Raw genomic sequence first — 105,159 nt, forward strand, 5'->3', positions numbered from 1 at the left:
GGTTATTTCATTGACATGGCGGTCCGTCATCCGGATTTGCCGGGCCGTTATCTGTTGGCCATTGAGTGCGATGGTGCGGCCTATCACAGCTCCCGTTCCGCCCGCGACCGTGACCGTTTGCGCCAGGCTGTGCTCGAAGGTTTGGGTTGGACGTTCCACCGTATCTGGAGCACAGACTGGTTCCGCAACCGTCAGCAAGAAATTGAGCGGGTTGTGGCCGCGATTGAGGCGGCCCAATTGGCGGCCGACCAAGAACAGCCCCTGCAAACCAGCATGCCCGCCGCGGTGCCGCATGTGATTGCACGGGACAGCACGGAAGCGCCCGCCGCTTCGAGTTTTGCCGTGCCGTATCTGAAGGCACAGCTGCCGTCTGTGCTGGATGTGCAGATGCACCAGGTGGGGGTTGTAGCGCTGGGCCAAATGATGGCCAAGGTGGTGAGCGTTGAGGGGCCTGTGCACTTGGCCGAAGTCACGCGCCGCTTGATGGAGGCGTTTGGCATTGTGCGGGCCGGGGCTCGAATCGCTTCGTCGGTGCAGGATGCCGTCAACGAAGGTCAGCGACGTCAGTGGGTGGAATTGCGGGGCGAATTTTTGTATGAGCCGGGCAAGTTTGATTTTGTGGTGCGTGACCGCTCTGCTTGGCCCAGCGCCGAGCGCAAAATCGAATGGGTGGCCCCCGAGGAGATAGACGCCGCTTTGCTCGAGTCTTTGCGCTTGGGTTTTTCACTCAGCAGGCAAGACGCTGCAGGCGCCGCCATCGAGATGCTGGGTTTTGGACGCTCCACGCAAAGAATAGCCGCCGCAGTGGACGAACGTTTGGACCACTTGATCACGACGCAACGGGCCACCTTGAAAGCGGGCATGGTGTTTTTGGTGTAGCACGCGCCATGGGCACCCCTTTGCAGCCTCGAAAGCAGGTCAAATCTGCGACCTGATTGCAGCCTCCAAATTCACGTTTGATGGTGGGTTCGGTGGCTTTTTTCTGTCGCACATTTGGGAATACTGCCTCGTCAATTTGGGAATTTGGGTGCCCCTTAAAGGTGATGGTCTTTGCAAAGTGCAGATAAGCGTTTTTACAAACGGAGGCCTTTGCTGACCACTGAATCAACAATTTGCGTGACATCTTGACCGTGTCAGACACCGACGGATCCCCCGAGCACAAGTAGGCCGACTTTGACTGGGCAGCCACCGTGGTGGCTGACCTGTGCGGCGTGCACTTGGGGCTGGGGGCGGTGTTTGATGGGCTGTCAGTGCGGAAGTTGGGTTGGGTTGATGCGGCGAATTCGCCAAGAGGGGGGTGGCGAATGGGCTTGGATCGGCGTTCAAACCTTGCCCAAGCACTGTGTTCAAATTTGTCTCGCAGGCTGCGGGGAAAATTCAATGGACACCAGAAGGTGACCCTAAGAATTTTTGGATTGATCCGGCCCATTGAAGTCTTGAACGGTATTCGAGGCATTGATTTTTTTGTGGGGTCTGCCCCTTTGGTTGATGGGCTTGGAACACGCCCTTGGCGTTGACCGAGAAATGCACGGCTGAAAAATTTTGAAAAATCGGACAGACATGAACCCATCGCCTCGGGGGCGTGGCCCCACAAAATCCGGGTTCTGGTATTGGGCGGGGTCTTACAAAATGCGGGGTCTACCCAAGTAGGAGCGACGCCCTCGTCGCGATAACCTTCGCAGACCACCACCCATCGCCCCGGGGGCGGGGCTCCTACAAAATGCGGGGCATTTCCCCATGTAGGAGCGACGCCCTCGTCGCGAAAAGCCTCGCAGACCACCACCCATCGCCCCGGGGGCGGGGCTCCTACAAAATGCAGGGTCTTCCCATGTAGGAGCGACGCCCTCGTCGCGATCACCTTCGCAGACCACCACCCATCTCCCCGGGGGCGGGGCGCCTACATCAAGCTTTGCTGGCAGGCAAGCGGATGGGGTGTCCGGTTTCGAGCAAGTCGAGCATTTGTTGCATGACCTGTGGGCCTGGTGCCGAGTAGGGGTCGAAGTCTGGGTGTTGCAGTCTGACCATGGGGTCGTCGACCGACAGGTGCACGAGTGCCATGGACCATTCGCCAAAGCGCCGTTCGTTGATCTCTTCGTAGTGGCGCAGTTCCACGTCTTGGTGTCGTGTGTCGGCACAGATGCGGCGGTACAGGGCGTTGACACGGCCGCGTTCGCCTTCGAGCACTTGAAAGAAAAAACCTTGTCCTTGGCACAGCACACCCGTGATGCCCATGTCCGGGTTGTTTTGGTGGGCTTGTTGCAAGATGGTGGTGGTCATCGTGGTGGTTTGAGGCCCCGCTGCCCGGCTGACGTACAGAAGTCGCACATTGATGCGGTGGCTGCGAACTCTCATGGGTTCTTTCTCATCAGTTTTGTTTCATGGCGTTGCGGTCCAGGCGCTCGTTTTCGCGTCGCTCAAACAAGTCCAGCATCCAGGCCACGCGCTGGGGCATGGCGCGGTTTGGAAAATACGCTTTGTTGCCGGTTTGTTGGGTCGCATCGCGGCAACCCTGCACCAGGCCCACAATGGCGGCCAGTGGCTCGGGGCTGTGCTCGCTCACACGAATCCAGTGCACCTGAGTCCAGGCGCTGGCCAACAGCATGAGTTTGCGTGTGGTGCTGACCACGGTGCGCTTGTTCACCGAGTCCAGGCCTTCGCGGCGCAGCTGGTGGCCAATTTCGGCATAGATCATGCTGGCTGCGCAAATGGCGGCGCGGCAGTCGGGCGGCAGGGCGGCGATGCCCGAGTGGGCCTGCTTGTAGAGGCGGTCCGCCTCGTCCAGCAAACGCGCCACCACAACGGCGATGGCGGGTGTGAACGTGGGCTGGGCCATCCAGGCCTCGGGCTGAACACCGGCCTCGATCAGCCAGCGACGCGGCAGGTACAGGCGGCCAATGCTGGCGTCGTGCCCCACGTCGCGGGCAATGTTGGTGAGCTGCATGGCCACCCCCAACTCGCAGGCGCGGGCCAGGGTGTCCATGCTTTGCGGGCCCATGATCCAGCTCATCATCGCGCCCACGCTGCCCGCCACACGGGCGCCATAGGCGTGCAGGTCTTCAATGCTGTCATAGGTGCGGCCACCGGCATCCCAGGCAAAGCCTTCAATGAGGGCGTCCAGCAAATGGCGTGGCAGTTTGTATTGCTGCACCACCAAGCTCAGGGCGTGGTCTTCGACGTGGTCGCTGGGGGTGCCGGCATAAATCGCGTCCAGCCGTGCTTGCAACACATCGAGCGGGGTATCGCCTGCTGCCGCTTCGTCCACCAAATCGTCGGCCACACGGCAAAACGCATACAAGGCGATGGCCGCGATGCGGACGCGAGGCGGCAACAAACGGCTGGCGGCAAAAAAGGTTTTGGAGCCGCCTTGCATCATGGCCACGCAGGCTTGCAGGTCGTTCGAGTCGAAGTTCAACTCCGTGTTGGCCACGGGGGCATCGCGTTCAGACCTTGACATGGGGGACCACCGTTTCTAAAGCTTTGGCAGACATGAGCACACCGGGCACGCCCGCACCCGGGTGGGTGCTGGCACCCACCACAAACAGGCCCGGCACATCCTCACTGCGGTTGTGGGGGCGGAACCAGGCGCTTTGCAGCAGCAGAGGTTCCAGACCAAAGCCCGCGCCTTTGTAGGACCACAAGTTGTCCTGAAAATCCTGCGGCGTGCTGACCTTGCTGGTCACGATGCAGTCGCGCAGACCGGGCAACACGCTGGCTTCCAGGCTCTCGGCAATGGCGGCGCGGTAGGTCTCGGCAAAGGCGGGCCAGTCGGTGCCGCTGTCCAGGTGCGGCACGGGCGAGAGCACATAAAAGGTATCGCAGCCCTCAGGTGCCAGCGAGGGGTCGGTCGCGGTGGGGCGGTGCAAATACAGGCTGAAGTCTTCGGCGAGTTTGTGCTTGTTGAAGATGTCTTGCAGCAGGCCTTTGTAGCGCGGACCCAGCACCATCATGTGGTGCGGCACGTCTTTGTACTGGCGCGAGGTGCCGAAGTACCAGACAAACAAGCCCATGGAGTATTTGCCGTTGGCAATCTTGCGGTCGGTCCACACGCGGCGGTGCTCAGGCGCGACCAGGTTTTTGTAGGTCCAGGCGGTGTCGCCGTTGCTCACCACGATATCGGCGGGCACGAACTCACCGTTTTGCAGTTCGACGCCGCAGGCGCGGCCGTTTTCAATGCGGATTTGTGTGACGGGTGCGTTGCAGCGCAGCGGTACGCCGCGCTCCTCCAGCAAGCTGACTAGGCCTTTCACAATCGCCCCGGTGCCGCCCATGGCCGAGTGCACGCCCCAAGTGCGTTCCAACGAGTTGATGAGGGCGTAGGCGCAGGTCACAGCAAAGGGGTTGCCGCCGATCAGCAGTGGGTGAAAGCTCATCACGATGCGCAGCTTGTCGTTGCGCATGTGTTTGGCCACCAGGCTGTACAGGCTGCGCCAAGCGCCCATGCGCAAGAAGTCGGGGATGGCGGCCATCAGGTCGCTGACCTTGTCAAATGCCATGTCGCCCATGCCTTCAAAACCCAGGGTTTTGCAGCGCTCGGCTTCTTCCAAAAAGCGTTCGTAGCCGGGCAAGTCATCGGGTTCAAAGCGGGCCACTTCGGCGCGCATGTGCTCGGGGTCGCCGTTGTAGTCGAACCAGGTGCCGTCTGCAAAACGCACGCGGTAAAACGGGTCCATGGCCACCAGCTTCACGTCGTCCGCAAAGCTTTTGCCGCACAGCGCCCACAACTCTTCGAGCAAAAACGGCGCGGTGATGATGGTGGGGCCCGCATCAAAGGTGAAGCCGTCCTGGTGGTGCACATAGGCACGTCCACCGGGGGCATCGAGTTTTTCAAAGACTTTGACCTCGTAGCCTTTGACGCTCAGGCGGATCGCTGCGGCCAGCCCGCCAAAGCCGCTGCCAATGACCACCGCCACCGGACGCTGGCGCAGCTTGGACGGGTTGCCCAGCTCTGGGCCTTGCGGCGAGACGGGGATGCCGAAACCTTCGGTGCGGTAAGCATGGGTGGTGGTGTTCATGGGGGCCTTCAAGGGGGTGTGGTCAAAGCCGGTTTGGTGGTCTGGCCCATGGCCCAACCCCACAGCCGCTCCAGTGGCCAAGGAAAAATCATGATGATGTGTTCAACGATCGCGAGGCCCAGCAGCGTGGCCAGCATGACCCAGCCGGTGGTGATGGCCACCGCGCCTTGCTGGGCCAGCCAGACCAGCCAGAACCAGGTGCCCATGGCCACACCCATCGACAGCACAAACCACAGCGACATGCCGCTGGTGGTGCGGAAATAACTGGCGAGGTATTTGAGGTGGGCAGGCAGGTATTGCTCACCGTTTTGTGGCACGCCAAAAAACAGATTCAGTTTGGCCGACAGGCGCATGAACCACAGCAAGGCATAGGTGCAAATGGCCACATGGCTGGGCTGTCCTTCTTGCATCCACCAGAGCACGGCAAAGTTGGCCAGCAAGCCCAGCTCGTGGTAGAGCATGACCTGCACCGATTGCACAAAACGAGGCCAACCCGTGGTGCCGGGATCTAATGGGATTTTGCGTGGGCCGGTGATCCAGCCGGTCAAAAAAGCCAGCTCGTGCCAGCCCCACATCACAATCACGCTGCCAAAGGCGAGGTAAGCGTTGAACACGCTGACCTCTTTCATGCTGTGGGCCACGCCCCAAAAACTCAAAGCCAACAGCACCGTCCAGCCGGCCAGGCTGAAACGGAAGCTTCGTGCAGGCAAGCGGTCAAGCCACAAGATCACGCCCGTGCCGAGCCACCAGCTCAGGGCCGTGAAAACGCAGGCCCAAACGACTTCAGTCACCATGCCGGTTCCATGCGGACCTGAGGCGACAGGTCTTGTTGAATCACGGGCATGAAGTACAGGCGGGCAAAGGTGGCGGCGGCTTTGACGGCGCACACGCCTTGCTGCAGTTTGCCGACGACTCCGCCCCGGGCCTTGGCTTTGGCCATGGCTTGTGACAGGGCAAAAAGGCGCTCCAGGCCCCGGCGGAAGTCAGGGTTGTCGGTGTCCAAGGCCAGAGGGAAGACCTGCTTGGTGATCTCGGTGGTGATGCGGAACACCTGGTAGTCGTATTCACTCGAATCCAGGCCCATGGCTTCGTGCAGCATGGGGCGGGTGTGGTCGCGCACGTACATGGTGGCGTACACGGCCAGCAAGAAAAAGCGAATCCAGAGCTTGTTGCCGCCGCTGAGCAACTTGGGGTTGGCGCGCATGATCAGGGCGAACGATTCGCCATGGCGGAACTCGTCGTTGCACCACAGCTCGAACCAGCGAAAGATGGGGTGAAAGCGTTTTTCGGGATGCTTTTCGAGCTGGCGGAAGATGGTGATGTAGCGTGCGTAGCCGATTTTTTCGGACAAGTAGGTCGCGTAGTAAATGTATTTGGGCTTGAAGAAGGTGTACTTCTTGGTGCGCTTCAAGTTGCCCAGGTCGATGCCCAGATTGAAGTCGCGCAGCGACAGGTTGATGAAGCCTGCATGGCGCGATTCGTCGCGCGCCAAGTAGGTCATCAGCTGCTTGATGTCGGGGTTGGTGACGTTCTTGCGGATCTCGTTGTAGAGCACACATCCGGAAAATTCCGACGTGAGCGAGCTCACCAAAAAGTCCATGAACTCCTGGCGCATCTCGGGCGAGAGGCTGGCCATGCCCGCGGCCACTTCGCCTGCAAACGCCTCGTCGCGCTGGAAGTGGTCGTGGTTGTTGTCGCCCTCGTATTCGGCCATCATCTTGTCCCACTCGGCACGCACCGGCTCGATGTTGATGCGGTCCATCACAGCGAAGTCGGTGGTGTAAAAACGCGGGCTGATCATGTCGTCGTGCACGGCCTTTTTGTTGGCGTCTTCAGCGGTTTTGATGGTGTGGACAGCGGTGGCGGTCATGGTGTTCTCCGGTGCGGGTTCAATCAGGTTCAGCGGGGCGTGTTGGCCAACGATGTTTTGATGGGCGTGGGGTTTTGCCCTGCCAGTCTGAGACTGGCGAACACCGCAGCGTTGCTGGGGCCAAAGGACTCCAAGTCAATGCGCTGGCCGGTGCTGGGGTCTTGCAGGGTCATGCGGCCATCGGTGCGGCCGATCAACAAAAAGGGGGCGTCGCCACTGAGACTTTCGCGGTGACGTTCACGGGCCAGTGCCCGCAAGGTGCTGCGCAAAAAGCCTTGCTCGCCACTGAAACGTGCCACTTGCTGGCCGGTTCGGTGGTCCAACACGGCGATGTCGCCGCCGGCCACGTCGCGAAACTGCAGGTCGCGCTGCCACTGCACGGCAGCGTCAGGGGTGCGTGGGTCCAAGCCTGACCAGCGGGCCAGGCCCACGGCCACCAGCATGGCCAGCAGCATCACGCCGATCCAGGCCATGGGCCGGTTCAGGCCTGGGGTCTGTGGGGCTTGGCGGTTGCGCTGCCAGTCGTGTTGGGGCAGGGTGCTCATGCCAGCATGCCGTGGTTGGGTGTGTGGGGCTGATTGACCGGCGCGGTTGCAGGCGAATCGCCCAAGTGCAGGCTTTGGCCCGCACGTTCGGCACGCCACAGGTTCAGCAGTTGCTCGCCGACTTGTTGGCTGTCAGGCACGCAGCGCAAGGTGGGTTGGGGCTGTGTCACATGCCAAGCGCGTTGGTGCGGCCACAGGTGGGCCCAACCGATGCGGTCTTCGGGGTGCAAGGCCAGCGCGATGTCGCCCGTGCCCGCGCCTTGCGTCTTGAGTGACGCCCCTGCGATGCGTTTGAAGGGCAGGTTGAAGGTCAGCGTGAGCACGATGCCAATGCGCATGACCACGCGCTTGTTGGTGAGGGTGTAGAGCGTGCTGCGTGCCGACATCCAGGCCGTGCCCAAGAGCAGGGCCAAGGCCAGGGCGTAGAGGCTGGCGGCCACAACCAGAGGTTTCCAATCCACCCGTCCCTCGGGTGCCGTCAGGTTGATGGCCTGCACCGCGAGCATGAGCGCGAAGTACAGCGCGACCTTGCGCACATGGAAGGCATGGATGGCCAGGCGTTTCCAGTCGGGTGCGCCCTGCCAGACCACGCGCTCTCCCGGAGGCAGGGCGCTGGGCAGGCCGGGGGCGGCTTCCCACTCGTGTTCGTGGGTGGCTTTCATATGATGGGTTCCTGACGCTCAGGGGTGGCGTACAAGGTGCCCGCGCCGTAATAGGCGGTGATTTTTTCTTCTTCGAGCAAGGTGATTTGCTCGTTCGATTTGGTTTGCGGCACGTTCACAAACTGGTGGCCCAAAATGGCCTGTACATGGGTGCCGTCTTTCTTGATGCGTGCAAAGGTCATGGGCAGCAGCACGCGTTTGTCGGAGCCTGCCAGTTGCACTTCGGCGTAACGGAACATCATCTCCATGCGGTCGACCCACAGGTCCACCACGGTGCCGGCCACGACCTTGTCCGCGCCCCAGACGGGCAAACCACGCGGGTCCACGTCTTTTTTGGCCACAGAGTGGTCAGCCGCCACGCGCAGTGGCACGATTTTGGGGTGACCGTGCGGGTCTGCGTCGGGGATGTCGGCACGCATGGCCCAAGCGCCTGGGCCAACGCCCGCCAACAGCGGGTCGCCCACGGGCTCCAGTGGGGCGCCATTCCAGCCGTGTATGGGCTGAGCGCTGTACTCACCATCTGGGCGTGCCAAATCGGGAGACAAGTAGGTGTGACCGTCTTGTGTCTTGAAGGTCTTGGGCTCGGGCACGGGTGGCCAGCCTTCGATCTTGGGGCCGTTTTCGCGGCCCGAATCCATGGGGTAACCCTCGCGGTGGTTCTCACGCAAGAGGTAATAAATCAGCCCCGCAAAGAATGCCCAGAACATGTACAAAACGATTTGGGCCACATCGATGTACTGTGTGATTGCGCCTGTTTCCATGGCTGTCTCCTTCAAAAAATCGGTGCATCAGCCCGGCAGTTGCGCCAGGCCAAAGGGTTGGGGGGTGCCGGTTTGGTGGGGCTCTGCCCGTGCGGCCAAGCGGCTCGCACGCAGCATGGGCCCCAGGGCCACCAGCACAACAAACAACAAATACATTTCCAGGTGATAGACGAAGCTGTAAGCGGTGATGGGCGTGACCAACACTTCACCCAAAGCCCCTGACATGGCCAGCACCGACACGCCGTCGCGCAAAGCCCCGCCCAGCGCCATGGCCGCACCAGCGCTGGTGGCTTGCACCGCGCCCCAGGTGCCGATGACCAGACCGCCCAAGTGGCCGAGCGGGCTGCCGTCTGCCGCCATGCCCATGGCCGTGACCAGCATGCCGACCGAAAACAAACCGCCGCTGAAACCGATCAGGCCCACGCCGATGCGGAACATCCAGGCCGCTTCGAGAGGCCCTGAAAAAATCACCATGGCAAACGCGGGCAGGCCCAGCAGTACACCCAAGCTGGCCAAGCGGCAAGCGTGCATGCCGCCGGACAACCAGCGGGCTGACACGAGGAAGGCCAGCAAAGCCCCACCGGCACTCAAGGCCGTGAGGGCGCTGGTCGCGCCCACGTCGAGTTTCAAAATCTCGGCCGCATAAGGCTCGAGCACGATGTCTTGCATGTTGAAGGCGAAGGTGCCCAAGCCCAAGGTCCACAAGAAGCGGCGCATCTGCGGCTGGGCCATGAGGTCACGCCAGCTGCTCGCAAAGCCCCCGGCTTCGCGGCGGCCACGCTTGGCACTTCGGGCCTCTTGTTTCCACAGTGAGGCGAGATTCATCACCGCCACCATGACAGCGCAGCCTTGCACCAGCTGAATGAGTTTTTGCGGGCTGAAGTCGCTGAGCACCAGTCCGAACACCGCGCTGCTGGCGATCATGCCCACCAGCAGCATGCTGTAGAGCAAGGCCACCACACGGGGGCGTTTGTCATTGCTGGCCAAATCGTGCGCCAGCGCCATGCCCGCCGTTTGTGTGACCTGGATGCCCGCGCCCACCAGCACAAAGGCCAGGCAAGCACCCAACTGGCCGACCCACAGATTGGCGGCTTCGGGTTCGGACAGCAGCAACAAGGCAAACGGCATGATGGACAGGCCGCCAAACAGCAGCAAGGTGCCGGTCCACAAATACGGAATGCGGCGCAGACCCAGCGCCGAGGGGTGCGTGTCGCTGCGGTAACCGATCAGGGTGCGCAGCGGCGCAAACACCATGGGAATAGCGACTGCCAGTGCCACCCACCAAGCGGGCACTTGCAGTTCCACAATCATGACCCGGTTGAGTGTGCCCACCAGCAGTGCCGTCACCATGCCGATCACCACCTGGAACAGCGACAGGCGCAGCAAGCGCGCCATCGGCAGCTCAGGCGAAGCCGCATCGGCAAACGGCATGAAGCGCGTGCCGTAAGCCGTGAACCAGCGGGGCATGGGGACGCGCAGTTTCATGAGCGGGTCCACTCCCAGGCTTGAGAGGTGTAAAAGCCGCTGGCCACGCGCTGCATGCGTGCGCCTTGCCAGCCCTGCAAATCCATGTGGTTTTGCATGCGTTGCAGCAAGTCGGCATGCGCCACGGGCGACAACGACGGCGAGCGGTCGCTGCGCGGAAACAGGCGGCCCGCGCTGTGCATCAGGGCCAAGAGCGGTGTGCGCGGCGCAAACGTGAAGGCCATGGAGCCGCGTGTGCGATGGGCCAAACCGGCCAGCGCTTCGGCGATTTGGTCGCTGTCGTAGTGGATCAGCGAGTCCATGCAGACCACATGGTCAAAATGTCCCAAGTCAGGGCTGAGCATGTCGCCTGACATGAATTCCACCGAGCCGGGCAGGGTGGGGTGTTCGGCGGCCATGCGTTCGGCGGCGAGCTTGACCAGGGTGGGTGACAAATCAATCGCCACCACTTCGGCCCCGCGCAGTGCCGCTTGCAGGGCCAGCGCGCCGGTGCCACAGCCCGCGTCCAGCACGCGCAGGCCGCGCAGATCTTGTGGCAACCAAGACAGCAGGGTTTCGCGCATGGTGTCGCGCCCGGCGCGCACGGTGGCGCGGATGCGGCCCACCGGCTCGTTCGAGGTCAGGCGGGCCCAGGCATCGGCCGCCGTGCGGTCAAAGTAGTGCTCGATCTGGCTGCGGCGTTGTTCGTAGGCGGTGGTGCTGTTCATGGGGTGCTTTCGGTGCGTTTTTTGGCGAGTGGATCAGTCGAAACCCAGCAGGTCAAAAATGTCGCGGTCTTTCATCGGGATGGAGGGCAGCGGGTCGGCCCCCAGCCACAGGGCGGCGGCCAGGCGCATGTACTCGTCTTGCACGGCTTTGACGGCGGGTGTGGGCTCCAGCTCGAACAAGGTGCACTTTTGCAAACGGCTCTTGCGGATCTCGTCGAGCATGGGGAAGTGCGCCATGGTTTTGAGACCGGTGACCGCGTTGTACTTGTCGATCTGGTCGGTCGCGTCGCTGCGGTTGGCGATCACGCCGCCCAAGCGCACGTTGTAGTTCTTGGCCTTGGCACCAATGGCTTGGACGATGCGGTTCATTGCAAAGATCGAGTCGAAGTCGTTGGCCGTGACGATGAGGGCGCGGTCTGCGTGTTGCAACGGGGCAGCAAAACCGCCGCACACCACGTCGCCCAACACGTCAAAAATCACCACGTCGGTGTCTTCGAGCAGGTGGTGCTCTTTGAGCAGTTTCACGGTCTGGCCGACCACATAACCGCCGCAGCCGGTGCCAGCGGGTGGGCCACCGGCTTCCACGCACATCACGCCGTTGTAGCCTTTGAAGACAAAGTCATCGAGGCGCAGCTCTTCGGCATGAAAGTCCACCGTTTCGAGCGCGTCGATCACGGTGGGCATGAGTTTTTTGGTCAGGGTGAAGGTGGAATCGTGCTTGGGGTCGCAGCCGATTTGCAGCACGCGCTTGCCCAACTTGCTGAAGGCGACCGACAGGTTCGACGACGTCGTGCTTTTGCCGATGCCGCCCTTGCCGTAGACCGCAAACACCTTGGCGGTGCCGATCTTGACCGTGGGGTCCATCTGGAACTGCACGCTGCCTTCGCCGTCTGCGCCGCGAACCCGCTGGATGCTGTTCACGGGGATGCTGGTGGTTTCGATCATGCTGGGAGTCCTTCTTGTATGCCTTCAAGGCGGTCTTCAAGTTCTTCGCCGGCACGCAGCAGGGCTGACATGGTCTCGGCGTCGGGTTGCCAGTACTGGCGGCGGGTGGCCTCCAGCAGGCGGTTGGCCACTTTGGCCGATGCGGTGGGGTTGAGCTGGGCCATGCGCTCGCGCATGGCGGGGTCCAGCACAAAGGTCTGGGCCAGCTGTTGGTACACCCAGGGCTGCACTTGCCCTGTGGTGGCCGACCAGCCCATGGTGTTGGTCAGATGCGCTTCGATTTGGCGCACGCCTTCGTAGCCGTGCTGCAACATGCTTTCGTGCCACTTGGGGTTGAGCATGCGGCTGCGGGTTTCCAGCGCCACTTGTTCGGTCAGGCTGCGCACCACGCCCTCACCTTGGGTCTGGTCGCCAATGAAAACCGGAGGCGCTTCAGCGGCGTTGCCATCGCGCTGGTGTTTGGCCTGCAGCACGGCGCGGCTGATCCCGCCCAAGGTGTCGAAGTAGGTGTCGATGCTGGTCACGCCCAACTCCACTGAATCCAGGTTTTGGTAGGTCAGCGAGACACTGGCCAGCGCGCTTTGCAGCACCGAGGTGTTGCGCACCGGGCGGCCTTCGCGGCCGTAGGCAAATCCTTTGCGCTGGGTGAAGGCGTCGCCGAGTTCGTTTTCGTTTTCCCAGCAGCTGCTGTCGATCAGTTGGTTCACGTTGGCGCCGTAAGCGCCTTCGGTGTTGCCGAACACGCGCAGCGCGGCGCACTCCATGTTGCTGCCTTCGTGTTCGGCCAGGTAGGCCAAGGCATGTTGGCGCACAAAGTTTTGCTCAACGGGTTCGTCGGCGCTGGCGGCCAAAAATGCAGCCTCGGCCAGCAGGCGGATTTGCATGGGCAGCAGGTCGCGGAAGATGCCGGACAAGGTGATGACCACGTCGATGCGCGGGCGGCCCAACTCGGCCAAAGGAATCAGCTGCGCGCCAGCCAAGCGGCCGTAGCTGTCAAAGCGCGGGGCGGCGCCCATCAAGGCCAAGGCTTGCGCCATGGGGCTGCCTTCGGTCTTGAGGTTATCGGTGCCCCACAGCACCATGGCCACGGTTTCGGGCAGGGCCTGGTGGTCTTGCTGGTAACGGGCCAAGAGTTTGTCGGCTTGGCGCATGCCGTCGCGCACGGCAAAAGCAGACGGCATGCGGAAGGGGTCGAGGCCGTGCAGGTTGCGTCCGGTGGGCAGCACGTTGGCGTTGCGGATCAGGTCGCCGCCGGGGGCGGGTTGCAGGTAGCGGCCGTCGAGGGCGCGCATCAGGCCTTGCATTTCGTGGTCTTCGCCCAGCAGGCGGTTGCTGCGCACCAGCTGGCGCAGCGTCTCGGCCTGGGCTTTGTCGCCAGTGGGTAAGTCAGTGCTGAACTGCGCATTGAGTTGCGCTTCACTCGCACCGTCGACCAAGGCTTCCATCAAGCTGGCATTTTGAGCGCCGGTCAAGCCCATGGCATCGGCCATGACTTTGAGGGTGCCCAAGCGCTGCTCGCGGGTGGGGGCTTGGCCCATGACGTGCAGGCCTTCGGGGATGAGGGCGTATTCGAGTTCCAGCAATTGGTTTTGCAGCTGCTCGATCCAGGCGGTGGGGTCGCTGTCCGGTGTGGTGGGCACGGCCAGGTCGATGCTCTGGGCTTGTTCGCGGATCAGCGTGGTCAGGCTCTCGCGGTCCTGCGCTTGGTCCGGGCCCATCTGTTGCCAGCGCTCGATCGATTGCTGAAGGCTGACCAGTTCTTTGTACAGGCCCGAGTGTGTGAGCGAGGGGGTGAGGTAGCTCACCAGCGTGGCCGCGCCCCGGCGTTTGGCCAATGCGCCTTCGGACGGGTTGTTGGCGGCGTAGAGGTAAATGTTGGGCAGCGCACCGATCAGGCGGTCGGGCCAGCACTGGGCCGACAGGCCGGTTTGTTTGCCGGGCATGAACTCGAGCGCGCCGTGCGTGCCAAAGTGCAGCACCGCGTCGGCGGCGTAGTCGTCGCGCAGGTAGCGGTAGAAGGCGCTGAAGGCGTGGGTGGGGGCGCAGCCGGTTTCGAACAGCAGGCGCATCGGGTCGCCTTCGTAGCCAAAGCCCGGTTGCACCGTGACCACCACCTGGCCAAAGTCTGCGCCGAGCACAAAAATGGACTGCCCGTTGGTCAGGTGCTTACCGGGGGCCGGGCCCCACTGCGCTTCAATTTCGTTCAACCAGCGTTCGTGTTTGACGTGGTGGCCGGTGTCGATGGCGTGCAGCACATTGGCCTGCGTACCGTACTGGCTCGCGTTGCCCTGCAACAGGCGGTTGCGCAGGTCGTCCACGCTGTCAGGCAAGGTCACTTGGTAGCCTTCGAGCGACAAGCGCTGCAAGGTGTTGAACAGCGACTGGAACACCGACAGGTAAGCGGCCGTGCCCACGCTGCCCGCGTTGGGCGGGAAGTTGAACAACACGATGGCCAGCTTGCGGTTGGCGCGTGGTTTGTCACGCAGGCGCACCAGGCGCTCGACGCGGGCGGTGAGCATTTCGGTGCGTTCGCTGCAGGTGAACATGTCTTGGCTGCGGGGGCCGCTGGGGAAGGTGCAGCGCTTGTCGCAGCCGTGGCAGGTTTCACCAGCGGGGCCGGGACGGCCACCGTAGACCATGGGCAAGATCGAACCGTCGAGTTCGGGGATGGCCACCATGATGGTGTTTTCCACGGGCAAGAGGCCACGGGTGGAGTCGCCCCATTGCTCGATCGATTGGAATTCGAGCGGGTGTGCGGCGATGTAGGGCACATCGAGTTCGCTCAGGGCCACTTCGGCGGCGCTGGCGTCGTTGTAGGCAGGGCCACCGACCAAGGAGAAACCGGTGAGCGACACCAAGGATTGGATCTTGGCGCCCGTGCCTTGCTTGAAAAAACGGTCCATGGCCGGGCGAGCGTCCAGGCCGCTGGCAAAAGCAGGGATGACACGCAGGCCGCGTGCTTGCAGCGAGGCGATGACCGCGTCGTAATGTGCGGTGTTGCCGGCCAGCAAATACGAGCGCAGCAGCAGCAAGCCCACGGCGGGCTGGTCTTTGCGGCCGTGGCCGGGCAGGTCGCTCAGCTGTTCGCTGATGCGGTTTTTCATCTGCGGGTGGTACAGGCCCACCTCGGGGTATTCGATCGGGTCTTCGGGCTGGGCCAAGGCGCGCAGCGGCTCGCGTGGGCCTTGGGCATAGCGGTGCACCAGGGTTTTGACCAAGTGCTCGATGTTGTGCTCAGAGCCCGCCAGCCAGTAGCGCATGGTCAAGAAAAACAGGCGCAGGTCTTGCGCGGTGCCGGGGATGAAGCGCAGCAGCTTGGGCAGGCGGCGCAGCATGGCCATTTGTTTGGCTCCGGCGCTGGACGGCGCGCCTGTATCTGCGCCGGTGTCTTTGTTCTTGGCGCTGGGGCGCAGCTTTTTGAGCAAGGCCATCAGTCCACTCGATTCGCGGCCCATGACCAACTTGCCCATGCGGGTGAGCTGGGTCACTTGCGGGGCCGACATGATGCAGACCATGGCGTCGCAATGTTCGCGGCGTGCCTGCAGGGCGTCGAGCACCGGCAGGAAATGGTCTTCCATGAAGAGCATGGTGACGATGACCAAGTCGGCCTGTGCCACGGCGGCCAGGCACGCGGCCAAGGCCTTGTCGCTGTCCCGCCAGGCCGAGGCGCTGTGGGTTTGCAGGTGCAGGCCGGGCAGGTCGCGCGCCAGGCGTTCGGCCGCGCTCTCGGCGGCGCTGGCCAGGTGGCTGTCCATGGTCAGCAGCACCACGCTCATGCGTGGTGTGTTGGATGAGGCCTGTTTACCGGCTGAAGTGGGCTTTGGCATCGTAGAGCGTCTCCACGGTGATGGTCGCCACGCCCTGGTCTTGGGCAAATCGCTCGGTGTTGCGGCGCGCTTTGCCCCGCACAAAGAACGGGATCTTGCCCAGCTCCTTTTCGGCTTCGGGGCTCCAGGTGGCCTGGTTCGAAGCGGCTTGGGCGGGGGCGGCGACCTTTTGAACGCTGTCAGTGGTCAGGGTGTTGGTGGGTGCGGGTGCCGTTGGTAAAGCAACTGCTTCAACGGGTATTGCGACGGGTGCACTGACAGGCGCTGCGACAACCGGAGCCACGTTTTCTGCCGCAGGCCGCGTGCTGCCCAAATGCGAGGGGGCAGCACCGGCGTGGAATTCGAAGTCTTCGCGGAACATGCCGATCAGGTGTTCTTCCAGGCCCATCATCAACGGGTGCACCCAGGTGTCGAAGAGCACGTTCGCGCCTTCAAAACCCATTTGCGGCGCATAGCGGGCGGGGAAGTCCTGCACATGCACCGGGGCCGAAATCACCGCGCAGGGAATGCCCTGGCGCTTGGCGATGTGGCGCTCCATTTGTGTGCCCAAGATCAGCTCGGGCTGCAGCGCGTTGATCTGGGTTTCAACTTCGAGGTAGTCGTCGGTGATCAGGGCTTCGACGCCGTAGCGTTTGGCACAGTCGCGCACTTCGCGGGCAAATTCGCGGCTGTAAGTGCCCAGGCCCACCACCTCAAAACCCATCTCCTGGCTGGCGATGCGGGCGGCGGCCACCACATGCGTGGCATCGCCAAAAATGTAGACCCGCTTACCGGTCAGGTAGGTCGAGTCGACCGACTTGGCGTACCAGTGGGCGTGCGCGTTGCTGGGGTCTTGTGCGGGCTGGGGCAGGCCGGTCAGCGTGCAGACTTCGGCGATGAAGTCGCGTGTGGCGTGGCTACCGAGGGGCACGGTCTTGGTGTAGGGCTGATCGAACTGGCGCTGCAACCATTGTGCGGCGGCAAGGCCAATTTCGGGGTAGAGCACCACGTTGAAGTCGGCCTCGGCCAGCTTTTGCACGTCGGCCACACTCGCGCTCAAAGGCGCGACCACGGCGACATCGACGCCGAGTTGGTTCAGCAGTTGGGTGATTTCCTTGACGTCGTCGCGGTGGCGAAAACCCAGGGCGCTGGGGCCGAGGATGTTGCAAGTGGGGCGTGCCTTGGCGGGCTTGTCGGCTGTTTCGGAGGCGGTGGCAGGCTTGTGCACCAGGTGGCGGCACAGTTGGTAAAAGGTCTCGCTCGCGCCCCAGTTTTCTTTGCGCTGGTAAGAGGGCAATTCCAGCGCCACGACGGGAATGGTCAGCTTCAGGGCTTGGGCCAAGCCGCCCGGGTCGTCCTGGATCAGCTCTGCCGTGCAGGACGAGCCCACCAACATGGCAGCGGGGTTGAAGCGCGCCATGGCTTGGCGTGCTGCATCCTTGAAGAGTTCGGCCGTGTCGCCGCCCAGATCACGCGCCTGGAAGGTGGTGTAGGTCACCGGCGGGCGGCGCGGCAGGCGCTCGATCATGGTGAACAGCAGGTCGGCGTAGGTGTCGCCTTGTGGGGCGTGCAGCACGTAGTGCACGTCCGTCATGGCGGTGGCCACGCGCATCGCGCCCACATGGGGCGGTCCTTCGTAAGTCCAGAGCGTCAGTTGCATGGGGTGTTCCTGCGCTTATGCCGCCAGCTTCAGGCGGCGTTTGAGGGGGCGGCTGAACAGGCCGGCCAAATCGGCCGCTTGTTCGTAGCCCTGAATGGGGGTGAAGACCAACTCGATGGCCCACTTGGTGGTGATGCCTTGCGCTTCGAGCGGGTTGGCTAAGCCGAGGCCGCAGACCACGAGGTCGGGGGCATCGGCGATGCAGCGGTCGAGCTGCAGGTCCACGTCTTGGCCTTCGCTGATGCGGGTGCCTGCGGGCATGAGGGCGAGTTCGGCGGCCATGTGCTGGCGATGCAAATAGGGCGTGCCCACTTCGACCAAATCCATGCCCAGTTCGCGGTGCACAAAGCGCGCCAGCGGAATTTCGAGCTGCGAGTCGGGGAAGAAGAAGATGCGCTGGCCTTGCAGCATCTGGCGTTGCACGGCCAGGGCTTTTTCGGCGCGCTGGCGGGGTGCGGCGGTGGCTTGTTCAAACACCTCGGGGGCCACACCCAACTCGGTGGCTGCCGCTTGCAGCCAGGCGGTGGTGCCCTCCACACCCAGCGGAAACGGCGCAGGCAAATGCTGCGCACCGCGCGACTGCAGAGCGCGTGCGGTGTCGGCCAAGAAGGGCTGGGCCAACAAATAACGGGTGTTCGGGCCAACCACGGGCATGGCCTGGCTGTTGCGCGGCGGGAAGAAACTGACCTGCAAGCCCATGCGATCAAAGAGGCTGCGCATCTGGTCTTCGACCACATCGGCCAAGGTGCCCACCACCATCAGGGCTGGGGCAGTGTCGGGGGCGCTGGCGGGCAGGCCGGGGACCATGGCCGCCAGGCAAGCGTCTTCGCCTTGTGTGAAGGTGGTTTCGATGCCGCTGCCCGAGTAGTTGAGCACGCGCACCTTGGGGTGGTGAATCTGGTTTTGGCGTTCGGCGGCGCGCGACAGATCGAGCTTGATGACTTCTGACGGGCAAGAGCCTACCAAGAACAACAAGCGGATGTCGGGGCGGCGGGCCAGCAACTGGCCGACCACGCGGTCGAGTTCTTCGTGCACATCGGCCAGGCCCGCCAGGTCGCGTTCGTCGATGATGGCGGTGCCGAAGCGGGGCTCGGCAAAGATCATCACACCGGCGGCCGACTGGATCAGGTGGGCACAAGTGCGTGAGCCCACCACCAGAAAGAAAGCGTCCTGAATCTTGCGGTGCAGCCAGATGATGCCGGTCAGGCCACAAAACACCTCGCGCTGGCCGCGTTCGACCAAGGGCACAACGTCGGTGCAGCCGGAGGTTTGCGCGGAAGTTTCGGCGCGAATCGGGATGACAGTGCTCATGTGCTGGCCTGTGCGCCCGTGTCGGGCAAAGAGGTGGATGAGGGTTGTTTTTGCAGCCGCGCCATGCGCAGCTTGCGGATGTATTGCGCGGCGTTGATGGCGTAGCTGCCATACGCGGCCAAGGCCAACCACAGCAAGTCGTTGGCGCTCCAAGCGCCTTGCCACCAAGCCCAAACATAGGCGGTGTGCAGCACCATGACCCCCATGCTGACCACGTCTTCCCAATAGAAGGCAGGCGCAAACAGGTATTGGCCGAAGACCACTTTTTCCCAGATGGCGCCCGTGACCATGATGGCGTAGAGCACCACGGTCTTGAGCACCACCGAGGCCAGGGCCCAGTCGGTGTGTTCGCCCGTCTTCAGGCTGTTGATCACCAAATACAAACTGATGCCAAAAATCAGGAACTGCACCGGGGCCAGAATGCCTTGCACCAAGGTCCAGGCGGTCGCGTCACGCCGGGCGCGTTGCGCTGGCGTGTACAAAACCTGGGGGCTGGAAGCGGGCATGAGGAACCTTGTGGCGTGGATGTCTTGGCTTGAATGTAAGTCTGGACATACAGTGTGTCAACATAAATTGACATATATTTCGAATTCTAGGGTTTACACTGAATACAGGGATGGCAATTGAATTCACACTTGAACCTGTGTTGGTGACATGGGCCTGATGGGCTTCATTCCCTTCATTTCTTGCGTCGAGCACTCCAAAGTGTTGGAGCCTGCCGCTGATGTCTTCCTCTGCTGATCGGTGCTTGTCATGGCGCAATTCAATTTCGAAAACTCTCCGTCGCCGCCATTGCCACTGGCCAGTGCACAGCTTTTGCCCGAAGCCATCCGGCAAGGCTCGCCGGTGGGGCCGCGCTTGGTGGGTGGCACGTCCTTCACGGGCAAGTCGGCACTCGACCTGGCCCAGATCCAGATCCTGGCGCAAGCTTGTTTGCAAGGCCTGGACGCGGCGCGTCAAGTGGTTTTTGGCTGGCAACGTCAAGGGCAGTCCCTGGAGGACATCTATTTGCAAGGCATCACGCCTTGTGCGCGTTTGCTGGGGGATTGGTGGTGTTCTGACCGGCTCGATTTCGCCATGACCACCATTGCTTCGACTCACTTGCAGCAGCTGCTGCATGATTTCAGTGCCGAGTTTTTGCACGAAACGCCCGCCCAATGCAATGGACTGAGTTTGTTGCTCATGACCGAGCCTGGCGCTCAACACAGCATGGGTTTGCTCATGTTGAGTGAGTTTTTCAAACGGGCGGGTTGGCTGGTCACGCTGGGTGTCCCCCAGGATGTGGCGGAGTTCAAGCGCTTGTTTCAATCCGAATGGTTTGACGCGGTGGGCATCTCGGTCAGCACCGATCGACATTTGGACGCCATGAACAGTGTGTTGCCACAACTGCTGGCAGGCGCGGACAACCTCGCTGTGCGTCTGTTTGTCGGCGGCCCGATGGCCCATGTCGCACCGCATCGTTTGGTGGGCATGCCCGCACAAGTTGTGGCGCAAGATGCGCCGGGCACGGTGGCATGGCTCACACTTCAGATGGCTTTGCCACTGGCAAAAGGGGTTTAAATTGTCAGTTAGATCATTTTTATTACCTTTAAATTTCGCTGTTATGGCCGAGGTATACCCTCAGGGGTCTATACTTGTATGACAAATTCAAGTGTCAACTTCCTGATGCTCAAACCCGTTTGGTTTACAACATGAAGCTTCCCTCTTTAGATGCCGCCACCTTCACCCAGTTGCTGGGTGTGGTGTCGGACGTCACTTTGGTCATGGACCCCATGGGGCTGATTGAGGATGTGTCCACGGGGCGCGACACCTTGGCGGCTTTGGGTTGCCAGTCTTGGGTCGGTCGCCGCTGGATCGATACCGTCACCAGCGAAAGTCGCAGCAAAATTCAGGAAATGCTGCACTCGCAGGGGGCGCCCGATGTGCTGCGCTGGCGGCATGTGAACCACCTCTCGCCCGTCGGCAACGAGGTGGCCATTCAATACGTGGTGTTGCCCCTGGGGGCAGGCAAGTTGTTGGCCATGGGCCGCGATCTCGAAAGCCTGGCCGAATTGCAACGTCGCCTGGTTGAAACCCAGCAATCGATGGAGCGCGATTATTTGCGTCTGCGTCACATTGAGGCCCGTTACCGTGTCCTGTTTGACACCTCTTCCGAGGCTGTGTTGATGGTGGACGCCGCCACGCAGCGTGTACTCGAGGCCAATGTGGGTGCACAAGCCTTGCTCAAAGACGCGGGCAAACGCCTGGTCGGACGTGATGTGCGGGAGTGTTTTGAAGGCGACAGCCAAGGCGAAGTGCAGTCTTTGCTGCGCATGGCGCTGGCCACTGGCCGCATCGAGATGTGTTCGGCCCGCGTGGCGGGTTTGCCCTCGGCGTGGACGGTGTCGGCCACGGTGTTTCGCCAAGAGGGCGGGGCGCAGTTTTTGGTGCGCTTGGTGACCCGGGAAAGCACGGTGGTCGCGCGTCAGGACAGTGGCTCATCGGCGGCACTGAGCGAAGCCATGGAGCGTTTCCCCGACGGTTGGTTGTTGACCGACACCTCGGGTGTGATCAAAAGCGTCAACGAAGAAGGCATGGCCTTGCTGGGCTTGACCGCTTCTTCCCAAGTGGTGGGGCAAAGTCTGGAGCGCTGGTTGTTGCGCGGATCGGTCGATTGGGGTGTGCTCAACACCAGTTTGCGCCAGCAACTGCCCGTGCGCAATTTCGCCACCGAAGTGCGTACTTTGTCAGGCATGACTTTGCCGGTCGAGGTTTCGGCGGTGTGCCTGGCGCGTCCCGAGCCCATGTACGCCTTTTTTGTGCGCGACATGGACCGTCGCCTGCAAGGCGGGGCCTCGGTGGCACAAAGCCAAATCAACCCCTTTGCCGAATTGTCACAGTTGGTGGGCCGCAGACCCATCAAAGACATTGTGGGTGAGACGGTGGACACCATTGAGCGCATGTGCATCGAAGCCGCATTGGAATTGACCCACAACAACCGCGCTTCGGCTGCGGAAATGTTGGGTTTGTCACGCCAAAGTCTGTACGTCAAACTGCGTCGCTTTGGCATGGTGGCCGAGGCTGAGGCAGACAATCCTTGAAGAATGTCAATTTAAATTGACGGTAAGTGTCAATCCTAGTTGACATTTTAAAAGCGATCTTCACAATGGGGGCATGGACACCCCGCCTCTGGCCCCTTCGCCCCCACTTCAGGCTTCGCACCTTGCATCGGCCGTGCTCACCCGGCCCGCTTTGCGCACGGTGGCCGAATTCCTCAAACCCATCACCTGGTTCCCGCCCATGTGGGCCTTTGCCTGCGGGGTGGTGGCCTCGGGTCAGGCCCTGAGCGCGCATTGGGGTTTGCTGCTCTTGGGCCTCGTGCTGACTGGCCCGCTGGTGTGTGCCAGCAGCCAAGCCGTCAATGATTGGTTTGATCGGCATGTGGACGCCATCAACGAACCCAACCGCCCCATCCCCTCGGGCCGAATGCCCGGGCGCTGGGGGCTGGGCATTGCCATTGCCTGGACCGCGCTGTCGCTGATCTGGGCCACGCTCATGGGGCCTTGGGGCTTTGCCGCCTGCGCCTTGGCCATTGCGCTGTCGTGGGCCTACAGCGCACCACCAGTGCGCCTGAAAAACAACGGCTGGTGGGGCAACGCGGCTTGCGCCTTGAGTTATGAGGGGCTGGCTTGGCTCACGGGCACGGCCGTCATGCTGGGCGGAGCCTGGCCCGGCCCGCATTCGGTGGCGCTGGCGCTGCTCTACAGCGTGGGGGCGCACGGCATCATGACGCTCAACGATTTCAAGGCCATTGAAGGTGACCGCCGCATGGGCGTGGCGTCGCTGCCGGTGCAGCTGGGTGCGCACGGCGCAGCCCGCACCGCCTGTGTGTTCATGCTGGTGCCGCAGGTGGTGGTGTCGGCATTGCTTTTGAGCTGGCAACTGCCATGGCACGCCGCGGCTGTCTTGGTTTTGGCGGTTTTGCAAGGGCCCTCGATGGCCAAATTTTTGCGCCACCCGGTGGAGCGGGCTTTGCATGTGTCGGCCTTTGGCGTGCCGCTGTTTGTCAGCGGCATGATGGTCAGCGCCTGGGGCCTGCGCCAGTTGAATCAGTTGCAACACACCGTGGGGGCTTTATGAGCACAGCGTTGAACATGCCAGTGTTTGGTTGGTTTCAGATCATCCGCTTGGGCCTGATTCAGGCCTGTTTGGGGGCGGTGGTGGTGGTGACCACCTCCACGCTCAACCGCATCATGGTCGTAGAGCTCGCGCTGCCGGCCTTGCTGCCCGGCTTTTTGGTGGCTTGGCATTACGCGGTGCAGATGGTGCGCCCGCGCATGGGTTTTGGGGCTGACAAAGGCCGCCGCAGCACCCCCTGGATGATGGGCGGCATGCTCGTGCTGGGTGCGGGCGGCTTCACGGCCGCGTGGGCCACGGTGTGGATGGCCACCGAGCCGTTTTATGGCGCGTTGTTGGCTTGGTTGTCGTTCAGCCTGATTGGCTTGGGTGTGAGCGCTTGCGGCACATCGCTGCTGGCGCTGATGGCCAAACGTGTGCCTGACGAGCGCCGCGCCCCTGCGGCCACCACGGTGTGGTTGATGATGATTGTGGGCTTTGCCGTCACTGCCGGTGTGGTGGGCAAGCTGATTGACCCCTACAGCCCGCAGGTGCTGCTCCAGGTCTCGGCGGGTTTGAGTGTGCTGACCGCCTTGATCACGGCCCTGTGTTTGTGGGGCCTGGAAAAAGACGCTGATCCGCAGACGGTGCCTGTGCGAAGCGAGGCCGCCGAGCGCCAACAAAAGCAAGATTTCAAAGAAGCCTTCAAAGAGGTGTGGGCCGATCCGGCAGCGCGCACCTTCACCGTGTTTGTTTTCATGTCCATGTTGGCCTACAGCGCGCAGGATTTGATTTTGGAGCCCTTTGCGGGCGCGGTGCACGGCTTCACACCGGGGCAAACCACGCAGCTGTCGGGCTGGCACCACATGGGCGTGCTGATCGGCATGCTGGCGGTGGCCGGTGCCGGTTCGCGTTGGGTGGCGGGACGGCTGGGGTCTGTGCAGGCCTGGATGGTGGGCGGCTGCCTGTTTTCGGCGCTGGCCACGGTGGGTTTGGTCAGCTCGGCCTTGTCCGCGGCTTGGCCGCTGCAGGCCAATGTGGTGTTTTTGGGGGTGGCCAACGGCGCGTTTTCGATCGCGGCGATTGCCACCATGATGCGTTTGGCTGGTGAAGGCGGTCCAGGCCGCGAAGGCACGCGCATGGGTTTGTGGGGCGCGGCGCAAGCGGCGGCCTTTGGTTTGGGCGGTTTGCTGGGCACGGCCGCCAGCGATTTGGCCCATGCACTTTTGGGTGAACAGCGCACGGCCTATGCGGCTGTGTTTGGCATGCAAGGGCTCATGTTTGCGGTGTCGGCGGCGGTGGCTTTGCGCCTGCGCACGGGCCCGGCAGTACAGCGCACGCCTTTGCGTTTTGATGGTCCCGTATTGTTGAAAGGTGGGTCAAGCTCATGAACCAGACCGATTTTGATTTCGTGGTGGTGGGGGGTGGGCCTTCGGGAGCCACGGCCGCTCATGACCTGGTGCGCCAAGGCTGGCGTGTATTGCTGTTGGACCGCCAGGGCCGCACCAAGCCTTGTGGTGGCGCGATCCCGCCGCGCCTGATCCAGGACTTTGACATCCCCGACCACCTGCTGGTGGCCAAGGTCCGTTGTGCCCGCATGATCTCACCCACCGACAACAAGGTCGACATCCCCATCGACAACGGCTTTGTCGGCATGGTGGACCGTGACGAGTTCGACGAGTATTTGCGCGATCGCGCTGCCCAGTCGGGTGCGGTGCGTCGTCAGGCCATTTTTGACAAACTCGAGCACGACGACAGCGGCCAGTTGTGGGTGCACTTCACCCCGGTCACGCCCAAAGAGCATGCCGCGCTGGAACACGCCCAGCCGATCAAGGTGTCCACCCGCATGGTGGTGGGGGCGGACGGTGCACGCTCGGAAGTGGCACGACAAGCCATTCCCAACGCGCACAAAACCAAATACGTGTTTGCTTATCACGAGATCATCGAGTCGCCTGTGGGCCAGCCCGGCTACGACGCGGCGCGCTGCGACGTGTACTACCAAGGCGAAGTCTCGCCCGACTTTTATGGCTGGGTGTTTCCGCACGGCAAGACCATGAGTGTGGGCATGGGCAGCGCCGACAAGGGGTATTCGCTGCGCAGCGCCACAGCGCGCTTGCGCGCCATCGCAGGCCTGACAGATGCGCCCACTTTGCGCCGCGAAGGCGCACCCATTCCGCTCAAGCCCTTGCCCCAGTGGGACAACGGCCGCGACGTGGTGGTCATTGGCGACGCCGCAGGTGTGGTGGCCCCGTCCTCGGGCGAAGGCATTTATTACGCCATGGACTGCGCCCGGCGCGTGGCCAAGGCCGCCCATGAGGCCCTGAAAACCGGCAACAGCGCCTGCCTGAAACAAGGCCGCAAGAGCTTCATGAAGCAGCACGGCCGGGTGTTCTGGATCTTGGGTGTGATGCAGTACTTCTGGTACCAAAACGACAAACGCCGCGAAAAGTTCGTCAAGATCTGCGAAGACCGCGATGTGCAGCGCCTGACCTTTGAGTCGTACATGAACAAGGAATTGGCCCGCAAGGACCCCATGGCCCATGTGCGCATCTTCGTCAAGGACATGGCCCACCTGCTGGGCCTGGCGCGAACCTGATGCCCTGCAGCGTGCGCTGAGCGTTCATTGTTGAGAGCTCAGCATGAAAAATCAAAGCGCCGCCCAACGCTCAACACCTAAGCTATGGATCCAGCCCGATGAAGATGGCATGTACGCTTTTATGTTGCAGCGGCGTCATTGTCGTGATGGAGCCTTGTAGAACACTGCCCATCGCTCCAAGGGCGGGGCTCCCACACCGATTGTTGTGCCCAACAAAACCGTTCACCTTAAATTTGACAGCGCTGTATCAATAAAACGCCCAACACCGAACGCTGAACTAAAACGCTCAACCTCAAACACCCAACGCCTATGCCCCTGACTTTGATGGCCACGATTTTTGTGTTGATGACCGCGATGTGTGGCGCGGCTTACTGGTGGCTGGACCGCAAGATGCAGCGCCTGTCGGACACTTTGCGCGATACCTACAAACTGGGCCTGATGATCATTTACGGCTTTCAGATGGTCTTGCTGCTGATGTTCTCTTTGTAGCCATGGCCTGTTTCGCACACGCGAGCTGCGCCGCATGATCAGGCCTTGGCACATGCTGGCCCTGACTTTCCTGACTTGGCTGTCGCTTTGGCTGTGGACACCTGATCTGCCGCGAGCCACTTTGGAAGCGCGTTACTTGGCGGCCCCGTCTGACCTGCGCCGTGTGGGGCCGTGGCAGCTGCATGTCCGAGACAGTGGTCAACCGCCTGCCGTTCACGATGGCGCGCCTGCCCGGCCAGCCGTGGTCTTGTTGCACGGCTTTGGTTCGAGTTTGCAAACTTGGGACGCCTGGGCCCAAGGCCTGGCCGCCACGCACCGCGTGGTGCGCATTGACCTGCCCGGCAGCGGCCTGAGCCCGCCCGACCCGGCGCACGACTACCGCGACGAGCGCAGCTTGCAGCTGCTGATCGCCTTGCTGGACGACTTGGGCTTGCCCCGTGCCAGTCTGGTGGGCCACTCCATGGGTGGGCGCATCGCCTGGACTTTTGCGGCCAAGTTTCCCGAGCGCACCGACAAACTGGTGCTGGTGGCCCCGGATGGTTTTGCCAGTTTTGGCTTTGAATACGGCAAGGCCATGGAGGTGCCCGCCACGCTGGGCCTGATGCGCCATGTGCTGCCCAAGCCTTTGCTGCGCATGAACCTGCAAGCGGCCTATGCCCAGCCCGAGTCGCTCAGTGATGCCGTGACCACGCGCTACCACGATTTGATTTTGGCCCCCGGGGCGCGCCAGGCCATGCTCGACCGTTTGGCGCAAACCGTGCTGCAAGAGCCCGGGCCACTGCTGCGCCAAATCCGAGCCCCCACCTTGCTGGTCTGGGGCGAGGCCGATGCCATGATCCCGGTGAGCAATGCCAGCGATTACCTGCAAGCCATCACCGGCAGCCGTTTGGTGTCTTGGCCCAACGTCGGTCATTTGCCGCAAGAAGAAGCGGTGCAGCTGTCGTTGAAGGCTGTGGCGGATTTTCTGCGCTGAACGGGCAGATCAGGTCTTTTTGAAACCGCCTCAGGTGATGCGGATGCCCACCTGCGTGATGCGGTTGCCTTGGGTGGCGCGCACGCTGATCTCGGCTTGGCCCAGGTGCGCCGTGTCGCCGTGCACGGGCGGTCGATGCAAACTGTCGGCCAGCCATTGGCCCACGGTTTTGTCGGCATCGCAGGGCAGTTCCAAACCGTAAAACGCGCACAACTCGCCCATGGAGGTGGTGGCCGCCAAGACAAAGTCGCCAAACACCAAACGGGCATGTTCGGTGTCGTCCAGATCGGGCACCACCACGTTCAGGCGGCGCGCGCTCCAGGCGATGGTGGATCCCTGCAGCACCAGCGAGGTCAGCACCACGGTGAAGGCCACATTGAAGTAAATGCTGCCCCCTTCCACCCCGGCCATCACCGGAAACACCGCCAGCACAATCGGCACCGCGCCGCGCAGGCCCACCCAGGAGATGAAGGTGATTTCGCGCCCCGAAAAGTGCAGGGGCTTGAGGCACAGCCAGACCGAGATCGGGCGGGCCACCACCATCAGCACCAACGAGACCCCCAGCGCTGGCCACAGCGTGCGCAGCAACTCGGAGGGCGTGACCAGCAAACCCAGCAACAAGAACATGCCCGCCTGCGACAGCCACGCATAGCCGTCCATGGCCGACAAAGACGCGCGCACTTGGCGACGCGCCCGGTTGCCGACCACCACGCCCATCAGGTAAACCGCCAAAAAGCCCGAGCCGCCCAACCAAGTGGTGAAGGCAAACACCGTGAGGCCGCCCGACACAATCAGCAGGGCTCGGATGCCGCCGCCGCCGTCTTCGCCCCGGCCCAGGCGTTTGAGCAATTCGGCCAGCGCCCAGCCGCAACCCAAGCCCAGCACGCTGCCCCAGCCCAGTTGCTGCAGCAGCGACAGCAGCACCTCGGACACGCCGAGCGATGCGCTGCCGGGTCCACCCATGGCCAGCGCCATGGCAATGAAGGTGATGGTGAGGTAGACCGCCATCGGGTCGTTCATGCCCGACTCGATCTCCAGCGTGGCGGCCACACGTTCGTTGAGTTGCACGCCGGAGGACTTGAGCAGCGAAAACACCGCCGCCGCATCGGTCGAGCCGACAATGGCCCCCACCAGCAAGGCCAGCGGCCAGGGCAAATCGAGCAGCCAATACGCAGCCGCGCCCGTGATGGCGGTGCACAGCACCACACCCAGCGTGGCCAGCAAAAGCGCGGGCCGCAAGCCCGTTCGGAAAGTGTCCATCTGGGTGCGCAAGCCGCCGTCCAGCAAAATCACGGCCAGCGCCACGTTGCCGACCCAAAAGCTCAAGCGAAAATCGTCAAAGGCCAGACCTCCCGGGCCATCGACCCCGGCCAAAATGCCCACCACCAAAAAAATCAGCAGGAAAGAAAAGCCGATGCGGGCCGAAAACACCCCGGCCAGCACGCTGATGAACACCAGCGCCGCAGCCGCCAACAAAGGCAAAGACAAAAAATCGAGCGACAACACCATGCATTGAAACTACCACAGGCTCAGCGCCGCAAAGCGCGTGTGGATTTGCGTCAAATGCCGCAGCTGCGCAGGATGAATGACGCCGTGCCCGCCGGGTCTTGTTCGTGGGCCAGATGGCCGAGGCCCGCTTGAACGTGCAGGTGCGCTTGCGGCAAGCGCTGGCTGGCCTCCTTGGCCAAAGCCGGGGGCACGGTTTGGTCTTGTGCCCCGATGTGCATGAACACCGGGTTGCGGATCTCGTGCAGGCGAGCGGCCAGGGGCTTGAGCCGCCAGGCCGCCATCATCGACAACACGCCGTGCACATGGCCCGAGTCGCACAGCACGCGGGTGTACAGATCCAGCCCTTGCGCGTCGAGCGTGGAGCCGGTGCGTGCGATCCACTCGGCCACCGCACCGGGTTTGGCCGCCAGCTTGGCGGTGGCCCAGGCGGACAGCGGGTTGAGTGCCGCTAATTTTGCGGCAGGGCCGAACAGCCACGACGCCACGCCGGGCAGCGGCAACCAGGCGGGGTTCAAGCCGATCAGGGTGCTGCGCGAGGCACTGTCAAAGTTCAGCGCCATGTGCGCGGCTATGGCCGCGCCCGCCGAGTGGCCGACGATGACCTGCGGCGTGAGCTTGAGCTGCAGCATCAAGGCCCGCAGGCCTTCTGCCATGCCGGGCAGCGACAGCGCGCCCTCGGGGCCCCGGCTGGTGAAGGCGTGGCCGGGCAGGTCGGGGGCGACCACGGTGAAGTGCTCAGCCAGTGCGGGCATGAGGCCACGCCAGCTGAAGTTGCCCGAGCCGGTGCCGTGCAGCAGCAGCATGCACGGGCCTTGGCCCATTTGCTGCACATGCCACTGGATGCCACCCGCTTGCACAAAGCGGCTGTGCTGTGCATGTGGCCAGTGCGTCCGGTGATCGGACCAAGACATGCCGGGATAAAAGCTTTCAAACATGGCGAGTGTGGCGAATGTAGCGGTGTGTCGGGTCGTTGCAGGCCGATCAGGCGTTTCACGCGCCGGGGTTGCGCACCCGCTCGATGGCGAGGGCCATGCGCTGCGACTGCACCTGCGGCATGGGCAGGTAGCTTGCGCCCATGGTGGCCGCCAGTTGCTGCGCTTGCGCGTCGGGGTGCATCGAGGTGTCGATCCACAAGGCGCGGTGGCCGCTGGCGCGCCACTGCTGGCCCCAGTTTTGTGCATCGGTTTGCGCTTGGGCGCGGCCGCCCAAGCCTTGCAGCGTCACGTTGGCGCGGCCGTCGCTCAGCACCACCAAAATCGGCGTGACGCCTTGGCGCTGCAACTGTGCCGCTTGTTCGTGCGCCATTTTCAGGGCCAGCGCCAAGGGCGTGCCGCCGCCGCCGGGCAGGCCGGTCATGGCGCGTTTGGCACGCACCAGCGAGCGTGTCATGGGCAGCAGCAGCTGGGCCTGCGCGCCACGAAAGGACACGATGCACACGCTGTCGCGGCGGGCATAGGATTGCTGCAGCAGCAGCTCGACCGCACCCTTGGCCTCGGCCAAGCGCTGCAAAGCGGCTGAGCCGGATGCGTCGAGTGCCAGGATCAGGCAGCTGGAGGCGCGTTGCTGGTAGCGCTGGATGTGGAAGTCTTCGGCTCGGATGGCGACTCGACCGGTGCTGTGTGCTTGTCGCAGCCGCTGCTTGGGCGCGGCGGCGCGCAAGGTGGCCAGCACATGCAGGCGGGCCTGACCGCCGGGGCGGCCTGGGCGTGGGGGCAGGGGGCGGCCGCGCTGCGAACCCGCGCGGGTTTGGCCGCTGCGGCCCGAGGTGTTGTGGCTGGCCGCACCTTGGCGCGTCATCAGTGCGTCGAGCATGTGCGGCGGCAAGCTGGCCAAGGCGGCGGCGACCATCATCTCTTGCAGGTCTTCGGCACTCGGTTCAGTGTTCTGTTCGGCGTTCTGTTCAGGTGGTGGGGCTGTGTCCGGGTCCTTGTCTTTTTCAGTGTCGTTTTCCGGCGCTTGATCGGCGTTGTCTGGGGGCTCAGGCGGCTCTGGTGGCGGTGTGGCGTCCTCCGGTGGCGCTGGTTCTGATTCTTGCGCAGACGGCTCGGCTGGCCATTGCGTGGCGCGAGGCGCGAGCACGCAGCGCGCGGCAAAACCCAGATCGTCGGCGTCCAGCGTGCTGCGCCCGTTCAGCGCCGCATGGCCGCAAGCCACGCGCAGCGCCAGGCTGGGCACACGCAATGAGCCAATGCCCAAACCCAAAGCCGCCGCACAAAGCGCTTGCATGTGCTCGTCACTTGCTTGCACTTGCGGCAGTTGCTCGCGAGCGCGGGCCAAAGCACCGGGGCTGAGGCGAATCTGCAGGCCATCCGATTCGTTGTCTTCTTGCAACGCCGCGTGGATGTCGCTGGGCGAGAGTTCGTTCAGGTCCAGCCACACGCCCAGGCGCTCGGCCAGGGCCGCGCCCACGCCGGGCTCGTCGGACAAGGATTCGTCGAGCGCCACCACGCCAAAGCGGGTGGGTGTGGGGGCTGCGCTGTGGCGGGTGGGTGGGACTCGGCCTTGCTCCAGCGCTTGCACCAAAGGCGCGAGCAGGGCGGGCGACAGGCGTTCGGCCATGGGCAGGCAGACCAGGCCTTGGTCGGCTTGTTGCAACAAACCTGCTTGCATGTGCAGCTGACCAGTTTGCAGGGTGTGGGCCAGGTCGATGCCGCCCAGCAGCCGCTCGCTGTCCACCGAGCCGGGTACTTTGACCAAGCCGATGCCCAGCCCCGCCAGCGCTTGCAGCCAGCGCTCGCGCACCGGGCCGTGTGGCGCGCTGAGGCACACGCCGCCGAAACCATGGGGGCTCAGTTGAAGCAACTGAAGCGTGGTGAGCGCGTCGTTCCAACGCTCCATGGGATCAGTGGGCGCAGACAGGGAGGGTGCTTGACGGGGCATGTCAGGGTTGAAGAGCGGATTTGCAGGAGCTTCGTCTTCGAAGCGATGGGTGCGGGTGGCAAGGACTTATCGCGGCGAGGGCGCCGCTCCTACAAGGGAATATCTTTGTGGGAGCCCCGCCCTCGGGGCGATGGTGGGAGGTTTGCCAGGGGCCAATCGCGGCGAGGGCGTCGCGCCTGCAGGAGAGGGTCGGTGCAAACATGGTGGGTCTGATCAAGGACTCAGGCGGCCAGCACTTCTTGCAAGCTGCGCTGCACGCGCGCGCCCGAGTCGGTGTCGTCCAACGGGTTGCGGCGCAAGCGGTGGCGAAGTGCCAGCGGGGCCATGCTTTGCAGGTGCTCAGGCTTGACCGCTTTGTGGCCTTGCAGCGCGGCATAAGCGCGGGTGGCCCGCAGCAGCGTGAGCTCGGCGCGCAGGCCGTCGGTGCCCAGCTGCTGGCACAGACGGGCGCAAAGCATCAGCATGTCGTCGCTGACCTCGACCTCGTCCAGCAGGTCACGCGCTTTGAGGATGCGTTTTTGCAGCTTTTGGTTGTCCTTGTGCCACAGCGCTTTGAAGGCGGTGGGGTCTTTGTCGAAAGCGTCACGGCGTTTGATGATGCTCACGCGCAGCGCCAGGTCTTGGGGGGTGCGCACCTGCACCGACAGGCCAAAGCGGTCCAGCAGTTGTGGGCGCAGCTCGCCTTCTTCGGGGTTGCCGCTGCCCACCAGCACAAAGCGAGCCGGGTGGCGCACGCTCAGGCCTTCGCGTTCGACCAGGTTTTCGCCCGAGGCGGCCACGTCGATCAGCAGGTCCACCAGGTGGTCATCGAGCAGGTTGACCTCGTCGATGTACAAAAAGCCGCGGTGCGCCTGGGCCAGCAGGCCGGGGGCGAAGGACTTGACGCCTTGTGACAGGGCTTTTTCCAGATCGAGTGCGCCGACCACACGGTCTTCGGTCGCACCCAAAGGCAGGTCGACCACAGCCACGCTCTGGCGCTCGGTGGCGACTTTGGCTTTGGGGTCGCGCGCCTGACAAACCGGGCAGGCACCCGCCGGTTTGGCCGGGTCACAGCGGTAAGGGCAGCCTTTGACGACCGAAATCGGGGGCAACAGGTCGGCAAGCGCCCGCACGGCGGTGGATTTGCCGGTGCCCCGGTCGCCCAAGACCAGCACGCCGCCAATCGACGGGTCCACCGCCACCACTTGGATGGCGAGGGTCATTTCATCTTGACCAACAATGGCCGCAAAAGGGAAGGTCAAAGCCATAGGGGGCATTCCGCAAAACTGTTCTCGCCCCATCATCCAAAAGACACAGCGAAGTGTCAAGTTAAATTTACACTTTTAATTGGCTCTTGCGTTCAGGTTTTGTGGGGGGTGTTGTCCACTTTGTCGGATTCAGGTCGGGTTTGCGGCTTCAAACCATAAGGTGCCGCCAAATCCCAAACATGTTGCGGCAGCATGTTTTTGATGCGTGCAGGGGCCTCGCGGCGCAGGTGCAAGATGGACTCGATGGCCTTCATCTCGACCCGAGCGCGCGCAAACTCCAGGCCGCGTGGCCCCACCCGAGGCATGAGCCAGTTGACCAGCGGTTTGATCCAGGCGGGCATGCGCCGCAGCGGCAGGCCCCCGGCGGCGCGTTCGGTGTTGGCCATGAAGCCGCGCACCGGGCCCGCCCTTTTGCCTTGGCTGATGGGGGCGCTGGTGACCAATTGCGCCTGAATGCCGTCCAGCACCGCTTGGCCGCGTTCGTTGCGCACCAGCAACCATTGCTGGCCGTGCCCGCCCATATAGCCCACGGTGATGTCGGCCAGCACATTGGTGTAGTCCACGCAGGTGCGGCAGGTCAGTGGGAAAAAGTCCGGCGGCAAGGTGGACAGCGGCAGGTTCAAAAACGGGATCAGGCGCTTGTCACCCTGGTCGGTGCGCACCTCCACCTTGTAATCGGCGCGGAACTCGACATAGCTGATGTCTTGTGGTCGGTCCGAAATCAGGCCCAGAAACTGGTGGAAGTTTTCGGTGGTGGTGTTGTCAGAGCACGGCGTGCCGATCACGTAGAGTTGCTCCAAGCCTTGCTCGCGTTCGAGCTGGGGCTGGATGGCGCGCAGGGCGTAAATCTGGCAGGGGATGCCGATCACGGCCAAGCGCTTGTGGCCTTGTGCCAAGGCGGGCTCCACCAGACTCAGCAGCGGCGCGTAACCCATGCGCATGCCCCGGCATTGCGCCATGTCTTCGGCGCGGGTGACCAGCACCGGGCGCGGCCGCCAGCGGTCGTGCGGGTCGGCGGCCATGGCGATCACGGCGTCCACCAGGCCTTTTTCGAGCAACACTTCGGCCAAGCGGGTGGTGATGCCGGTCCACTGCGCGCCTTGGGTGGGCGGATCCAAGCGGGCGCTCAGGATCTGCTGGTAGGGACCGAAAAACAGTTCGTCGGGTTGGGCGCTTTGGACGGGGGTGTTGGTTTGGCGCACACGGCCATGCACACGCTGCTCCAAGCCCGGGTAATCGGGCTGGATGAACTGGCAGGCCTGGCCGCAGCGTTTGGGTTCATCGGTGCGCGAGAGGCCGCAGTCGGTGCACAACTTGCGAGCGGGGACCCCAGCTGGCGCAACAACGTTCGGAGCAGAAGGCGAACCAGTGGCTTGCACGTCAGTCTGCCATCAAACAGCGCGGGTGAAAGGCATCACGCCCACCAGCCAGAGGTGCAAGCCGCCCATCAAAAATGCGGCCCATACGCCAGTGCCCACCACCACGGCCAGCAAAGTGCTCAGCAGCTTGCCTTCGGGCGCAGAGTGAAGGCTTTGGCGATCGCGCTTTCGGGCCGCACGAAATACCAGTACTGACCAGACAAGGAAACCTCCAAACAAGAGCACATCGGCCAAGTTGCCATTCGACAGCAAATGCCCCAGCGCCCAGACCTTGACCGACAAGGTCATGGGGTGGCGCATTTTGGCTTTGATCTGGTTGCCGGGCACATAACTGGCCACGAGCAAGACCATGGCCACCCACATCAGCAAGATGGTCGCGTGCTGCATGCCACGCGGGGGTGTCCACAGCACCACCGGGTCCAGCCGTGCCTGGCCGTAACCTTGCACCAGCAGATAAAGCCCAAGGACAGCCACTGCGGCATAAACGGCCTTAAAACCCAGAGGCCCCCAGCGGGCGATGCTGTTTTGGCGCACCTGCGAGGCCAGACTTTGCAGTGAGTGAATTCCCAAAAAGAGGGCCAATCCGATGAGCAGTTGCAGCATGTCAAAACCCTTGTGTCTGGTGCGTATGAAAACAAAGCTGCATTCTGACACGCCACTGTCCATGGCGGTTGACATTTAAAAGCAGGGTCTTTCCTGTGTGTTTTGCTCAAGTATCTTGGGCTGAATGACAAAGTGACTGATGTGGCGCACAATGAACTGTTCAGTATTTTCTGACTGTTTCTTCCAAGGAATCTTCTATGTCCCGTTTTTCTTCCCTCTCATCGACCCGCCGCGTGTTCATGATGCAAGTGGCCACTGCTGCCACCGCCGTTTTGGCTGTGAGCGAGGCTTCTGCCCAAGCCATGGTGGACGAGAAAGACCCCCAAGCGGCAGGACTGGCCTACAAAGCTGACGGCACCAAAGTGGACAAGGCCAAGAACCCCAAGTTCGCAGCCGGCTCCAACTGCGCCAACTGCGCGCTGTTCCAAGGCAAGGCCGGTGCTGCAGCCGGTGGCTGCCCCTTGTTTGCGGGCAAACAAGTGGCTGCCAAGGGCTGGTGCTCGGCTTGGGCCAAAAAGGCTTGATGCCTTCTGGTTAAAGCGGTCTACTTCCCGCAGAGACCTCCAAAACCGCCTTCGGGCGGTTTTTTTGTATCCATTTCCAACCCCCAACTCAGGGCATACCCTGATTTACTAGCCTGAAACAAGGCTTTGAGGACACAAAGTGTCAATCCATCGTTACACTTTGCTTCGTCTACAACCGACCGGAAAGTCCTTTCATGGCGTCTTGGGTGCTCACAGCGATGGACCTGGCCTGCCAAAAGGCCCAGCGGACCTTGTTCGAGGGCGTGAGCTTTTCTGTACCCGCGGGCAGCTGGTTGCACATCGAAGGCGGCAACGGCTGCGGCAAGACCAGTTTGCTGCGCATCCTGTGCGGCCTGTCCCCGGCGGCGCGCGGCCAGGTGCGGTGGCCTTCTTCTTCGCTTTCGCGCCCCGACCGTTCGGTGCTGCATTACATCGGCCACGCGCTGGGCCTCAAGCCCGATCTGACCGCTTGTGAAAACCTGTGCGCCGATGCCCAGGTCAGCGGCTTGGTGCTCAGCCGCCAGCAGGCGCTGCAAGCGCTGGCCGCGCAGGGCCTGCAAAGCCGGGCCCACCTGCCCGTGCGGGTCTTGTCGCAAGGCCAGCGGCAAGGTGTGGCCTTGGCGCGTTTGCGCACCAGCCCGGCGCGGCTGTGGATTTTGGACGAGCCCCTGGTGGGCTTGGACGTGCAGGCCACCGCCACGGCACGCGCCTTGCTGCAGTCGCATGTGGATGCAGGTGGCGCGGTGGTCATGACCAGCCACCACGATGTGGGTCTGCAAGGCCCAGGTGCGCGCTTGCAGTTGGGCCACGCATGAACACCCCCGCCATGACCGCCCCTGTGTCAGCGCTTGCGGCTCAGCCCATGCTGCCCAGCCCTTGGCAGGCCATGGGCGGCGTGCTGCGGCGCGACCTGCGCCTGGCCCTGCGGCGCAAGGCCGAGTGGTTGGGCGCGGTGTTTTTCTTTGTGTTGGTGGCGGCTTTGTTTCCGCTGGCCATCGGCCCCGAGCCGGACACACTGCGCCTGATCGGGCCGGGAGTGTTGTGGGTGGCGGCTTTGCTGGCGAGCATGCTGAGCCTGGGCCGTTTGTTCGATGCCGACCACCAGGACGGCAGCCTGGAGCAGCTGGCGCTGTCGGCCGCGCCCCTGCCTTGGCTGGTCAGCGCCAAGCTGCTGGCGCATTGGCTGATCTCGGGCCTGCCCTTGGTGATGCTGTCGCCGCTCTTGGGCCTGCAGTTGGGTTTGGGGCCAGAGGCCTTGGGCATGCTGGCGCTCACGCTCTTGATCGGCACGCCCGTGCTGTCACTGCTGGGCGCGATCGGTGCGGCCCTCACCTTGGGTGTACGCGGCGGCGGGGTGCTGCAGTCGCTTTTGCTCTTGCCTTTGTATGTGCCGGTGCTGGTGTTTGGCACGGGCGCGGTCGATGCACAGATGCGCGGCCTGGGGGCCGAGGCGCATGTGTCCATTTTGTTGGCGCTCTTGCTGGCTTCGGCGGCGCTCAGCCCCTGGGCCTGTGCAGCGGCTTTGCGCTTGGCGCTGGAATGAAGAGGAACGGACCATGAAGCTCTTTCACTACGCCGCGCCGCAGCACTTCTACCCCTTGGCTGGGCGCATCTGGCCCTGGCTGGCGCTGCTGGCCACGGCGCTTGCGCTGGCGGGTTTGTGGGTGGGCTTCATGGTCGCGCCGTCCGACGCGCAGCAGGGCCAAGCCTACCGCATCATTTACATCCATGTGCCCGTGTCATGGATGGCCATGGTCATTTACCTGGCCATGGCGTTTTGGAGTGTGCTGGGTCTGGTGTTCAACACGCGTTTGTCGGGCCTGATGACGCGGGCGCTCGCGCCCACAGGGGCTTTGCTGGCCTTTTTGTCGCTGTGGACCGGGGCCTTGTGGGGCAAGCCGATGTGGGGCACTTACTGGGTGTGGGACGCGCGCTTGACTTCAATGCTGATCCTGCTGTTTTTGTATTTGGGCTACATCGCCTTGACCTCGGCCATTGAAGACCCGCGCCGCTCGGACCGGGCCGGCGCCTTGGTGGCGGTGGTGGGCGCAGTGAACGTGCCCATCATTTATTTCTCGGTCAAGTGGTGGAACACCTTGCACCAGGGCGCTTCGGTGTCGCTGACGCAGTCACCGCGCATGGCCAGCATCATGCTGACCGGCATGCTGCTGATGAGCTTGGCGATTTGGTTGTATGCGGCGGCCATCGCTTTGTGGCGCGTGCGCAGTTTGATTTTGGAGCGTGACAGCCACGCCGCTTGGGTGCAACAACTGCCCGAGGTGATGGCGCACCGCGCGCAACACGCATTGCGAGGTGCCGCATGATTTGGCAAAGCGCAGCCGAGTTTTGGGCCATGGGCGGCTATGGCGTTTACGTGTGGGGCAGCATGGGCGTGAGTGCGGCCTTGCTGGTTTTGGAAGTGCTGCTCGCACGCATGGGCAGGCGACAAGCGCTGGACGCGGTGTGCGAGGCCATGGACGCTGCCGCCGAAGATGACACAGATCACAGGTCTGTGCATGCTGTTGTGCCCCAGTCCCCCAATCTCCACAGGGGCCCCAACGGTACAGGCCCCAGCCCTTCGCACCCCGCAGCGCAGCAGACTTCTTTCACCCCAGGAGCCGCATCATGAAAAGCCGCCACCAGCGACTGTTTGGCATCGCACTGGGCTTGCTGCTTGTGTGTGGTGCGCTGTTTTTTGTACTCAACGCCTTCCAGAGCAACCTGGTGTTTTTCTTCACGCCCACGCAAGTGGTGGCGGGCGAAGCGCCCAAAGAGGGGCATTTTCGTGTCGGCGGTTTGGTCAAGGCGGGCAGCATCCAGCGCGACGGCATGGCGGTGGCTTTTGTGGTGACCGACACGCAGCGCGAGGTGCCGGTGCGCTACGTGGGCCTGCTGCCCGATTTGTTCAAAGAAGGCAAGGGCGTGGTGGCGCAAGGCAGCCTGGACGCGGGCCGCCTGTTTGTGGCCAGTGAGGTGCTGGCCAAGCACGACGAAAACTACATGCCGCCCGAAGCCCAGCACGCGCTGGACGAGGCGGCCAAGGCCCGCATGGGCGCGGGGGTGGTGCGATGACTCGCCCTGATCTGAACGGAGCTGTCTATGTGGCCTGAAGCCGGTCATTTGGCCTTGATCATGGCGGCCTGGGTCGCCTTGGCGCAGGCGGTGCTGCCGCTGTGGGGCAGCTTGTCAGCGCGGCGTGCGGGCTGGCAAGCGCTGGCGAGGCCTTTGGCGGTCTTGCAACTGGCGCTGATCGTGTTGGCCTTTGGCGCTTTGTGGCACGCGTTTTATGTGCACGATTTCAGCGTCAAGTACGTGGCCCACCACTCCAACACCTTGCTGCCCACGCCCTACCGTTTGTCGGCCATTTGGGCGGGTCACGAAGGCTCGCTGCTGCTGTGGGTCTTGATGCTGGCGCTGTGGTCGGTGGCGGTGGCCACGTTTTCCAGGCGCTTGCCGCAGGCCCTGGTGGCGCAGGTGCTGGGTGTGATGGGCGCGGTGTCGGTGGGTTTTCTGGCCTTTATCCTCACATTGTCCAACCCGTTTGCGCGGCAGTTTCCGGCTCCATCCGAGGGCCGTGATTTGACGCCTTTGCTGCAAGACCCCGGTTTGGTGATCCACCCGCCCATGCTCTACATGGGCTATGTGGGTTTGTCGGTGGCCTTTGCTTTTGCCATGGCGGCGTTGCTGTCGGGCAGGTTGGATGCAGCGTGGGCGCGTTGGGCGCGGCCGTGGACAGTGGCGGCCTGGGGCTTTTTGACGCTGGGCATCGCACTGGGTTCGTGGTGGGCGTATTACGAATTGGGCTGGGGCGGCTGGTGGTTTTGGGACCCGGTGGAAAACGCCTCGCTCATGCCTTGGCTGGTGGCCACGGCGCTGATCCATTCGCTCATGGTCACCGACAAGCGCGGGCAGTTCAAGGCCTGGACGGTGCTGCTGGCCATTGGTGCGTTTTCGCTCAGCCTGCTGGGCACTTTCCTCGTGCGCTCGGGCGTGTTGACTTCGGTACACGCCTTTGCCACCGACCCGGGACGGGGCGTTTTCATCTTGCTGTTTTTGCTCGTGGTGGTGGGCGTGTCGCTGGCCTTGTTTGCCTGGCGTGCGCCGCAGTGGGCCAACGCTTCGCAGCCGGTGGCCGGTTCGCGCGAATCGTTTTTGCTGCTCAACAGCGTGCTCTTGGTGGTGGCCATGGCAGCAGTGCTCTTGGGCACTTTGTACCCGCTGATCATCGATGCGCTGAACCTGGGCAAGCTCTCGGTGGGGCCGCCGTATTTCGACCGCGTGTTTGTGCCCCTGATGGTGCCGCTGCTCTTGGCCATGGTGCCGGGCACGGTGGTGCCTTGGCATGTGGCGCGCTGGGCAGCGGTGCGCTCGGTGCTGGTGCCCGGGGCTTTGGCGCTTTTGTTGGCCAGCGCGTGGGCCACTTGGGGCGGTGCACCCATGGGGGAGGGCAGCACGACCACCGCAGGCGGCTGGCTCACGGTGATGGGCGGCACGCTGGGTGGCTGGATTGTGCTGTCGGGCGCTTGGCAAATCGTGCAGCGCTTGCGCCTGCCGGGCTCGCCGGGCTTGGCCTGGTGGGGCATGCAGGTGGCGCACCTGGGCGTGGCGGTGCTGGTGCTGGGCATCACAGGCGTGAAGTCCTTTCAGGTCGAGCGCGATGTGCGTCTGGGCTTGGGCGACTCGGTCACGGTGGCCGGTGTGCGTTACCAACTGCTCAGCGTGGACCAGCACTTGGGGCCCAACTACCTCGCCTTGCGTGCCCAGATGAAGATGTTTGAAGGCGAGCCCGGCCGTGAGCGTGAAGTGGGCACCCTGCAGCCTGAAAAGCGCCGCTATGTGTCGAGTGCCATGCCCATGACCGAGGCCGCGATCGACCGCAACCTGTGGCGTGACCGCTATGTGTCTTTGGGTGAGCCCTTGGCGGGCGAGCCGCCGCAGTGGAGTTTCCGGGTCTACCACAAGCCTTTTGTGTCGTGGATCTGGCTGGGTGCGGTGTTCATGGTGCTGGGCGGTGGCTTGGCGGCGTTTGATCGGCGTTACCGGCAGGTCCCTTCGGCAGCGCGTGCGCCTGGCGCTCAGGCTGACATGGGCATGGGTTTGGGTGCGTCGGGCTTGCGCGCTGCATCGCCTGTCGCTGTGGCCAAAGGTGCAGTGTCATGAGCGCGCTGTCTGCCAAGGCCCCAAGTCGGCGCATGCCACGCTGGGTGTTTGTGCCGCTGGCGTTGTTTTTGGGCATGGTGGTGTTTTTGGCGGTGGGCCTCACGCGCAACCCGCAAGAGATTCCCTCGCCACTCATTGGCCGCACCGCACCGGCTTTTGAGTTGCCGGTGGTGGGTGGGCCGGGCGTGTTCAACGCAGGGCAGTTCAAGGGGCAGCTCACCCTGGTCAACCTGTGGGCCACCTGGTGCGCAGGCTGCAAAGAAGAGCACCCGATTTTGATGGCGCTGGCCCGCCAGCCCGGCCTGAAGATGGTGGGCATCAATTACAAAGAGCTGCAGGCCTCGGAGCTGTCGGGTCAAGACTCACTCAGCGCCGAATCGGTGCAAAAAGCCACGGCGCGCAGCCAGGCCTGGTTGCAAAAACACGGCCAGGCTTTTGGCGTGAACCTGCTGGACATGGACGGCCGGGTGGGCATGGATTTTGGGGTGTACGGCTTGCCCGAAACCTATTTGATCGACCACGAGGGCGTGGTGCGTTTCAAGCACGCCGGGGCTTTGACGCCCGATGTGGTGCAGCAAAAACTCTTGCCCTTGCTGCGGGGGGTGAACTGATGCGTGTGTTGCTTCATGGCATGCTGGTCTGCGTTGGGCTGTGGTGCGCCTGTGCGGCGGCCCAAGCGCCAGGTGGTTCGGCAATGGGTGTGGCCAATGTTGCGACAGATGCTGCGAACAGCGGTGCTTCAGTCCCATCGACTGTGCAGGCGACTTTGCCAGGTGTGGGCGCGCCTGTGGCCGCGCACACCGATGCCCCCATGTCGGCCGCTGTGCAGGCGCGCTGGGACCACATCGCGGCCGAGCTGCGTTGCCTGGTGTGCCAAAACGAATCGCTGGCCTCGTCCAATGCCGAGCTGGCATTGGACTTGCGGCGTGAGCTGCGCGGCCTGATCGAGCGGGGCCAAAGCGATGCCGACATCCGCAGCTTTCTGGTCAGCCGCTATGGTGACTTTGTGCTCTACAAGCCCGAGGTCAAGCCCGTGACCTGGCTTTTGTGGTTTGGCCCCTTTGTGTTGTTGTTGGGTGCATTGGCCCTGGCGCTGCGCTTGATGCGCCGCACACCTGCCGCGCCCGTGCCTTTGACCGAACGCGAGCGCGAACGTGCCCGCCAACTGCTGGAGTCCTGATGTCCTTTTTGCCGCCTTGGCTGGGTTTGTTGTGGGTGCTGCTGGCCTTGGGGGCGCTGGCGGCGGGGGTCTTGCTGCGTGGTTTGAGGTCACAGGGACAAGCCGTGGCCATCGAAGAGCAGTCGCGTACCAACCGCGACATCCATCAGCAGCACCTGGCCGATCTGGACCGTTCTTTGGCCGAAGGTCGTTTGACGGCCCTTCAGCATCAGGCAGCTCGAGATGAGTTGCTGCGCCATCTGTTGGACGATGCATCGCGGGCCGATGAGCATCCTGTGGCTGCCGTTCCTGCACGGTGGCATTGGTTGGTTGGGGCCTTGGTCTTGCTCAGTGGCCTGAGTTATTGGCAGCTGGGTGCACCGCAAAGCTGGTGGCCTGTGCCCTTGAGCCAGCAGGTCAAGATCAGCGCCACCACACCCGAGCAATTGGCTGAGCAAACCCGCGTGTGGCAACAAGCCACGCAAAAACGCCCGGAGGATGCCCAGGCTTGGTTGACGCTGGCGCGGCTGCACGCCGCCCAAAACGCGCATGCCCCAGCCGAACAGGCCCTGGCGCGTGTGTTGGCCTTGTCGCCCGAGCCCGATCTGTGGATCGAGCGGGCGCAAATGAAAGCCTTGAGTGCAGGTGGGGTCTACACCGGCGAGCCTTGGCAGTGGATTGAAGACGTGCTGCGCACACAGCCCCAGCACCTGAATGCGCTGGTGCTCGCGGGCAGCGCGGCGCTGTCTGAAAAACGGCACGCCGCAGCGCAAAACTACTGGCAGCGTGCCTTGGCTTTGGTGCCTGCTGACAGCGAGGCGGGCCAAGGCTTGCAGCAGGCGCTGGCGAAAGCGGCCGAGATGATGGCCGAGATGGCGGCGGCACCTGGAGCAACCGCAGCAGCGGGGGCAGGGATGGTGTCAGCAGTGATTCCGGCAGGTGACACCCAGCCCCTCATCCAGGGCGAAGTCCATGTCTCGCCCGAGGTGCAAAGCCAAATCGCCGCAGGCTCCACCTTGTTTGTTTACGCCATGGCCGAAGAGGGTTCGCGCCGCCCCGTGGCCATTTGGCGTGGCACGCCTGTCGCTTGGCCTGTTCCTTTTGCTTTGAACGACAGCATGGGCATGGGGGCACCACCCTTGTTGTCATCGCTGACACAAGTGCGTTTGGTCGCTCGCATTTCCAAAACCGGATCAGCGCAAAAGCAAGCCGGCGATTTTCAGGTGGAGATGCCGGGCGTCAAGACCGGCGTGCGTGGCCTTGTGTTGAACATGGTCGCAGCCTCCCCGTAGATCGGGTTTTAGGGCTTGAGCGTCACTTTGTCGCAGAGCGACTTTTCAGTGCCAGTGCTCAAGCACTGACCTTGCCGATCGCGCAGCTCACCATCGACTTGGCCTGCGCCAAACCCGACTGAAAGCCGGCCACCGTGCCTTGTTCGGGGTAGCCCATGCTGCGCAGTTTCTCGGCGATGGCGCTGCGTTCGGATTCATCGGCCAAGAGGGTGATGCGCTGCTGTTCACGGTCGATGTGTACGTCGCTCACGCCCGCGATGCTGCACAGGCCTTTGCGGATGGAGTTTTCGCAGCCGCCGCATTTGATGTTTTCGACGTCAAAGGTCAGTGGGGTGTTCATGGGAAGGTCCTTTCAAAGACAGCCGTTGTGTTGTTTCCAAATGGTTTCGTGGCCCATGGCCTTTGCAAAATCGGGCACCTTGCAGCGCTCTTCTTCGCTGGCCTTGGGGTGGGTGGAGGGCACTTGCACCGCAGGGTGGTGCATGCCGCGCAGCTCGGGGCCCTGTGAGACCCAACCCGCCACAACCACCATCACCGCTGCAAACCCCAAGAGCAGCAAGCCCTGACCCCAATGCCCTCCCGTACCGACCGGTGCTGTGTAGCGACAGGTGCCGCCGGGGCACAGTTGGGCTTGAGCTGGGCGCAACCAGTCGTGCAATTTGCAGCCGATGCAAATGCCGAATGCGGTTTCAAAAAACATCAACAACAAACAGGTGCCGCACACCAACATGTTCAGAGGCCCGATGCTGCGCTCAATCACCAGCAAATACAGCATCCACAGGCCCAAAGCCCATCCGATACCCCAGGCAAACCGCTTTTGGGGCGCGCCCACGTATTCGGGCTCTTGGCCGCGCACGACCCATTGGCTCATGATCATGGCCGGTGCCCAGCGCGGGTTGACGAACAGGCGAATACTGAACTCGATCACAAAGGCCACCACAAAAACCTGTGTGGCTTTGAATTGCCCCAAAAGCAAGGCTTGCGAAAAGGCGGCGAAGGCCAACAAAAACAAAATGCCGGCACTTGCACGCACCGCGCGTTCGTTGAACACAGGTACCTTGTAGTCCGGCAGGGTTTGGCCAAATGCAAAGAAGGACGTTGTCATACCACCAGTATGGGGTCCGGCGGTGATTTCTCATATGATTTGAATCACATGAACAACTCAGCCACCGATATGCCTGCCGACCCGCGTCTGCTGGCCCTTTTGCCGCCCGCCATCGTGGACGATTGCGAGCTGCGACGGATGCGCAAAGGTGAGCGTTTGTTTGCCAAAGGCCAGCGTCCGCGGTATTTGTTTTGGGTGCACACGGGCCAAGTGGTGCTCGAGCGCGCTGCGGCCAACGGCACCAGCGTGGTTTTGCAGCGCACCCACCAAGGCTTTGTCAGCGAGGCCAGCTTGCAGTCCCCTCATTACCACTGCGACGCGGTGGTGGTGGTGGATGCGCGCATCACCTGCGTCCCCGTGCCCGCGCTCTTGCAAGCGTTGACAGACGACGCAGCCTTTGCTTTGCGCTGGATCGCCATGCTCAACCAAGAGGTGCGCCGCTTGCGCCTGCAGTGCGAACGCCTGAACCTCAAGGGCGTCCAAGCGCGTCTCTTGCACTGGCTGGAGACCGAAGGCACGGGTGGTTGCTGCTCCGTTACGGCGGGCTACAAATCGTTGGCTGCTGAATTGGGTGTGAGCCACGAAGCGCTCTACCGCGCCTTGGCCGACATGGCGGCAGCGGGCCTGGTGCTGCGCGAGCCAGATCGATTGTGTTTGAACACAAAGAGTCCGTTTCCTTGAACTGCATGCTCTGTGCTTGCGCGTTGAGCAGGCGTTTTGACAAGGAGAAATGGGCCGGCCTCAGCGTGGGTTTTGAGGGCCCGGCGATTTTCATCATCGCACAGGCACTTTGGCCGCCCCCCTGAAATGCTGTGACTCAGCCTTGCCGCAGTTTCCGCGAATGGCTGTGCACGGCCTCCACCAGCGCCGTCACATGCTCGGGCGGGGTGTACTGGCTGATGCCGTGGCCCAGGTTGAAGATGTGGGTGGGGCCGGTTTGGGTGGTGTCGGTGTGCGGCGTGCCAAAGCTGTCGAGCACCCGGTGCACCTCGGTGGCGATCTGCGCAGGCGGCGCAAACAAGATGTTGGGGTCGATGTTGCCTTGCAGCGCTTTGCCGGGGCCACCGACTTCGCCGCCCACCAAGGCGCGTGCACGGCCCAGGTTCATGGTCCAGTCCAGACCCAGCACATCGCAGTTCAGACCGGCCATCTCGGGCAGCCACAAGCCGCCGCCTTTGGTGAACACGATGCTGGGGATGCGCTGGCCGTTGTGCTCGGTCTTCAATTGGCTCAGCACGCGGGCCGTGTAGGCCAGGCTGAATTGCTGAAAAGCGCCATCGGCCAACACGCCGCCCCAGCTGTCAAAAATCATGGCCGCTTGCGCACCGGCTTCGATCTGGGTGTTCAGGTACAGGGCCACGGCGTCGGCGTTGATTTCCAGAATGCGGTGCATCAGGTCCGGGCGGCTGTACATCAGGGTCTTCACATGCCGGTAGTCGTCAGAGCCTGCGCCCTCGACCATGTAGCAAGCCAGCGTCCAGGGGCTGCCGGAAAAGCCGATCAGCGGTACGCGGCCGTTCAGCGCCTTGCGGATGCTGGTGACCGCGTCGAACACATAGCGCAGCTTGTTCATGTCGGGCACGGCCAACTCGGCCACGGCCGCTTCGTCGCGCACGTTCTTGGCAAAACGCGGGCCTTCGCCTTGGGCAAAGGAAAGGCCCAAGCCCATGGCGTCGGGCACGGTGAGGATGTCGCTGAACAAGATGGAGGCGTCGAGCGGGTAACGATCGAGTGGCTGGAGCGTGACTTCGGTGGCGTAGTCGACGTTGGTGGCCAGGCCCATGAAACTGCCGGCCTTGGCGCGGGTGGCGCAGTACTCGGGCAAATAGCGGCCAGCTTGGCGCATGAGCCAGACGGGGGTGTGGTCGGTGGCCTGGCGCAGGCAAGCGCGAAGGAAGGTGTCGTTTTGCAGGGGGGCAAATGACGAAGATGTGGATGTGGTGTTGGATGCCATGAAATAACCCGAAGTCAAGGTGCACATTGTCTCAGGCTGTCAAGCCAGGGTCCAGCACTTCAAGCGCCATGCGTGACTTGTTGTGCCGCATCACAACAGGGCGTGCCGCAGCAAGCCCAGCACCACACAGAGGCTGAGCACGCGCACCACGCCTGTTCCCTTCCAGACCAAGGCCCAGATGGCGATGACCGTCAGCGCCATGGCACTCAGGTCGGGCCAGGTTTGCCATCCGCCGGGCCACCACGTGTGATGCGCGAACACCCCCGCCAGGTGCAAGATGACGCCGATCACGGCGGCCGTGATGGCTTGCAAAGGGCCAGTCAGTGAGGGCATGTGCCGCGTCGATTCAACCAGTGGCCCACCTGCCAAAATGAACACAAAGGAGGGCAGAAAAGTGAACCAAGTCACCACGCAGGCCGCCACAACGCCACCCAGCACGGGATGGCCGAGCACGGCCTGGCTGTGCCCACCCAAAAAACCAACAAAGGCCACCACCATGATCAGTGGCCCGGGTGTGGTCTCACCCAGCGCCAGACCATCCATCATTTGCGCGGCCGTGAGCCAGCCGTACTGCACCACCGCCGCTTGTGTGACAAAGGGCAAGACCGCATAAGCCCCACCAAAAGTCAGCAGGGCCGATTGCGTGAAAAAGCCACCCATTTGCGTCAAGGTGTGGCCCATGCCGAACAACCAGGCGATCAGCCCCCAACTGAGTGCCCACAAGCCCAGACCCATGCCCAGCGCACGCCACAAGCGTTTCGGGCTGTGGTGCGTGTGTTGGCCTTGTTCTGAATGGTCATCAAGCCAAGCCGCTGAGTGGGTGGACGCCGTGTCGGCGCTCGGGGGTGGGGTGAGGGGTGGCTGGTCATGCCGATGGCGAGCCCTGTAAAACCCCATGGCCGCCGCGCCAACAATGATCACCGGAAAGGGCACGCCCCAGAGGGTGCCCAACAAAGACAAAGCGGCCAGCAGCCACAGCCAGCGGTCTTTCAGCGTGCGCTTGGCCATGCGGTGGGCGGCCTGCAGCACCAGTGCTGTCACTGCAGGCTTGAGGCCCCAGAGCAGCGCCTGTCCCCAAGGGTGTTGACCCCAGACGGTGTAGGCCCAACTGAGCACCATCAACAGAACCAGACTGGGCAGCACAAACAAAGCCCCCGCCGCGATGCCGCCGCGCGTACCGTGCATCAGCCAGCCGGTGTAGGTGGCCAGTTGTTGGGCTTCAGGGCCGGGCAGCAGCATGCAGTAATGCAGGGCGTGCAGGTAGCGCTTTTCAGAAATCCAGCGGCGGCGCACCACCAGTTCTTCGTGCATCAGCGCGATTTGCCCTGCAGGACCACCAAAGCTGACACAGCCCAGCCACAGCCAGAATTTGAGGGCCTGCACAAAGCTGACCGGCGCAGGGCTTAGGGCGGTGTCAGGGGCCTTGGTCATGGGGCGTTCCAGCCATCGCGAAAGGCTTGGGCAAATGCCGGGGTGCCGCTGATGCTCAGGCTCAGGGTGATGACGTCATCGGTCGACGGTGTGGGTGACAGGTCCAGCTTTTCTTGTGTGCTGTCCCAATGGGCGGACACGGGCGCGTGGGCCCTGCGGATGTGCAGATCAAAGTCCCAATCCGCCCCGTCTTCCAGTGGACCGGGGGCTTGTGGGCCAAAGCGATGTGCCCAAGCCAGCAGCCGCGTCACTTCGTGCAGCAGGGCCGGGGTGTGACGGGCCGCGGGTTGGGCCAGGGCATCCCAGCAGACCACGCCTTCGGTGTCTTCGCTGCAGTCAAATTCCAGAAATTCCAAGTTCATGACGTGTTTTTCTTTCAATGCGGAGATTGTCGCAGCGGGGTTGGGTTTGTCTCATTGGATACAGGACATCCAAAAATTGCCTAAAACTTGAGCAAATATCGGTGTTTTCAGGGTTTTCTGTATACAAGGCAAGGGGTGTCAGTGGTTTAATTCGTTTTTTAATGCATCTGCCCATGTCGCCATCTTCTGTTCGCCTGCTGGATTCTGACGCCGAAGGCGGCTCCCAAGCCGTCAAGGCGCAGCAGCGCCTGCGTGAATGGATTTTGGCGGGCGATTTGCCTTCGGGTGCCCGCATTGCCGAGTTGGCTTTGGTGGACCGCCTGGGCATGTCGCGCACGCCCATTCGCGCCGCGCTGATGCACCTCAAGCAAGAGGGTTTGCTGGAGCCGCTGCCCGGTGGTGGCTATGCCGTGCGCACTTTTTCTGAACGCGAAGTGGCCGATGCCATTGAGCTGCGCGGTACGCTGGAAGGCTTGGCTGCCCGCCTGGCCGCCGAGCGGGGTGTGCGCCCTGCCTTGATCCAGCAAGCGCGGGTTTGCTTGGACCAGATTGACGCGGTGCTGCGTGCATCGGCCTTGGACGACGAGACGTTTTCAACTTACGTCGAGCTCAATGGCCAGTTCCACAAACAGTTGTCCGAGATGGCCGACAGTGCGGTGTTGGCCCGAGAAATTGAACGGGCCTCGAGCTTGCCTTTTGCCTCGGCCTCTGGTTTTGTGGGTGTGCATGTGCATGACGCCCATGCACGCGACACCCTAGTGGTGGCGCAGCACCAGCACCGCCAGGTGCTCGACGCCATCGAGCGGCGTGAAGCCGGTCGGGCTGAGGCCCTCATGCGCGAACACTCGCGCATTGCGCGGCAAAACATGCAGCTGGCCTTGCGCGACCCTGCGGCATCGGGCACACCTGGTGTGCAACTGATCCGACCTTCCTGATCAACGGTTTTTTAACGAGGAGACTGAACATGCAAAAACGTCAATTCCTGAACGCCATCGCTGGCACCACGCTGGCTCTGACCGCCACCGTTACCGCCTCCACGGCGATGGCGCAAGACAAATTCAAGATCGGCCTGATCTTGCCCATGACCGGTCCGTTTGCCTCCACCGGCAAGCAGATCGAAGCCGCAGCGCGCCTGTACATCGCGCAAAACGGCGACACCGTGGCGGGCAAAAAAGTCGAGCTGATTGTCAAAGACGACACCAGCGCCGCCGACGTGACCAAGCGCTTGGCCCAAGAGATGGTGGTCAATGAAAAAGTCAGCGTGCTGGCGGGCTTTGGTTTGACGCCTTTGGCCTTTGCCACCGCCCCGATTGCCACCCAGTCCAAAACCCCCATGGTGGTGATGGCCGCGGCCACATCCAGCATCACACAAGCCTCGCCCTTCATCGTGCGCACCAGCTTCACGCTGCCGCAAGCGGCCGTGGCCATTGCCGATTGGGCGCCCAACAACGGCATCAAAAAAGTCGTGACTTTGGTGTCTGACTACGGCCCGGGCATCGATGCCGAGAAGTTCTTCAAAGACCGTTTGCTGTTCAACGGTGGCCAGGTGCTCGACAGCCTGCGCGTGCCCATGCGCAATCCGGACTTCGCGCCTTTCCTGCAAAAAGTACGTGACCTGAAGCCTGACGCGGTTTATGTGTTTGTGCCCTCGGGCGCAGGTGCGGCCTTGATGAAGCAGTTTGCCGAGCGCGGCATGGACAAGGCAGGCATCAAGCTGATCGGCACTGGCGACATCACCGACGACGACATCTTGAACAGCATGGGTGATGTGGCCAACGGCGTGGTGACTTCGCACCACTACTCGGCCTCGCACAACTCGGCACTCAACAAGAAGTTCGTCACAGCCTTTGAAAAAGCCAACAATGGCCTGCGCCCCAACTTCATGGCCGTGGGCGGTTATGACGGCATGCGCGTGATTTACGAAGCGGCCAAGGCGACCAAGGGCGCAGGCGGTCAGGCTTTGCTCGACGCGATGAAAGGCCAAGTGTTTGAGAGCCCCCGTGGCCCCATGTTCATCGACGCACAAACCCGCGACGTGGTGCACAACATCTACATTCGCAAGGTGGAGAAGGTGAACGGCCAGCTTTACAACCAGGAATTCGCGACCCTCAAGGACGTGAAAGATCCGGGCAAGACCAAGTAAGGCCTTGCCCTTGCAGGAGCGCACGCTGTGCGCTTTTGCAAAACCCATCTGTAACCACCACATGCTGACCATCCTTTTCGACGGCATCGCCTACGGCATGCTGCTCTTCATCTTGGCCGTGGGCCTGTCCGTGACCATGGGCTTGATGAACTTCATCAACCTAGCGCATGGCGCTTTTGCCATGGCGGGCGGCTACCTCACGGTGGTGCTGATGCAGCGCTTTGAGCTGCCTTTTTTGTGGTGCCTGCCGCTGGCCTTTGTGGCCACGGCTTTGCTGGGGGCGGTGCTGGAGCGCACGCTGTACCGGCACATGTACAAGAAGCCCCATCTCGATCAGGTGTTGTTTTCGATCGGTCTGGCTTTCATGTCGGTGGCCAGTGTGGACTATTTGATGGGCTCGCAGCAGCAGATCATGCAGTTGCCCGATTGGCTGCGCGGTCGCACCGAGTTGTGGGACGGCGCCTTGGGCATGGGCCACTACCGCCTGTTCATCATCGCGGTGTGCGCAGCGCTCACCGTGGGATTGCAATTCATTTTGGCCAAAACCCGCTTTGGCAGCCGCTTGCGCGCCAGTGTGGACGATGCCCGCGTGGCCGCAGGGCTGGGCATCCGCGTGAATTTGATCTTTGCCGCCACCTTTGCCGTGGGATCAGGCCTGGCCGGCCTGGGCGGGGCGCTGGGCGCCGAAGTGCTGGGCTTGGACCCGACCTTTCCGCTCAAGTTCATGGTGTACTTTTTGATCGTGGTGGCCGTGGGCGGCACCTCTTCCATCACCGGGCCGCTGTGGGCGGCGCTGCTTTTGGGCATTGCCGATGTGGCGGGCAAGTACTACATGCCCAAGCTCGGTTCCTTCATCGTGTATTCGCTGATGATCGCGATTTTGATTTGGCGTCCGCAAGGGCTGTTTGTGCGCAAGGGAGGTCGCTGACATGAACAAACCCATGGATGCGCGTCAACAACTTTTATCCACCGCCCGCATGCGCGGCTGGGAGCCTTTGGTTTGGCTGGTGGCGTTTGCCTTGCCCCTGCTGGTGCCGGGCCATGCGCTGATCGTCAACGAGGTTGCCATCGTCGCCTTGTTTGCCGTGTCGCTCGATCTGGTGCTGGGCTACACCGGCATCGTGTCGCTGGGCCATGCGGCGTTTTTGGGTTTTGGGGCCTATGCCTCGGCCTTGTTTGCCAAGCATGTGATGCCCGACCCCATGGTCGGCCTGCTGTTTGGAACCTTTTGCGCCACGCTGCTGGGCGCGGCGTGTTCGCTCACCATCTTGCGTGGCACCGACCTGACGCGGCTCATGGTCACGCTGGGCATGGCGCTGATTTTGATGGAGTTGGCCAACAAACTGGACTGGCTGACGGGCGGCTCGGACGGATTGCAGGGCGTGATGATGGGCCCGGTGCTGGGCCGTTTTGAATTTGATTTGTATGGCCAGACCGCCGCCTGGTATTCGCTGACGGTGTTGCTGGTTTTGTTTGTGTTGGCGCGGCGTTGGGTGAATTCGCCCTGGGGCGCCACGCTCATGGCGGTGCGCGACAACCCTCTGCGTGCCATGGCCATTGGCATTCCGGTGCACAACCGTTTGGCCGTGGTCTACACCGTGGCCGCCGCATTGGCTGGCGCTGCAGGGGCCTTGATGGCGCAAACCACCGGCTTTGCTTCGCTGGATGTGTTTGCTTTAGAGCGTTCGGCCGACGTGATGCTGATGTTGGTCATCGGTGGCGTGGGCTGGCTGTATGGTGGTGTGGTCGGCGCGGTGGTGTTCAAACTCATGCACGACGTGATCGCGGGCATCACGCCGCAGTACTGGACGTTTTGGATTGGTCTGTTTTTGGTGGTGCTGGTCATGGTCGGGCGTGAGCGTTTGATTCGCCCTTGGCTGTGGTTTGGCCGTGCTGCCGATCAGAAAGGTGGTGCGCAATGAATCAAGCTGTCATGAACGCCCCCGTCGTGTTGAAGGCTCAGGGCCTCGTCAAACAATTCGGCGGCATCACCGCCACCGACAACGTCAACCTTGAATTGCGCTTGGGCGCACGCCATGCACTGATCGGCCCCAACGGCGCGGGCAAGACCACACTCATCAATTTGTTCACCGGCGTCTTGCCGCCGACTTCGGGCCGCATTGAACTGCTGGGACAAGACATCAGCCAGCTCGCGCCGCACCTGCGTGTGCGCCGGGGCATGGTGCGCACTTTTCAGATCAACCAACTGTTCGCCAGCATGACGCCTTTGCAGACGCTGGCCATGGTGGTCTCGCAGCAGCGGGGCTTGGGCGGGCGTTGGTGGTCGGTGCTGGGTCAAGACAAGGCCGTGGTCGAGCGCTGCGAAGCTTTGCTTGAATTGTTCCGCCTGACCGAAGTCATGCACCAGCGCACCGAGCATTTGGCCTACGGCAAACGTCGCTTGCTGGAGATGGCGATTGCGCTGGCCTGCGAGCCCAAGGTGCTGCTGCTCGACGAGCCGGTGGCCGGTGTGCCTGCGGGCGAACGCGAAGAGCTCTTGCAAACCGTGGCAGCGTTGCCCGCCGAAGTGTCGGTCTTGCTGATCGAGCACGACATGGACCTGGTGTTTGAATTTGCCGACCGCATCACCGTGCTGGTCAACGGTGCGGTGCTGACCGAAGGCACGCCCGAAGCGATCGCCGCCGACCCGCAAGTCAAGGCCGTGTATTTGGGGCATGGCGAGGAGGTGGTCCATGGCTGATTTATTGCGTGTTGAAAATCTGCGGGCCGGTTACGGCGAAGCCGTGGTGCTGAACGACATCAGCCTGTCGCTGGGCGAGGGCGAAACCCTGGCGCTGCTGGGGCGCAATGGCACTGGCAAAACCACGCTCATGGACACGCTGGCTGGGGCCACACGGCAACATGGCGGGCAGATCTTTCTGGGCGGTCAGCCGCTGCACACTTTGCCTTCGCACGAGCGGGCGGCCGCAGGCATTGGTTGGGTGCCGCAAGAGCGCAATATTTTCAAATCGCTCACGGTGCAGGAAAACCTGACCGCAGTGGCGCGGCCCGCACGACAAAGTCGCGCCTGGACGCCCGAGCGCGTGTACGCGTTGTTCCCGCGTTTGGCCGAGCGCAAAACCAATTTGGGCACGCAGCTGTCGGGCGGTGAGCAGCAGATGTTGGCCGTAGGCCGAGCGCTGGTGCTCAACCCGCGCTTGCTCTTGCTGGACGAGCCGCTCGAAGGCTTGGCCCCCATCATCGTGGAAGAACTGCTGCGTGCGATTGCCCGCATCACCCGCGAAGAGGGCCTGTCGGCCATCATCGTGGAGCAGCACCCGCAAGCGATTTTGAAGATCAGCCACCACGCGGTCGTGTTGGACCAGGGCAAGGTGGTGCACGCCAGCGATGCAAACACCTTGCGCGAGAACCCTGAATTGCTGGACAGTCTGCTGGGCGTGGCCCGCAAGCTTTGAACACCCGCTTTGACCAAAAGCTTTGAATTGGAGAGGAAGGACAAGATGTTCATCAAAAACACCTGGTATGTGGCTTGCACCTTGAGCGAACTCGAAGCTCTGGGCGACAAGCCGCTGGGCCGCACCATTTGCAACGAAAAAATGGCCTTTTTCAAAGGCCCGGATGGCCGTGTGGCGGCGGTGGAAGATTTTTGCCCGCACCGGGGCGCGCCCTTGTCGCTGGGCAAGGTGTGCAAGGGCCATTTGCAGTGCGGCTACCACGGCCTGGAAATGGGCACCGATGGCAAAACTGTGCAGATGCCTGGCCAGCGCGTGCGCGGCTTTCCGGCCATCAAAGCGTTTGCCGTGGTCGAGCGCTATGGTTTTGTCTGGGTTTGGCCGGGTGACCCCGCCCAAGCCGACGAGGTCAAGATGCCCGTTTTTGAGTTTTTTGACAACCCGGCTTGGGCTTATGGCGGTGGGCTGTACCACGTCAAGGCCGATTACCGCCTGATGATCGACAACCTGATGGACTTGACGCACGAGACCTATGTGCATGCCAACAGCATTGGCCAGCCCGAGATCGACGAGACGCCTTGCACCACCACGGTGGCGGGTGATCAGGTCATTTTGCAGCGCCACATGACGGGCATTCAGGCACCACCGTTTTGGCAAATGGCCATGAGCGCCAATGGCCTGGACCCTCAGGCCAAGGTGGACCGCTGGCAAATCTGCCGCTTCACGCCGCCTACTCACATCATGATCGACGTGGGTGTGGCGCTGGCAGGGCACGGCGGTTTTGATGCGCCGCCTGAAGTCAAAGCCTACAGCGTGGTGGTGGACTTCATCACCCCCGAGACCGAGACCTCGCACTGGTACCACTGGGGCATGGCACGCCAGTTCAAGCCGCACGATGCTGAGCTGACCGACAAAATTCGAGCGGGCCAAGGCGGCATCTTCAATGAAGACATGGAGATGCTGCAACTGCAACAAGCCAACATCAGCCAATGGCCAGACCGCAAGCTCTTGATGCTCAACATCGACTCCGGTGGGGTGCAATCGCGCCGTATCATCGAGCGTTTACTGGCCCAAGAAAACACCTCCGAGATCACCGCATGAGCACTTCAGAACCCACCCAAACCCCCATCGACGCCGACGGCAGCTTCGAGGTCCATCTGCAAAAAAGCGGCCAGACCCTGAAAGTCTCCAAGGATCAGTCGATTCTGTCTGTGTTGCAGGACGCGGGCCATGATGTGCCGTTTTCTTGCTCACAAGGTGTTTGCGGCACCTGCCTGACCTCGGTGATCGCGGGCACGCCTGACCACTGGGACATGTTCCTCACCCCTGAAGAGCAGCAGGCCAATGACCAGATGCTGATCTGCTGCTCACGCAGCCAGACAGCGCGCTTGGTGCTGGATCTGTAAAGCCCTCACTGCCTCGCCTGCCGCTCAGCAGGTCGGCGCTTTGAATCCCGACACCAAGCCTGCGCAGGGGCCTGCCCGGCCTTTGTGCAAGCTGCGATCCGTCAAGAGGGTGTGCATCTCATTCGGGGTGACAATACCCGCTCTTGTTGTCACCTTGCCATGTCTGCCCCTGCTTACCCTCCCATTGCCCATGTATTGCTGGTCATCACCAAAGGTGAAGCCGGTGGGGCGCAGACCCATGTGCTGGAGTTGTGCCGTGCCTTGCAAGGCCGGGTGCGCTTCACGGTGGTGATGGGTGGCAACGACGCACACAGCGTGCTCGCGCAAAGCCTGAAGGACTTGGGCATCGCGGTGCTGGCGCTGCCGAGTTTGCAAAACTCGCTCAACCCCCTGAAGGTGCTGGCCTCGGTGTGGGCCTTGCTGGCGCATCTGCGCGTACTGCAGCCCGATGTCATCCATGCCCACAGCGCCGTGGCCGGGGTGATCGCACGCCTGGCGGGCAAGCTGCGGCAAATTCCGGTGGTCTACACGGTGCATGGCTTTGGCTTCAAGCCGCAAGCGCCTTGGCTGATCCGCACCAACGCCTGGCTGGCCGAGGCGGTGCTGGCCGCTTGGACCACGCGCATGGTCTGCGTGTCGGCCTACGAAAAACAGTTGGCCACGCGTTTGCCCATGCCGCCCGAGCGGGTGAGTGTGGTGCACAACGCGCTGGCCGATGTGCCCTGGCGCAGCGACATGGCCGCACAGCCGCCGCGCCTGGTCATGGTGGCCCGCATGGCCGCGCCCAAGCGGCCCGATGTTTTGATCGAGGCCCTGGCCTTGCTGGCACATCTTGGCCTGACCCCCCCAACCCGTATTTTGGGGGGCGGGCCGGACCTGGCCCGCCACCAGCAAACCGCCGCCGCTATGCCGCACATCCAGCTGGAGGGCGACGTGAGCGACGTGGCCCAGCGCCTGGCGCAGCACCAGATTTTTGTGCTCTTGTCCGACCACGAGGGCCTGCCGATCTCCATTCTGGAGGCCATGCGCGCGGGCATGGCGATCGTGGCCACGCGTTTGCCGGGCATCGAAGAAATGCTCACGCACACCGAAAGCGCCTGGCTGGTGCCCAACAGCCCACAGGCCGTGGCCGATGCGCTGCAGACCCTGCTGGCCGATTCGCCCTTGCGACAGCGTTTGGGCCAAGCGGCACGCGCGCGCTACGAGGCGCAGTTTCAGCCCGAGGCCATGGCCGAGCCGGTGCTGGCCATTTACCAGCAAGCGCCCTTGATGGCCACCGCCCGCTGGCCCATGACGCGCCCGCGCCGCCACACCCAGCAACTGGCCTCGCAGCAAGCGCACCGCCAAAGCGCCCACCTGGTCTGGAGCCTGCTGGGTTTGGTGATGATCGGCCTGGCCTATGCCATCAGCCAGGCCCTGATGGCCAGTGGCTTGGCCACGGTGGACTTTGGCCGCACCGTGCTGGCCAGCCTGGTGCCTTATGCGTTGGCGGCGCACCTGTTGTACCGGGGGGCGCACATGCCTGCGGCCGAGCGCGGCCCCTTGTTGCTCGTCACCACCGGCTTGCCGTTTTGGCTCACGCCTCTGGCTTTTGCCTTGCTGCAGCAGCCCTATTCACGCGGCGCTTTGCTCTTGACCTATGTGCTGTGCACCTTCTGGTTTTGGCTGGCCGACCAGTGGTTTTTGCGCCACCGACCCTGGCGTCTGGTGTACCAGGACCCGCGAGTGCCCGGCCTGTTGGCCCCTTGCTTGCCCGACCCCAACGGCCAGGGCCTGCCGCGCATCCGCTTGCTGCCCTGGCCCGAGCAGGGCATGCCGCCTGGCGCAGCGCTGGCGTGTGACGGCGCGGTCGTGCCTTCAGCCCCCCCCAGCCCCGAACGCCACCGCTTTTTGACCGCGCTCAAGCTGCAGCACATCCGCCTGTACAGCCCCGAATCGTTGCAGCAAAGCCTGACCGGGCGCATGTCGAACGAGACCCTGCAAAACGAGCTGTGGCAAACCGATGGCAACCCGGCTTACGACTTGGCCAAGCGGCTGATCGATGTGAGCGTGGTGCTGGCCCTGCTGCCGCTGTGGCTGCCGCTGGCACTGTTGGTGGCGGTGGGTGTCAAGATCGACTCGCCCGGTCCGGCCCTGTTCAGCCAGCGGCGCACCGGCATGCACGGCCAAAGTTTCCGGATCTGGAAGTTCCGCAGCATGCGCCACGAAACGCAACTTAACCCGCAGTTCGCCCAGGCCAACGACCCGCGCATCACGCGCTTTGGGCATTGGATTCGCCGCACCCGGCTCGATGAAATTCCCCAGCTGTTCAACGTGCTGATGGGGCACATGAGCCTGATCGGCCCACGCCCCGAGCAAGACGGTTTTGTGCAGCAGTTTGCCGAGCAAATGCCCAGCTACCCCTACCGCCACCTGGTGCGCCCCGGCCTGACCGGCTGGGCGCAGGTGCAGCAAGGCTATGCGGCCAGCGCCGATGAAACCGCCATCAAACTCAGCTACGACCTGTACTACATCACGCACTACAGTCTGGCCATGGACTTGCTGATCGTGTTCAAAACCATCCAGACCGTGCTGACCGGGCGCGGTGCGCGCTGAGCCTGCCCATGCCCATGTCAAGCCCTCGCCAAGTTTTGTTGCTGACCGAAGAGTCCGGTGTGGGCGGCGTGCAGACCACGCTGCATTGGCTTGAATCGGGCCTGGCCGCGCGCGGCTGGCACGTCACGCGGCTGCCGGTGCGGCGCGGCCGTCCCTCGCTGTGGGCCTGCTGGCAGGCGGCGCGGCGGGCGCAGGTGCTGGTGGCCTCCAACAATTTCCGGCCGGCCTATGCGGCAGTGGCCCTGGCTTGGCTGGCCCGCAGGCCCAGTGTGGTTTGGGTACACGGCCCTTTGCAAGAGGTGTTGCAGCAGGCCGGGGCCTCGCGCCTGAAAACCGGCTGGCTGCGCACGGTGTACCAAAGGGCCAGCCAACTGGTGTGTGCTTCACAGACCTCGTGCGACAGCTTGGTGCGCGTGATGACAGATGCTGGGGGCGAGGCCGCGAGTGCCATCCAGTCCCGCCTGAGCGTGATCCGAAACCCGGCGGTCTTGCCCGGTGCTGGCGAAGGTGACGCCGTCATGCCCACCACCATGCCCGTCAGCGAGGTGATCGCTTTGGGTTTTGTCGGTCGTTTGTCCCCCGAAAAACAGCCTTTGCAGTTGCTGACCATGCTGCGCCTTTTGCCTGCCGCCTGCCAACTGCATGTGGTGGGCGATGGCGAGTTGATGGGCGCCATGCGCAGCGCCGGGCAAGACCTGCTGACCCAAGGCCGCCTGCACCTGCACGGCCAGCAAACCGTGAGCGCGCAGACCTACCAGGCCTGGCGGGCCACGGTGCTGTGCTCGCGCTACGAGGGTTACCCCATGACGGCGCTGGAGTCGCTGGCCTGCGGCGTGCCCTGCGTGAGCACGCCCATCCCTGCGATGCAGGAAATGCTGGGCACAACGGCCCCGCTCTGGCTGGCACACGATGACAGCCCCGCAGCACTGGCTCAAGCGGTGCAGCGCTGCCTGGCGCAAGCGCCCGCCGATCGGCAAGCGGCCATCGACCTGTTGCAACAACAGCACCGCCTGGAGACCTTTGTGCAGGCCTGGGACCAAGTGCTCACGGGCTTGCTGCAGCGGCGAGGGAAGGGGGAAAAGCCAGGGCAAAGGCAAGGACAAAGGCAAGGACCAAGGCAGGGCCATGGTGCTGTGCCCACGGACGCATCGCGCGAAGACAACCCCTCAGGAGGGCGGCCGTGATCACCGTCCACTTTGTACACGGCGCACGTTCGTATTTGCCCGAGCTGGCCGCCTACCAAGCGCACATCGAGCGCCTGGGTCATGCCGTTCAGATGCACACCCAAGCCCACACCGTGCCGGGCGACGCCCGGGCCGTGTGGTGGATTTGCGGCCGCGTGCCCACTGACCAAGCCCGACGCTTCAAAGGCGCGGTGCAGGTGCACGAATACGCCTCGGCCAGCGTGGCCCCCATGGCCTGGCTCAAGGACCGCATCAAACAGTGGCAGCACCCGGTGCCCCACTTTCGGGTCTTCCAAAGCGAGTGGGTTCGCCAGCGCATGGGCTTTGGCGCCAACGCGCCTGGCGCTGTGCCGTACGCCCTGCGCGACATGGGCGTGCCCGACGCTTTTTTAACGGCGCAAGCGCTGCAGCCGCCCGAGTTTGATCTCGTCTATTTGGGTGAGATGAGCCGTTTATTGCACTTTGTGCCGCTGTTGCACACCTTGGGGCAAGCGGGATTGAGCTTGCTGCTGGTGGGTGATGTGCCCCCGGCTTTGCAAGAGCGCCTGGCCACGCTGGGCCACATTCAGAGCACCGGGCGTGTGCCGCAAGACCAGGTGCCTGCGCAACTGCTGCGGGCCCGCGCGGGCCTGAACCTGATGCCTGATGTGCTGCCGCTCGCTGAGCAAACGTCCACCAAGATGCTGGAGTACCTGGCGCTGGGCTTGCCCGTGATCAGCAACCCCTATGCCTGGGCGCAACGCACCGCATTGGCCCATGCCGGGCGGGTGCAACTGCTGGACGTGCAGGCCACAGCCGCGCAATGGCAAGCGGCGGTGCAGGGCCTGCCCCCGCAGCAAACAGATCGCCAAGACCTGCAGTCCTTGTGCTGGTCGCAGCAGCTGCAAGGGCTGTCGGTCTGGGCCGCCTTGTTCGGGGCTGGCAGATGAAGCGCTGGAAGTTGTTGCAGTCCTTGCCCCGCGCCACCGCACCCGCCGCCTTGGGCAGCTTGGTGTCGCTGGCGGCGCAGGGTTTTTTGGCGCTGGTGCTGTTTCGGTTGTTCAGCCCCGAAGAGGTGGGGGTGTTTTCTGCCACCAGCCAACTGGCCTTTTTCTGGGCCAGCCTGGCGCTGGCGCAAAGCCCCCTGAGCCTGCTGGCCGAACGCCATCAAGAGCCCCGCGCCGCAGCCCGCCGCGCCTGGCGGCAAAGCGCGTGGCGTCTGCTGTGGCTGGCCCCGTTGGCGGCACTCGGGGCGGTCTGGTCGGGTTTGGGCGACGCGGCGCAGGTCTGGGCCTGGGCCGCTGCCTTGGGCCTCGCGCAACTGAGCTGGTTGCTGGCGCAAAGCCTGACGTTGCGGGTGGGCAGCCGCTGGTCGATAGGCTTGGTGCGCATGGTGCCGCCCGTGTTGGCGGCAGCGGCGGCGGTGTTGGGGGCGGTGCTTTTTCCCGAACGTGGTGAGGGCCTTGAGTTGCCCGTGCTCCTGGTGTCGGCCTGCTTGGGCTATCTGGCCGGGGCCATGTGGATGCGGCTGGCTTTTCAACCGGCTTCACCTGCGGACCTGGCTTTGGTGGCCCGCGCAGGCGGCGACTTGCAGCCCGACAAGCCCGCTGCGCCACCGTCTTCCGACCCGCGCAGCGCCCGGCTCAAAATGCTGCACACCCTCAGCGATGCCTTGGCCGCCACGGCCTTGGCGCTGAGCTGGCCAGCGCACTACGGCGCACAAGAGGCTGGTTGGCTGCTGGCGCTGCTGCGCATCCTGAGCTTCATCCCGGCGCTGGTGCACACGGCTTGGGCGCAAGTGGTGCTCAGCAGCTCCACCAAGGTGCAGCTGCGCCCGCTGCAGGTGGCTTGGGCCGCATCGGCGCTGGTGTTGGGCGTGGGGGCCTTGGCCCAGCTGGCGCTGACCTGGGGCTGGCTCGACGCGCGTTGGCAAGGCCTGTCGGCCTATGTATGGCCCCTGGTGCTGTGGCAAACGGCCGCCAGCTTTGTGGCCGCACACGCGCACCTGCCCTTCCAAAAAGGCCTGGCCATCCAACACGCCTTGCTGTGTGTGGCCATGAACGCGGGCTTCATTGCCCTGTGCGTGGTCCTGCCCTGGGCCAGCCCCTTGAGCGCCAGCACCCACATGGCTTGGCTGTCGACCTACATGGTGCTGAGCTTGGCAGGCTTGACGCTGTGGGTGGCCAAGCGCTGAGGGCAACTTTCAAACAATTTTTACAAGACCGACCCATGAACACCATGCTCGATATTCTGGGCATCACCGTCCCCATTTACCTGACCATTGCCTTGGGCTATGTGTGCACCCGCATGGGCTTGTTTGCCAAGTCCGACATGCAGGTCTTCGGACGTTTTACCCTCCAACTGGCTTTGCCTGCGTTGCTGTTCAACGCACTGTCACAGCGCAGCGTGGCGGAGATCCTGAACCTGAACTATTTGCTGGCCTATGCCACGGGCTCGCTGATGGTCATTGGCTTGGGGCTGTTTTGGGCGCGAAAGATACAAGGTCAGAGCCTGAGCTACAGCAGCATGATGGCCATGGGCATGTCTTGCCCGAACAGCGGCTTTGTGGGTTACCCCATCATTTTGTTGTCGTTTGGGCCGGTGGCCGGGGTGGCGTTGGCGCTGAACATGGTGGTCGAAAATTTCTTGTTGTTGCCTTTGCTGCTGGCGGTGGCCGACGCGCAAGGCAGGCCTGGGCAGTGGAAAAGCGTGCTGCTGCAGACCGTGAAAAACGTGCTCAAAAACCCCATGATCTGGGGCGTGGTGGCGGGTTTCCTGTTTTCTCTGTCAGGCCTGCAGATGCCTGCCCCCCTGGGGCGCACCATCAATTTGTTTGCGCAGTCCAGTGCAGTGTTGGCGTTGTTTGTGATTGGTGGTTCCTTGGTGGGCTTGCAGGCGCGTGGGCTGCAGGGCACGGTGCTGCCCATTGCACTGGGCAAACTGGTGCTGCACCCGCTGGCCATGTGGGCGGTGCTGGTGTGGCTGGTGCCGATTGCAGACCCGGCTTTGCGCGCTGCGGCCTTGCTGACAGGGGCCATGCCCATGCTGGGCATTTACACCATCTTGAACCAGCGCCACGGCCACGGCACCGTGAGCGCTGCGGCCTTGTTGGTGACCACGGTGCTGTCGTTCTTCACGCTCAGTGCCTTGTTGTGGCTGTTGAAGCTGCAGCCTGTGTGAGGGGCTGGTGATATCAGGAAAACGGTGCTCAGTTGTTGGTTTGCACCGATGACCCGAGCTGCCACAGGCTCACAGCACGGGCAAAGTCCTTGTAGTCGTCCAGATGGCTCGCGATGATGGCATGGACCACTTGCCAATTGATGGTGCTGTCGTTGTGCACGGCGATGTTGCGGAAATCGACAGACTTTTTGAGTTGCATCGCCAGATCGGCGGTGATAACACCCATGCCATGGAGCTGTTCGAAGGTTTCGGCCATGGTGGCCGGTCCTGGCTGGTTTTGACTGGCTGCAATGTGAGCACCAATGTCCACCGCCATCTGAACGGCCCGGGTCAGGTTGAGCGAGACGATGTCCTGCAGGTCGTAGTCATCGGCCAGTTGTTCGGCATCAAAAGGCCGCTTGGATTCAAAGCGCACCAGGCAACGGCGCAATGATTCCAGTTTTTCGTCGATCACTTGTGAATCCATGCCTGCCTTCTTTCTTGCAGTATGCGGGCCTGGTAGGGCATGAAGTCGGCGGCGTCCATGACGTGGCGTGTCATGTATTGTGCGTGCAGCACATCGCTGCCCAGGATGCGCACGCCGTGTTGCATGATTTGGCCCAGCAAGGGTTCGCCCACGGTGCGCAGGTCGATCAGGTCAATCGGACGACCCGTGGCCAGCGCCAGGGCTTCGATCAGCGCGATGTGCTGCTGCACGCTCATAGTCTGGTCAAAGGCCAGGGCGATGTCGAGGTCGCTGTCGGGTCTGGCCTGGCCTTTGGCGCAGGACCCGAAAACAATGGCCAGCCGCAAGCCGGCCACCCGGTTCAAGGCTTGCCGGATTTGCGGCAACTGCGCAATGGCAGACAGGGCGGGTTTGGCCGCAACGCTGCCAGACCCCAAGCCGTGCGGCTTTGGGGCGGTGACTTCAATCAGTGCGGATGGGGTGAGCATGGCTTCATTTTGTCACACGGGCTGGGGCGGTGTCGCCTGTTTGGGCACCTGTTCGCGCGCGTCTAGGTTTAGTTGACCTAGAGGGTGTGCGACCCTCAGGGCGGGCTGAGCCACTGCACCGCCATCTCGGTCAGCAGGGCCAGGGTGGCTTGCTGGGTGAGGGTGCTGGGGCGTTGTGCGCTGATGGCGATGGTCAGCTGGATGTGCAGGGCTGGTTGCTGGAGGGGCCGCACCGAAAACGCCGAAGGCCGCACCGAGCGCATGACGGCGTTGCGCGGCAAGATGGCGTAGCCCGCGCCGTCGGCCACCAGGTCGAGGATGGCGCTCACGCCGTCGATCTCCAGCGCAATGAGGGGGCGGCAGCCGATGGCGGCCATTTCAGACTCCACATGCATGCGGATGGCGTTCGGGCGGGTGGGAATCACCAAGGGCAGGGCGGCGACTTCTTGCAGGCGGATGGCGGGCGGGGGCGGGTCTTCTTGCAAGCCGGGCGGGCGCGGCTGCACCAGCAGCAATTCCTCTTGCACCAGCGGCGTGTGCTCGATGCCTGGCATGGGGCTGGGGTTGTAGAGCACGGCGATGTCCAGGCGGCCGTTTTGCAGGTTTTCCTGCATGGCGCTGGACAGGCCTTCGCTGATGGACAGCTGGGCCTCGGGCATCTTGGCGCGAAAGGCCCGGGTGAGCGGCACCGTCAGCACCCGCGCCACACTGGGCGGCAGCCCCAAAGCCACGCGGCCCGCAAGGCCGGTGCGCACCCGGCCCAGTTCTTCCCGTGCCCGCTCCACCTGGTGCAAGATGCCCCGGCCGTGCTCCAGCAGCAGCAACCCGGCTTGGGTGGGGGTGGCGCCGCGACCGTTGCGCACCAGCAGGTTTTGCCGCAGCTCGACTTCAAGCAGGCGCACCTGTCGGCTGAGCGCGGGTTGAGCCACGTTCAGGGCCTGAGCCGCCCGGGTGAAGCTGCCCAGTTCGGCCACGCGCACAAAGTATTCGAGTTGTTTGAGGTCCATGGTGGGGTGTTGGGTTAGGCTGATTTTGTCATACCCGTGGCTTGGTTATGTGAATTTGTTCTAGCTGGTAGATGGTGACGGGCCTTTGTCGGGGCAGGCTGTGCCTGCACAATCTAGGCTTCAAAACTGAAGCATCTCTTTTGTAGGTCGGTGGCTTTAGCCCCGACACAGTGCACCGGTCAAGCCTGTCGGGGCTAAAGCCACCGACCTACCAAAGACATGTTGGGTGTGCGCGGTGTACCCGTTCAATCCAGCGATCCATGCCATCCGCGAGGAGAAAAAATGAGCCAAACGAACCCCTTGATCATCGACGTGCACGGCCACTACACCACCGCCCCCAAGGCGCTGGAAGAGTGGCGTAACAAGCAAATTGCCGGCATCAAAGACGCCGCGTCCATGCCCAAAGTGTCCGAGCTGAAGATCAGCGACGACGAGTTGCGCGAGAGCATCGAGACCAACCAGTTGGCCAAGATGAAAGAGCGCGGCTCGGACATCACCATCTTCAGCCCCCGCGCCAGCTTCATGGCGCACCACATTGGCGACTTCAATGTCTCGTCCACCTGGGCGGCGATTTGCAACGAGCTGTGCTACCGCGTGAGCCAACTCTTCCCCGACCACTTTGTGCCTGCGGCCATGCTGCCCCAGTCGCCCGGCGTGGACCCGGCCACTTGTATCCCCGAGCTGGTCAAGTGCGTGGAGCAGTACGGCAACGTGGGCATCAACCTGAACCCCGATCCTTCCGGGGGCCACTGGACTTCGCCCCCTTTGAGCGACAAGGCCTGGTACCCCATTTACGAAAAGATGGTCGAGTACGACATCCCCGCGATGATCCATGTGAGCACCAGCTGCAACAGCTGCTTTCACACCACGGGCGCGCACTACCTGAATGCCGACACCACCGCTTTCATGCAGTGCCTGACCAGCGATCTGTTCAAGGATTTCCCGACGCTCAAGTTTTTGATCCCACACGGCGGCGGCGCGGTGCCTTACCACTGGGGCCGTTTCCGGGGCTTGGCGCAAGAGCTCAAAAAGCCTTTGCTGACCGAGCATCTGCTGAACAACATCTTCTTTGACACCTGCGTGTACCACCAGCCGGGCATTGACCTGCTGACCAAGGTGATCCCGGTCAAGAACATCTTGTTTGCTTCCGAAATGATCGGCGCTGTGCGAGGCATCGACCCTGAAACCGGCCACTACTTTGATGACACCAAGCGCTATGTGCAAGCCACGGCCAACCTGAACGACGAGGAGCGTTACATGGTCTACGAAGGCAACGCCCGCCGTGTGTTCAAACGGCTGGGCGACCAGCTGACGGCCAAAGGCCTGTGATTTTTTTGTAGGAGCGACGCCCCCGTCGCGATGGACTGCCTTTGCATGACCCATCGCCGCGAGGGCGCGGCTCCTACAGTGCCCCCCTAACTGGAGAAAACCATGTACGAACTCGGCGTTGTTTACCGCAACATCACCCGCGCAGACCGCGCAGCCACCGATGCTTTTGCCGCATTGGGCTCAGCCACCGTGCACGAAGCCATGGGCCGCGTCGGCCTCATGAAACCCTACATGCGTCCCATCTACGCAGGCGCGCAGGTATCAGGCACGGCCGTCACGGTGCTGCTGCACCCGGGCGACAACTGGATGATGCATGTGGTGGCCGAGCAGATTCAGCCTGGCGACATCGTGGTGGCGGCCATCACGGCCGAATGCACCGACGGTTATTTTGGTGACCTGTTGGCCACGTCTTTCATGGCCCGTGGGGCGCGGGCCTTGATCATTGACGCCGGTGTGCGTGACGTGAAAGAGTTGACCCGGATGGGCTTTCCCGCTTGGAGCAAAGCCATCAGCAGCAAAGGCACCATCAAGGCCACCGTGGGCTCTGTGAACATTCCCGTGGTGTGCGCCGGCATGATCGTTCACCCCGGCGACGCCATCGTGGCCGATGACGACGGCGTGGTGTGTGTGCCCCAAGCCTTGGTGGCCAAGACACTGGAAGCGGCGCAAGCCCGTGAAGCCAACGAAGGTGCCAAGCGAGAAAAACTGGCGCAAGGTGTGTTGGGCCTGGACATGTACAAGATGCGTGAGCCGCTGGCGGCCGCGGGCCTCAAATACATCGATTGATTTTCAATGTAGGTCGGCGGCTTCAGCCCTGACAAGGACCTTGGGTACGCAGTGTCGGACCCGAAGGTACCGACCTACAAAAGACCGATATCTGTAGGTCGGCGGCTTCAGCCCCGACAAGGACCTTGGGTAAGCAGCGTCGGACCTGAAGGTACCGACCTACAAAAGACCGATATCTGTAGGTCGGCGGCTTCAGCCCCGACAAGGACCTTGGGTATGCAGCGTTGGACCTGAAGATGCCGACCTGCAAAAGACCGATATCTGTAGGTCGGCGGCTTCAGTCCCGACAAGGACCGTGGGTACGCTGTGTCGGACCTGAAGGTACCGACCTACAAAAGACCGATTCCTGTAGGTCGGCGGCTTCAGTCCCGACAAGGACCTTGGGTGCGCAGTGTCGGACCTGAAGGCACCGACCTACAAAAGACCGATTCTTGTAGGTCGGCGGCTTCAGCCCGACAAGGACCTTGGGTACGCAGTGTCGGACCTGAAGGCACCGACCTACAAAGACCGATTCCTGTAGGTCGGCGGCTTCAGCCCCGACAAGGACCTTGGGTACGCAGTGTCGGACCTGAAGGTACCGACCTACAAAAGACATTTAAAAGGCGTTCGACATGAGCAAACCGACCACAGGTGACTTCACCAAAACAGCAGGCTGGATGGACTGGTACACCGGACCGTCCCAACCTCGATTCCAACTGCCCGCAGGTGCGGTGGATGCGCACTGCCATGTGTTTGGCCCCGGCGCTGAATTCCCCTACGCACCTGAGCGAAAGTACACGCCTTGCGACGCGTCCAAGCACCAGCTGTACGCGTTGCGTGACCACTTGGGCTTTGCCCGCAATGTGGTGGTGCAGGCCACCTGCCACGGCGCCGACAACCGCGCCATGGTGGATGCTCTGGTCAATTCACAGGGAATGGCGCGTGGCGTGGCCACCGTCAAACGCAGCGTGACCGACGAAGAAATCCAGGCCATGCACGACGCGGGTGTGCGCGGCGTGCGTTTTAACTTCGTCAAGCGGCTGGTGGACTTCACGCCCAAGGACGAGCTGATGGAGATTGCGGGTCGCATCCAAAAGTGGGGTTGGCATGTGGTCATCTATTTCGAGGCGGTGGACCTGCCCGAGCTGTGGGACTTTTTCACCGCGCTGCCGACCACCGTGGTGGTGGACCACATGGGCCGCCCCGATGTGTCGCTGCCCGTGGACGGCCCGCAGTTTGCGCTGTTCCAGAAGTTCATGCGCGAGCACAGCAATGTGTGGAGCAAGGTGTCGTGCCCCGAGCGTTTGTCGGTCACCGGCCCCAAGGCTTTGAACGGCGAGCAAATCGCGTATCAAGACGTGATCCCCTTTGCCCAACGCATCGTGGAGGAGTTTCCGGACCGCGTGCTCTGGGGCACCGACTGGCCGCACCCCAACCTGAAAGACCACATGCCCGACGACGGCTTGTTGGTGGATTTCATCCCCCACATCGCGCCTACCGCCGAGCTGCAGCGCAAGCTGCTGGTCGACAACCCGATGCGCCTTTACTGGCCTGAAGAGCAGGCATAAACGTCCTTGTAGGAGCTCACCCCGTGGGCGATAGGGCCCTGGAGGGTCCACAAGCCATCGCTCACAGGGGTGGGCTCCTGCAGCAATCACCATGAAACCCAAAGGTTCAATATGGCTCTAGACAAACCCTACAAAGACGTGCCCGGCACGATCATTTTTGACGCCGAGCAATCGCGCAAAGGCTATTGGCTCAACCAGTTCTGCATGTCGCTCATGAAAGCCGAGAACCGTGAGCGGTTCAAGGCCGATGAACGGGCTTATCTGGACGAGTGGCAGATGACCGAAGAGCAAAAGCAGGCCGTGCTGGCGCGAGACTTGAACTGGTGCATGCGCACGGGCGGCAACATCTACTTCTTGGCCAAGATCGGTGCGACCGACGGCAAGAGCTTCCAGCAAATGGCGGGCTCGATGACCGGCATGACCGAAGAGGAATACCGCAACATGATGATCGCAGGCGGCCGCAGCATCGAGGGCAACCGCTACATCGGCGAAAACGGCAGCGCCCAAGCCCAAAACCAGCCCCAAGGCGCAGCCGGGCAACAGTCCAGCGCAGCGGGCCAAAAGCCTTAATGGGGTTTGACCCCAATTCATTTAATGGGGGTCAGATCCCAATTCTTTTGAGAGAACAAGACATGGCCAAAATCACCGCATCCGTCTACACCTCGCATGTGCCCGCCATTGGCGCGGCCATGGACCTGGGCAAGACGCAAGAAGACTACTGGAAGCCCGTGTTCGCGGGCTACGATTTCTCCAAGCAATGGATGAAGGACAACAAACCGGACGTGATTTTTCTGGTGTTCAACGACCACGCCACCGCCTTCAGCTCCGACCTGATTCCGACATTCGCCATTGGCACCGCCGCCGAGTACCAACCTGCCGACGAAGGCTGGGGACCGCGCCCCGTGCCTGTGGTGAAGGGCCATCCTGAATTGGCCTCGCACATCGCGCAGTCGGTCATTCAGCAAGACTTTGACCTGACCATCGTCAACAAGATGGACGTGGACCACGGCCTCACCGTACCGCTGTCGCTGATGTGCGGCCCGCTGGACCCGGTCAAAGACGCTTGGCCTTGCCCGGTGATCCCGTTCGCCGTCAACGTGGTGCAGTACCCTGTGCCCAGTGGTCAGCGCTGCTTCAATTTGGGGCAAGCGATTCGCAAAGCGGTGGAGAGTTACGACGAAGACCTGAACGTGCACATCTGGGGCACAGGCGGCATGAGCCACCAGCTCCAAGGCGCGCGTGCGGGCCTGATCAACCGCGAGTGGGACAACGCCTGGCTGGACCAACTCATCAACGACCCGGCGGCTGCCGCGGCCACACCGCACATCAACTACGTGCGCGAAGCGGGCAGCGAAGGCATCGAGCTGGTCATGTGGCTGATCGCCCGTGGCGCGATGAGCGACATCGAAGGCGGCAAGGCCACTGGACCCGCGCCCTCGGTTAAGCACCGCTTCTACCATGTGCCTGCCAGCAACACGGCGGTGGGGCATGTCATTTTGGAAAATACCTGAACCCCGTAGGAGCGGTCTCTGACCGCGATCGAAGTCCCTTCGCGGCCAGATGCCGCTCCTACAAAAACCATTGAAGGAAAAACCCATGAGCAAAACCATCAAAGTCGCCCTCGCAGGCGCAGGAGCCTTTGGCATCAAACACCTGGACGGCATTAAAAACATCGACGGCGTGGAAGTCGTCTCGCTGATCGGCCGCGAGTTCGCCAAAACCCAAGAGGTGGCGGACAAATATGGCATTGGTCACGTCACCACCGACCTGAATGAATCGCTGGCTTTGAAAGAAGTCGATGCCGTCATCTTGTGCACACCCACACAAATGCACGCCAGCCAGACCCTGGCTTGCCTGAAGGCGGGCAAACATGTGCAGGTGGAAATTCCGCTGTGCGATGTTTACAAAGAGGGCCAGGAAGTGCTGCGCGTGCAAAAGGAAACGGGCCTGGTGGCCATGGTGGGCCACACCCGGCGCTTCAACCCCAGCCACCAGTGGGTGAACCACAAGATCAAGGCGGGCGAGTTCAACATCCAGCAGATGGACGTGCAGACTTATTTCTTTCGCCGCACCAACATGAACGCGCTGGGCCAGGCCCGCAGCTGGACCGACCACCTGCTGTGGCACCACGCCGCACACACGGTGGACCTGTTCGCCTACCAGTGCGGCAGCCCCATCGTCAAAGCCAATGCGGTGCAAGGCCCGATTCACCCGACGCTGGGCATCGCCATGGACATGAGCATCCAACTCAAAGCCGCCAACGGTGCGATTTGCACTTTGTCACTCAGCTTCAACAACGACGGCCCGCTGGGCACTTACTTTCGCTACATCGGCGACACGGGCACTTATTTGGCGCGTTACGACGACTTGTTCACCGGCAAGGAAGAAAAGATCGACGTGTCGCAAGTGGCCGTGTCGATGAACGGCATCGAACTGCAAGACCGCGAATTCTTTGCCGCGATTCGTGAGGGCCGCGAGCCCAACAGTTCCATCGCGCAAGTGCTGCCGTGCTACCAGGTCCTGCACGACCTGGAGCAGCAACTGGCCTGAACATGACCACATTCACGCCCGCAGACGAACGCCAGCACCTGACGCTCTTGGGGCTGGCTGGTTTTGCCAGCATGGCCTCGATGCGCATCTGCGACCCGATGCTGGTGGTGCTGGGCCAGGAGTTTCAGGTCAGCACGGGCGATGCGTCGGCGGTGGTGTCGGTGTTTGCCGTGGTGTACGGCGTTTTGCAGTTGTTTTACGGTCCGCTGGGTGAGCGCTTTGGCAAACTGCGGGTGGTGTCGCTCGCTGTGTCGGCTTGTGCTGTGTTCAGTGCCATCACGGCGCTGTCTGTCAACCTGCCCATGCTGGTCATCATGCGCGGCTTCATGGGCGCGGCGGCGGCGGGCATCATCCCACTTTCGATGGCTTGGGTGGGCGACCAAGTGCCTTATGAGCGCCGACAGGAAATTCTGGCCAAGCTCATGAGCGCCACTGTGCTGGGCATGATGAGTGGGTTGTGGTTTGGTGGCTTTGCGGCCGATACAGTGGGTTGGCGCAGCGCTTTTGTGTTGCTGGCGGTCATGTTTGGTGTGGCCGCTGTGCTGCTGCTGCGCCGTTTGCGCCAGCAAGCGAAGCGACAGGCGCAATCGGGGCCGGGGGGGCCGGTGACGGCCCCGGGCTTGTGGGCCGCGTTTCGCCTGACGGGCCAGCTCTTGGGCACACCGCGCGTGCGCTGGATCTTGACCGTCACGGCGGCCGAGGGCGCATTGGTGTTTGGTGCCATGGCCTTCATGCCCACACATCTGCACCAGCAGTTTGGTTTGAGCGTGGTGGCCGCAGGCTCGGTGATGATGCTGTATGGCGTGGGTGGTTTGCTCTACAGCCAGATGGCTCGGCGCTGGCTGGCCTGGCTGGGCGAGCGCGGTCTGGTGCGCACGGGGGCCGCTTTGGTGGCATTGGGTTTGCTGGTGCTGGCCTGGGGCAGCGGGGTGTGGCTGGGCATGCTGGCTTGCCTGATGACCGGGCTGGGCTTTTACATGTTGCACAACACGCTGCAGGTGCAGGCCACCCAAATGGCCCCGGCCGCTCGCGGTTCGGCCGTGACCTTGTTCGCCTGCTCGCTGTTTTTTGGCCAGTCCACCGGCGTGCTGCTCATGGCGCAAAGTGTGGACTTCGGTTGGCTGGCTTATGCCTTCACGGCAGCGGCCGTGGGCGTGTCGTGTCTGGGGGTGTTGGTGTACCGCTTGGTGGGGCGGCACTGAGTCAACCTTGCGCGTTGACCAGCATTCATGTCGGACCTGAAGGTACCGACCTACGGGGAGGTATTTGTAGGTCGGTGGCTTCAGCCCCGACATGGAGCCTGAGGACCTGCTGCAGTGTTGTTCTTGAAGGTGCTGACCGGATCAAAGCGCCATGCGTCCATCATCCTCTGTTCAGGCGATTTGAGCCAGGCTGCGCAGGGAAAACTCGGCGTGCATGGCCACGCCCCGGTGCAGCGCGCTTTCATCGATGTTGAACTGCGGGTGGTGGTGCGCATGGCACGCGCCCAGGGCTTCGTTGCGCACGCCAACCAGGGCCATCAGGCCGGGGTACTTTTCCAGAAAATCGCCAAAGTTTTCGGACACCATGAGCGACGGAAAGTCGATCACCGCCTCGGCCCCAAACAGCTCGCTGGCGCAGTGCGCGGCCAAGGCGCTGCTGCGTGCTTCGTTGATCAGCATCGAGCCGCCCTTGCGGATGTTGAGTTGGGCCTGCGCCCTGAAGCTGGCGGCGGTGCTCTCCACCACGCGCCGGATGGCTTGGTGCAGGTGTTGCTGGTCAGCCAAGTGGGTGGTGCGCAAGGTACCGGCGAGCAGGGCTTGCGCAGGGATGACGTTGCCCGCAAAGCCGCTTTGAAACTTGCCAAAGGTCAGGCTGGCCGCGTGCGCCGGGTTGATTTCGCGGGTCATCATCATGGCCAGGTTGTTCACCAAAGCCGCGCCTGCCGCAATCGGGTCCACGCCTTTGTGGGGTGAAGCGCCGTGGCAGCCCACGCCGCTCAATTCAATCTCCACCAAATCACATGCGGCCATGCGTGGCCCGGCCTGCACGCTGATTTGGCCCGCTTCGATCTCGGACCACAAATGAATGGCAAAGGCCCGCTGCACCGGAAATGCGGCCAGGTGGGCCAGCAATTCAGCCGTGCCGCCGCCTTGCTCTTCGGCTTGCTGAAAGCACAGTTTCACGCTGCCTTGCAGCGAGCCCGAAAACTGCTGCAGCACCCGCGCTGCGCCCAGCAGCATGGCCACATGGCCGTCGTGCCCGCAGGCGTGCATCACGCCGGGCACTTGCGAGCGGTAGGGCAAATGCTCGTTTTGCTCCTGAATGGGCAGGGCGTCCATGTCGGCCCGCAGCGCCACCATGGCGCGGCTGTGCTGGCCGGTGACCGTGGCCACCACGCCGTGTTCGCCCACCGCTTCCCAGGGCACGCCCATGGCGCTCAGTTCGGCTTTCACGCGCTCGGCCGTGGCCTGCTCGCGGTAAGACAACTCGGGCAATTGGTGCAGCTGCTGGCGCAGGCCCACCAGCCAGTCCTGGCATGAAAGAGCGGCTGCGACAACGGGGTGGCTGGGGGTCATGGTGTGCGCTCCAAATCAGGCGTCAACAAAGGCCGCATGGCCCACAGGCCCAGCACCGGGCCGGGGGCCAGCAGCCACAGGGCCATGCTGCCCCACTGCTGCACGGCCCAGCCGAGCAGCAAGATGCTGAGCACGGTGATCAAAAAACCGATGCCGTTTTGCAGCACCAAAGCGCTGCCCAGCCACTGCGGCGGTGCGTGTTGCGAGGACATGGCCGAAAACTGCGGCGAATCGGCCACCACACAAACGCCCCAAAACAGCAAAGCCCCCAGCTGCACCAGGGGCCAGGTGTCGGGAATCAAGGGGTAGCCCAGGCACATCAGGCCCGATGCGGTCAAGGCCGTGGCCGCCACCCGCGCACTGCCCACACGGCGGCTCCACATGCCGCCCAGCACGCAGCCAAAAAACCCCATGCCGATGGCCGCAAAACTCATCAGCGCCACCGACGGTGCCCAGCCGTAGCCTCCGGCCACCAGCGAGCGGTGGATGGGCAGGCTGAGCCAAGGCAGCACGCTCCAAAAAGCATACAGCTCCCACATGTGGCCAAAGTAGCCCAGCGCCGAGGCGCGAAAGCCGCGCACCGCGATGACCTCGCGCAAGGCTTGGGTGTTCAGGCGAAGGGGGGCGGGGGCTGTGGGTTGACTCGCAGATGCGGCCTGCTTGGGCGGCTGGCCCATCCAGGCCACCAGCACCGCGCCCACCACCGCCAGCACCGACGAGCCCAACAAAACCTCTGGCCAGGGCCAGCTTTGGCCAAGGGCGCGCAAGCCGTGCGGCATGGCCGTGCCCAAGGTCAGCATGCCCACCAGCCATCCCAGCGCGGCGGCCGGTTTGCTGCCCACACGCTGCACCAGCATCTTCATGCCCAGCGGGTAGATGCCGGCCAGGCACATGCCCACCACAAAGCGCAGGCTCCAGAAGACACCGTAATCGGTCACTCCCCAGGTGACGGCGGCGTTGGCCAGCGCCCCGAGCGAGCTGCACACCACAAAAATGCGCGTGGGCTGAAACCGGTCGGCCGCGCCGCTGAAGGCAAAGGCCAGCGTGCCCGCAATGAAACCCAGTTGGGTGGCGGCCAGCAGCCAGCCAAAAGCGGCGGCGCTCAGCTGCCACGCCTGCATCAGGCTGTCGGCCACCCCGCTGGGGCTGAACCACAGCGAGGTGCTCAGGCACTGGGCCAGAACAATGACGGCCACCGCCAGCGAGGGGCGGGGGCCAGTCTGGGGGCGCTCAGGCGCTGGCGCGTTCAAGGGCTTGCGCCAAGTCGTCGATCAGGTCATCGGCATGCTCCAGGCCCACCGAGACACGCAGCAAGCCCTGCGGGGTCTTGCTCTCAGGCCCTTCGATCGAGGCGCGGTGCTCGATCAGGCTTTCCACGCCGCCCAGGCTGGTGGCGCGGGTGAAGATTTCCACATGTGCGGCCAGGGCCATGGCCGCGTCTTTGCCGCCTTTGACCTCGAAAGACAGCATGCCGCCAAAGCCCGACATCTGTTTTTTGGCGATGGCGTGGAAGGCGTTGTTCTCCAGGCCGGGGTAGTGCACGGCGCTGACTTGTGGGTGCTCGCTCAGGAAACGGGCCACCTTGCCTGCATTGGCGCAGTGCGCCTGCATGCGGTAGGGCAGGGTGGGCAAGCTGCGCATGACCAGCCAGCAGTCAAAAGGCGAGGGCACCGCGCCGCCAAACAGCTGTGCGGTGCGCAAGGCGGCAAAGTGTGCATCGTCGTGGCGCGTGATGACCGCACCGCCCAGCACATCGCTGCGGCCACCCAGGTATTTGGTCGTGGCGTGCATGACCATGTCGCAACCCAAATCGAGCGGGCGCTGCAACACGGGCGAGGCAAAGGTGTTGTCGGCAATGGCGCGTGCGCCGCCCGCGTGGGCGATCTCGACCACGGCGGCAATGTCCACGCACTGCATCAGGGGGTTGGAGGGGGTTTCGATCCAGACGATGCGGGTGTTGGGCTGCATGGCTGCACGCACCACATCCAGACGGGTCATGTCCACAAAGCTGGCGCTGATCTGCCACTTGGCAAACAGGTGTTTGAGCACATTGGCCGTGCCGTGGTAAATGTCGGCGGGAGCCAGCACATGGTCGCCCGGCTGCAGGCCCTGAAAAATGGCCGTGACACTGGCCAGGCCCGAGCCAAAAGCGGCAGCGCCCGCGCCGCCTTCGAGCGCCGAGAGTGCGGCTTCGAGGCCATTGCGGTTGGGGTTGTGGTTGCGCGAATACAAATAGCCGTGCGGGTAGCTGCCGTCGGGGTCCCGTTCAAAGGTGGTGGACAGGTGGATCGGATCGACCACCGCCCCGGTGGAAGGGTCAATGCCGTGTCCTGCATGCACAGCCAAAGTTTCAAAACGCAGGGGTTTGTTTGTTTTCATCTTCAAAAGTATAGCCATCGGACTTTGGGGGCGGGTCCGCGAGGCGACAGCAACGGTGACAGCAGGTATGGCACCAATTCAGGCCAAGGCGCGCAAGATTTCAGGCCATTGCTGCGCGACTTTGATCAAGGTTTGCGCTGCGCCCGAGGGTTGGCTGCGGCCTTGCTCCCAGTTTTGCAAAGTGCGCACCGACACGCCCATCAACTGCGCAAAGGCTGTTTGCGTGAGGCCCACTTTGGCCCGAGCCTCGGCAGCGGCCGACAGCGGGACCTGATGCACCCGGCCTTCGCCGCGCTGTGCTTGCTGGATCGAGGTCAGCACATCCTGCGAAAACGCCTGCATTTCTGGATCCATGACTGCTGCGTCGATTTTTTCTTTAGGCATCCAAAGCCTCCTTCCATGGTTTGAGAACCGATCAAGGCATGTTATCGAACTTGGCCTTGAAGCCAGCTCACAAGCGCTTGCTTTTGCAGCGCGGCAGTGACGGCGCTGCTGAGCTTGGTTGTGAACCGGTTGGTGTGGCGTCACGGAGGGCGCTGTGGGTCTCAGCGCGGCAATCTGGGAGCAGACTGCAGCAATGCGCCCACTTCTGCATTCCAGAATCGCGAATTGCCGGTGGTGCCGTGTCCGAAGGTGTCGGGGCTGCCCGGAATGATCAAGGCTTTGGCATTTTTGATGCGGGGCAAAGCTTTTTCCAGAATGCCCAGCTCGGGTGGGTTGCGTTCGTCATCGGCCGAATTGATGACCAGCACAGTGGCTTTGATGCGCTCCAGACCCGCAGAGACGTCATAGTCTTTGGATGACTCCCATTGGAACAGGTGGTCGTTGGCGTCACCCGCCAAAGGGGGTGTCAGGCGGCGCTTGAGCAAGGCGTCCCCCAGATCGCTGGTGGGGGCAATTTTTTGCAAGCCCTGGTTGCCGCCGTTGGTGGCTGTTGCAAAAAAAACCGAAGCGAATTGCCAACTCGGTGGCTGCTCTTTGTAGTTGCCGCCCATCCACAAGGGGTCTTTGCGGATGGATTCGGTCAGCATGCGCCGTAGCATCCAGTTGCGACCCGACATGGCCGAGGGCAGCGAGGCCATGGGCACAGCGATGTCCATCATGTCCGGGTATTTGACGGCCCACATCCAGGTTTGCATGCCCCCCATGGAGTTGCCCAGGACCAAACGCAAATGTCGAATGCCCAGGTGCTCGGTGAGCAAACGGTGCTGGGCCGAGACCATGTCGACGTAGTTGTAGGCAGGAAACTTGGCCCGCAGCCCGTCGGAAGGCTTGCTGGATTTGCCCGTGCCAATGGCGTCGGGCAGGATCACAAAGTAGCGTTTGGCGTCCAGAATTTGGCCGGGTCCAAAAAGCTCTCCACCAAAATTGGCACCCAACATGCCGACACCCGAACCGGTGGTGCCATGCAAAATCAGCACGGCTTCATTTTTGGGATCTCCCAAGGTGGTGTAGTTCAGCCGCAGTTCGGGCAGGACTTCGCCCGTGTGGAACTTGAAGTCTTTGACGATCCAGCTGCCGTTTTGCGGGGTTTCTTGGGCCTGCAAGGCACCGCATAAACCGAGCCAGAACAAGCAGAGACTGGCCCAGAGGGGTAGACGATTTTTCATGGTTTGTCTCCTGAGTGAAGAAGGCAATTTAGGCCATCTCATGCACCCAAGCTGACACCAGCGTGTCAGTGATCTGGTGAATCGTGCCTTTAGAACGACCCCAGACTGCCCAAGATGGCCAGCAGTTGGGTGGCATTGATCAGGATGGCAGATTGGTGCATTTTTCTGAAAGCGGGAATCGCCACCAGCTCATCGGCCCGAATTTGCGCCCCGAAATGGTCCATGCGGGTGATCAAATGTTGGCGCATCAGCCAAGTCAGCAAGGCAATGCCGCCCGCGCCCATGGACAAAGCGGGTTTGCCAGCAAAGGCGAAACTGATGGCCGCGGCCAAAGCAGCAATCAGGGCGAGGCGAAAGTAGGTGATGTAGAAGGAGCGGATGAAGCGGGAATCCATCGGGTTGTCGTGCTTGAGAATCAACAGAGGAATTGAGCCCAACAAAAAGTAGGTGGTGACCGCCAACAAGATCACGGTGAAGAGCAAGGCGAACATTTGGGGTTGAAGTGTCATGTCGTGTCTCCGTCTTGAGTCCATTTGAGCGGGTGACATGATAGAGCGGATTGAACTCAGCTTCAGAACCGACGGGTCAGAGGGATGGGGCCTTCAGCGATAAGATCAAAGGATTGTTGTTCGAGATGACCCCATGACAGACCGTTACGCCGTGATCGGCAACCCCATTGCACAAAGCAAATCGCCCTTGATCCACAGCGCTTTTGCGCAGGTGACTGGGCAAGACATCGACTACGGCAAGTTGCTCGGCCCCTTGGGCGAGTTTGCGGCCACGGTGGACGCATTTCGGGCCAGTGGCGGGCGCGGCATGAACGTGACCGCGCCCTTCAAGCTCGACGCTTTTGCCTATGCCACCGACCTGGCCCCCAGTGCGCAGATGGCGGGGGCGGTGAATGCGATGAAGTTCGAGGGCGACAAGGTCTATGCCGAAAACTTTGACGGCGTGGGCCTGGTGCGCGACGTGGTGCACAACCTGGGCTGCCCGCTGCAAGGGCGGCGCGTGTTGATTTTGGGTGCGGGCGGTGCCACGCGCGGCGCATTGCTGCCCTTGCTGGCCGAGCTGCCTGCCGAGCTGGTGATCGTCAACCGCACCGTGGCCAAGGCACACGAGTTGGCGGCGCTTGCGCAGCAGCACCAGACCGGCCAAGTGCCCGTGCAGGGGCTGGGCTATGCCGACTTGCAGGGACAGGCGTTTGATGTGGTGCTCAACGCCAGCTCGTCCAGCCTGAGCGCCGAGCTGCCGCCATTGCCCGCCAGTGTATTTGCGCCCGGGTGCCTGGCCTATGACCTGACCTACGGCAAAGGCCTCACGCCGTTTTTGCAGCTGGCCCAACAAGCGGGCGTCACGCAACTGGCCGATGGCGTGGGCATGCTGGCCGAGCAAGCGGCCGAGGCCTTTGCCTGGTGGCGCGGGGTCAGGCCGGATACGGCGGCGGTGATTGCGCAGTTGACGGTGCCGCTGGTTTAAGGGCTTGGCTCGCAAAATCATAGACACGATGCCTAATACCACCACGGAGGCGACATGAAAAACCGAACCATCACTGTCAAGACCTCATCCATCACTGTCGTCTCACGCCACGAACAAGACTACATATCGCTCACGGACATGGTCAGAAGCTTTGAAGGTGGAAGCGCACTCATTGAGCAATGGCTTAAAAACAAGGACACCGTGTTGTTCTTAGGCGTTTGGGAGCAATTGAACAACGCCAGTTTTAATTCCCCCGAATTAGATGGAATTAAAAACGAGGCCGGCCGTAACAGCTTTTATCTGTCGACCAAAAAGTGGATCGAGGCGACAGGCGCTATTGGCTTGCTGGCCAAAGCGGGACGATACGGGGCACCTTTGCTCACAAAGACATTGCGTTTGAGTTCGGCTCTTGGCTGAGTCCGGAGTTCAAGCTTTATCTGATCAAAGAATTCCAGCGCCTGAAAGAGGAAGAGGCTAAGAGCACTTCTCTGGCTTGGAGTTTTCAGCGCACTTTGACCAAGGTGAACTACAAAATTCACACAGATGCGATCAAGGCTCACCTCATTCCTGCCCGGTTGACCAGGGCGCAGACTGCAACCGTTTACGCCAATGAGGCCGATCTTCTGAACGTAGCTCTGTTTGGTCAGACTGCAGGGCAGTGGAGGCTAAGCAATCCAACTATTAAAGGCAATATGCGTGATGCGGCCACGTTGGAGCAACTGGTGGTGTTGTCCAACTTGGAAAGCATCAACTCGGTGTTGATTCATCAAGGGCTGGATGCTTCGATGCGTTTGTTGCAGCTCAATGGGATTGCCATCACGCAGATGCGTTCTTTGGTAGGTATGGTTGGGCTCCACAAAATGAGGGGCATTTCAAGGGCGTCTATCGAAGAACAAAAATAATGATGGAGACCGTTATTCAGCTTGGAAGTATTGGCAGGTGCCGCATGACTGAGTTCGTGAAGACAATCGATCGATGGATTATTTTCCGTCCCAGTAAGCTTGATACGGGCAGTCCTTATTTTGTCGTTTGAATCACATGAAGCTTCCCCACATCCACACCCCCCGTTGCACCGGTTGCGGCTGGTGTGTGGCGGCTTGTCCGCCGGGGGTGCTGAGTTTGCAGGTGGTGGCCTGGCGCAAGCATGCGGTGTTGCACGATCAACAGGGTTGCACCGGGTGCAGCCTGTGCGAGCGGCGCTGCCCGTTTGGGGTGATCACGATGGTGAAAACACCCCAGCCCGTCAAACCACAGGCTTGAGCATTCAGGTCGTTTGGCGTTTGGCCAGCAGCGCCACCAACTCGGGCACCAGCGCGTTCGGGTCGCCTTCTTGGCAGGCGGCTTCCAGCGTGTTTTTGACGGCTTCTGCCACCGTGTGGTCGGCATGCGTGTCGATCGCCATCTGGTTGTAGTAGCTCAGGTCCTTGAGTGCGTTGCTCATGGAAAAGCGCAGGCCCGAGGTGTCGCCCGAGAGGAGTGTGGGCTTGAGGCGGTCGAGCGCCGCGCCCCAGCCGCCGCCTTTGGACAGCACTTCCACAAAGGTGCTCGCGTCCACACCCGCACGTTGGGCGCATGCGGCTGCTTCGGCCAGCAAGGTCACGGTGCCCAGCGACACGTAGTTGTGCAAGAGCTTCATGCGGTGGCCGGAGCCAATCGGTCCGGTGTGCACGATGTTTTCGGCAAAGCAGGCCAGGATCGGTTTGCAGGTTTCAAACAAGTCCGCATCGCCACCGACCAACAAGTTCAGTCGACCTTCGGCGGCTTCTTTGGGGGTGCGTGTCATGGGCGAATCGAGAAACTGCCCGCCCTTGGCGATCACCATGGCCGCGACTTTTTCAGTCGAGGCGGGAACGGCAGTCGAGCAGTCGATGACGATGGTGCCGGGGCGCATGCCCTTGAGCACACCGTCTTCGCCCAGCAGCACCGCTTCGACCTGTGGCGTGCCCGTCACGCACAAAATGATCACATCCGACTGCGAGGCCAGGGCCTGTGGCGTGGTGCAGGTGCGTGCGCCTGCGGCCAGCAGGGTGTCCAGCGGCTGGTTGCCGGGGTGCTCCAGAACCGTCAGGCTTTGCCCGTGCTTGAGCAGGTTGCTCGCGATGCCGTGGCCCATCATGCCGATGCCGATCATGCCGATTGTTGTCATGTTTGTACCTTTGAGTGAACAGTTTGGCGGCAACTGTAGCCGGGACTTGTGCAGCAGGGCGTCACTTGTTTGCCAATCTGGCGAGCACGGCGGCTTTGAAGCCAGTGCAGGCCCCTCTATACTGCCCGCATGAACCAACCGGTACATTCCTCAGAGACACCAGCTCCCACGACCACGGGCACCAGCCGCACCAACGACCCGGCCCGCACCATGGCCGAGATCCTTCAGGTGGCCACGCACGAATTTGCTGACAAAGGCCTCACCGGCGCCCGCATCGACGCCATTGCAGCGGCCACGCGCACCAGCAAGCGCATGATCTATTACTACTTCGGCAGCAAGGATGGGCTGTATTTGGCGGTGCTGGAAGAAGCTTACCGGCGCATGCGGGCCATTGAATCTGATCTGCACCTGGACGATTTGCCACCTGTGCAGGCCTTGCAGCGGCTGGTGGAATTCACTTATGACCACCACCGTAACAACGAGGACTTCATCCGCTTGGTGATGAACGAGAACATTCAGCGCGGCGACTATTTGCGCCAGAGCCAGAGCATCCAGCAGCTCAACACCAAGGCCATTGAGTCGGTGCGCGAGGTGTATGACCGGGGCGTGGCCGAGGGCCTGTTCAGGTCAGGACTGGACCCGGTGGACATCCACTCGGCGATTTCAGCCTTCACGTTTTTCAATGTGTCCAACCGTCACACCTTTGGCTTGATTTTTCAGGACCGCGCCAGCCAGGACAAGGCCAACACCCTCAAGCGGGTGCATGTGGTCGAGTTGATCCTGCGCTTTGTCAGTCATTCCATTTCGGCATAACTGCTAGGGTACTTTCACAATGCACGTCAGGGTTATCCCTGTTTTTAAAAAACTAACCAGTTCGTACATTAGTGCTTGTCCTTGTCAGGAGACTTGTTTTGCTTGAAAAATTCATGGATGGCTTTTGCAAGGCCTTGAGCATGGTCATGGCCGCTTGTCTGGCCGTGATGGTGGTGCTGGTGTTTGGCAATGTGGTCATGCGTTATGCCTTCAACTCGGGCATCACCTTGTCCGAGGAATTGTCACGGTGGTTGTTTGTGTGGATGACCTTCATGGGCGCGATCGTGGCCTTGAAGGAGCGTGGCCACTTGGGCACGGACATGCTGGTGGGCAAATTGGGGCCTGGCGGGAAAAAGTTTTGCTTGGCGCTGTCTTATGGCTTGATGCTGTACATCTGCTGGTTGTTGTTCCGCGGCGCTTACCAGCAGACCGTGATCAACCTGGGCAGCACCAGCGCGGTGATGGAAGTGTCCATGGCCTGGATCTATGCACCTGGTGTGGTGTTTGCGGTGCTGGGTGGCTTGATATTGATCACCGAGTTGTGGCGTTTGCTCACGGGACAAACGCGTGATGAAGACTTGGTCATGGTCCAAGAATCCGAAGAGTCGCCGCACGGCGCGGACAAAAACTGAGCGCACAAGAGACACCGACATGACGATCGCTATTTTTGTTTTTTCTCTGCTGGGCGCGATGGCCATTGGCATCCCGATCGCGTTTTCATTGCTGCTTTGTGGTGTCGCCTTGATGTGGCACCTGGACATGTTCGATGCCCAGATCCTCGCGCAAAACCTGCTCGAAGGCTCCAACAGTTTTCCTTTGTTGGCGGTGCCGTTTTTCATGTTGGCCGGTGAGGTCATGAACGCGGGGGGCTTGTCGCGCCGCATCGTGAACTTTGCCATGGCTTGTGTGGGCCACATCAAAGGCGGCCTGGGTTACGTGACCATCATGGCCGCCGTGATCATGGCGGCGCTGTCGGGCTCTGCGGTGGCCGATGCGGCGGCCTTGTCGGCTTTGCTCTTGCCCATGATGGTGGCGGCAGGCCACGATCGGGCCCGCTCGGCGGGCTTGATCGCCTCGGCCGGCATCATCGCCCCGGTCATTCCACCCAGCATTGGCTTTGTGATCTTTGGTGTGGCGGGCAACGTGTCCATTTCCAAACTCTTCATGGCCGGCATCGTGCCGGGCATCATGCTGGGCGCTTCGCTCTGGGTCACCTGGTGGTGGCTGGCGCGGCGTGAGGTGGTGCAGGTGCCGCCACGCAAAACCCTGCGAGAAATTGGCGTGGCCATGCGTGAAGCCACCTGGGCTTTGGTGATGCCGCTCATTGTGGTGTTTGGTCTGAAGTTTGGGGTCTTCACTCCGACCGAAGCGGCTGTGGTGGCGGCGGTTTACGCCTTGCTCATCTCCACCTTGGTGTACCGCGAGCTGGGTCTGAAAGACCTGTACCCCTTGTTTGTGAGCTCCGCCAAAACCAGTGCGGTCGTGATGTTTTTGGTGGCCGCCGCCATGGTCTCGGCTTGGCTCATCACGGTGGCCAATCTGCCTGCCCAGCTGATCGAGATTTTGCAGCCCATGCTCGACAGCCCCCGTTTGCTCATGTTCACCATCATGGTGATCATCATTGTGATTGGCACAGCGCTCGACATGACGCCCACCATTTTGCTGTTGACCCCGGTGCTCATGCCCGTGGTGAAGGCGGCAGGCATCGACCCAATTTACTTCGGTGTGTTGTTCATCATCAATTGCGCCATTGGCTTGATCACACCGCCTGTGGGCACGGTGCTCAACGCGGTGGCAGGTGTCGGAAAAATCAGCATGGACGAGGTGACCCGGGGCGTGATGCCTTTCATGATCGCCCAGTTCACCATCATGTTTGCCATGGTGGCTTTCCCGGCTTTGGTGATGGTGCCCGCGCGTTGGTTTTATTGATTCCCGGGTGTGGATGTCTGATCGGGTACGCCTGACAACCCGCCCTTTGATGCACAGCGTACGTCCTTCTTTTTTCTGGAGACCCTTCATGAAACGTGTATTCATCAAGTCCTTGATCGCCACCGTGGCGCTGGCCGCCATGGGCGTGGCTTCGGCGCAAGACAGGACCATCAAGTTCGCCAACCAGAACGCGGCGGGCCACCCCATCGTCCAGGGCATGGAGAAGTTCAAAGAGATCGTCGAGAAGCAGTCCGGCGGCAAACTCAAGGTCAACCTGTTCCCCGGTGGCGCATTGGGCAGCGACCAGGCCAACGTTTCGGCCATTCAGGGCGGCACCTTGGAGATGGCCTCGATGAACTCGGGCATCTTTGCATCGCAGGTCAAAGACTTTGCTGTGTTTGACTTCCCCTTCTTGTTCGCCAGCGGCCAGGAAGCCGATGTGGTGGTCGACGGTGCCTTTGGCAAAAAGATGCACGCCAAGCTGGAAGAAAAAGGCATGGTCGGTCTGGGCTACTACGAGCTGGGCTTTCGCAACCTGACCAATGGCCGCCGCGCCATCAACAAGGTCTCGGACATCGAAGGCCTGAAACTGCGCGTGATTCCCAACCCGATCAACGTGGACTGGGTCAAGGCGCTGGGTGCCAACCCCACACCTCTGCCATTCCCTGAGTTGTACGCAGCCCTGGAGCAAAAGGCGGTGGACGGCCAGGAAAACCCAGTGGCCACCATCAACGGCGCCAAGTTGTACGAAGTGCAAAAGCACCTGACCTTGACCGGTCACCAGTACAACCCCCAGTCGATCGTGATCAGCAAAAAGTTCTGGGACACCCTCTCGGCCGCTGACAAGAAAATCCTGAGCGATGCCGCTGCCGAGTCGTCCAAGTTCCAGCGTGCCCAGGCCCGTGCCCAGGAAGCGAGCTTGCTCGAGAACCTGAAAAAAGGCGGCATGCAAGTGACCACCTTGCCCGCAGCCGAAGTGGCCATCTTGCGCGAGAAGATGAAGCCCGTGATTGCCAAGCACGGCGAGCCGATTGCGGCCACCGTGGCCGAGCTGCAAGCCGAGCTGGCCAAGCTGCGCAAGTAAGCCCCAAGGCCACGGCACGCGCCTTGGCCTGGCTTTTGATATGACCGCTGCAGCCTTGCGCTGCAGCGGCACCAGCCCCTGCATTGAAGGGGGCATTTCCTGATTTCTTCAGTTCGCATGCCACCGCGCTGCGGACTTCTTTCCCACAGTCCATGATCAACGGCCACACCGAACTCATCGCGCACATCGGCTACCCCACACACACCTTCAAGTCACCGATGATCTACAACCCGTACTTCAATGAGGCGGGCATCAACGCGGTGGTGGTGCCCATGGGTTGCAAAGCCGAGAACTACCCGGCCTTCCTCCAGTCGGTGTTCACGCTGGAAAACATCCGGGGCGCACTGATCACCATGCCGCACAAGGTCAGCACTGTGGGCCTGCTTGATGACGTCACCGCCACCGTGCGTGTGGCCGGGGCTTGCAACGCGGTCAAGCGCCTGGCCGATGGCCGTTTGGTGGGCGACATGTTTGACGGTGCCGGTTTTGTGCGCGGCGTGCAGCGCAAGGGTCTGGACCTGACAGGCCTGCGTGTGCTGGTGGTGGGCACAGGCGGCGTGGGCAGCGCCATTGCCGCTTCGCTGGCGGGCGCGGGCATCGCCGCCATCAGCCTGTTTGATGTCCATGCCGACTGCTGCGAGGCGCTGGCCCAGCGGCTCCAAGCCCATTACCCGCACATCGAGGTGCACACCGGGTCGAATGACCCGGTGGGTCATGACCTGGTCGTCAACGCCACGCCCTTGGGCATGAACGAGGGCGACCCGTTGCCCCTCGATGTATCGCGCCTGTCGCCCAACACATTTGTGGGCGAGGTCGTGATGCGTGCCGAGACCACCGCATTTTTGGCCGCAGCCCAGGCACGCGGCTGCCGCACGCAGGTGGGCACCGACATGCTGTACGAACAGATTCCGGCCTACCTGGAATTTTTTGGCCTCCCCACCACCACGGCCGATGTGCTGCGCCGTGTGGCGCGGCTGAGTTATTGAAGCTGTTTGACCCATCACCACGGCCAATGAACTGAACCTCTTTTTGTTGGAGCCCACCCCGTGGGTGGCGGGTGTGCGACACACCCAAAACACCATCGCCCACGGGGGTGGGCACCTGCAAATTGCAACTGGAGCGAAGAGATGACCTTGAACAAAGTTGACCGCGAAGCCGTGCCCGACATGCCCAACCGTTTGGGCATTGCGGGCATTGAATTCATCGAATACGCCACCAGCCGACCACAGGCACTGGGTCAGGTGCTCGAAAACATGGGCTTTCGCCCAGTGGCCAGGCACCGCTCGCGTGAGGTGACGCTCTACCGCCAAGGCACGATGAACCTGGTGGTGAATGCCAGCCTCGACGATGCCCGTGTGAGCAGCACGGTGGACGGTCAGCCCGTGATCTCGGCCATTGCCTTTCGGGTCCAGGACGCCTTGAAGGCGCACACCCGGTGTCTGGATTTGGGGGCTTGGAGCGTGGGCAGCCATGCGCAGGCCATGGAGTTGCACATTCCGGCCATCCATGGCCCGGGTGGCAGCCGCTTTTACTTTGTGGACCGTTGGCAAGAGTTCTCGATTTACGACATCGACTTCAAGCCCATTCCCACAGTGGACCCGAACCCGCCCGCATTGGCAGGCATGAGCTATTTCGGGGTGGTGCAGTACATCGGTGCAGCTCGCAGCGCCGACTGGCAGACTTATTACGAACACATGTTTGACTTCAGCGGCATTCCCGATGAAGAGCGCTTTGGCATCCTGCCCAAGGGCAAGCTCATGAAAAGCCCCTGCGGCACTTTCTTGTGGCAACTCATTGAGCCTGAGCCCTGGATGGATGCCGACGACAGCCCTGAGCGTTTGCAGCGCATTGGTTTGGGTGTCCCCGATGTGGGTCAAGCCGTGGCCGCGCTCAAGGCCCGTGGTGTGGAATTTGTCGAGTCCACCCGATTGCACCCGGAAGACCGTGGTGCGCTCACCCGTGCCACTTTGGGCTCGGTGGCTTTTGAACTTGTTGGCCAGTGAGGCAGCGCATGAACTTGCTCGACGGCTACGGCATGGACACCATCACCATGGCAGGCACGCTGGAGGCCAAGCTGGCGGCCATGAAAGGTGCAGGCTTTTCTCAGGTGATGCTCATGGCCCGCGATCTGGTCACGCATCCGGGGGGTGTGCAGGCTGCCGTGGCTGCCGTGCGCCAAAGCGGCATGCGGCCCACGGGTTTTCAGGTGCTGCGCGACTTTGAAGGGTTGTCTGGCCACCTGCACAGCTACAAACTCGACATTGCCAAAGCCATGCTCGAGATGTGCGCCGCCACCGGCAGCAAGGTTTTGCTGGCCTGCTCATCGACCTCGCGCCACGCCACGCAAGACCTGGACCAGATTGCCGCCGACCTGAAAAAGCTGGCCATGCTGGCTGTGCCTTTGGGCATCAAGATCGCTTACGAAGCGCTGTCGTGGGGCCGCACTGTCAACGAATTTTCGACCAGCTGGGACGTGGTCTGCCGCGCCGATTGTCCCAACCTCGGTATTGGCCTGGACTCCTTCCACATCTTTGCAGCCAAAACATCGCTCGACGCGATTGAAGAGCTGGACCCGTCCAAAATCTTTTTGGTGCAATTGTCAGACTTCATGTGGCAAGAAACCCCCACCTTTGAAGAGCGCATGACCACAGCCCGCACATTCCGTGTGTTCCCGGGCGAGGGCGTGCACAGTGAACAATTGGCCGATTTGGTGCTGCGGCTGGACCGCATTGCTTACCGGGGCGACTACAGCTTTGAAGTGTTCAACGACGATTACCAGCAACTGCCGCTGCAAATGGTGGCCGAACGCGCACGCAGGAGTGCACTCTGGCTGCACCAAGACGTTTTGCACAAGTCTGCACCGTTGCCGACATGGGTTCGCAGCTGACTCCGAATCAATCGTTGACAGGCGCTGCGTTGGCCTGAGCCTTGTTTTCGGTGTGCCGATGTAAAAGTGCCACCAATTGGTCGAGCATGAAGGGCTTGCCAATGTGGTCTTTCATGCCCGCATCCAAACAGGCTTGGCGGTCAGAAGCCATGGCATTGGCGGTCATGGCGATGATGGGCGGCTGCTTGTGGCCCATGTGCAGGCCGATGGCTTTGGCCGCTTCGTAGCCGTCCATCACCGGCATTTGCACATCCATCAGCACCGCGTCAAAGCCAGGCTCGGCGGTGATGGCGGCCCGCATGCCCAGCTCGCCGTTGTCGGCCAAAGTGACCTCCGCGCCCTCTTGCGAGAGCAGTTTTTGAGCCACCATCTGGTTGATCAAATTGTCTTCGACCACCAACAAGCGCATGCCCTGAAGTCGTTGGGTTTTGACGGCCCCGGTGGGCGGCGCCTTGGTGTTGACCGGGGCGCTTGGCACAGCCGTCAGTGGGATGGTGAAGGAAAACTCGCTGCCTTGCCCCAATGTGCTGTTCACGCACAATTCACCGCCCATCATCTTCACCAATTGCTTGCAGATGGACAGCCCCAGTCCTGTGCCACCAAAACGCCGTGTGGTGCTGGCCTCGGCTTGCGAAAAACCTTCAAAAATGCGCGACAGGTGCTCTGGCGCAATGCCAATGCCGGTGTCCGTCACAGAAAACCTGAGGGTCACATCGTTTTGCTGGCGCTGGATCTGGGCCACACGAATGATCACCTGGCCTTGCGCGGTGAATTTGATCGCGTTACTGCCCAAGTTGATCAAAATTTGCCTGAGTCGCATGTCATCACCCAGCAGGGTGTCTGGCAAATTCGGGTCCACTTCGACTTTGAGTTGAACTGGCTTTGGACCCAGGTTGTGCGTCAGGATCACGCTCAATTCACGCACCCAATCTTGCAGGCCAAAGGCTTGCAGATCCAGTTGCATTTGACCGGCTTCTACTTTTGAAAAATCCAGAATGTCATTGAGCAGGCCCAGCAGTGCGCGTGCCGAGTTTTCTGTTTGTGTCACGTAGGCTTTTTGCACCCCATCCATCTCGGTGCGCTGCAGCAGTTGCAGCAGACCCAAGATCGCATTCATGGGTGTGCGAATCTCGTGGCTCATGTTTGCCAAAAACTGGCTTTTGGCTCCAGTAGCCTGTTCGGCCGTTTCTTTGGCGATTTGCAACGATCTTTCGGCCTGCTTTCGATCGGTGATGTCGGTGCTGATGGAGATGTATTGCTGCACCCGTCCATCCACATCCAGAAAGGGCACGATCGTGGCATTGACCCAAAACACCTCGCCATTTTTCTTGCGGCAGCACATCTCGTTGTGCCAGACCCTGCTTTGTGCAATCGTGCTCCACAGGGTCTCGAAAAACTCTTCCGGGTGCACGCCCGCATTGATGAGGCGATGCGACTGCCCCAGCAACTCTTGCTGCGTGTAGCCGCTGATGTGGCAAAAGCGGTCGTTGGCATAAGTGATGTGCCCCTGCAGGTCGGACACGCTGACGATGGCATGCTGGTCGAGTGCGTATTTTTGGTTGTTCAGGTCTTTGATCCAGTTCTCGCGCTCAGAGGCCCATTGCCTTGATCGGGCCACATACACCCCGCTGCCGATCAAGGCAATGGCCATCAGCGTGCCCACCAAGATCAAACTCATCCAGGCTTCGCTGCGCCACACGCTGAGCAGTTTGTCCCGGTCCAGGTGAACCACCACCGTGGCGGGAAAACTGCGAGAAGCCCGGTAAGCGGTCAACCAAGGCGTGCCCGCGTAGCTGTCATCGGGCAGTTGGCCCGATTCAGACACTTGCAGCTGCTGTGTCACGCGCAGGTTGTGTTGGCTGTTGGGCTCAAACGATGGGGCCGTGCTCAGCAACAAACCGCCATCGGGACGCAGCAACTCGATGGTGCTGTCATCCGGTCCCATTTGTCGGTCGTAATAATTGAGAAAGTAGTCGGGGTTGATGACCGCCAGCACTTTTTTCATGTGCCCATCGGCCCCTGGCAATTGCCTTTGAACCAAGATGAACGTTTGGGCAGGCGCGGCTTGTCCCGCCTTGATGGCTTGGGCGTTAAAAAGGTCCCGCCCGCCCGTGAGTGGGCCGATGCGCAAAATGGACAAAGGCTCAGGGCCCTGTGGCAACAATGCCGAATCCTCGACCCTGAGCCCGAGGTTACGGGCTTCCGAGCTGTGCACAACCACGCCTTGTGCGTCGGTGAAAGAAATCGACCGAATGTAGCGTGCATGCCGCATCAAAGCCGCCATGGCGCTGTCGGGCTTGTCGAGTTCGGCCAGATTCACCAAATTGACATCCACCAGACTGAGTGTCTGGCTCAGATGCTCTTCGAAGGCGTTGGCAAATTGGGCCGCAGTGACCAAGCCGTTGTCCAGCGCCACCGTGCGCAAACGCCACAGGTTGAACGCCGTCAAACCCAACACCAAGGTCAGCAACAAAGCTGCCGCCGCCCAAAACGAGGCGGCCCCCCATTTGAGCCCCCAAGGGTTTCGTGGTTGAGGCGTCATCGCTCGCTGGACACAATCGATTCAAGGCGATGCCGCTTGGCCGCCGCCATCAAGCGACCATCTTGTTGGGTGTCCCGCACAAACTGGTTCATCCGCGCCAACCAGCGCTCGTCACCGGGGGCCACTGCATAGGCATAAGGCGTCAGGTGGTAGGTGCTTGGCGGGCTGACGAGCCTGGCCCAATCGGTTTGCTCCAACATGCGGCGGCTGAACGGGTAATCGGTCATGAACACATCGGCCCGCCCGGACTCGACATCTTGCTCGCGCCCCTGCGCCGTGGGGTTGACCTTGAGGGTGGCGGCTTTGAGTTTGTCGCGCATCACGGCCTCGTGCACCGTGCCCTTGGCGACCGAGACCTCGACACCCGCTTGGTCAATGTCGGCCCACGATTTGATGCGGCGGTTGCTTTTGGTGGTGATGGCAAACATGTCGCTGACCAGGTGTGGCTGGGTAAAGCGGAGTTTTTCTGAACGCGCAGGCGTGATGCCAATGGCGAACATGGCCACATCGCAACGGTCTTGGGTCAGGTCATCGATCAGGGTGGCGAATGAGCTGTTGACAAATTTCAGGGCCACCTTCAAGTCTTTGGCCAAGTGCTGCGCCATGTCCACATCAATGCCCTGCAGCTGCTGGGTTCGGGGGTCGCGGTAAGAAATGCCGTAGTAGTCGGGCCAAATGCACACCCGCAGGCTTTGGCTGGCTGAGATGCGCTCAAGGTGCCCTGCTTGGGCCTGCGCCAGGGCACAGCCCAGACTCATCACGACCACGCCAATGGCTTTGCAGGTGTTCATCATCGGACTCTTTCTGAAGGAAGGGTGAAGTTGGGGGGCCAGCTTCATTGTATTTTTTGAAATTACAAAATACTGAAATTGACCTAACAAGTATTCATTTTAGGGTTTTGATGCGCTCAGATGTGAGGTGCCGCAGACTTTGAAGCGCGAGCTTGGACGGCAGATGGGGTGCTGGACTTGGGGGGGGCTGCCGATGGCGGTGTTTGTTCATCCGTGTCGAACGGCAAACACATGGATCAAGTGGGGGTTCTCAGTGAGCTCCAAAGCTCGGAGTTGGCTGGCTGAGGCAACAACAGCCCATACCTTCAAGGCCTGAGCCAAGGTGCGTGACTTTTGCCCATCAACGGTATTTTGGGCAGCCCTGCTGGCAATAGACTAAGCGATCCCAAAAAACGAATACTGATCAGGAAAAATCCACTTCACAGGACAGTACTTTTCGAATGCCGTGGAGTTGGCCCATAGGACCAGGGTAATTGGGGGATCAGGCACCAGCCGTTTTAGAAAACTGATGCGACAGCGTGACCACCACGGGTCCGAGCAAGACGGTCAATAAGGATGGGAAAACGCAGAAGATGAGTGGGATGAGCAATTTGACAGGCAGTTTGGCTGCGGCTTCTTCGGCCCGCAGTCGTCGCTGTGATCGCAAGGCATCTGAGTGGACCAGCAGGGCGTCTGAGACGCTGGAGCCAAAACGGTCTGCCTGAATCAAGACCGAGACCAAAGCGTCAATGTCTTTCAAGCCCACACGCAAAGACAGTCCGCGCAATGCCTCTGCCCGTGAGGAGCCTGCTCTCAGGGCCAGTCCTGTCAGTGCAAATTCTTCAGACAATTCGGGTCTGGCGTAACGCATTTCACGGCCTACGCGCTCCATGGCCGCATCCAGACCCAAACCGGCCTGAACACAAACGCGCAGCAAATCCAGGGCATCCGCAAAGGCGTGCAGCAAAGCCAATTGCCGACGCTGTACACACCATTTGACAAACATGTTGGGCAAGTAATAACCAGCCGTTGCACACACAATCAGCACACTGGTTTGAACCATGGGGTGCAAGGTCCATGAATTGCCCGTGATCACGAGCCAGGCCACTGCGGGCAGCAGCAAGGTCAGCATGGTTTTGCTGGTGAAATACATTTGCAGCGCTGCAAAAGAGCGCCAACCGGCATGTGCAAATTGCTGTTTTAAAGCCGAGGGGGCTTCGCCTGGTGCATCGGATGAGCCGCCAGAAAAACTCGCAGCCCAAGGGCTGAACCACAACAAGGCTGACTGCAATCGATTTTTGGATCGCCTCCAAGCATGAGGGGGGGTGGGCTGGTTGGCGCTCATCAGCCGCGTCAGCCGCTCGTGTCCGGGTTTGGGCATCCAAAGGCTCAACAGGACCAAACTCACACTCAGTGTCAGCGCAAAAACGAGGGCCACAAACACAAAGGAAAAAGAGCTCATTGCATGCCTTCCAAACCAGAAATCAGACGCGTATCTTGATCAGTCGCCACATCCACAAGATGCCCAAGAGCATCAGGCACAAGGAGGTGTAGACCATTTTCAGGCCGATGGGGTCGGTCCACAGTTTGGAGATGAATCCCGGGCTGAGCAGGCTCATCAATGCGGCCAAGGCAAAAGGCATGACCGACAAAATGACGGCAGAGATGCGACCTTCGGCGGACAAGACTCGAACAAGTCCCGCGATGTTTTGACGTTTGCGAATCAGCATGGCGGTGTTTTTGAGCACTTCGGCCAGATTGCCGCCCGTCTCGCTTTGGATGATGACAGCGACCACAAAATAACGAATGTCTTCACTGGCCACCCGGTTGGACAAAGACTGCAAGGCTTGCGAGCTGCTGACCCCAAAATTGATTTCATCAAACACGGCACGCAGCTCTGTGGACAGGGGGGCTGGACTGTCTTTGGCCGCGATTTGCAGGGCGCTGATGAAGGCATGTCCTGCTTGCATGGAGCGTGCAATCAAATCCAGGGCATTGGGCAAGGCGTTGCCGATGTGGTCCATGCGCTGTGTCCGGTGGTGGTTCAAAAAAGTCCACAGCAGCGCCACCCCGGCGGGCGAACAAAACCACACGAGCCAAGCAGGCCAGTTCAGCATCAGCCCCACCAACAGACTGCCCAACACCAGCGCCATGACCCCGGCCGTGATTTGACCCACACTCAGCTTCAGGCCCGTTTGGAGCAAAAAAATGTCCAGCTGCGATATGCCCGGCAGGGTTTGCAAGATGTTTTCTGCCCAAGCCCACTGACTGAGTTGTCGCCGGGGCCGCAAACTGAGTGAAAGTGATTGCAGCCTTGCCGGGTCAGAAGTGGCCAAGCGCCGTGCCAGGGCCTTGTAGCGGGGGTCAAACATTTGCTGCCAAATGCCTCGCAGGCCCCAGGCCAGCAAGGCCATGCTCATCGCGGTCAGCGATAAAAAAGTGAGGTAGGCGGTGCTCATGCTCAAGACCAACGCTGGGTTGGCTCAAACAGCGTGTCCTTCAGGACGATGCCGCGTGTGGACAGGCGCTGGGCAAATTGGGGCCGAATGCCAGTGGCCATGAATTGGCCCTGTACAGCCCCGGTTGGGTTGAGACCGGTTTGCTCAAATTTGAAAATTTCTTGCATGGTGATCACATCGCCTTCGATGCCGGTGATCTCCTGGATGCTGGTGATCTTGCGCTGGCCATCCGACAGCCTGGACACTTGAATCACCACCGAAAAAGCGGCACTGATTTGCTGACGCATGGCCCTGGATTCGGCCTTCAGGCCTGCGATGCCCAGCATGTGTTCCAGGCGGGTCAATGCATCTCTTGCCGAGTTGGCATGAATGGTCGTCATGGAGCCGTCGTGCCCGGTGTTCATGGCCTGCAGCATGTCCAGCACCTCGGCGCCCCGCACCTCGCCCATGATGATTCGGTCAGGTCGCATGCGCAAACTGTTGCGCAGCAAGTCGCGTTGTGTGATCTCGCCTTTGCCTTCGATGTTGGGTGGGCGCGATTCCATGCGAATGACGTGGGGTTGCTGCAGCTGCAGTTCGGCCGCGTCTTCGATGGTGATGATCCGCTCGTCGGCAGGAATGCTCGACGACATGACGTTGAGCAGTGTGGTTTTTCCGCTGCCAGTGCCGCCTGAGACCAGCATGTTCAATTTGGCTTTGACCAGTCCTTGTAAAAATTCGGCCATCCCCTCGGTCAGCGTGCCCCTTCGGATCAGGTCTTGCATGGTGAAGGGGATCACGGAAAACCTGCGAATGGACAACAAGGGGCCGTCCAGCGCCAAGGGCGCAATGACGGCGTTGACCCTTGAGCCGTCAGGCAAACGTGCATCCACCATGGGGCTCATTTCGTCCACACGGCGGCCTATGCGGGAAACGATGCGGTCAATGACCCTGAGCAGATGGGCATCGTCGTCAAATTGGATATTGGTGGCCACGATCTTGCCGTGTCGCTCGGCATACACCTGGTGGGGGCCATTGACCAAAATGTCAGAGACGCTGGGGTCTGACAAAAGCGACTCGATCGGCCCCAGGCCCAGCATCTCGTCTTGTATGGCTTGGACAACCACCCGGCGTTCAGTCTCATTCAGGGCCATTTTGTGTTTGACCATGAGCTCTTCGGTCAGGGTTTGGAGCTCGGTTCTCAAACGCTCTGGGGGCATGCTTTCAAGGCGTTGCCAATCCATGCGCGACAAAATTTCTTGGTGGATGCGGGTTTTGCATTCATCCAGTTGCATATCCGAGGCCTGGGGGCTGGGAGCCAGCAAGGCCGGGGGGCTTGGCGCTGTGCTGACTGACGACAGATTTTCAAACTGGGATCGAAGATTGGGTTTCACAAATCAGCCTTGTCAGATCAATGCCATGGAGTCGTGTTCGGGATGGGCTCAAGCCCGTCGGCCAATCCAGCGTTGCAACCAATGGCGGTTTTTGGAAGGAGTGGTGTCCAGCAGTGCGCCAGCCATCTCACGCAAGGCGTGCATCACGCCGTTGTGGTCATGCACCGAGGCCAGTGGCTTTCCGGTGTGCAGTGCTTCATTGACCCACTGTGGGAGGCTGGGAAGGGTGTGTGTGACGTTCAGCCCCACCGCTTTTTCCAGCTCAGGCAGGCTGACCCAAGCCCCCGAGGTGTGCTGGTTGACCAAAAGACGCAATTTGTTGTCTTTGTAGCCCAATGCACGCAGCGTGCTGACCAAACGCTGGGCATCGCGGACATCGGGTGTGTTGCATTGGGTCACGATGAAGATCACATCGGCCATGTCCAGCGCCTTCAAGGACAGGACGTTCAGTGTGCGGGGAAGATCCACCAAGACCACCTCGTGTTGGTTTTGAACCATGTTCAGCACCTTTTCGATGTCGTGCGCCGAAATCGTCAGAGCACTTTCCATGTCATGGGGTGCGGCCAGCAAGCCCAAGCGAGGCGTGACCGCATGCATGCAACTGGCCAGCAGCTGCACATCCAGGCGATCAATTTGGCGGGTTAAGTCGAACAATGAATTGGTCTGGGTGCCACTGCTCAGGTAAAAAGAGGCATCACCGCACTGAAGATCCATGTCCACGAATGCACAGGAGCGATCAAACTCATCGGCCAAGACATGGGCGATGTTGGCCGCAATGAAACTGCTGCCATTGCCCCCTTTGCTGCTCATGAACGTCAGCAATTTTCCGCGAGGTGGTGATGCCAAAGAGGTGTCTGGGCTTGCGGTGTTGGGGGCCAAGCGAATGGTTTGAGCGGATGCCCGTGTCGCTGCGCGTTGAAGGCCTTCAAGGAGTTCTTGGGGATTCAGGGGCAGGGCCAGGATCTCTCGAACGCCTGATCGCATGGCTTGCATCAAAAAGGATGGGCCGCTGTTCTCACACAGCGCCATGACGTGCAAATCCGGCCGAGTGCTCAGCCAGGTTTCGAGTGCAGTCAAGTCGTCGGTGCGTGTGGCCAATGGCATGTCGATCAGCAAGACATCGCCCATTCCAGCTTCGTGCAGGGTGTGTTCCAGCAAAGGCAACAAGCGGTGATCGGCACCCCTGACCGTGCATTGGCTCAAGCTGAAATGGTGTTGAAGCAGGGTCTCTTGCAAGGCTTTTTGCAGCGCTTCACCCGAGGCGATGGCATGAATGAACATGGGTGGCTTTCAGGGGGCTAGGGTTGAGCCGAGGCCGCTGCCGATGTGGGTGGCTGATGGGCGACTGGCAGGTTTTTGAAAACTTTGCTGGTATTGCTCAATGGCGGATTGGGCTGCGATGCCATCGCTGTCGCTGCCTTCGCTTGGATGGCAAGCCATTTTGGGCGCGATGTCGCCATGACGGGCGCTGTGCTGCGACAGGGTGTGATGAGGGCAGGTTTGGGGTGTGGCTTGACGTGTTGGCTGGTTTTGTGCAGCTTTCACGGCGTGACCGAAATGTTGGTCCAACAGCGTTGGAGGCGCTTGGCAAGCCATGAGCACAAAGCACAGGCAAGCCATGGCGATCCATGTGGGCAATGGGGCGGGTGAGTGTGAGTTCATGGTGCGCAAGCTCATGGCGTGACGGTCTGGACGTTGCGGGGTTCGATGGACGGCGTGGGCGTCGGCACGGGGTCGGCAATGGGGGTGGCAATGGGTGCAGGGCCCTCCATTTGTCCATGTAAAAAATACTCATGCCGCGTGGGTTGGATGTAGGCATCTGTGGGCAAGGCGTAGTTGGGCGGCAATATTTTGGCCAAACGGGGGGTGATGACAAACAGCAGTTCGGACTTTTCTGTCTGAAAAGCGGTGCTTCGAAACAGCGCCCCCAAAATGGGCAGTTCCCCCAATATGGGAAATGCCTTGATGGTTTGTGTGACATTGCTTTTGACCAAGCCACCAATGGCAAAACTTTCACCGTCGCGCAATTGCACCGTGGTGGAAGCGCGGCGTGTGGTGATGGACGGCAACAAGCTGCTTTGGTTGCCTATGCCTTTGACCAGTGTCCCGACTTGTGAAAGTTCAGAGACTTCAGGGGTCACGCGAAGATGGATCAGGCCGTCTTCGAGCACGGTGGGCAAAAAGCGCAAACCCACACCAAATTCTTTTTCTTCCAGTGTGATGGTGGTGCTGCCGTTGGTATTGGCTTGCGGTACAGGAATGTAGATTTTTCCACCGGCCAAAAACGAACCTTCTTGCCCACTGATGGCGGTGATCGTGGGTTCGGCCAGCACTTTGACCAAACCTTTTTTCATCTCTGCGGTCAATGTCACGGTGCTCATGCCGTTGGCGCGGCTGGTGGTCAAAGCGGTGGATCCCGCACTGAGCAGTTGTGACAAAAGGTTGACCGATGTCGAGCCGAAAGTGCGGGTGAGGTTGACATCGACCCCCAATTCATCAAGAAGGGTCTTGGACACCTCGGCCACTTTGACTTCGAGCATGACTTGCTGTGTGCCATGCACCCGCAGCAAATTGATGACCTTTTTGTTGCCATTGAAGGCTTCGGTCAAAGCCATCAAACGCTGCACCTTCATGCCATCGCTCACACGCCCGCTCAGGACGAGGCTATCGGCCACGCTGTCCACACGCAAGTTTTCGACACCGGGCACGTATTCCGATAACTTGGCAAACAGGGCGTCGGTGTCGGTGCCCACGCTGATGTCGCGCAAAGTGGTGTTGCCTTTGGCAGTCCAAACCAACAAATTGGTATGGCCTGGTTTTTTGCCGAGCAGGTAAATTTCACGTTGGTTGATCAACACCACATCGGCCACATCGGGGTTGCCCACCGACAAGCGTGCAGCGTTCTCAGACAGTTGCAGTAACAGAGACTTGCCTGCGGTCAGTCGCAAGGCTGGGGCCATTTGGACAGAGCCCACGGTTTGAATGTCTGGTTGACTCGATGCTTTGCTGCTGGGGGGCGGGTTAGGCAAAGTCTTTCGCAGTGCGTCTGTGCTCAGTGTGGTTGCGGTTCGCAGATCGGGGGGTGGGTGGGGCAAGGTGGCAGAGCTGACCCATTTCGGTGTCATCCAAAGCAACAGGCCAAGAGATGCGGTGAGTAGGGTGGCCTTCAAGCCATTCAATGGGCAGGGCGTGGGTCTTGTCATGGTGTTTTCTTTTTCAAAGCAATCAATCAACAATGCACGGTCAAGGGTTGAATTCACGCACTGACTCCCTGGTCAATTGCAGACCGCGTATGACTTCCAGACGCGGTGGCTCAGCCTCATTGGGGGATGGGGCAGCTTGGGGTGGGTGGGTGGTTTTGCTGATCTTTGTGTTGCTGGCCACCCGAGGCGCAGCAACGGCTTTGACAGGCACTTGGGCCAGCGCTGTGCCTTGCAACAGGTCTATTTTTCGGGCACCTTGTGTGGACACGGACGACTGATCGCTTTGACTGCGCAGCACCAGTGACAGCGTGCCAATGCTGCGGGCCAAGTCAATTTGCTCGGCCTGTATGGGGGTGACTTGCAAAGTGACCGCATTGACCACCCGGGGTTTGTTTTCGGTGCTGGCCACATCTTGCGCAACGGCCAGCACCTGAATGCGTTCCAGCACGATTTTGGACACCGGTTGATTCATTTGGTCCGGGGTGTTGACCATGATATCGACATAGTTGCCTGGCAAGGCAAAACCAGCCACACCCACGATTTCATTGACCTTGACGGTCACTGCACGTTGACCTTCGCTCAGCACAGAGGACAGTCCGCCTTTGTCGCCAATGGGGGCGAGTTTGTTCATCAAAAAGGGTTCGCCACGCAGCACAGGAATGCGAATCACGCGTCCAACGGCTTGGTCCATGCGGATCAAGGGGTCTTTGAGCGAGGCGGCTTTGGGCCATGCCAAAGTGGTCATCATGTCGGGCATCAAGCGTGTGCCCATTTGCAAGTCCCGTGCCGCCACCAGCACCTGCAGGGTGGAGCCCTCATTTTGCTGTTGCAGCCATTTGGCCGCATAACCTGCGGCGGCCAGGCCAAGGATCAGCGCGATCATCAATACACCAAAGGGGCGAAGGTTTCTCATGTGTCATCTTTGTTGGGTGATCGTCACAGGGGCCAAGCCATCCAGCTGCTCAAAACATGCACAGCGGTGCCCGCACCAATGGCCAAGGCGTATGGCAAACGCGCAGAACCGATGCGCAAAATGAATCGTGGCTTGGCTGGTGCTTGGGGTCTTGGCGATGTGAATGACACAGCGCTGTGCAGGTTTTGCAATGACTGGTGGAGTGTTCCAGTGCACCAGGCCCAAGTGACCGACAAGATGCCGCCTGCCAAAAAAATGAACAAGACGACCTGAAACATGTCGGGATACCCCAGGAAAAAACCTGTTGCTCCGACCAGTTTCACGTCGCCTGCTCCGACCATGCCAAATCGGTAAAGCACCCCAAAAACCAAGAAGCCGACCATGCCACCGGCCAATGCCGAATTCAGCCCAATGCCCAGTGTTGACAGGGACAGACCGATCGCGGTCAGGCTGCCCCACAACACCAGCATGTTCGGAATTCGGCGGTGGCCTGCGTCATGCCACATGGCCGCCACAAGCATGGCAGCCAAGGCCAGCAGATGCACATGGTCGAATGCAGAGTGGGTCATGGCGGCTTCGGTTTTTGAGGGGCTTGCCTTTATGTCAGCGAGGTGGTGAGGGTTTCAAACACATCTTTCAAGGCACCCCCCACAGCTGTCACGGGCACGATGATGGCGACGGCAATCAGCGATGCAAGCAAGCCATATTCGATGGCGGTCGCACCGCTTTCATCGGCGCAAAAAGACTGAAATGCTGCGAAGATTTTTTTCATGATGGGTAACTCCAGAGTTGATGGATCGAGCTGAACTTGGTGCCAATGACTTGCTGGTTTGGGGCCTTGTGGGGGCCTTGGCTTTGCAGGTTTTTGGCATTGCACCGGTGTTGAATGAACCCCGCCGATCACCCACTTTAAAAATAAATTCAATGTCGGACTGTGTTTCAAAGCACACAAGTTGAGGGATGTGTGCGAGTTCACATGCCGTGTCTTGCAGCGCACAGAACTCTTTATTTCGTGTGTTTAGGCTGTGCAAAGTGCAGTGTGTCTTGCATGCACGATCACAAGGAGTTTCGACATGTGCAGGGTATTGGGCTTGAGGGTGGGGCGAGCCACTGGGGACCCGCAGCAGATGCAAGTCGATGCTGCAGCGGGCCGCGTTCACGCGCATCGCACGCAGCGCGGCATGGCGGTGGTCGAATTCGCTTTGATCTTGCCCCTGCTTTTGCTGGTGTTGTTGGGCACGATTGACATCAGTTTGGCCTTGCTCGACAAATCGCTCCTCACCAATGCCAGTCGTGAAGGTGCCCGGGCGGGTGTCGTGGCTCGCAACACCAAGTTGAGCGATGCTGATATTGAGAAAGTGGTCTTGTCCTACACCCGAGGATCGCTCATGCAGTGGGGTGCCAATGCCCAGAACCCCAAGGTTCAAATTGTTCGTGCCAATTGGAAGGATGATCAGCAAAGCTTGGAGGTGACTGTGTCCTTCACCTTTCAAGGGGTGGGTTTGGGTCAGTTGTTCAGCGTGTTGGGGCAACCCTGGAAGCTCACGGCCAGCACGGTCATGCTTCAGGAGTGATCACAGATGAACGCCCAACAGTCTCCCACTTTGATGCCACAGCGTGGTGCAGTCACCTTGTTGGTTGCCTTGACCTTGCCGCTGTTTGTGGGCTTGGCGGCTTTGGCCATTGATTTGGCCCACTTGCATGTGGTTCGAAATGAATTGCAAAACGACGCCGATGCGGCAGCTTTGGCGGGTGCCATGGTGTTGTACAAAAACAAGGGCAAAACGCTCGACTGGGATGCGGCTGCCGCACAAGCTCAAGACGCGATTGCATTGAACCATGCCGATGGGCAGCCTTTGCTCAGTGCTCGGGTGGACACGGGTTATTGGGACATGGGTCAGGATGTGCTGGGCTTGCAAGTGTTGCCGACAGAACCCACCTCACAGGATGCCCCCGCACTGCAGGTGCGGGTGTCCAAAATCAAAGGTGAAAACGATGGGCCTGTTCGAACATTTTTGACGGGTATTTGGAACATGGTCTCCAAGTCCGTCAGTGCCACGGCTGTGGCCGGGGTGGCTTCACCGGGTCGGATCTATTCGGGCGGTGTTTTTCCCTTTGCCATTTCGGAATGCATGTACCAAAACTTCTGGAATTCTTCGAGTTCACCTGCAGGCCCGCGCAAAGATGCTGGGGGTCAAGCCCTGGTGTTCAGGGTCGGTTCACTTTATGCCTATGACAGCTGTGACTCAGGCGAGTGGAGTTCCTTGGCCGAGAAAGCCTCGGGGGTCCATGTGATTGCGCAATTGATCGAAGACGGAAGCCCTTCGACTTTGTCCTTGGACGATGACATCTGGGTTCAAACCGGCGTCAAAAATAGCCTGTTTCAAGCGGTTCAGGATTGCAGTGCGGCGGGCACCCAAAAGTGTGAGTTTGTCGTGATGCCGGTGCTCACCCGAGTGACACCTGGCAGTTTTTCAAAGATTCGTGGGTTTGCTTGTATGCACATTTTGAACGCCGAGGGTGGCAACGGCAAATACATCGAGCTGCAGATGAGCACCCTGTGTCAAGCGCCCAATTCCAGCGGTGTGGGCCCCAATTACGGGGTCATGACGCCGCCACGTTTGTTTCGATGATGTTGAGCCCATGGTGCACGATTTTTGTGGCTTGCTCAGTACGTGTGAATTGAGCATGGTGCTCATGCGGTATAGACCCTAAGGTCTATTCAAATTGACCCTGTGATCAATCGACGCGCTGGCGGCCATGGTCGAACATGGGTCCATGGCCTTGTTGCAATGTATGCAGCACCATCTTGAAATGGAGATCAGCATGTGGACACAGTTGCACAGTAAACATCACGCTCCTACAGACCAAGCAATCGATGAGGGTTCAGATATTTTGATGGACGGTGGTGCGCGACAGACCCCGGTCAAGCTGGGTCAGGATTTGGCCGTGTTGCGTGACATTTTGGGCTCAAACCCACGGCGCAATCTGATTTTGGGGGCGCTGAGCGAGCACAACTTGGCCATGATTTTGCCCAGCCTAGAGGTGGTGAGTTTGGCCTCGGGACAAGTCATTTACCAAGGCGGTGAGGCCTTGCACCATGTTTACTTTCCAACCACATGCACCGCATCGCTGTTGTCCACCACAGTGGAAGGTGAGACCGCCGAATTGGCCTTGACTGGACGCCACGGCATCATTGGTCTGCCCTTGGTTTTGGGGGCTGTGTCCATGTCGCACAGTGTGCAAATTCAGTCCAGCGGACAGGCTCTGCGCATGAGTGCCGAGCACTTTTTGCATGGCTTGCAACTGTGTGAGCAACTCAATCAATTGGCCTTGTCTTACGTGCAGTCATTGATGACACAAATGGCCCAGAGCATTGTGTGCAGCCGTCACCATTCGGTGAGTGAACGACTCAGTCAGTGGATGCTTTTGAACGCAGATGGTCTGGAGGCCAGTGAGCTGTCGGTCACCCATGAAACCATTGGCCACATGTTGGGGGTGCGCAGAGAATCGGTGACACAAGCGGCTGGCAAGTTGCAAGCGGCCGGCGCGATTCGCAACAGCAGAGGCAAAATCTTGATTGAAAACCGCGAGCGATTGCTGCAATCGGTCTGTGAGTGTTACGCCAGAGTCAAGCTCGATGCGGCTCAGTACACCAAACGCCTGGCACAACTGTCTGATTCAGCGTCCCGCAGCAAAACACAGTATGTGGTGGCCGTGCAGACCTCTGAGCCTGAAACTGTGCAAGGCGCAGATTTGCAAAAATATGTCGATGCTTATGATTTTGCGCCGGTGGGATTTGCCACCTTGGACATGCGTGGGCATGTGATGCAAACCAATTTGTCCGGTGCCATCATGTTGGACATTCAGCGCTCACAGTGTCAGCACACCCCCTTTGTTGATTTTTTGGATGAAAAATCCAAAATGCCATTTTTGATTTTTCATGAAGAAGTGTTGCGGGGGCAATGTCGGCGATTTTGTGTGGTGGACTTGACACCGACAGCGCACCGTGCAGCCATGACCCTTCGCATTGATGCCACTTCGGATGAATCGGGTGAAGAAAATCGCATGGTGATGATCGACTGGGGGACAGTCGCTGGCCGTTCTCTTGAAGCGCCTGCTGCTGTGCCTGTGCCTGTGCCAGAGAAAGCCATGGCATCTGCGTGGCGATTTCAAACCGTGGCGTCTGCGCACTCGGGGGTCTACGGGCGGTGACCCCGTTGGCCTGGGTGAGGGGCTGCAACTGGGTGGTTTAGAGGCTAAGATAAGGCGATGAAACCTCGTCAAATTGCCTCTTTTTCGGTCAGCCCTTTGGGGCTGGGTTGCATGAATCTCAGCCATGCCTATGGTGCGCCGGTCTCGGCCGAGCAGGGTGAGCGTGTTTTGCTCACGGCCCTGGACCGGGGGGTGACTTTTTTTGACACGGCTGCACTGTATGGTTTTGGCAACAACGAAACCTTGGTGGGCAAAGTCTTGAAGCCCCACCGCCAAAAATTCACCTTGGCCAGCAAATGCGGCATGCAAGGGGTAGAGCAAAGTGATGGCAGCAAAGTGCGTGTGATCGATGGTCGACCCGAGACGATCAAAAAAACCTGCGAAGACTCGCTGCGCCGTCTGCAAACCGATGTGATCGATTTGTATTACCTGCACCGCTGGGACAAGAAGGTGCCCATCGAAGACAGTGTGGGCGCTTTGAGCGATTTGGTGCGTCAAGGGAAAATTCAAGCGATTGGCTTGTCAGAGGTGTCGGCCAACACCTTGCGCAAAGCCCATGCGGTGCACCCGATTGCAGCGGTTCAAACCGAATACTCACTGTGGACCCGCAACCCCGAAATCGCGGTCTTGCAAGCCTGTCGCGAACTGGGTACCCGCTTTGTGGCGTTCAGCCCTGTCGCTCGTGGTTTTTTATGTGGCGCAGCGTTGGACATTGCCGCATTCGATGCCAAAGACATCCGCCGCAGCATGCCGCGTTTCAGTCCTGAAAACCACGCAGCCAACCTGAAGCTCTTGCCTGCATACCATGCGCTGGCGCAAGAGGCTGGGTGCAGCCCGGCTCAGCTGGCCTTGGCTTGGTTGCTTCACCAGGGGGACGACATCATTCCCATTCCGGGTACAACCTCGGTGAATCACTTGCTCGATGATCTGGGGGCCGTGGACGTGAGGCTCGATCCAGATTTGATGAGCCGCTTGGAAGCGTTGATCAACCACAGCACTGTGGCAGGCGACCGCTACAACGCGCAGGCCAACAGCGAAGTTGATACCGAGGTGTTTGGCGTTGAGCGTTGAGTAGTGGTCTGCGAGGCTTATCGCGACGGGAGCGTCGCTCCTACAGGAGGGCTGCCTGCATTTTGTAGGAGCCCCGCCCTCGGGGCGATGGGTGGTGGTCTGCGAGGCTTTTCGCGACGGGGGCGTCGCTCCTACAGGAGGGCTGCCTGCATTTTGTAGGAGCCCCGCCCTCGGGGCGATGGGTAGTGGTCTGCGAGGCTTTTCGCGACGGGGGCGTCGCTCCTGCAGGAAGGCTGCCTGCATTTTGTAGGAGCCCCGCCCTCGGGGCTATGGGGGTGGTCTGCGAGGCTTTTCGCGACGGGGGCGTCGCTCCTGCAGGGAGGCTGCCTGCATTTTGTAGGAGCCCCGCCCTCGGGGCGATGGGTGGTCTGCGAGGCTCTATCGCGACGGGGGCGTCGCTCCTAGTGCGCCCGTGAAGGCGCGTACACAGCATGGTGAGAGTCCATGTCGGGGTAAGCCAAGGCCCCGTAGTCGAAGGTAACTGCGTCGCTGCGAGGCGGGGTGGGGAGCAACCGGAGGCGAACTGGCGGTGCGCAGTAAAGCGAACTCGATTCGGCAGGGAGTGGCGGCGAGCTGGCTGGGAGAAGGCGAAGCCTGAAACACATCGCATGCGTTGTTTTGGTGGATAAAACGACATGCGGGCCACCCATGTGGTTGGAGGCGCAACGTCAGGAAGTGTGCGTGAGATAAGCGGGGAGAGCTGTGGCCCGAGGTGACGGGCTGCAGCAGTCAGAGCCATCGTAGTAGCGATGGGCTGCCAGAGCAGATATGGCCAAACTGCACCGGAAACGGTGTGGGCAAACGAGAGTTTGCGATAACCGGGGTACGCCCCTTGAGCCTAAACCGAGCAGACGGCAGCCTGAGAAATGCGGAGTAGGAAAGCCGCACGAGCCAAGGGTGGCAGGAAAGTGGATACGAAAAGGACAGAGATGAACGAGAGCGAAAGCGAAACGGCGGCAGTGCCCTTTGTGGCTAAACAAGCCGAGTCAGGCCCTGCCCAATGGGCGTGGGTGGACCGTGAAGTCTGGACGGATCGTATGTTGGCGGCGCTGGGCAACGGCGTCAAAGGAAACAAGTGGTTCAGTTTGATCGACAAGGTTTACCGGCTGAGCACCTTGCAAGCGGCTTGGCAACAAGTCCAAGCGAACAAAGGGTCAGCGGGGATAGACTGGCAAAGCATAGAAGGATTTGCGGCGCATGAAGCGCAGTACCTGAGCGAGTTGTCTAGGCAACTGGAGCAAGGAGAGTACAGGCCCCAGGCGGTGCGGAGGGTAGAGATACCCAAAGCGGGCGGTAAAACGCGGCCTCTGGGCATCCCGACGGTCAAGGACAGGATCGTGCAGACGGCGGTCAAGCGGGTGATAGAGCCGATCTTTGAGCAAGAGTTTGAGGACACGAGCTATGGGTTTCGACCCGGCAGGGGCTGCAAAGACGCGCTGCGGCAAGTCGATGCACTTTTGAAGGAAGGCTACACCCATGTGGTGGATGCTGACTTGCAGGGGTACTTCGACAGCATCCCGCACGAGGGCTTGATGGACAGGATCGCAGCGCACATCAGCGATGGAAGGCTGCTGGCCTTGCTCAAGGGCTGGTTACAGCAAGACATCGTGCAAGAGATGCGCAGATGGACGCCGACGGCGGGCACCCCGCAAGGGGCGGTCATCAGTCCGTTGCTGGCCAATGTTTACCTGCATCCACTGGATGTGAAGATGAAGGCGCAGGGCTACCGAATGGTGCGCTACGCGGACGACTTCGTGATCCTGTGCGAGACGGCGTCACAAGCGCAAGAGGCACTGGAGCAGGTCAGGCAGTGGGTGGCGCAAAACGATCTGAGCTTGCACCCGGACAAGACCCATGTGGGGGACTGCACGCAAAGGGGACAGGGCTTTGAGTTCCTGGGCTACCGATTTGAGGCGGGTAGGCGCTGGGTGCGGGACAAGAGCCTAAAGGGGCTGAAGGACAAGGTGCGAGAAAAGACCAAGCGCACGAGAGGCGAGAGTCTGCGCGTTGTCATTAAAGAGCTTGGCCCCATGCTCAAGGGATGGTTTGGCTACTTCAAGCACGCCTATAAAAGCACATTCCCCAGCATAGACGGATTCATCCGCAGGAGGTTGAGGGCGATGCTGCGCAAGCAGCAAAAGAGCCCGGGGATGGGGA

102 protein-coding genes (1 of these 102 cut by a window edge) are annotated in these 105,159 nt (G+C 61.3%); 55 read left to right on the top strand and 47 right to left on the bottom strand.

The window, feature by feature from the left end:
• Positions 1–879, top strand: the 3' portion of a protein-coding gene (locus B9Z48_RS12325; protein ID WP_108378748.1) for a DUF3320 domain-containing protein. It extends 3,885 nt beyond the left edge of the window; the window shows 879 of its 4,764 coding nt (coding positions 3,886–4,764); its start codon lies off the left edge, out of view; it ends in the stop codon at positions 877–879.
• A gap of 1,023 nt (positions 880–1,902) precedes the next feature.
• Here B9Z48_RS12325 and B9Z48_RS12330 read toward each other — a convergent pair.
• The 15 genes from B9Z48_RS12330 to bchF are packed head-to-tail and all read right to left on the bottom strand — an operon-like array spanning position 1,903 to position 19,270.
• On the bottom strand, positions 1,903–2,352 hold the full coding sequence (locus tag B9Z48_RS12330) for a BLUF domain-containing protein (RefSeq protein WP_089956712.1): 450 nt from the start codon (positions 2,350–2,352) through the stop codon (positions 1,903–1,905).
• Positions 2,353–2,365: 13 nt separating this feature from the next.
• On the bottom strand, positions 2,366–3,454 hold the full coding sequence (locus tag B9Z48_RS12335) for a phytoene/squalene synthase family protein (RefSeq protein ID WP_108378750.1): 1,089 nt from the start codon (positions 3,452–3,454) through the stop codon (positions 2,366–2,368).
• Entirely contained in the window at positions 3,441–5,012 is a 1,572-nt protein-coding gene (locus B9Z48_RS12340; RefSeq protein ID WP_199233510.1) for a phytoene desaturase, read from the bottom strand. The genes B9Z48_RS12335 and B9Z48_RS12340 overlap by 14 nt, the downstream gene beginning before the upstream one ends.
• An 8-nt stretch (positions 5,013–5,020) precedes the next feature.
• Positions 5,021–5,806 carry a putative photosynthetic complex assembly protein PuhE gene (gene puhE, locus B9Z48_RS12345; protein WP_108378752.1) on the bottom strand — a complete coding sequence of 262 codons (786 nt, stop codon included), beginning with the start codon at positions 5,804–5,806 and terminating at the stop codon, positions 5,021–5,023.
• Positions 5,800–6,882 (bottom strand): magnesium-protoporphyrin IX monomethyl ester (oxidative) cyclase, encoded by a 1,083-nt coding sequence (gene acsF, locus B9Z48_RS12350; protein WP_108378754.1) that lies wholly within the window; start codon positions 6,880–6,882, stop codon positions 5,800–5,802. Before acsF ends, puhE begins: the two co-directional genes overlap by 7 nt.
• A 29-nt stretch (positions 6,883–6,911) precedes the next feature.
• A complete protein-coding gene (gene puhC / locus B9Z48_RS12355; protein WP_108378756.1) occupies positions 6,912–7,427 on the bottom strand; it encodes a photosynthetic complex assembly protein PuhC in 516 nt (171 codons plus the stop codon).
• Positions 7,424–8,089 (bottom strand): photosynthetic complex putative assembly protein PuhB, encoded by a 666-nt coding sequence (gene puhB, locus B9Z48_RS12360; RefSeq protein ID WP_108378758.1) that lies wholly within the window; start codon positions 8,087–8,089, stop codon positions 7,424–7,426. Before puhB ends, puhC begins: the two co-directional genes overlap by 4 nt.
• Positions 8,086–8,850, bottom strand: a complete 765-nt coding sequence (puhA, locus tag B9Z48_RS12365) for a photosynthetic reaction center subunit H (protein ID WP_108378760.1) — start codon at positions 8,848–8,850, stop codon at positions 8,086–8,088. Before puhA ends, puhB begins: the two co-directional genes overlap by 4 nt.
• A gap of 27 nt (positions 8,851–8,877) precedes the next feature.
• The gene (locus B9Z48_RS12370; RefSeq protein WP_108378762.1) at positions 8,878–10,335 is read right to left on the bottom strand and encodes a BCD family MFS transporter; all 1,458 of its coding nucleotides are present in this window, start codon (positions 10,333–10,335) and stop codon (positions 8,878–8,880) included.
• Positions 10,332–11,042: a magnesium protoporphyrin IX methyltransferase gene (bchM, locus tag B9Z48_RS12375; protein WP_108378764.1), complete on the bottom strand. Its 711-nt coding sequence runs from the start codon at positions 11,040–11,042 to the stop codon at positions 10,332–10,334. The genes B9Z48_RS12370 and bchM overlap by 4 nt, the downstream gene beginning before the upstream one ends.
• A 33-nt stretch (positions 11,043–11,075) precedes the next feature.
• Entirely contained in the window at positions 11,076–11,987 is a 912-nt protein-coding gene (gene bchL, locus B9Z48_RS12380) for a ferredoxin:protochlorophyllide reductase (ATP-dependent) iron-sulfur ATP-binding protein (protein WP_019429120.1), read from the bottom strand.
• Entirely contained in the window at positions 11,984–15,814 is a 3,831-nt protein-coding gene (locus tag B9Z48_RS12385; protein ID WP_108378766.1) for a magnesium chelatase subunit H, read from the bottom strand. Before B9Z48_RS12385 ends, bchL begins: the two co-directional genes overlap by 4 nt.
• Positions 15,789–17,453, bottom strand: a complete 1,665-nt coding sequence (bchB, locus tag B9Z48_RS12390) for a ferredoxin:protochlorophyllide reductase (ATP-dependent) subunit B (protein ID WP_108378768.1) — start codon at positions 17,451–17,453, stop codon at positions 15,789–15,791. The genes B9Z48_RS12385 and bchB overlap by 26 nt, the downstream gene beginning before the upstream one ends.
• A gap of 15 nt (positions 17,454–17,468) precedes the next feature.
• Positions 17,469–18,764, bottom strand: a complete 1,296-nt coding sequence (locus B9Z48_RS12395) for a ferredoxin:protochlorophyllide reductase (ATP-dependent) subunit N (protein ID WP_108378770.1) — start codon at positions 18,762–18,764, stop codon at positions 17,469–17,471.
• The gene (gene bchF, locus B9Z48_RS12400; RefSeq protein WP_108378772.1) at positions 18,761–19,270 is read right to left on the bottom strand and encodes a 2-vinyl bacteriochlorophyllide hydratase; all 510 of its coding nucleotides are present in this window, start codon (positions 19,268–19,270) and stop codon (positions 18,761–18,763) included. The genes B9Z48_RS12395 and bchF overlap by 4 nt, the downstream gene beginning before the upstream one ends.
• A gap of 247 nt (positions 19,271–19,517) precedes the next feature.
• Between bchF and B9Z48_RS12405 the strand changes: the two genes are divergently transcribed.
• The 7 genes from B9Z48_RS12405 to B9Z48_RS12435 all read left to right on the top strand — a co-directional run bounded on the left by B9Z48_RS12405 (position 19,518) and on the right by B9Z48_RS12435 (position 26,917).
• Positions 19,518–20,324, top strand: a complete 807-nt coding sequence (locus B9Z48_RS12405; RefSeq protein ID WP_108378774.1) for a B12-binding domain-containing protein — start codon at positions 19,518–19,520, stop codon at positions 20,322–20,324.
• 131 nt (positions 20,325–20,455) lie between these two features.
• On the top strand, positions 20,456–21,844 hold the full coding sequence (gene ppsR / locus B9Z48_RS12410) for a transcriptional regulator PpsR (protein ID WP_108378875.1): 1,389 nt from the start codon (positions 20,456–20,458) through the stop codon (positions 21,842–21,844).
• Positions 21,845–21,917: 73 nt separating this feature from the next.
• Positions 21,918–22,883 (top strand): chlorophyll synthase ChlG, encoded by a 966-nt coding sequence (gene chlG, locus B9Z48_RS12415; RefSeq protein ID WP_089956752.1) that lies wholly within the window; start codon positions 21,918–21,920, stop codon positions 22,881–22,883.
• Positions 22,880–24,250, top strand: a complete 1,371-nt coding sequence (locus tag B9Z48_RS12420) for a BCD family MFS transporter (RefSeq protein WP_108378776.1) — start codon at positions 22,880–22,882, stop codon at positions 24,248–24,250. The genes chlG and B9Z48_RS12420 overlap by 4 nt, the downstream gene beginning before the upstream one ends.
• Positions 24,247–25,455 (top strand): geranylgeranyl diphosphate reductase, encoded by a 1,209-nt coding sequence (locus tag B9Z48_RS12425; protein WP_089956757.1) that lies wholly within the window; start codon positions 24,247–24,249, stop codon positions 25,453–25,455. Before B9Z48_RS12420 ends, B9Z48_RS12425 begins: the two co-directional genes overlap by 4 nt.
• 309 nt (positions 25,456–25,764) lie before the next feature.
• Complete coding sequence (locus tag B9Z48_RS12430; protein WP_089956760.1) at positions 25,765–25,944, top strand: hypothetical protein; 180 nt, start codon at positions 25,765–25,767, stop codon at positions 25,942–25,944.
• A 34-nt stretch (positions 25,945–25,978) separates the two neighbouring features.
• Positions 25,979–26,917 (top strand): alpha/beta fold hydrolase, encoded by a 939-nt coding sequence (locus B9Z48_RS12435; protein ID WP_089956763.1) that lies wholly within the window; start codon positions 25,979–25,981, stop codon positions 26,915–26,917.
• Between the two features lie 30 nt (positions 26,918–26,947).
• Here B9Z48_RS12435 and B9Z48_RS12440 read toward each other — a convergent pair whose 3' ends face one another.
• The 6 genes from B9Z48_RS12440 to B9Z48_RS12465 all read right to left on the bottom strand — a co-directional run bounded on the left by B9Z48_RS12440 (position 26,948) and on the right by B9Z48_RS12465 (position 34,535).
• Positions 26,948–28,426 carry a potassium/proton antiporter gene (locus B9Z48_RS12440; protein ID WP_108378778.1) on the bottom strand — a complete coding sequence of 493 codons (1,479 nt, stop codon included), beginning with the start codon at positions 28,424–28,426 and terminating at the stop codon, positions 26,948–26,950.
• Positions 28,427–28,476: 50 nt separating this feature from the next.
• Positions 28,477–29,361, bottom strand: a complete 885-nt coding sequence (gene bchO, locus B9Z48_RS12445) for an alpha/beta fold hydrolase BchO (protein WP_089956768.1) — start codon at positions 29,359–29,361, stop codon at positions 28,477–28,479.
• 55 nt (positions 29,362–29,416) lie between these two features.
• On the bottom strand, positions 29,417–31,306 hold the full coding sequence (locus tag B9Z48_RS12450; protein ID WP_089956771.1) for a magnesium chelatase subunit D: 1,890 nt from the start codon (positions 31,304–31,306) through the stop codon (positions 29,417–29,419).
• A gap of 221 nt (positions 31,307–31,527) precedes the next feature.
• Positions 31,528–32,553 carry a magnesium chelatase ATPase subunit I gene (bchI, locus tag B9Z48_RS12455; protein WP_108378780.1) on the bottom strand — a complete coding sequence of 342 codons (1,026 nt, stop codon included), beginning with the start codon at positions 32,551–32,553 and terminating at the stop codon, positions 31,528–31,530.
• Positions 32,554–32,645: 92 nt separating this feature from the next.
• Positions 32,646–33,932, bottom strand: coding sequence for a Coenzyme F420 hydrogenase/dehydrogenase, beta subunit C-terminal domain (locus B9Z48_RS12460; RefSeq protein WP_108378782.1), 1,287 nt, complete (start codon positions 33,930–33,932; stop codon positions 32,646–32,648).
• Positions 33,933–33,944: 12 nt separating this feature from the next.
• Positions 33,945–34,535 (bottom strand): NnrU family protein, encoded by a 591-nt coding sequence (locus B9Z48_RS12465; protein WP_108378877.1) that lies wholly within the window; start codon positions 34,533–34,535, stop codon positions 33,945–33,947.
• 197 nt (positions 34,536–34,732) lie between these two features.
• Between B9Z48_RS12465 and B9Z48_RS12470 the strand changes: the two genes are divergently transcribed.
• The 10 genes from B9Z48_RS12470 to ccmI all read left to right on the top strand — a co-directional run bounded on the left by B9Z48_RS12470 (position 34,733) and on the right by ccmI (position 42,670).
• A complete protein-coding gene (locus B9Z48_RS12470; RefSeq protein WP_199233511.1) occupies positions 34,733–35,059 on the top strand; it encodes a high-potential iron-sulfur protein in 327 nt (108 codons plus the stop codon).
• 194 nt (positions 35,060–35,253) lie between these two features.
• Complete coding sequence (ccmA, locus tag B9Z48_RS12475) at positions 35,254–35,874, top strand: cytochrome c biogenesis heme-transporting ATPase CcmA (protein ID WP_108378785.1); 621 nt, start codon at positions 35,254–35,256, stop codon at positions 35,872–35,874.
• Positions 35,875–35,885: 11 nt separating this feature from the next.
• On the top strand, positions 35,886–36,602 hold the full coding sequence (gene ccmB, locus B9Z48_RS12480; RefSeq protein ID WP_233261107.1) for a heme exporter protein CcmB: 717 nt from the start codon (positions 35,886–35,888) through the stop codon (positions 36,600–36,602).
• A 13-nt stretch (positions 36,603–36,615) separates the two neighbouring features.
• Positions 36,616–37,383, top strand: coding sequence for a heme ABC transporter permease CcmC (ccmC, locus tag B9Z48_RS12485; RefSeq protein WP_108378787.1), 768 nt, complete (start codon positions 36,616–36,618; stop codon positions 37,381–37,383).
• On the top strand, positions 37,380–37,688 hold the full coding sequence (gene ccmD, locus B9Z48_RS12490) for a heme exporter protein CcmD (RefSeq protein WP_108378789.1): 309 nt from the start codon (positions 37,380–37,382) through the stop codon (positions 37,686–37,688). The genes ccmC and ccmD overlap by 4 nt, the downstream gene beginning before the upstream one ends.
• Positions 37,685–38,131 carry a cytochrome c maturation protein CcmE gene (ccmE, locus tag B9Z48_RS12495; protein ID WP_108378791.1) on the top strand — a complete coding sequence of 149 codons (447 nt, stop codon included), beginning with the start codon at positions 37,685–37,687 and terminating at the stop codon, positions 38,129–38,131. Before ccmD ends, ccmE begins: the two co-directional genes overlap by 4 nt.
• A gap of 27 nt (positions 38,132–38,158) precedes the next feature.
• Positions 38,159–40,219, top strand: coding sequence for a heme lyase CcmF/NrfE family subunit (locus B9Z48_RS12500; protein WP_108378793.1), 2,061 nt, complete (start codon positions 38,159–38,161; stop codon positions 40,217–40,219).
• Positions 40,216–40,830, top strand: a complete 615-nt coding sequence (locus tag B9Z48_RS12505; protein ID WP_233261108.1) for a DsbE family thiol:disulfide interchange protein — start codon at positions 40,216–40,218, stop codon at positions 40,828–40,830. Before B9Z48_RS12500 ends, B9Z48_RS12505 begins: the two co-directional genes overlap by 4 nt.
• Entirely contained in the window at positions 40,830–41,399 is a 570-nt protein-coding gene (locus B9Z48_RS12510) for a cytochrome c-type biogenesis protein (RefSeq protein ID WP_233261109.1), read from the top strand. Before B9Z48_RS12505 ends, B9Z48_RS12510 begins: the two co-directional genes overlap by 1 nt.
• Complete coding sequence (ccmI, locus tag B9Z48_RS12515; RefSeq protein ID WP_108378797.1) at positions 41,399–42,670, top strand: c-type cytochrome biogenesis protein CcmI; 1,272 nt, start codon at positions 41,399–41,401, stop codon at positions 42,668–42,670. The genes B9Z48_RS12510 and ccmI overlap by 1 nt, the downstream gene beginning before the upstream one ends.
• A gap of 58 nt (positions 42,671–42,728) precedes the next feature.
• On the opposite strand, the gene B9Z48_RS12520 is transcribed toward ccmI, so the two are convergent.
• Positions 42,729–43,010 (bottom strand): heavy-metal-associated domain-containing protein, encoded by a 282-nt coding sequence (locus tag B9Z48_RS12520; protein ID WP_199233512.1) that lies wholly within the window; start codon positions 43,008–43,010, stop codon positions 42,729–42,731.
• Positions 43,011–43,022: 12 nt separating this feature from the next.
• Positions 43,023–43,775: a DUF4395 domain-containing protein gene (locus B9Z48_RS12525; protein WP_108378799.1), complete on the bottom strand. Its 753-nt coding sequence runs from the start codon at positions 43,773–43,775 to the stop codon at positions 43,023–43,025.
• 48 nt (positions 43,776–43,823) lie between these two features.
• Here B9Z48_RS12525 and B9Z48_RS12530 point away from each other — a divergent pair, with 48 nt between their 5' ends.
• Positions 43,824–44,456: a Crp/Fnr family transcriptional regulator gene (locus B9Z48_RS12530; RefSeq protein ID WP_158273260.1), complete on the top strand. Its 633-nt coding sequence runs from the start codon at positions 43,824–43,826 to the stop codon at positions 44,454–44,456.
• A gap of 136 nt (positions 44,457–44,592) precedes the next feature.
• Here the strand turns inward: B9Z48_RS12530 and hemE are convergent, their stop codons facing one another.
• The 3 genes from hemE to B9Z48_RS12545 all read right to left on the bottom strand — a co-directional run bounded on the left by hemE (position 44,593) and on the right by B9Z48_RS12545 (position 47,522).
• Entirely contained in the window at positions 44,593–45,729 is a 1,137-nt protein-coding gene (gene hemE / locus B9Z48_RS12535) for a uroporphyrinogen decarboxylase (RefSeq protein ID WP_108378885.1), read from the bottom strand.
• Between the two features lie 90 nt (positions 45,730–45,819).
• Complete coding sequence (gene chrA / locus B9Z48_RS12540; RefSeq protein ID WP_108378803.1) at positions 45,820–47,160, bottom strand: chromate efflux transporter; 1,341 nt, start codon at positions 47,158–47,160, stop codon at positions 45,820–45,822.
• Complete coding sequence (locus tag B9Z48_RS12545) at positions 47,157–47,522, bottom strand: hypothetical protein (RefSeq protein WP_108378805.1); 366 nt, start codon at positions 47,520–47,522, stop codon at positions 47,157–47,159. The genes chrA and B9Z48_RS12545 overlap by 4 nt, the downstream gene beginning before the upstream one ends.
• A 173-nt stretch (positions 47,523–47,695) precedes the next feature.
• Between B9Z48_RS12545 and B9Z48_RS12550 the strand changes: the two genes are divergently transcribed.
• The 13 genes from B9Z48_RS12550 to B9Z48_RS12615 all read left to right on the top strand — a co-directional run bounded on the left by B9Z48_RS12550 (position 47,696) and on the right by B9Z48_RS12615 (position 61,422).
• Complete coding sequence (locus tag B9Z48_RS12550) at positions 47,696–48,457, top strand: GntR family transcriptional regulator (protein ID WP_108378887.1); 762 nt, start codon at positions 47,696–47,698, stop codon at positions 48,455–48,457.
• 29 nt (positions 48,458–48,486) lie between these two features.
• Positions 48,487–49,665: an ABC transporter substrate-binding protein gene (locus tag B9Z48_RS12555; protein WP_108378807.1), complete on the top strand. Its 1,179-nt coding sequence runs from the start codon at positions 48,487–48,489 to the stop codon at positions 49,663–49,665.
• Between the two features lie 61 nt (positions 49,666–49,726).
• Positions 49,727–50,593 (top strand): branched-chain amino acid ABC transporter permease, encoded by an 867-nt coding sequence (locus B9Z48_RS12560; protein ID WP_053170177.1) that lies wholly within the window; start codon positions 49,727–49,729, stop codon positions 50,591–50,593.
• 1 nt (position 50,594) lies between these two features.
• Positions 50,595–51,587, top strand: a complete 993-nt coding sequence (locus B9Z48_RS12565; RefSeq protein WP_233261110.1) for a branched-chain amino acid ABC transporter permease — start codon at positions 50,595–50,597, stop codon at positions 51,585–51,587.
• A gap of 11 nt (positions 51,588–51,598) precedes the next feature.
• Entirely contained in the window at positions 51,599–52,366 is a 768-nt protein-coding gene (locus tag B9Z48_RS12570) for an ABC transporter ATP-binding protein (RefSeq protein ID WP_233261111.1), read from the top strand.
• Entirely contained in the window at positions 52,359–53,081 is a 723-nt protein-coding gene (locus B9Z48_RS12575) for an ABC transporter ATP-binding protein (protein WP_108378811.1), read from the top strand. The genes B9Z48_RS12570 and B9Z48_RS12575 overlap by 8 nt, the downstream gene beginning before the upstream one ends.
• A 45-nt stretch (positions 53,082–53,126) precedes the next feature.
• On the top strand, positions 53,127–54,179 hold the full coding sequence (locus B9Z48_RS12580) for an aromatic ring-hydroxylating dioxygenase subunit alpha (RefSeq protein ID WP_108378891.1): 1,053 nt from the start codon (positions 53,127–53,129) through the stop codon (positions 54,177–54,179).
• Positions 54,176–54,484 carry a 2Fe-2S iron-sulfur cluster binding domain-containing protein gene (locus B9Z48_RS12585; protein WP_089956817.1) on the top strand — a complete coding sequence of 103 codons (309 nt, stop codon included), beginning with the start codon at positions 54,176–54,178 and terminating at the stop codon, positions 54,482–54,484. Before B9Z48_RS12580 ends, B9Z48_RS12585 begins: the two co-directional genes overlap by 4 nt.
• Before the next feature lie 159 nt (positions 54,485–54,643).
• Positions 54,644–57,079: an exopolysaccharide biosynthesis polyprenyl glycosylphosphotransferase gene (locus tag B9Z48_RS21835; protein ID WP_233261112.1), complete on the top strand. Its 2,436-nt coding sequence runs from the start codon at positions 54,644–54,646 to the stop codon at positions 57,077–57,079.
• A gap of 8 nt (positions 57,080–57,087) precedes the next feature.
• The gene (locus B9Z48_RS12600; protein ID WP_108378813.1) at positions 57,088–58,263 is read left to right on the top strand and encodes a glycosyltransferase; all 1,176 of its coding nucleotides are present in this window, start codon (positions 57,088–57,090) and stop codon (positions 58,261–58,263) included.
• Positions 58,260–59,192, top strand: coding sequence for a glycosyltransferase (locus tag B9Z48_RS12605; RefSeq protein ID WP_233261113.1), 933 nt, complete (start codon positions 58,260–58,262; stop codon positions 59,190–59,192). Before B9Z48_RS12600 ends, B9Z48_RS12605 begins: the two co-directional genes overlap by 4 nt.
• Entirely contained in the window at positions 59,189–60,436 is a 1,248-nt protein-coding gene (locus tag B9Z48_RS12610) for a hypothetical protein (protein ID WP_108378815.1), read from the top strand. The genes B9Z48_RS12605 and B9Z48_RS12610 overlap by 4 nt, the downstream gene beginning before the upstream one ends.
• Before the next feature lie 35 nt (positions 60,437–60,471).
• Entirely contained in the window at positions 60,472–61,422 is a 951-nt protein-coding gene (locus B9Z48_RS12615) for an AEC family transporter (protein ID WP_108378817.1), read from the top strand.
• Between the two features lie 28 nt (positions 61,423–61,450).
• Here the strand turns inward: B9Z48_RS12615 and B9Z48_RS12620 are convergent, their stop codons facing one another.
• The 3 genes from B9Z48_RS12620 to B9Z48_RS12630 all read right to left on the bottom strand — a co-directional run bounded on the left by B9Z48_RS12620 (position 61,451) and on the right by B9Z48_RS12630 (position 63,362).
• On the bottom strand, positions 61,451–61,888 hold the full coding sequence (locus tag B9Z48_RS12620) for a DUF86 domain-containing protein (protein ID WP_108378819.1): 438 nt from the start codon (positions 61,886–61,888) through the stop codon (positions 61,451–61,453).
• Positions 61,873–62,355, bottom strand: coding sequence for a nucleotidyltransferase family protein (locus B9Z48_RS12625; RefSeq protein WP_108378821.1), 483 nt, complete (start codon positions 62,353–62,355; stop codon positions 61,873–61,875). Before B9Z48_RS12625 ends, B9Z48_RS12620 begins: the two co-directional genes overlap by 16 nt.
• A 95-nt stretch (positions 62,356–62,450) precedes the next feature.
• On the bottom strand, positions 62,451–63,362 hold the full coding sequence (locus tag B9Z48_RS12630) for a LysR substrate-binding domain-containing protein (RefSeq protein WP_108378823.1): 912 nt from the start codon (positions 63,360–63,362) through the stop codon (positions 62,451–62,453).
• 300 nt (positions 63,363–63,662) lie between these two features.
• On the opposite strand from B9Z48_RS12630, the gene B9Z48_RS12635 reads away from it, so the two are divergent.
• From B9Z48_RS12635 to B9Z48_RS12665, 7 genes are all read left to right on the top strand, one after another.
• The gene (locus B9Z48_RS12635) at positions 63,663–64,691 is read left to right on the top strand and encodes an amidohydrolase family protein (protein ID WP_108378897.1); all 1,029 of its coding nucleotides are present in this window, start codon (positions 63,663–63,665) and stop codon (positions 64,689–64,691) included.
• A 102-nt stretch (positions 64,692–64,793) separates the two neighbouring features.
• Positions 64,794–65,477, top strand: a complete 684-nt coding sequence (ligK, locus tag B9Z48_RS12640) for a 4-carboxy-4-hydroxy-2-oxoadipate aldolase/oxaloacetate decarboxylase (protein ID WP_108378825.1) — start codon at positions 64,794–64,796, stop codon at positions 65,475–65,477.
• A 611-nt stretch (positions 65,478–66,088) separates the two neighbouring features.
• On the top strand, positions 66,089–67,024 hold the full coding sequence (locus B9Z48_RS12645) for an amidohydrolase family protein (RefSeq protein WP_108378827.1): 936 nt from the start codon (positions 66,089–66,091) through the stop codon (positions 67,022–67,024).
• A gap of 111 nt (positions 67,025–67,135) precedes the next feature.
• Positions 67,136–67,594, top strand: a complete 459-nt coding sequence (gene ligA / locus B9Z48_RS12650; RefSeq protein WP_089956845.1) for a protocatechuate 4,5-dioxygenase subunit alpha — start codon at positions 67,136–67,138, stop codon at positions 67,592–67,594.
• Between the two features lie 62 nt (positions 67,595–67,656).
• Positions 67,657–68,535 (top strand): class III extradiol dioxygenase subunit beta, encoded by an 879-nt coding sequence (locus tag B9Z48_RS12655; RefSeq protein WP_108378829.1) that lies wholly within the window; start codon positions 67,657–67,659, stop codon positions 68,533–68,535.
• Between the two features lie 85 nt (positions 68,536–68,620).
• Complete coding sequence (locus B9Z48_RS12660) at positions 68,621–69,574, top strand: Gfo/Idh/MocA family oxidoreductase (RefSeq protein ID WP_108378831.1); 954 nt, start codon at positions 68,621–68,623, stop codon at positions 69,572–69,574.
• Between the two features lie 2 nt (positions 69,575–69,576).
• Entirely contained in the window at positions 69,577–70,776 is a 1,200-nt protein-coding gene (locus B9Z48_RS12665; RefSeq protein WP_108378833.1) for an MFS transporter, read from the top strand.
• A gap of 171 nt (positions 70,777–70,947) precedes the next feature.
• On the opposite strand, the gene B9Z48_RS12670 is transcribed toward B9Z48_RS12665, so the two are convergent.
• From B9Z48_RS12670 to B9Z48_RS12695, 6 genes are all read right to left on the bottom strand, one after another.
• Positions 70,948–72,132 (bottom strand): M20 family metallopeptidase, encoded by a 1,185-nt coding sequence (locus tag B9Z48_RS12670; RefSeq protein ID WP_108378835.1) that lies wholly within the window; start codon positions 72,130–72,132, stop codon positions 70,948–70,950.
• On the bottom strand, positions 72,129–73,382 hold the full coding sequence (locus tag B9Z48_RS12675; protein WP_108378837.1) for a nitrate/nitrite transporter: 1,254 nt from the start codon (positions 73,380–73,382) through the stop codon (positions 72,129–72,131). The genes B9Z48_RS12670 and B9Z48_RS12675 overlap by 4 nt, the downstream gene beginning before the upstream one ends.
• The gene (locus tag B9Z48_RS12680; protein ID WP_199233513.1) at positions 73,363–74,511 is read right to left on the bottom strand and encodes a PLP-dependent aspartate aminotransferase family protein; all 1,149 of its coding nucleotides are present in this window, start codon (positions 74,509–74,511) and stop codon (positions 73,363–73,365) included. The genes B9Z48_RS12675 and B9Z48_RS12680 overlap by 20 nt, the downstream gene beginning before the upstream one ends.
• Positions 74,512–74,589: 78 nt before the next feature.
• Positions 74,590–74,895: a DNA-binding transcriptional regulator gene (locus B9Z48_RS12685; RefSeq protein WP_233261114.1), complete on the bottom strand. Its 306-nt coding sequence runs from the start codon at positions 74,893–74,895 to the stop codon at positions 74,590–74,592.
• Between the two features lie 161 nt (positions 74,896–75,056).
• Positions 75,057–76,121: an alpha/beta fold hydrolase gene (locus B9Z48_RS12690; RefSeq protein ID WP_233261115.1), complete on the bottom strand. Its 1,065-nt coding sequence runs from the start codon at positions 76,119–76,121 to the stop codon at positions 75,057–75,059.
• Positions 76,122–76,210: 89 nt separating this feature from the next.
• Complete coding sequence (locus B9Z48_RS12695; protein ID WP_108378841.1) at positions 76,211–76,630, bottom strand: hypothetical protein; 420 nt, start codon at positions 76,628–76,630, stop codon at positions 76,211–76,213.
• A 133-nt stretch (positions 76,631–76,763) separates the two neighbouring features.
• On the opposite strand from B9Z48_RS12695, the gene aroE reads away from it, so the two are divergent.
• The 4 genes from aroE (at position 76,764) to B9Z48_RS12710 (ending at position 78,857) form a co-directional block, all read left to right on the top strand.
• Positions 76,764–77,597 (top strand): shikimate dehydrogenase, encoded by an 834-nt coding sequence (gene aroE / locus B9Z48_RS12700; protein ID WP_108378843.1) that lies wholly within the window; start codon positions 76,764–76,766, stop codon positions 77,595–77,597.
• A gap of 54 nt (positions 77,598–77,651) precedes the next feature.
• Positions 77,652–78,014, top strand: coding sequence for a KilA-N domain-containing protein (locus tag B9Z48_RS21840; protein WP_233261116.1), 363 nt, complete (start codon positions 77,652–77,654; stop codon positions 78,012–78,014).
• The gene (locus tag B9Z48_RS22010; protein ID WP_255419487.1) at positions 77,912–78,499 is read left to right on the top strand and encodes a KilA-N domain-containing protein; all 588 of its coding nucleotides are present in this window, start codon (positions 77,912–77,914) and stop codon (positions 78,497–78,499) included. Before B9Z48_RS21840 ends, B9Z48_RS22010 begins: the two co-directional genes overlap by 103 nt.
• Before the next feature lie 136 nt (positions 78,500–78,635).
• Positions 78,636–78,857: an ATP-binding protein gene (locus B9Z48_RS12710; RefSeq protein ID WP_089956868.1), complete on the top strand. Its 222-nt coding sequence runs from the start codon at positions 78,636–78,638 to the stop codon at positions 78,855–78,857.
• A 4-nt stretch (positions 78,858–78,861) separates the two neighbouring features.
• Here the strand turns inward: B9Z48_RS12710 and B9Z48_RS12715 are convergent, their stop codons facing one another.
• Positions 78,862–79,890 (bottom strand): NAD(P)-dependent oxidoreductase, encoded by a 1,029-nt coding sequence (locus B9Z48_RS12715; RefSeq protein ID WP_255419489.1) that lies wholly within the window; start codon positions 79,888–79,890, stop codon positions 78,862–78,864.
• On the opposite strand from B9Z48_RS12715, the gene B9Z48_RS12720 reads away from it, so the two are divergent.
• From B9Z48_RS12720 to B9Z48_RS12750, 7 genes are all read left to right on the top strand, one after another.
• Positions 79,873–80,556: a TetR/AcrR family transcriptional regulator gene (locus B9Z48_RS12720; RefSeq protein ID WP_089956874.1), complete on the top strand. Its 684-nt coding sequence runs from the start codon at positions 79,873–79,875 to the stop codon at positions 80,554–80,556. The genes B9Z48_RS12715 and B9Z48_RS12720 overlap by 18 nt on opposite strands.
• 98 nt (positions 80,557–80,654) lie before the next feature.
• Complete coding sequence (locus tag B9Z48_RS12725) at positions 80,655–81,188, top strand: TRAP transporter small permease (RefSeq protein WP_089956877.1); 534 nt, start codon at positions 80,655–80,657, stop codon at positions 81,186–81,188.
• Between the two features lie 19 nt (positions 81,189–81,207).
• On the top strand, positions 81,208–82,485 hold the full coding sequence (locus B9Z48_RS12730) for a TRAP transporter large permease subunit (RefSeq protein WP_089956880.1): 1,278 nt from the start codon (positions 81,208–81,210) through the stop codon (positions 82,483–82,485).
• Between the two features lie 88 nt (positions 82,486–82,573).
• Positions 82,574–83,569: a TRAP transporter substrate-binding protein gene (locus B9Z48_RS12735; RefSeq protein ID WP_089956884.1), complete on the top strand. Its 996-nt coding sequence runs from the start codon at positions 82,574–82,576 to the stop codon at positions 83,567–83,569.
• 152 nt (positions 83,570–83,721) lie between these two features.
• On the top strand, positions 83,722–84,555 hold the full coding sequence (locus B9Z48_RS12740; RefSeq protein WP_089956886.1) for a shikimate dehydrogenase: 834 nt from the start codon (positions 83,722–83,724) through the stop codon (positions 84,553–84,555).
• A gap of 141 nt (positions 84,556–84,696) precedes the next feature.
• Complete coding sequence (locus B9Z48_RS12745) at positions 84,697–85,572, top strand: 4-hydroxyphenylpyruvate dioxygenase (protein ID WP_108378847.1); 876 nt, start codon at positions 84,697–84,699, stop codon at positions 85,570–85,572.
• Between the two features lie 8 nt (positions 85,573–85,580).
• Complete coding sequence (locus B9Z48_RS12750; protein ID WP_108378849.1) at positions 85,581–86,456, top strand: sugar phosphate isomerase/epimerase; 876 nt, start codon at positions 85,581–85,583, stop codon at positions 86,454–86,456.
• A gap of 7 nt (positions 86,457–86,463) precedes the next feature.
• Here the strand turns inward: B9Z48_RS12750 and B9Z48_RS12755 are convergent, their stop codons facing one another.
• From B9Z48_RS12755 to B9Z48_RS12805, 11 genes are all read right to left on the bottom strand, one after another.
• Positions 86,464–88,998, bottom strand: coding sequence for an ATP-binding protein (locus tag B9Z48_RS12755; RefSeq protein ID WP_108378851.1), 2,535 nt, complete (start codon positions 88,996–88,998; stop codon positions 86,464–86,466).
• The gene (locus tag B9Z48_RS12760; protein ID WP_199233514.1) at positions 88,995–89,789 is read right to left on the bottom strand and encodes an ABC transporter substrate-binding protein; all 795 of its coding nucleotides are present in this window, start codon (positions 89,787–89,789) and stop codon (positions 88,995–88,997) included. Before B9Z48_RS12760 ends, B9Z48_RS12755 begins: the two co-directional genes overlap by 4 nt.
• 481 nt (positions 89,790–90,270) lie before the next feature.
• Entirely contained in the window at positions 90,271–91,230 is a 960-nt protein-coding gene (locus B9Z48_RS12765; RefSeq protein WP_089956904.1) for a type II secretion system F family protein, read from the bottom strand.
• Positions 91,231–91,252: 22 nt separating this feature from the next.
• Positions 91,253–92,227, bottom strand: a complete 975-nt coding sequence (locus B9Z48_RS12770) for a type II secretion system F family protein (protein ID WP_089956907.1) — start codon at positions 92,225–92,227, stop codon at positions 91,253–91,255.
• Positions 92,228–92,229: 2 nt separating this feature from the next.
• The gene (locus tag B9Z48_RS12775; protein ID WP_228769205.1) at positions 92,230–93,531 is read right to left on the bottom strand and encodes a CpaF family protein; all 1,302 of its coding nucleotides are present in this window, start codon (positions 93,529–93,531) and stop codon (positions 92,230–92,232) included.
• Between the two features lie 117 nt (positions 93,532–93,648).
• Complete coding sequence (locus tag B9Z48_RS12780; protein ID WP_108378853.1) at positions 93,649–94,881, bottom strand: AAA family ATPase; 1,233 nt, start codon at positions 94,879–94,881, stop codon at positions 93,649–93,651.
• 9 nt (positions 94,882–94,890) lie between these two features.
• Complete coding sequence (locus tag B9Z48_RS12785) at positions 94,891–95,262, bottom strand: hypothetical protein (protein WP_146186278.1); 372 nt, start codon at positions 95,260–95,262, stop codon at positions 94,891–94,893.
• Between the two features lie 11 nt (positions 95,263–95,273).
• Positions 95,274–96,575 carry a type II and III secretion system protein family protein gene (locus tag B9Z48_RS12790; RefSeq protein ID WP_228769206.1) on the bottom strand — a complete coding sequence of 434 codons (1,302 nt, stop codon included), beginning with the start codon at positions 96,573–96,575 and terminating at the stop codon, positions 95,274–95,276.
• 268 nt (positions 96,576–96,843) lie between these two features.
• Positions 96,844–97,716, bottom strand: a complete 873-nt coding sequence (cpaB, locus tag B9Z48_RS12795) for a Flp pilus assembly protein CpaB (protein WP_108378855.1) — start codon at positions 97,714–97,716, stop codon at positions 96,844–96,846.
• A gap of 23 nt (positions 97,717–97,739) precedes the next feature.
• The gene (locus B9Z48_RS12800) at positions 97,740–98,285 is read right to left on the bottom strand and encodes a prepilin peptidase (protein WP_089956921.1); all 546 of its coding nucleotides are present in this window, start codon (positions 98,283–98,285) and stop codon (positions 97,740–97,742) included.
• Positions 98,286–98,314: 29 nt separating this feature from the next.
• Entirely contained in the window at positions 98,315–98,488 is a 174-nt protein-coding gene (locus tag B9Z48_RS12805) for a Flp family type IVb pilin (RefSeq protein WP_089956924.1), read from the bottom strand.
• A gap of 301 nt (positions 98,489–98,789) precedes the next feature.
• Between B9Z48_RS12805 and B9Z48_RS12810 the strand changes: the two genes are divergently transcribed.
• From B9Z48_RS12810 to ltrA, 5 genes are all read left to right on the top strand, one after another.
• Positions 98,790–99,290 carry a TadE/TadG family type IV pilus assembly protein gene (locus B9Z48_RS12810; protein WP_089956927.1) on the top strand — a complete coding sequence of 167 codons (501 nt, stop codon included), beginning with the start codon at positions 98,790–98,792 and terminating at the stop codon, positions 99,288–99,290.
• Between the two features lie 6 nt (positions 99,291–99,296).
• Positions 99,297–100,349, top strand: coding sequence for a TadG family pilus assembly protein (locus B9Z48_RS12815; RefSeq protein WP_108378857.1), 1,053 nt, complete (start codon positions 99,297–99,299; stop codon positions 100,347–100,349).
• Between the two features lie 193 nt (positions 100,350–100,542).
• Positions 100,543–101,931, top strand: a complete 1,389-nt coding sequence (locus B9Z48_RS12820) for a Crp/Fnr family transcriptional regulator (protein WP_158273262.1) — start codon at positions 100,543–100,545, stop codon at positions 101,929–101,931.
• Positions 101,932–101,988: 57 nt separating this feature from the next.
• A complete protein-coding gene (locus B9Z48_RS12825; protein WP_089956935.1) occupies positions 101,989–103,002 on the top strand; it encodes an aldo/keto reductase in 1,014 nt (337 codons plus the stop codon).
• A gap of 929 nt (positions 103,003–103,931) precedes the next feature.
• A partial coding sequence (ltrA, locus tag B9Z48_RS12830) for a group II intron reverse transcriptase/maturase (RefSeq protein WP_199233515.1) occupies positions 103,932–105,159 on the top strand: 1,228 nt, incomplete at its 3' end.

Origin of the sequence: Limnohabitans sp. WS1, assembly GCF_003063265.1 — a bacterium.
GTDB lineage: Bacteria > Pseudomonadota > Gammaproteobacteria > Burkholderiales > Burkholderiaceae_C > Limnohabitans_A.

Excerpts from the sequence above, each read along its gene's own strand:
- B9Z48_RS12565 (WP_233261110.1), top strand. The coding sequence starts at position 50,595 with ATGAACAAACCCATGGATGCGCGTCAACAACTTTTATCCACCGCCCGC.
- puhB (WP_108378758.1), bottom strand. The coding sequence starts at position 8,089 with ATGAAAGCCACCCACGAACACGAGTGGGAAGCCGCCCCCGGCCTGCCC.
- B9Z48_RS12785 (WP_146186278.1), bottom strand. The coding sequence starts at position 95,262 with ATGAACTCACACTCACCCGCCCCATTGCCCACATGGATCGCCATGGCT.
- B9Z48_RS12570 (WP_233261111.1), top strand. The coding sequence starts at position 51,599 with ATGAACGCCCCCGTCGTGTTGAAGGCTCAGGGCCTCGTCAAACAATTC.
- B9Z48_RS12370 (WP_108378762.1), bottom strand. The coding sequence starts at position 10,335 with ATGAAACTGCGCGTCCCCATGCCCCGCTGGTTCACGGCTTACGGCACG.
- B9Z48_RS12510 (WP_233261109.1), top strand. The coding sequence starts at position 40,830 with ATGCGTGTGTTGCTTCATGGCATGCTGGTCTGCGTTGGGCTGTGGTGC.
- B9Z48_RS12645 (WP_108378827.1), top strand. The coding sequence starts at position 66,089 with ATGAGCAAACCGACCACAGGTGACTTCACCAAAACAGCAGGCTGGATG.
- B9Z48_RS12755 (WP_108378851.1), bottom strand. The coding sequence starts at position 88,998 with ATGACGCCTCAACCACGAAACCCTTGGGGGCTCAAATGGGGGGCCGCC.
- B9Z48_RS12655 (WP_108378829.1), top strand. The coding sequence starts at position 67,657 with ATGGCCAAAATCACCGCATCCGTCTACACCTCGCATGTGCCCGCCATT.
- bchO (WP_089956768.1), bottom strand. The coding sequence starts at position 29,361 with ATGTTTGAAAGCTTTTATCCCGGCATGTCTTGGTCCGATCACCGGACG.
- B9Z48_RS12660 (WP_108378831.1), top strand. The coding sequence starts at position 68,621 with ATGAGCAAAACCATCAAAGTCGCCCTCGCAGGCGCAGGAGCCTTTGGC.
- B9Z48_RS12765 (WP_089956904.1), bottom strand. The coding sequence starts at position 91,230 with ATGAGCTCTTTTTCCTTTGTGTTTGTGGCCCTCGTTTTTGCGCTGACA.
- B9Z48_RS21840 (WP_233261116.1), top strand. The coding sequence starts at position 77,652 with ATGAAAAACCGAACCATCACTGTCAAGACCTCATCCATCACTGTCGTC.
- B9Z48_RS12620 (WP_108378819.1), bottom strand. The coding sequence starts at position 61,888 with ATGGATTCACAAGTGATCGACGAAAAACTGGAATCATTGCGCCGTTGC.
- B9Z48_RS12580 (WP_108378891.1), top strand. The coding sequence starts at position 53,127 with ATGTTCATCAAAAACACCTGGTATGTGGCTTGCACCTTGAGCGAACTC.
- B9Z48_RS12670 (WP_108378835.1), bottom strand. The coding sequence starts at position 72,132 with ATGACCCCCAGCCACCCCGTTGTCGCAGCCGCTCTTTCATGCCAGGAC.
- B9Z48_RS12550 (WP_108378887.1), top strand. The coding sequence starts at position 47,696 with ATGTCGCCATCTTCTGTTCGCCTGCTGGATTCTGACGCCGAAGGCGGC.
- puhC (WP_108378756.1), bottom strand. The coding sequence starts at position 7,427 with ATGAGCACCCTGCCCCAACACGACTGGCAGCGCAACCGCCAAGCCCCA.
- B9Z48_RS12610 (WP_108378815.1), top strand. The coding sequence starts at position 59,189 with ATGAAGCGCTGGAAGTTGTTGCAGTCCTTGCCCCGCGCCACCGCACCC.
- ccmB (WP_233261107.1), top strand. The coding sequence starts at position 35,886 with ATGACCGCCCCTGTGTCAGCGCTTGCGGCTCAGCCCATGCTGCCCAGC.
- B9Z48_RS12500 (WP_108378793.1), top strand. The coding sequence starts at position 38,159 with ATGTGGCCTGAAGCCGGTCATTTGGCCTTGATCATGGCGGCCTGGGTC.
- ligK (WP_108378825.1), top strand. The coding sequence starts at position 64,794 with ATGTACGAACTCGGCGTTGTTTACCGCAACATCACCCGCGCAGACCGC.
- B9Z48_RS12465 (WP_108378877.1), bottom strand. The coding sequence starts at position 34,535 with ATGCTGCAACTGCTCATCGGATTGGCCCTCTTTTTGGGAATTCACTCA.
- B9Z48_RS12530 (WP_158273260.1), top strand. The coding sequence starts at position 43,824 with ATGAACAACTCAGCCACCGATATGCCTGCCGACCCGCGTCTGCTGGCC.
- cpaB (WP_108378855.1), bottom strand. The coding sequence starts at position 97,716 with ATGAGAAACCTTCGCCCCTTTGGTGTATTGATGATCGCGCTGATCCTT.
- B9Z48_RS12760 (WP_199233514.1), bottom strand. The coding sequence starts at position 89,789 with ATGAACACCTGCAAAGCCATTGGCGTGGTCGTGATGAGTCTGGGCTGT.
- ppsR (WP_108378875.1), top strand. The coding sequence starts at position 20,456 with ATGAAGCTTCCCTCTTTAGATGCCGCCACCTTCACCCAGTTGCTGGGT.
- B9Z48_RS12420 (WP_108378776.1), top strand. The coding sequence starts at position 22,880 with ATGAGCACAGCGTTGAACATGCCAGTGTTTGGTTGGTTTCAGATCATC.
- B9Z48_RS12815 (WP_108378857.1), top strand. The coding sequence starts at position 99,297 with ATGAACGCCCAACAGTCTCCCACTTTGATGCCACAGCGTGGTGCAGTC.
- B9Z48_RS12430 (WP_089956760.1), top strand. The coding sequence starts at position 25,765 with ATGCCCCTGACTTTGATGGCCACGATTTTTGTGTTGATGACCGCGATG.
- B9Z48_RS12615 (WP_108378817.1), top strand. The coding sequence starts at position 60,472 with ATGAACACCATGCTCGATATTCTGGGCATCACCGTCCCCATTTACCTG.
- B9Z48_RS12560 (WP_053170177.1), top strand. The coding sequence starts at position 49,727 with ATGCTGACCATCCTTTTCGACGGCATCGCCTACGGCATGCTGCTCTTC.
- B9Z48_RS12710 (WP_089956868.1), top strand. The coding sequence starts at position 78,636 with ATGAAGCTTCCCCACATCCACACCCCCCGTTGCACCGGTTGCGGCTGG.
- B9Z48_RS12685 (WP_233261114.1), bottom strand. The coding sequence starts at position 74,895 with ATGCCTAAAGAAAAAATCGACGCAGCAGTCATGGATCCAGAAATGCAG.
- ccmC (WP_108378787.1), top strand. The coding sequence starts at position 36,616 with ATGAAGCTCTTTCACTACGCCGCGCCGCAGCACTTCTACCCCTTGGCT.
- B9Z48_RS12585 (WP_089956817.1), top strand. The coding sequence starts at position 54,176 with ATGAGCACTTCAGAACCCACCCAAACCCCCATCGACGCCGACGGCAGC.
- ccmI (WP_108378797.1), top strand. The coding sequence starts at position 41,399 with ATGTCCTTTTTGCCGCCTTGGCTGGGTTTGTTGTGGGTGCTGCTGGCC.
- B9Z48_RS12825 (WP_089956935.1), top strand. The coding sequence starts at position 101,989 with ATGAAACCTCGTCAAATTGCCTCTTTTTCGGTCAGCCCTTTGGGGCTG.
- B9Z48_RS12695 (WP_108378841.1), bottom strand. The coding sequence starts at position 76,630 with ATGACACTTCAACCCCAAATGTTCGCCTTGCTCTTCACCGTGATCTTG.
- puhE (WP_108378752.1), bottom strand. The coding sequence starts at position 5,806 with ATGGTGACTGAAGTCGTTTGGGCCTGCGTTTTCACGGCCCTGAGCTGG.
- B9Z48_RS12340 (WP_199233510.1), bottom strand. The coding sequence starts at position 5,012 with ATGAACACCACCACCCATGCTTACCGCACCGAAGGTTTCGGCATCCCC.
- puhA (WP_108378760.1), bottom strand. The coding sequence starts at position 8,850 with ATGGAAACAGGCGCAATCACACAGTACATCGATGTGGCCCAAATCGTT.
- B9Z48_RS12805 (WP_089956924.1), bottom strand. The coding sequence starts at position 98,488 with ATGAAAAAAATCTTCGCAGCATTTCAGTCTTTTTGCGCCGATGAAAGC.
- B9Z48_RS12525 (WP_108378799.1), bottom strand. The coding sequence starts at position 43,775 with ATGACAACGTCCTTCTTTGCATTTGGCCAAACCCTGCCGGACTACAAG.
- B9Z48_RS12450 (WP_089956771.1), bottom strand. The coding sequence starts at position 31,306 with ATGCCCCGTCAAGCACCCTCCCTGTCTGCGCCCACTGATCCCATGGAG.
- B9Z48_RS12665 (WP_108378833.1), top strand. The coding sequence starts at position 69,577 with ATGACCACATTCACGCCCGCAGACGAACGCCAGCACCTGACGCTCTTG.
- ligA (WP_089956845.1), top strand. The coding sequence starts at position 67,136 with ATGGCTCTAGACAAACCCTACAAAGACGTGCCCGGCACGATCATTTTT.
- bchF (WP_108378772.1), bottom strand. The coding sequence starts at position 19,270 with ATGCCCGCTTCCAGCCCCCAGGTTTTGTACACGCCAGCGCAACGCGCC.
- bchL (WP_019429120.1), bottom strand. The coding sequence starts at position 11,987 with ATGATCGAAACCACCAGCATCCCCGTGAACAGCATCCAGCGGGTTCGC.
- B9Z48_RS12680 (WP_199233513.1), bottom strand. The coding sequence starts at position 74,511 with ATGAAAACAAACAAACCCCTGCGTTTTGAAACTTTGGCTGTGCATGCA.
- B9Z48_RS12520 (WP_199233512.1), bottom strand. The coding sequence starts at position 43,010 with ATGAACACCCCACTGACCTTTGACGTCGAAAACATCAAATGCGGCGGC.
- B9Z48_RS12385 (WP_108378766.1), bottom strand. The coding sequence starts at position 15,814 with ATGCCAAAGCCCACTTCAGCCGGTAAACAGGCCTCATCCAACACACCA.
- B9Z48_RS12750 (WP_108378849.1), top strand. The coding sequence starts at position 85,581 with ATGAACTTGCTCGACGGCTACGGCATGGACACCATCACCATGGCAGGC.
- B9Z48_RS12330 (WP_089956712.1), bottom strand. The coding sequence starts at position 2,352 with ATGAGAGTTCGCAGCCACCGCATCAATGTGCGACTTCTGTACGTCAGC.
- B9Z48_RS12545 (WP_108378805.1), bottom strand. The coding sequence starts at position 47,522 with ATGAACTTGGAATTTCTGGAATTTGACTGCAGCGAAGACACCGAAGGC.
- B9Z48_RS12810 (WP_089956927.1), top strand. The coding sequence starts at position 98,790 with ATGTGCAGGGTATTGGGCTTGAGGGTGGGGCGAGCCACTGGGGACCCG.
- acsF (WP_108378754.1), bottom strand. The coding sequence starts at position 6,882 with ATGACCGCCACCGCTGTCCACACCATCAAAACCGCTGAAGACGCCAAC.
- ccmD (WP_108378789.1), top strand. The coding sequence starts at position 37,380 with ATGATTTGGCAAAGCGCAGCCGAGTTTTGGGCCATGGGCGGCTATGGC.
- B9Z48_RS12335 (WP_108378750.1), bottom strand. The coding sequence starts at position 3,454 with ATGTCAAGGTCTGAACGCGATGCCCCCGTGGCCAACACGGAGTTGAAC.
- B9Z48_RS12425 (WP_089956757.1), top strand. The coding sequence starts at position 24,247 with ATGAACCAGACCGATTTTGATTTCGTGGTGGTGGGGGGTGGGCCTTCG.
- B9Z48_RS12730 (WP_089956880.1), top strand. The coding sequence starts at position 81,208 with ATGACGATCGCTATTTTTGTTTTTTCTCTGCTGGGCGCGATGGCCATT.
- ccmA (WP_108378785.1), top strand. The coding sequence starts at position 35,254 with ATGGCGTCTTGGGTGCTCACAGCGATGGACCTGGCCTGCCAAAAGGCC.
- B9Z48_RS12470 (WP_199233511.1), top strand. The coding sequence starts at position 34,733 with ATGTCCCGTTTTTCTTCCCTCTCATCGACCCGCCGCGTGTTCATGATG.
- B9Z48_RS12575 (WP_108378811.1), top strand. The coding sequence starts at position 52,359 with ATGGCTGATTTATTGCGTGTTGAAAATCTGCGGGCCGGTTACGGCGAA.
- B9Z48_RS12690 (WP_233261115.1), bottom strand. The coding sequence starts at position 76,121 with ATGAAAAATCGTCTACCCCTCTGGGCCAGTCTCTGCTTGTTCTGGCTC.
- B9Z48_RS12745 (WP_108378847.1), top strand. The coding sequence starts at position 84,697 with ATGACCTTGAACAAAGTTGACCGCGAAGCCGTGCCCGACATGCCCAAC.
- B9Z48_RS12505 (WP_233261108.1), top strand. The coding sequence starts at position 40,216 with ATGAGCGCGCTGTCTGCCAAGGCCCCAAGTCGGCGCATGCCACGCTGG.
- B9Z48_RS12770 (WP_089956907.1), bottom strand. The coding sequence starts at position 92,227 with ATGAGCACCGCCTACCTCACTTTTTTATCGCTGACCGCGATGAGCATG.
- B9Z48_RS12780 (WP_108378853.1), bottom strand. The coding sequence starts at position 94,881 with ATGTTCATTCATGCCATCGCCTCGGGTGAAGCGCTGCAAAAAGCCTTG.
- B9Z48_RS12405 (WP_108378774.1), top strand. The coding sequence starts at position 19,518 with ATGGCGCAATTCAATTTCGAAAACTCTCCGTCGCCGCCATTGCCACTG.
- B9Z48_RS12600 (WP_108378813.1), top strand. The coding sequence starts at position 57,088 with ATGCCCATGTCAAGCCCTCGCCAAGTTTTGTTGCTGACCGAAGAGTCC.
- bchI (WP_108378780.1), bottom strand. The coding sequence starts at position 32,553 with ATGGCTTTGACCTTCCCTTTTGCGGCCATTGTTGGTCAAGATGAAATG.
- B9Z48_RS12715 (WP_255419489.1), bottom strand. The coding sequence starts at position 79,890 with ATGTACCGGTTGGTTCATGCGGGCAGTATAGAGGGGCCTGCACTGGCT.
- B9Z48_RS12395 (WP_108378770.1), bottom strand. The coding sequence starts at position 18,764 with ATGAGCACTGTCATCCCGATTCGCGCCGAAACTTCCGCGCAAACCTCC.
- B9Z48_RS21835 (WP_233261112.1), top strand. The coding sequence starts at position 54,644 with ATGTCTGCCCCTGCTTACCCTCCCATTGCCCATGTATTGCTGGTCATC.
- chlG (WP_089956752.1), top strand. The coding sequence starts at position 21,918 with ATGGACACCCCGCCTCTGGCCCCTTCGCCCCCACTTCAGGCTTCGCAC.
- bchB (WP_108378768.1), bottom strand. The coding sequence starts at position 17,453 with ATGCAACTGACGCTCTGGACTTACGAAGGACCGCCCCATGTGGGCGCG.
- bchM (WP_108378764.1), bottom strand. The coding sequence starts at position 11,042 with ATGAACAGCACCACCGCCTACGAACAACGCCGCAGCCAGATCGAGCAC.
- B9Z48_RS12555 (WP_108378807.1), top strand. The coding sequence starts at position 48,487 with ATGCAAAAACGTCAATTCCTGAACGCCATCGCTGGCACCACGCTGGCT.
- B9Z48_RS12435 (WP_089956763.1), top strand. The coding sequence starts at position 25,979 with ATGATCAGGCCTTGGCACATGCTGGCCCTGACTTTCCTGACTTGGCTG.
- B9Z48_RS12800 (WP_089956921.1), bottom strand. The coding sequence starts at position 98,285 with ATGACCCACTCTGCATTCGACCATGTGCATCTGCTGGCCTTGGCTGCC.
- B9Z48_RS12440 (WP_108378778.1), bottom strand. The coding sequence starts at position 28,426 with ATGGTGTTGTCGCTCGATTTTTTGTCTTTGCCTTTGTTGGCGGCTGCG.
- hemE (WP_108378885.1), bottom strand. The coding sequence starts at position 45,729 with ATGGCATCCAACACCACATCCACATCTTCGTCATTTGCCCCCCTGCAA.
- B9Z48_RS12720 (WP_089956874.1), top strand. The coding sequence starts at position 79,873 with ATGAACCAACCGGTACATTCCTCAGAGACACCAGCTCCCACGACCACG.
- B9Z48_RS12625 (WP_108378821.1), bottom strand. The coding sequence starts at position 62,355 with ATGCTCACCCCATCCGCACTGATTGAAGTCACCGCCCCAAAGCCGCAC.
- B9Z48_RS12735 (WP_089956884.1), top strand. The coding sequence starts at position 82,574 with ATGAAACGTGTATTCATCAAGTCCTTGATCGCCACCGTGGCGCTGGCC.
- B9Z48_RS12820 (WP_158273262.1), top strand. The coding sequence starts at position 100,543 with ATGTGGACACAGTTGCACAGTAAACATCACGCTCCTACAGACCAAGCA.
- ccmE (WP_108378791.1), top strand. The coding sequence starts at position 37,685 with ATGAAAAGCCGCCACCAGCGACTGTTTGGCATCGCACTGGGCTTGCTG.
- aroE (WP_108378843.1), top strand. The coding sequence starts at position 76,764 with ATGACAGACCGTTACGCCGTGATCGGCAACCCCATTGCACAAAGCAAA.
- chrA (WP_108378803.1), bottom strand. The coding sequence starts at position 47,160 with ATGACCAAGGCCCCTGACACCGCCCTAAGCCCTGCGCCGGTCAGCTTT.
- B9Z48_RS12630 (WP_108378823.1), bottom strand. The coding sequence starts at position 63,362 with ATGGACCTCAAACAACTCGAATACTTTGTGCGCGTGGCCGAACTGGGC.
- B9Z48_RS12740 (WP_089956886.1), top strand. The coding sequence starts at position 83,722 with ATGATCAACGGCCACACCGAACTCATCGCGCACATCGGCTACCCCACA.